At 70.3% G+C, this 111,677-nt stretch carries 106 protein-coding genes and 3 pseudogenes; 50 read left to right on the top strand and 59 right to left on the bottom strand.

Annotated elements, in window-relative coordinates; all coding sequences use genetic code 11:
- Window positions 1–121: 121 nt before the first annotated feature.
- The 6 genes from ACFVH5_RS04575 to ACFVH5_RS04600 are packed head-to-tail and all read right to left on the bottom strand — an operon-like array spanning window position 122 to window position 6,201.
- The gene (locus ACFVH5_RS04575; protein ID WP_385832007.1) at window positions 122–997 is read right to left on the bottom strand and encodes a phosphogluconate dehydrogenase C-terminal domain-containing protein; all 876 of its coding nucleotides are present in this window, start codon (window positions 995–997) and stop codon (window positions 122–124) included.
- On the bottom strand, window positions 997–1,806 hold the full coding sequence (locus ACFVH5_RS04580) for a sugar phosphate isomerase/epimerase family protein (protein WP_385832009.1): 810 nt from the start codon (window positions 1,804–1,806) through the stop codon (window positions 997–999). The genes ACFVH5_RS04575 and ACFVH5_RS04580 overlap by 1 nt, the downstream gene beginning before the upstream one ends.
- Window positions 1,806–2,585 (bottom strand): triose-phosphate isomerase family protein, encoded by a 780-nt coding sequence (locus ACFVH5_RS04585; RefSeq protein WP_385832011.1) that lies wholly within the window; start codon window positions 2,583–2,585, stop codon window positions 1,806–1,808. Before ACFVH5_RS04585 ends, ACFVH5_RS04580 begins: the two co-directional genes overlap by 1 nt.
- Complete coding sequence (locus ACFVH5_RS04590; protein WP_384797129.1) at window positions 2,585–3,076, bottom strand: ribose-5-phosphate isomerase; 492 nt, start codon at window positions 3,074–3,076, stop codon at window positions 2,585–2,587. The genes ACFVH5_RS04585 and ACFVH5_RS04590 overlap by 1 nt, the downstream gene beginning before the upstream one ends.
- A gap of 12 nt (window positions 3,077–3,088) precedes the next feature.
- Window positions 3,089–4,837: a dihydroxyacetone kinase family protein gene (locus tag ACFVH5_RS04595; RefSeq protein ID WP_385832012.1), complete on the bottom strand. Its 1,749-nt coding sequence runs from the start codon at window positions 4,835–4,837 to the stop codon at window positions 3,089–3,091.
- Window positions 4,834–6,201 (bottom strand): MFS transporter, encoded by a 1,368-nt coding sequence (locus ACFVH5_RS04600; RefSeq protein ID WP_385832014.1) that lies wholly within the window; start codon window positions 6,199–6,201, stop codon window positions 4,834–4,836. The genes ACFVH5_RS04595 and ACFVH5_RS04600 overlap by 4 nt, the downstream gene beginning before the upstream one ends.
- Window positions 6,202–6,447: 246 nt before the next feature.
- On the opposite strand from ACFVH5_RS04600, the gene ACFVH5_RS04605 reads away from it, so the two are divergent.
- The 3 genes from ACFVH5_RS04605 to ACFVH5_RS04615 all read left to right on the top strand — a co-directional run bounded on the left by ACFVH5_RS04605 (window position 6,448) and on the right by ACFVH5_RS04615 (window position 10,575).
- Window positions 6,448–7,212 (top strand): FadR/GntR family transcriptional regulator, encoded by a 765-nt coding sequence (locus ACFVH5_RS04605; protein WP_385832016.1) that lies wholly within the window; start codon window positions 6,448–6,450, stop codon window positions 7,210–7,212.
- A gap of 379 nt (window positions 7,213–7,591) precedes the next feature.
- A complete protein-coding gene (locus ACFVH5_RS04610) occupies window positions 7,592–9,562 on the top strand; it encodes a hypothetical protein (RefSeq protein WP_385832017.1) in 1,971 nt (656 codons plus the stop codon).
- Window positions 9,559–10,575, top strand: coding sequence for a hypothetical protein (locus ACFVH5_RS04615; RefSeq protein WP_385832018.1), 1,017 nt, complete (start codon window positions 9,559–9,561; stop codon window positions 10,573–10,575). The genes ACFVH5_RS04610 and ACFVH5_RS04615 overlap by 4 nt, the downstream gene beginning before the upstream one ends.
- Before the next feature lie 60 nt (window positions 10,576–10,635).
- Here ACFVH5_RS04615 and ACFVH5_RS04620 read toward each other — a convergent pair whose 3' ends face one another.
- On the bottom strand, window positions 10,636–11,268 hold the full coding sequence (locus ACFVH5_RS04620) for a response regulator (protein ID WP_385832020.1): 633 nt from the start codon (window positions 11,266–11,268) through the stop codon (window positions 10,636–10,638).
- Window positions 11,265–12,491 carry a sensor histidine kinase gene (locus tag ACFVH5_RS04625; RefSeq protein WP_385832213.1) on the bottom strand — a complete coding sequence of 409 codons (1,227 nt, stop codon included), beginning with the start codon at window positions 12,489–12,491 and terminating at the stop codon, window positions 11,265–11,267. Before ACFVH5_RS04625 ends, ACFVH5_RS04620 begins: the two co-directional genes overlap by 4 nt.
- A gap of 344 nt (window positions 12,492–12,835) precedes the next feature.
- Between ACFVH5_RS04625 and ACFVH5_RS04630 the strand changes: the two genes are divergently transcribed.
- Window positions 12,836–13,402 (top strand): heme-binding protein, encoded by a 567-nt coding sequence (locus ACFVH5_RS04630; RefSeq protein ID WP_385832022.1) that lies wholly within the window; start codon window positions 12,836–12,838, stop codon window positions 13,400–13,402.
- A gap of 98 nt (window positions 13,403–13,500) precedes the next feature.
- Entirely contained in the window at window positions 13,501–13,992 is a 492-nt protein-coding gene (locus ACFVH5_RS04635; protein ID WP_385832215.1) for a nucleotidyltransferase domain-containing protein, read from the top strand.
- A gap of 23 nt (window positions 13,993–14,015) precedes the next feature.
- Here the strand turns inward: ACFVH5_RS04635 and ACFVH5_RS04640 are convergent, their stop codons facing one another.
- The 6 genes from ACFVH5_RS04640 to ACFVH5_RS04665 all read right to left on the bottom strand — a co-directional run bounded on the left by ACFVH5_RS04640 (window position 14,016) and on the right by ACFVH5_RS04665 (window position 24,802).
- Entirely contained in the window at window positions 14,016–15,632 is a 1,617-nt protein-coding gene (locus ACFVH5_RS04640; RefSeq protein ID WP_385832024.1) for a glycoside hydrolase family 13 protein, read from the bottom strand.
- 174 nt (window positions 15,633–15,806) lie between these two features.
- A complete protein-coding gene (locus ACFVH5_RS04645) occupies window positions 15,807–16,682 on the bottom strand; it encodes a carbohydrate ABC transporter permease (protein WP_385832025.1) in 876 nt (291 codons plus the stop codon).
- Window positions 16,683–16,701: 19 nt separating this feature from the next.
- The gene (locus tag ACFVH5_RS04650; RefSeq protein WP_385832027.1) at window positions 16,702–17,664 is read right to left on the bottom strand and encodes a carbohydrate ABC transporter permease; all 963 of its coding nucleotides are present in this window, start codon (window positions 17,662–17,664) and stop codon (window positions 16,702–16,704) included.
- Between the two features lie 74 nt (window positions 17,665–17,738).
- Window positions 17,739–19,157, bottom strand: a complete 1,419-nt coding sequence (locus tag ACFVH5_RS04655) for an ABC transporter substrate-binding protein (protein ID WP_385832029.1) — start codon at window positions 19,155–19,157, stop codon at window positions 17,739–17,741.
- Between the two features lie 253 nt (window positions 19,158–19,410).
- Window positions 19,411–20,424, bottom strand: a complete 1,014-nt coding sequence (locus ACFVH5_RS04660) for a LacI family DNA-binding transcriptional regulator (RefSeq protein ID WP_385832030.1) — start codon at window positions 20,422–20,424, stop codon at window positions 19,411–19,413.
- A gap of 91 nt (window positions 20,425–20,515) precedes the next feature.
- A complete protein-coding gene (locus tag ACFVH5_RS04665) occupies window positions 20,516–24,802 on the bottom strand; it encodes a discoidin domain-containing protein (RefSeq protein ID WP_385832032.1) in 4,287 nt (1,428 codons plus the stop codon).
- A 537-nt stretch (window positions 24,803–25,339) separates the two neighbouring features.
- Between ACFVH5_RS04665 and ACFVH5_RS04670 the strand changes: the two genes are divergently transcribed.
- The 5 genes from ACFVH5_RS04670 to ACFVH5_RS04690 all read left to right on the top strand — a co-directional run bounded on the left by ACFVH5_RS04670 (window position 25,340) and on the right by ACFVH5_RS04690 (window position 32,816).
- On the top strand, window positions 25,340–28,786 hold the full coding sequence (locus ACFVH5_RS04670; protein ID WP_385832034.1) for a CARDB domain-containing protein: 3,447 nt from the start codon (window positions 25,340–25,342) through the stop codon (window positions 28,784–28,786).
- A 242-nt stretch (window positions 28,787–29,028) separates the two neighbouring features.
- Window positions 29,029–30,711, top strand: coding sequence for a PP2C family protein-serine/threonine phosphatase (locus tag ACFVH5_RS04675; RefSeq protein ID WP_385832036.1), 1,683 nt, complete (start codon window positions 29,029–29,031; stop codon window positions 30,709–30,711).
- Window positions 30,708–31,841, top strand: a complete 1,134-nt coding sequence (locus ACFVH5_RS04680) for a B12-binding domain-containing protein (protein ID WP_385832038.1) — start codon at window positions 30,708–30,710, stop codon at window positions 31,839–31,841. The genes ACFVH5_RS04675 and ACFVH5_RS04680 overlap by 4 nt, the downstream gene beginning before the upstream one ends.
- Window positions 31,838–32,269 carry an STAS domain-containing protein gene (locus tag ACFVH5_RS04685; protein ID WP_384797086.1) on the top strand — a complete coding sequence of 144 codons (432 nt, stop codon included), beginning with the start codon at window positions 31,838–31,840 and terminating at the stop codon, window positions 32,267–32,269. The genes ACFVH5_RS04680 and ACFVH5_RS04685 overlap by 4 nt, the downstream gene beginning before the upstream one ends.
- Before the next feature lie 55 nt (window positions 32,270–32,324).
- On the top strand, window positions 32,325–32,816 hold the full coding sequence (locus ACFVH5_RS04690; protein WP_385832040.1) for a MarR family winged helix-turn-helix transcriptional regulator: 492 nt from the start codon (window positions 32,325–32,327) through the stop codon (window positions 32,814–32,816).
- Between the two features lie 35 nt (window positions 32,817–32,851).
- Here ACFVH5_RS04690 and ACFVH5_RS04695 read toward each other — a convergent pair whose 3' ends face one another.
- Both ACFVH5_RS04695 and ACFVH5_RS04700 read right to left on the bottom strand, forming a co-directional pair.
- Complete coding sequence (locus ACFVH5_RS04695; protein ID WP_384797080.1) at window positions 32,852–33,517, bottom strand: response regulator; 666 nt, start codon at window positions 33,515–33,517, stop codon at window positions 32,852–32,854.
- 9 nt (window positions 33,518–33,526) lie between these two features.
- Window positions 33,527–34,468 (bottom strand): histidine kinase, encoded by a 942-nt coding sequence (locus ACFVH5_RS04700; protein ID WP_385832042.1) that lies wholly within the window; start codon window positions 34,466–34,468, stop codon window positions 33,527–33,529.
- Between the two features lie 326 nt (window positions 34,469–34,794).
- Here ACFVH5_RS04700 and ACFVH5_RS04705 point away from each other — a divergent pair, with 326 nt between their 5' ends.
- The 3 genes from ACFVH5_RS04705 to ACFVH5_RS04715 are packed head-to-tail and all read left to right on the top strand — an operon-like array spanning window position 34,795 to window position 36,390.
- Window positions 34,795–35,133 (top strand): TraR/DksA family transcriptional regulator, encoded by a 339-nt coding sequence (locus ACFVH5_RS04705; protein WP_385832044.1) that lies wholly within the window; start codon window positions 34,795–34,797, stop codon window positions 35,131–35,133.
- A 46-nt stretch (window positions 35,134–35,179) separates the two neighbouring features.
- Window positions 35,180–35,572, top strand: a complete 393-nt coding sequence (locus ACFVH5_RS04710; protein ID WP_385832045.1) for a TraR/DksA family transcriptional regulator — start codon at window positions 35,180–35,182, stop codon at window positions 35,570–35,572.
- A complete protein-coding gene (locus ACFVH5_RS04715; protein WP_385832047.1) occupies window positions 35,569–36,390 on the top strand; it encodes a rod shape-determining protein in 822 nt (273 codons plus the stop codon). Before ACFVH5_RS04710 ends, ACFVH5_RS04715 begins: the two co-directional genes overlap by 4 nt.
- Here the strand turns inward: ACFVH5_RS04715 and ACFVH5_RS04720 are convergent.
- Together ACFVH5_RS04720 and ACFVH5_RS04725 are read right to left on the bottom strand one after the other, a co-directional pair.
- Window positions 36,382–37,227, bottom strand: a complete 846-nt coding sequence (locus tag ACFVH5_RS04720; protein WP_385832048.1) for an MHYT domain-containing protein — start codon at window positions 37,225–37,227, stop codon at window positions 36,382–36,384. The two genes, ACFVH5_RS04715 and ACFVH5_RS04720, sit on opposite strands and share 9 nt — an antisense overlap.
- A 302-nt stretch (window positions 37,228–37,529) precedes the next feature.
- A complete protein-coding gene (locus ACFVH5_RS04725; RefSeq protein WP_385832050.1) occupies window positions 37,530–38,795 on the bottom strand; it encodes an MFS transporter in 1,266 nt (421 codons plus the stop codon).
- Window positions 38,796–38,975: 180 nt separating this feature from the next.
- Between ACFVH5_RS04725 and ACFVH5_RS04730 the strand changes: the two genes are divergently transcribed.
- Window positions 38,976–39,896 (top strand): LysR family transcriptional regulator, encoded by a 921-nt coding sequence (locus ACFVH5_RS04730; RefSeq protein ID WP_385832052.1) that lies wholly within the window; start codon window positions 38,976–38,978, stop codon window positions 39,894–39,896.
- A gap of 59 nt (window positions 39,897–39,955) precedes the next feature.
- Window positions 39,956–40,330: a nuclear transport factor 2 family protein gene (locus ACFVH5_RS04735; protein ID WP_385832053.1), complete on the top strand. Its 375-nt coding sequence runs from the start codon at window positions 39,956–39,958 to the stop codon at window positions 40,328–40,330.
- A 332-nt stretch (window positions 40,331–40,662) separates the two neighbouring features.
- Here ACFVH5_RS04735 and ACFVH5_RS04740 read toward each other — a convergent pair whose 3' ends face one another.
- The gene (locus ACFVH5_RS04740) at window positions 40,663–42,120 is read right to left on the bottom strand and encodes an MFS transporter (RefSeq protein ID WP_385832055.1); all 1,458 of its coding nucleotides are present in this window, start codon (window positions 42,118–42,120) and stop codon (window positions 40,663–40,665) included.
- A 179-nt stretch (window positions 42,121–42,299) separates the two neighbouring features.
- Between ACFVH5_RS04740 and ACFVH5_RS04745 the strand changes: the two genes are divergently transcribed.
- From ACFVH5_RS04745 to ACFVH5_RS04775, 7 genes are all read left to right on the top strand, one after another.
- Entirely contained in the window at window positions 42,300–42,752 is a 453-nt protein-coding gene (locus tag ACFVH5_RS04745) for a MarR family winged helix-turn-helix transcriptional regulator (RefSeq protein WP_210885660.1), read from the top strand.
- A gap of 589 nt (window positions 42,753–43,341) precedes the next feature.
- Window positions 43,342–43,770: a DUF485 domain-containing protein gene (locus tag ACFVH5_RS04750; protein ID WP_384797054.1), complete on the top strand. Its 429-nt coding sequence runs from the start codon at window positions 43,342–43,344 to the stop codon at window positions 43,768–43,770.
- Window positions 43,767–45,377, top strand: coding sequence for a cation acetate symporter (locus ACFVH5_RS04755; RefSeq protein WP_385832057.1), 1,611 nt, complete (start codon window positions 43,767–43,769; stop codon window positions 45,375–45,377). The genes ACFVH5_RS04750 and ACFVH5_RS04755 overlap by 4 nt, the downstream gene beginning before the upstream one ends.
- A gap of 354 nt (window positions 45,378–45,731) precedes the next feature.
- On the top strand, window positions 45,732–46,676 hold the full coding sequence (locus ACFVH5_RS04760) for a FecCD family ABC transporter permease (RefSeq protein WP_385832217.1): 945 nt from the start codon (window positions 45,732–45,734) through the stop codon (window positions 46,674–46,676).
- Window positions 46,673–47,812 (top strand): FecCD family ABC transporter permease, encoded by a 1,140-nt coding sequence (locus ACFVH5_RS04765; RefSeq protein ID WP_385832059.1) that lies wholly within the window; start codon window positions 46,673–46,675, stop codon window positions 47,810–47,812. The genes ACFVH5_RS04760 and ACFVH5_RS04765 overlap by 4 nt, the downstream gene beginning before the upstream one ends.
- Before the next feature lie 71 nt (window positions 47,813–47,883).
- Window positions 47,884–48,804, top strand: a complete 921-nt coding sequence (locus ACFVH5_RS04770; protein ID WP_385832219.1) for an ABC transporter ATP-binding protein — start codon at window positions 47,884–47,886, stop codon at window positions 48,802–48,804.
- Window positions 48,805–48,885: 81 nt separating this feature from the next.
- Complete coding sequence (locus tag ACFVH5_RS04775) at window positions 48,886–49,914, top strand: iron-siderophore ABC transporter substrate-binding protein (protein ID WP_385832060.1); 1,029 nt, start codon at window positions 48,886–48,888, stop codon at window positions 49,912–49,914.
- 30 nt (window positions 49,915–49,944) lie between these two features.
- On the opposite strand, the gene ACFVH5_RS04780 is transcribed toward ACFVH5_RS04775, so the two are convergent.
- Window positions 49,945–51,018, bottom strand: coding sequence for a dipeptidase (locus ACFVH5_RS04780; RefSeq protein WP_385832062.1), 1,074 nt, complete (start codon window positions 51,016–51,018; stop codon window positions 49,945–49,947).
- A complete protein-coding gene (locus ACFVH5_RS04785; protein ID WP_385832063.1) occupies window positions 51,015–52,325 on the bottom strand; it encodes an amidohydrolase family protein in 1,311 nt (436 codons plus the stop codon). The genes ACFVH5_RS04780 and ACFVH5_RS04785 overlap by 4 nt, the downstream gene beginning before the upstream one ends.
- A gap of 251 nt (window positions 52,326–52,576) precedes the next feature.
- Here ACFVH5_RS04785 and ACFVH5_RS04790 point away from each other — a divergent pair, with 251 nt between their 5' ends.
- From ACFVH5_RS04790 to ACFVH5_RS04805, 4 genes are all read left to right on the top strand, one after another.
- Window positions 52,577–53,362 (top strand): IclR family transcriptional regulator, encoded by a 786-nt coding sequence (locus ACFVH5_RS04790; RefSeq protein WP_385832065.1) that lies wholly within the window; start codon window positions 52,577–52,579, stop codon window positions 53,360–53,362.
- On the top strand, window positions 53,359–54,306 hold the full coding sequence (locus ACFVH5_RS04795; protein WP_385832066.1) for an ornithine cyclodeaminase family protein: 948 nt from the start codon (window positions 53,359–53,361) through the stop codon (window positions 54,304–54,306). Before ACFVH5_RS04790 ends, ACFVH5_RS04795 begins: the two co-directional genes overlap by 4 nt.
- Window positions 54,307–54,478: 172 nt before the next feature.
- Window positions 54,479–55,684 (top strand): FAD-dependent oxidoreductase, encoded by a 1,206-nt coding sequence (locus ACFVH5_RS04800; RefSeq protein WP_385832068.1) that lies wholly within the window; start codon window positions 54,479–54,481, stop codon window positions 55,682–55,684.
- A 181-nt stretch (window positions 55,685–55,865) separates the two neighbouring features.
- Window positions 55,866–56,324 carry a hypothetical protein gene (locus ACFVH5_RS04805; RefSeq protein WP_385832070.1) on the top strand — a complete coding sequence of 153 codons (459 nt, stop codon included), beginning with the start codon at window positions 55,866–55,868 and terminating at the stop codon, window positions 56,322–56,324.
- Window positions 56,325–56,348: 24 nt separating this feature from the next.
- Here ACFVH5_RS04805 and ACFVH5_RS04810 read toward each other — a convergent pair whose 3' ends face one another.
- The 8 genes from ACFVH5_RS04810 to ACFVH5_RS04845 all read right to left on the bottom strand — a co-directional run bounded on the left by ACFVH5_RS04810 (window position 56,349) and on the right by ACFVH5_RS04845 (window position 61,352).
- A complete protein-coding gene (locus ACFVH5_RS04810) occupies window positions 56,349–56,987 on the bottom strand; it encodes a dihydrofolate reductase family protein (protein ID WP_385832072.1) in 639 nt (212 codons plus the stop codon).
- A complete protein-coding gene (locus ACFVH5_RS04815) occupies window positions 56,984–57,460 on the bottom strand; it encodes an SRPBCC domain-containing protein (protein ID WP_385832074.1) in 477 nt (158 codons plus the stop codon). Before ACFVH5_RS04815 ends, ACFVH5_RS04810 begins: the two co-directional genes overlap by 4 nt.
- Complete coding sequence (locus ACFVH5_RS04820) at window positions 57,457–57,795, bottom strand: ArsR/SmtB family transcription factor (protein ID WP_385832076.1); 339 nt, start codon at window positions 57,793–57,795, stop codon at window positions 57,457–57,459. Before ACFVH5_RS04820 ends, ACFVH5_RS04815 begins: the two co-directional genes overlap by 4 nt.
- A 54-nt stretch (window positions 57,796–57,849) precedes the next feature.
- Entirely contained in the window at window positions 57,850–58,809 is a 960-nt protein-coding gene (locus tag ACFVH5_RS04825) for a YihY/virulence factor BrkB family protein (RefSeq protein WP_385832077.1), read from the bottom strand.
- Window positions 58,799–59,380, bottom strand: coding sequence for a hypothetical protein (locus ACFVH5_RS04830; protein WP_385832079.1), 582 nt, complete (start codon window positions 59,378–59,380; stop codon window positions 58,799–58,801). Before ACFVH5_RS04830 ends, ACFVH5_RS04825 begins: the two co-directional genes overlap by 11 nt.
- On the bottom strand, window positions 59,380–60,537 hold the full coding sequence (locus ACFVH5_RS04835) for a DUF6286 domain-containing Asp23/Gls24 family envelope stress response protein (protein ID WP_385832080.1): 1,158 nt from the start codon (window positions 60,535–60,537) through the stop codon (window positions 59,380–59,382). The genes ACFVH5_RS04830 and ACFVH5_RS04835 overlap by 1 nt, the downstream gene beginning before the upstream one ends.
- Window positions 60,534–60,719: a hypothetical protein gene (locus tag ACFVH5_RS04840; RefSeq protein ID WP_384798237.1), complete on the bottom strand. Its 186-nt coding sequence runs from the start codon at window positions 60,717–60,719 to the stop codon at window positions 60,534–60,536. The genes ACFVH5_RS04835 and ACFVH5_RS04840 overlap by 4 nt, the downstream gene beginning before the upstream one ends.
- Window positions 60,720–60,839: 120 nt before the next feature.
- The gene (locus ACFVH5_RS04845; protein WP_384797009.1) at window positions 60,840–61,352 is read right to left on the bottom strand and encodes an Asp23/Gls24 family envelope stress response protein; all 513 of its coding nucleotides are present in this window, start codon (window positions 61,350–61,352) and stop codon (window positions 60,840–60,842) included.
- A 312-nt stretch (window positions 61,353–61,664) separates the two neighbouring features.
- On the opposite strand from ACFVH5_RS04845, the gene ACFVH5_RS04850 reads away from it, so the two are divergent.
- Genes ACFVH5_RS04850 through ACFVH5_RS04860 form a run of 3 tightly spaced genes read left to right on the top strand, consistent with a single transcriptional unit; the run spans window position 61,665 to window position 63,291 of the window.
- Complete coding sequence (locus ACFVH5_RS04850; RefSeq protein ID WP_385832082.1) at window positions 61,665–62,249, top strand: RNA polymerase sigma factor; 585 nt, start codon at window positions 61,665–61,667, stop codon at window positions 62,247–62,249.
- On the top strand, window positions 62,246–62,869 hold the full coding sequence (locus ACFVH5_RS04855) for an Asp23/Gls24 family envelope stress response protein (protein ID WP_385832084.1): 624 nt from the start codon (window positions 62,246–62,248) through the stop codon (window positions 62,867–62,869). Before ACFVH5_RS04850 ends, ACFVH5_RS04855 begins: the two co-directional genes overlap by 4 nt.
- Window positions 62,869–63,291 carry a hypothetical protein gene (locus ACFVH5_RS04860; protein WP_385832086.1) on the top strand — a complete coding sequence of 141 codons (423 nt, stop codon included), beginning with the start codon at window positions 62,869–62,871 and terminating at the stop codon, window positions 63,289–63,291. The genes ACFVH5_RS04855 and ACFVH5_RS04860 overlap by 1 nt, the downstream gene beginning before the upstream one ends.
- A 131-nt stretch (window positions 63,292–63,422) precedes the next feature.
- On the opposite strand, the gene ACFVH5_RS04865 is transcribed toward ACFVH5_RS04860, so the two are convergent.
- Together ACFVH5_RS04865 and sigK are read right to left on the bottom strand one after the other, a co-directional pair.
- On the bottom strand, window positions 63,423–64,175 hold the full coding sequence (locus ACFVH5_RS04865; protein WP_385832088.1) for an anti-sigma factor domain-containing protein: 753 nt from the start codon (window positions 64,173–64,175) through the stop codon (window positions 63,423–63,425).
- The gene (gene sigK, locus ACFVH5_RS04870) at window positions 64,172–64,792 is read right to left on the bottom strand and encodes an ECF RNA polymerase sigma factor SigK (protein WP_385832090.1); all 621 of its coding nucleotides are present in this window, start codon (window positions 64,790–64,792) and stop codon (window positions 64,172–64,174) included. The genes ACFVH5_RS04865 and sigK overlap by 4 nt, the downstream gene beginning before the upstream one ends.
- Window positions 64,793–65,033: 241 nt before the next feature.
- Here sigK and ACFVH5_RS04875 point away from each other — a divergent pair, with 241 nt between their 5' ends.
- Window positions 65,034–65,744: an alpha/beta fold hydrolase gene (locus ACFVH5_RS04875; RefSeq protein WP_385832092.1), complete on the top strand. Its 711-nt coding sequence runs from the start codon at window positions 65,034–65,036 to the stop codon at window positions 65,742–65,744.
- Here the strand turns inward: ACFVH5_RS04875 and ACFVH5_RS04880 are convergent.
- The 6 genes from ACFVH5_RS04880 to ACFVH5_RS04905 all read right to left on the bottom strand — a co-directional run bounded on the left by ACFVH5_RS04880 (window position 65,722) and on the right by ACFVH5_RS04905 (window position 70,967).
- Window positions 65,722–66,456 carry a VOC family protein gene (locus tag ACFVH5_RS04880; RefSeq protein WP_385832093.1) on the bottom strand — a complete coding sequence of 245 codons (735 nt, stop codon included), beginning with the start codon at window positions 66,454–66,456 and terminating at the stop codon, window positions 65,722–65,724. The genes ACFVH5_RS04875 and ACFVH5_RS04880 overlap by 23 nt on opposite strands.
- Window positions 66,457–66,929: 473 nt before the next feature.
- Window positions 66,930–67,289, bottom strand: a complete 360-nt coding sequence (locus tag ACFVH5_RS04885; RefSeq protein ID WP_385832221.1) for an ATP-binding cassette domain-containing protein — start codon at window positions 67,287–67,289, stop codon at window positions 66,930–66,932.
- Window positions 67,290–67,341: 52 nt separating this feature from the next.
- On the bottom strand, window positions 67,342–67,890 hold the full coding sequence (locus ACFVH5_RS04890) for a hypothetical protein (RefSeq protein WP_385832095.1): 549 nt from the start codon (window positions 67,888–67,890) through the stop codon (window positions 67,342–67,344).
- A 191-nt stretch (window positions 67,891–68,081) separates the two neighbouring features.
- Window positions 68,082–68,903, bottom strand: coding sequence for an ABC transporter ATP-binding protein (locus tag ACFVH5_RS04895; protein ID WP_385832097.1), 822 nt, complete (start codon window positions 68,901–68,903; stop codon window positions 68,082–68,084).
- Window positions 68,890–69,945, bottom strand: coding sequence for an ABC transporter substrate-binding protein (locus ACFVH5_RS04900; RefSeq protein ID WP_385832098.1), 1,056 nt, complete (start codon window positions 69,943–69,945; stop codon window positions 68,890–68,892). Before ACFVH5_RS04900 ends, ACFVH5_RS04895 begins: the two co-directional genes overlap by 14 nt.
- A 155-nt stretch (window positions 69,946–70,100) precedes the next feature.
- Window positions 70,101–70,967, bottom strand: coding sequence for an ABC transporter permease (locus ACFVH5_RS04905; RefSeq protein WP_385832099.1), 867 nt, complete (start codon window positions 70,965–70,967; stop codon window positions 70,101–70,103).
- Between the two features lie 492 nt (window positions 70,968–71,459).
- Here ACFVH5_RS04905 and ACFVH5_RS04910 point away from each other — a divergent pair.
- Window positions 71,460–71,627: pseudogene (locus tag ACFVH5_RS04910) on the top strand (LLM class F420-dependent oxidoreductase); the annotation flags it as partial.
- Window positions 71,628–71,700: 73 nt separating this feature from the next.
- Here ACFVH5_RS04910 and ACFVH5_RS04915 read toward each other — a convergent pair.
- A complete protein-coding gene (locus ACFVH5_RS04915) occupies window positions 71,701–71,994 on the bottom strand; it encodes a hypothetical protein (RefSeq protein ID WP_385832101.1) in 294 nt (97 codons plus the stop codon).
- Between ACFVH5_RS04915 and ACFVH5_RS04920 the strand changes: the two genes are divergently transcribed.
- Entirely contained in the window at window positions 71,993–72,124 is a 132-nt protein-coding gene (locus tag ACFVH5_RS04920; protein ID WP_385832102.1) for a hypothetical protein, read from the top strand. The two genes, ACFVH5_RS04915 and ACFVH5_RS04920, sit on opposite strands and share 2 nt — an antisense overlap.
- A gap of 247 nt (window positions 72,125–72,371) precedes the next feature.
- Here the strand turns inward: ACFVH5_RS04920 and ACFVH5_RS04925 are convergent, their stop codons facing one another.
- Window positions 72,372–73,436 (bottom strand): alpha/beta hydrolase family protein, encoded by a 1,065-nt coding sequence (locus ACFVH5_RS04925; protein ID WP_385832104.1) that lies wholly within the window; start codon window positions 73,434–73,436, stop codon window positions 72,372–72,374.
- Window positions 73,437–73,564: 128 nt separating this feature from the next.
- Here ACFVH5_RS04925 and ACFVH5_RS04930 point away from each other — a divergent pair, with 128 nt between their 5' ends.
- Both ACFVH5_RS04930 and ACFVH5_RS04935 read left to right on the top strand, forming a co-directional pair.
- Window positions 73,565–74,161, top strand: a complete 597-nt coding sequence (locus tag ACFVH5_RS04930) for a TetR/AcrR family transcriptional regulator (RefSeq protein WP_384796960.1) — start codon at window positions 73,565–73,567, stop codon at window positions 74,159–74,161.
- A gap of 88 nt (window positions 74,162–74,249) precedes the next feature.
- Complete coding sequence (locus tag ACFVH5_RS04935) at window positions 74,250–75,065, top strand: PH domain-containing protein (RefSeq protein ID WP_385832106.1); 816 nt, start codon at window positions 74,250–74,252, stop codon at window positions 75,063–75,065.
- Window positions 75,066–75,071: 6 nt separating this feature from the next.
- On the opposite strand, the gene ACFVH5_RS04940 is transcribed toward ACFVH5_RS04935, so the two are convergent.
- Window positions 75,072–76,025, bottom strand: a complete 954-nt coding sequence (locus tag ACFVH5_RS04940) for an alpha/beta fold hydrolase (protein ID WP_385832107.1) — start codon at window positions 76,023–76,025, stop codon at window positions 75,072–75,074.
- A gap of 126 nt (window positions 76,026–76,151) precedes the next feature.
- On the opposite strand from ACFVH5_RS04940, the gene ACFVH5_RS04945 reads away from it, so the two are divergent.
- Window positions 76,152–76,775: a CGNR zinc finger domain-containing protein gene (locus ACFVH5_RS04945; RefSeq protein ID WP_385832108.1), complete on the top strand. Its 624-nt coding sequence runs from the start codon at window positions 76,152–76,154 to the stop codon at window positions 76,773–76,775.
- Between the two features lie 95 nt (window positions 76,776–76,870).
- Here the strand turns inward: ACFVH5_RS04945 and ACFVH5_RS04950 are convergent, their stop codons facing one another.
- Entirely contained in the window at window positions 76,871–77,368 is a 498-nt protein-coding gene (locus tag ACFVH5_RS04950) for a PaaI family thioesterase (protein ID WP_385832110.1), read from the bottom strand.
- Between the two features lie 113 nt (window positions 77,369–77,481).
- On the opposite strand from ACFVH5_RS04950, the gene ACFVH5_RS04955 reads away from it, so the two are divergent.
- Complete coding sequence (locus tag ACFVH5_RS04955) at window positions 77,482–77,955, top strand: winged helix-turn-helix transcriptional regulator (RefSeq protein WP_385832112.1); 474 nt, start codon at window positions 77,482–77,484, stop codon at window positions 77,953–77,955.
- Window positions 77,956–77,978: 23 nt separating this feature from the next.
- The gene (locus ACFVH5_RS04960) at window positions 77,979–78,647 is read left to right on the top strand and encodes a TetR/AcrR family transcriptional regulator (protein ID WP_385832113.1); all 669 of its coding nucleotides are present in this window, start codon (window positions 77,979–77,981) and stop codon (window positions 78,645–78,647) included.
- 56 nt (window positions 78,648–78,703) lie between these two features.
- On the opposite strand, the gene ACFVH5_RS04965 is transcribed toward ACFVH5_RS04960, so the two are convergent.
- Complete coding sequence (locus tag ACFVH5_RS04965; protein WP_385832114.1) at window positions 78,704–79,309, bottom strand: GPP34 family phosphoprotein; 606 nt, start codon at window positions 79,307–79,309, stop codon at window positions 78,704–78,706.
- A 116-nt stretch (window positions 79,310–79,425) separates the two neighbouring features.
- On the opposite strand from ACFVH5_RS04965, the gene ACFVH5_RS04970 reads away from it, so the two are divergent.
- The 3 genes from ACFVH5_RS04970 to ACFVH5_RS04980 all read left to right on the top strand — a co-directional run bounded on the left by ACFVH5_RS04970 (window position 79,426) and on the right by ACFVH5_RS04980 (window position 81,746).
- Window positions 79,426–80,346 carry a LysR family transcriptional regulator gene (locus ACFVH5_RS04970; RefSeq protein WP_385832116.1) on the top strand — a complete coding sequence of 307 codons (921 nt, stop codon included), beginning with the start codon at window positions 79,426–79,428 and terminating at the stop codon, window positions 80,344–80,346.
- A gap of 220 nt (window positions 80,347–80,566) precedes the next feature.
- Entirely contained in the window at window positions 80,567–81,283 is a 717-nt protein-coding gene (locus tag ACFVH5_RS04975) for an SDR family NAD(P)-dependent oxidoreductase (protein WP_385832118.1), read from the top strand.
- A 91-nt stretch (window positions 81,284–81,374) separates the two neighbouring features.
- Window positions 81,375–81,746, top strand: coding sequence for a YybH family protein (locus ACFVH5_RS04980; RefSeq protein ID WP_385832120.1), 372 nt, complete (start codon window positions 81,375–81,377; stop codon window positions 81,744–81,746).
- On the opposite strand, the gene ACFVH5_RS04985 is transcribed toward ACFVH5_RS04980, so the two are convergent.
- The 5 genes from ACFVH5_RS04985 to ACFVH5_RS05005 form a co-directional block, all read right to left on the bottom strand.
- A complete protein-coding gene (locus ACFVH5_RS04985; RefSeq protein ID WP_385832122.1) occupies window positions 81,732–82,994 on the bottom strand; it encodes a glycosyltransferase in 1,263 nt (420 codons plus the stop codon). The genes ACFVH5_RS04980 and ACFVH5_RS04985 overlap by 15 nt on opposite strands.
- A 169-nt stretch (window positions 82,995–83,163) precedes the next feature.
- A complete protein-coding gene (locus ACFVH5_RS04990; protein WP_385832124.1) occupies window positions 83,164–83,964 on the bottom strand; it encodes an MBL fold metallo-hydrolase in 801 nt (266 codons plus the stop codon).
- Window positions 83,961–85,553 (bottom strand): zinc-binding dehydrogenase, encoded by a 1,593-nt coding sequence (locus tag ACFVH5_RS04995; protein ID WP_385832125.1) that lies wholly within the window; start codon window positions 85,551–85,553, stop codon window positions 83,961–83,963. The genes ACFVH5_RS04990 and ACFVH5_RS04995 overlap by 4 nt, the downstream gene beginning before the upstream one ends.
- A gap of 28 nt (window positions 85,554–85,581) precedes the next feature.
- Window positions 85,582–86,142 carry an ester cyclase gene (locus ACFVH5_RS05000; RefSeq protein WP_385832126.1) on the bottom strand — a complete coding sequence of 187 codons (561 nt, stop codon included), beginning with the start codon at window positions 86,140–86,142 and terminating at the stop codon, window positions 85,582–85,584.
- An 11-nt stretch (window positions 86,143–86,153) separates the two neighbouring features.
- Window positions 86,154–87,305, bottom strand: coding sequence for a hypothetical protein (locus ACFVH5_RS05005; RefSeq protein ID WP_385832127.1), 1,152 nt, complete (start codon window positions 87,303–87,305; stop codon window positions 86,154–86,156).
- Between the two features lie 53 nt (window positions 87,306–87,358).
- Between ACFVH5_RS05005 and ACFVH5_RS05010 the strand changes: the two genes are divergently transcribed.
- Window positions 87,359–88,072 carry a TetR/AcrR family transcriptional regulator C-terminal domain-containing protein gene (locus ACFVH5_RS05010; protein WP_385832129.1) on the top strand — a complete coding sequence of 238 codons (714 nt, stop codon included), beginning with the start codon at window positions 87,359–87,361 and terminating at the stop codon, window positions 88,070–88,072.
- A gap of 25 nt (window positions 88,073–88,097) precedes the next feature.
- On the opposite strand, the gene ACFVH5_RS05015 is transcribed toward ACFVH5_RS05010, so the two are convergent.
- From ACFVH5_RS05015 to ACFVH5_RS05025, 3 genes are all read right to left on the bottom strand, one after another.
- Window positions 88,098–88,781 carry a response regulator gene (locus tag ACFVH5_RS05015; RefSeq protein WP_385832130.1) on the bottom strand — a complete coding sequence of 228 codons (684 nt, stop codon included), beginning with the start codon at window positions 88,779–88,781 and terminating at the stop codon, window positions 88,098–88,100.
- Window positions 88,778–89,974: a sensor histidine kinase gene (locus ACFVH5_RS05020; RefSeq protein ID WP_385832223.1), complete on the bottom strand. Its 1,197-nt coding sequence runs from the start codon at window positions 89,972–89,974 to the stop codon at window positions 88,778–88,780. Before ACFVH5_RS05020 ends, ACFVH5_RS05015 begins: the two co-directional genes overlap by 4 nt.
- Window positions 89,975–90,156: 182 nt before the next feature.
- On the bottom strand, window positions 90,157–92,412 hold the full coding sequence (locus ACFVH5_RS05025) for an MMPL family transporter (protein WP_385832132.1): 2,256 nt from the start codon (window positions 92,410–92,412) through the stop codon (window positions 90,157–90,159).
- 531 nt (window positions 92,413–92,943) lie between these two features.
- Here ACFVH5_RS05025 and ACFVH5_RS05030 point away from each other — a divergent pair.
- From ACFVH5_RS05030 to ACFVH5_RS05055, 6 genes are all read left to right on the top strand, one after another.
- Window positions 92,944–93,708 (top strand): serine/threonine protein kinase, encoded by a 765-nt coding sequence (locus ACFVH5_RS05030; protein WP_384796904.1) that lies wholly within the window; start codon window positions 92,944–92,946, stop codon window positions 93,706–93,708.
- Window positions 93,709–93,727: 19 nt separating this feature from the next.
- Window positions 93,728–95,275, top strand: a complete 1,548-nt coding sequence (locus tag ACFVH5_RS05035) for a protein kinase (protein WP_385832134.1) — start codon at window positions 93,728–93,730, stop codon at window positions 95,273–95,275.
- Between the two features lie 111 nt (window positions 95,276–95,386).
- Window positions 95,387–96,706, top strand: a complete 1,320-nt coding sequence (locus tag ACFVH5_RS05040; protein WP_385832135.1) for a hypothetical protein — start codon at window positions 95,387–95,389, stop codon at window positions 96,704–96,706.
- A 393-nt stretch (window positions 96,707–97,099) separates the two neighbouring features.
- Window positions 97,100–100,117 (top strand): family 16 glycoside hydrolase, encoded by a 3,018-nt coding sequence (locus tag ACFVH5_RS05045; protein WP_385832136.1) that lies wholly within the window; start codon window positions 97,100–97,102, stop codon window positions 100,115–100,117.
- A gap of 170 nt (window positions 100,118–100,287) precedes the next feature.
- On the top strand, window positions 100,288–101,706 hold the full coding sequence (locus ACFVH5_RS05050) for an erythromycin esterase family protein (protein WP_385832137.1): 1,419 nt from the start codon (window positions 100,288–100,290) through the stop codon (window positions 101,704–101,706).
- A 14-nt stretch (window positions 101,707–101,720) separates the two neighbouring features.
- Window positions 101,721–101,912: a hypothetical protein gene (locus ACFVH5_RS05055; protein ID WP_385832139.1), complete on the top strand. Its 192-nt coding sequence runs from the start codon at window positions 101,721–101,723 to the stop codon at window positions 101,910–101,912.
- A 68-nt stretch (window positions 101,913–101,980) separates the two neighbouring features.
- Here ACFVH5_RS05055 and ACFVH5_RS05060 read toward each other — a convergent pair whose 3' ends face one another.
- A complete protein-coding gene (locus tag ACFVH5_RS05060) occupies window positions 101,981–102,763 on the bottom strand; it encodes an alpha/beta fold hydrolase (protein ID WP_385832140.1) in 783 nt (260 codons plus the stop codon).
- A 6-nt stretch (window positions 102,764–102,769) separates the two neighbouring features.
- Window positions 102,770–102,952, bottom strand: coding sequence for a hypothetical protein (locus ACFVH5_RS05065; RefSeq protein WP_385832142.1), 183 nt, complete (start codon window positions 102,950–102,952; stop codon window positions 102,770–102,772).
- 152 nt (window positions 102,953–103,104) lie between these two features.
- On the opposite strand from ACFVH5_RS05065, the gene ACFVH5_RS05070 reads away from it, so the two are divergent.
- Entirely contained in the window at window positions 103,105–103,845 is a 741-nt protein-coding gene (locus ACFVH5_RS05070) for a GntR family transcriptional regulator (RefSeq protein WP_385832144.1), read from the top strand.
- A gap of 74 nt (window positions 103,846–103,919) precedes the next feature.
- On the opposite strand, the gene ACFVH5_RS05075 is transcribed toward ACFVH5_RS05070, so the two are convergent.
- The 4 genes and pseudogenes from ACFVH5_RS05075 to ACFVH5_RS05090 form a co-directional block, all read right to left on the bottom strand.
- A complete protein-coding gene (locus ACFVH5_RS05075; RefSeq protein ID WP_385832145.1) occupies window positions 103,920–104,222 on the bottom strand; it encodes an SDR family NAD(P)-dependent oxidoreductase in 303 nt (100 codons plus the stop codon).
- 70 nt (window positions 104,223–104,292) lie between these two features.
- Window positions 104,293–104,484 (bottom strand): annotated as a pseudogene (locus ACFVH5_RS05080) (fumarylacetoacetate hydrolase family protein); the annotation flags it as partial.
- Window positions 104,472–104,828 (bottom strand): fumarylacetoacetate hydrolase family protein, encoded by a 357-nt coding sequence (locus ACFVH5_RS05085; RefSeq protein WP_385832147.1) that lies wholly within the window; start codon window positions 104,826–104,828, stop codon window positions 104,472–104,474. The pseudogene ACFVH5_RS05080 and the gene ACFVH5_RS05085, both read right to left, overlap by 13 nt.
- Window positions 104,829–104,868: 40 nt before the next feature.
- Window positions 104,869–105,741 (bottom strand): fumarylacetoacetate hydrolase family protein, encoded by an 873-nt coding sequence (locus ACFVH5_RS05090; RefSeq protein ID WP_385832149.1) that lies wholly within the window; start codon window positions 105,739–105,741, stop codon window positions 104,869–104,871.
- A 108-nt stretch (window positions 105,742–105,849) separates the two neighbouring features.
- Between ACFVH5_RS05090 and ACFVH5_RS05095 the strand changes: the two are divergent.
- Both ACFVH5_RS05095 and ACFVH5_RS05100 read left to right on the top strand, forming a co-directional pair.
- A pseudogene (locus ACFVH5_RS05095) lies at window positions 105,850–106,672 on the top strand (SDR family NAD(P)-dependent oxidoreductase).
- An 86-nt stretch (window positions 106,673–106,758) separates the two neighbouring features.
- Window positions 106,759–107,538 (top strand): SDR family NAD(P)-dependent oxidoreductase, encoded by a 780-nt coding sequence (locus tag ACFVH5_RS05100; RefSeq protein ID WP_385832151.1) that lies wholly within the window; start codon window positions 106,759–106,761, stop codon window positions 107,536–107,538.
- Window positions 107,539–107,604: 66 nt separating this feature from the next.
- Here the strand turns inward: ACFVH5_RS05100 and ACFVH5_RS05105 are convergent, their stop codons facing one another.
- The 3 genes from ACFVH5_RS05105 to ACFVH5_RS05115 form a co-directional block, all read right to left on the bottom strand.
- Window positions 107,605–108,939: an NAD-dependent succinate-semialdehyde dehydrogenase gene (locus ACFVH5_RS05105; protein WP_385832153.1), complete on the bottom strand. Its 1,335-nt coding sequence runs from the start codon at window positions 108,937–108,939 to the stop codon at window positions 107,605–107,607.
- 84 nt (window positions 108,940–109,023) lie between these two features.
- Window positions 109,024–110,139 carry an alcohol dehydrogenase catalytic domain-containing protein gene (locus ACFVH5_RS05110; RefSeq protein WP_385832154.1) on the bottom strand — a complete coding sequence of 372 codons (1,116 nt, stop codon included), beginning with the start codon at window positions 110,137–110,139 and terminating at the stop codon, window positions 109,024–109,026.
- Window positions 110,139–111,635, bottom strand: coding sequence for an APC family permease (locus tag ACFVH5_RS05115; protein WP_385832156.1), 1,497 nt, complete (start codon window positions 111,633–111,635; stop codon window positions 110,139–110,141). Before ACFVH5_RS05115 ends, ACFVH5_RS05110 begins: the two co-directional genes overlap by 1 nt.
- Between the last annotated feature and the right edge of the window lie 42 nt (window positions 111,636–111,677).

Consider the following 111,677-nt stretch of genomic DNA (forward strand, 5'->3'; position numbering starts at 1 on the left):
CCTACGCGGGGTCCCCCCTCAACGGGGGGCGTTTGGTGCGTTTCTGTCGGGGGCTGGGGCACGCGTTCGCGGGTGCGGGCCAGTCTGGGGGCCCCCACCGGCTCCGGTGGATCGGGACGCGTCAGCGGTTGATCTCCTTGATCTTCAGCATGCGCGTGATGACCTTGTCGAGCTCGTCGTCCTCGAAGACCTTCTTCCAGTCGTCGCGCACGATGGACTCACGGCCGTAGTCCATGGCGATCAGGCAGGCGTCCGAGAACGGGTTGGAGCCCTTGAGGGTGTTCGCCAGGGCGACCTGGGTGTGGCCCAGGAGCATCGCGCGGGCCGCCTTCTCCGGTACGCCGACGGTGTGGACCGTCTCGTGCAGCGCCTCGGTGAGGAGGGCGCCGACCATGCAGGCGATCGTCTCGACGAGCGTCGGCTCCAGGACGGCGAGCTGCTTGACGGTGACCCAGTGGACGTCGACCACGGGCGCGTACATCACGCGGATGACCGAGTCGGCCAGCTCCTGCTTGGCCTCGTCGCCACCCTCGTAGGCGGCGACGACCTCCTGCGGGGCGGCGATGCCACCGAAGGTGTCCTGCCACTCCTCCTTGGTGGTGCGCTCCAGGAACACCGACGGGTGGCAGGGGTGGGCACACGCGTAGTGGATGTCGTCGCGGTTGAACAGCAGTCCGGCGTAGGCGGCGGCAGGGTCGAGCGTGAGCACGACCGTGTCCGGCTTCATCAGCGGGACGAGTTCCTCGGAGACCTTGCCGAGGACGACGTCCGGGACGGCGAGGATGACCACGTCGGCCTCGGCGACGGCGTCGGCGGACTCGGTCAGTTCACGGCCGAGGTCGCGGATCAGCTCCTGGCCCTTGGGCGAGGCCTCGCTGAAGAGCACCCGGAAGTCGCTCTCGACCAGGTTGTTGGAGACTCGCTGGCCCATCTTGCCGGCGGCCCCGATGACGGCGACGGTCTTGACGTCTGCCTGGGTCTGGATCTCGGTGGCCATCACTTGCTCCTCAGAAGGGTGTTGATGCTGTGCTGTGTCCACTGGTCTTCGAGCCGGGCGGTGGCGTCGAAGCCCTCGTCCTGCCACGGGAGCCAGTGCTCCACGATCTGGTTGATGCGGTCCGCGTCCGGCCGGGCGGCCCGTACGGCGGCGATCATCGCGTCGTAGTCCAGGAGGCCTTCGCCGAGGGGGCAGCCGGCGTAGGTGAAGCCGACCCAGCCGTCCCTGCGGGTGAAGGCGAAGTCCTTGACGTGGATGTTGACCACGTGCGGCGCGGTGGCGGTCACGACGTCCACCGGGCGTTCCAGGCGGGCGACGCTGTTGCCCGGGTCGAGGACGACTCCGAGCCGCTCGCTGTCGACCCCGCGTACGACAGCCAGCAGGTCGTCGGTCGACACCTGCTCGTAGGTCTCCAGGCCGACGGTCACACCGGCGTCCTCGTAGGAGGGCACCGCCTCCTTGAGGAGGGAGACCGCCTCGGTGGTGTCCGGTCGGTGGTCGACCGTGTTGAGCATGGAGCGGACCAGGGTGACGTCCAACTGCCGTGCCATGTCGAGGTACTTGAGCAGATGGGCGGGGCGGACGCCGCGGGTGCCGAGTTCCAGGCGCAGCCCGAGTTCGTCGGCCGTGGCGCGTACGTCGGCCAGCTGTGCGGAGTTGTACGACTCGATGGGTGCGTAGTCGCAGATCTGGAAGACCTGGCCGCCCAGTGAGGCGGTGTCGCGCAGCATCTCGGTGAGCGTCATCGGCCGGGGTGCCCGGTCGGAGAAGCGCCAGAAGTACGCGTACGTGCTGATGCCGTAGGCCATCACGCCACCGCCGCGTCGGCCGGGGCGCTGATCTCGTCGAGGATCGCGCGGACGTTGTCCGGGTCGTGGGCGAAGCGGCCGAGGAAGAGGCCGTCCGCCGCTCCCGCGAGGCGGGTGAGCAGGCCGGGGCCCGCGCTGCCGCCGTAGATGACCTGTGAACCGGCGTGCCGGGGGCGGGTGTTCAGCCACTCCCGCAGGGCAGTGCACACGGTGGCGATGTGTTCGGCGGAGGCGGGTTCCGGTGCGCCGATGGCCCACTGGGGCTCGTAGGCGAGGACGACCGTGCCGGCCAGGCCGTGGAGGAGGCGGGCGGCCTCGGCGACCGTGCGTTCGGCCGCCTCCTGGGGTGTCCCCCGGTCGCGTTCGCCGATGCACAGCACGGGGGTGAGGCCGTTGCGCAGCGCGGCGGCCGTCTTGGCCGCGACGACCGTGTCACCCTCGCCGTACAGGCGGCGGCGCTCGGCGTGGCCGACCTCGGCGTAGCGGCAGCCGATCTCCTTGAGGAGAGGGCCGCCGACCTCTCCGGTGTACGGTCCGGTGTCCTCGGTGGCGATGTCCTGGGCGCCGAGGGCGATGCCGGAGGGCGCGAGGATTCCGGCGGCCGGGATCAGCGTCGGGAAGGCCGGCAGGACGAAGAGGCGGGCCTCGCCGGAGGTCACGGCGGGGTGCTCGTCGGCCAGGGTGGCGATCTTCCGGGCCCAGTTGAGCGTCTGGTGGTGGCCGAAGTACATCTTCAGACTCACCCCCAGCAGCAGGGGCGGCCGGGTGGGGGCGGGCATCAGGCCGCCGCCCCGGCCTCGGAGTCCTCGGACGCGTCCTCGTAGTCGCTCATGAGCTGGACCTTCGCCGCGGACGCGGACGTCTCGTCGAAGCGGTAGGTGAGCCATTCGGCGGCGAGGCGGCGGGCGAGTTCGATACCGACGACGCGCTGGCCGAAGGTCAGGATCTGCGCGTTGTTGGAGAGGACGGCCCGCTCGACGGAGAAGGAGTCGTGGGCGGTGACGGCGCGGATGCCCTTGACCTTGTTGGCCGCGATGGCGACGCCGAGGCCGGTGCCGCACACCAGGAGGGCGCGGTCGGCCTCGCCGCGGGCCACCATCTCGGCGGCGGCGATGGCGACCTTGGGGTAGGCGGTGTGGCCGTCGGCGTCGACGCCGACATCGGTGACCTCGGCGACCAGCGAACTGCCCAGCAGGTCCTGCTTGAGGGCTTCCTTGTACTGGTGGCCTGCGTCGTCGGATCCGACGACGATACGGAGCTTGTCGGTCATGGCGGCTTTTCCTCAGTGCTGGTCGAGCGGGTGGTCGGGCAGGACGCCGTGTACGGCGCGGGTGATGAGGGCGAGCGAGTGGGCGCCCGCGTCGGCGGTGCCCAGGGACTTCTCGGCGTGCGGCCGGGCGCGGCCCTTGCGGGGCAGCAGGTCGGCGGTGGCGGCTGCCGCCTTCTCGGCGGTGACGGCGGCGCGCTGCCAGGACTCGGTGAGCGGCAGGCCCTCCCCCGCGGCCTCGGCGAGCGTGTCGGCGAAGGGCACGAGGACGTCGACCATCGTCTTGTCGCCGACCTCGGCGCCGCCCAGGCGGCGTACGGCGTCGGAGGCGTCGGAGACTCCCCGGGCGACCTCGGTCGCGGTCGGGGCGTCCTGGTCGCCGAGGCGCGTACCGAGGGAGCGCAGGATGGTGCCCCACAGGGCGCCGGAGGTGCCGCCGGCCTTGTCGGCCCAGGCGTCTCCGGCGTGGATGAGAACGGTTCCGGCGCCGGCGCCCAGGTCGTGGGCGCGAACTGCCGCCTCCAGAGCGGCTGTTGTACCGCGTTGCATGCCGATGCCGTGGTCGCCGTCGCCGGCCACCGCGTCGATGCGGCCGAGTTCGTCGGCGTGTGTGTCGACGATGTCGGCGACGGCGTTCAGGGCCGCGAGGACATGGGCGGCCGAGGCGCGGGACTCCTCGGTGGCGTCCGGGACGCGGGTGTCGTCGGTGTCCTCGACGTACGGCGCCGCCGCCTCGGCCGCCGGCTCCTGTGCGAGGGGGGCGCCCTTGCGGTAGGCCGGGGTGTCGGCCGGAGCGCGCCACAACTGCTCGAGCCGGTCGTCGAGCCAGGTCAGCGTGAGGGACACACCGGCCATGTCGAAGCTGGTGACGAGTTCGCCGACCTCCGGGTCGACGATGTCCACGCCCGCGTCGCCGAGCAGGGCGGCGACCTTGCGGTAGACGACGAACAGTTCCTCGTACTTGACCGAGCCCAGGCCGTTGAGTATCACGGCGGCGCGCTGTCCTGCGGGTGTGTCGACGCCCTCGGGGAGTTCCTTGAGGAGGGCGGTGACCATGAGCCGTGCCGCCTCGTCGGCGGTCGGCAGGGACTCCTCGCCGATGCCGGGTTCCCCGTGGATGCCGAGGCCGACGGCCATCCGGGCCTCGGGGACGGTGAACAGGGGGTGGTCGGCGCCGGGCAGGGTGCAGCCGGAGAAGGCGATGCCGAAGGAGCGGGTGCGGGCGTTGGCGTGTTCGGCCGTGCGCAGCACCTCGTCCAGCGGCAGGCCCTCCTCAGCCGCGGCGGACGCCGCCTTGAAGACGGGCAGGTCGCCGGCGATGCCGCGGCGCTTGGCGGACTCCTCCGGCGCGGCGGAGGAGATGTCGTCGGTGACGGCGAAGGTACGGGCCTCGATGCCGTCGCCGGCCAGGCGTTCGGCGGCCTGTCCGAAGTGGAGGACGTCGCCCGCGTAGTTGCCGTACATCAACAGGACGCCCGCGCCGCCATCGGCGGACCGTGCCACGGAGCGGATCTGCTGGGCGGAGGGCGAGGCGAAGACGTTGCCCACGGCGGCGCCGTGCGCGAGGCCCCGGCCGACCAGTCCCGAGAAGGCGGGGTAGTGGCCCGATCCGCCGCCGACGACGACGGCGACCTGCCCTGCGGGGGTCCCGGCGGCGCGGACGACACCTCCGGTGACGGGGCGCACCCAGCCGCGGTGGGCGGCGGCGAAGCCTTCGAGGGCCTCGTCGGCGAAGGCCGCGGGGTCGTTGAAGAGCCGGGTCATCGGAGGGCCTCCATGGGCTTGTTCTCTGCTGCGGGGGCCGGTTCCGCGGTGCCGCCCCGGGCGGAGAGCCGGATCATCAGGACCGCGGACAGGAGCATGAAGAAGCCGACCAGGTAGAGCGGCACGTAGTAGTCGCCGGTCCAGTCCTTGAGCCAGCCGGTGATGTAGCTGGACGCGAATCCGGCGACGTTGCCCGCGGTGTTGATCAGGGCGATACCGGCGGCTGCCGCGGCTCCGGTCAGGAAGCGGGAGGGTACGGACCAGAAGACGGGCAGGGCCGCGAAGATGGAACACGCGGTCACGGTGATCACCGCGACCGTGGCGGCCGGGGAGCCCATGTAGAGGGCGAGCGGGATGCTGACACCGCCGACGACGGCGGGTCCGGCCACATGCCAGACGCGGGTGCCGTGCTTGGTGGCGTGGCGTGTCCAGAAGAAGAGGACGATCGCGGCGGGCAGGTACGGGATCGCGGTGATCCAGGCCTTGTCCATCACGCTGAACGTGGTGTCGTACTGCTCCTGGAAGCCGTCGATGATCGTCGGCAGGAAGAAGGCCAGGGCGTACAGGCCGTAGACGAAGCCGAAGTAGACCATCGCCAGAACCCAGACACGGCCGTTGGTGAAGGCCTTCTTGAGGTCTCCCTTGGCGTGCTTGTCGTCCTGGCCGGTCTTCTGCGCGTTCTCCGCGGCGAGCTCCTCGGTCAGCCAGTCGCGCTCGGCGGGCGTGAGCCACTTCGCGTCGGCGGGCTTGTCGATGAGGTAGAACCACGCGATGACGCCCAGGAGGATGGCGGGCACCGACACGAACAGGAACATCACGCGCCAGCCCTCAAGGCCGAACAGTCCGTGGTGTCCGATGAGCCAGCCCGCCAGCGGGGCGCCGAGGACGGTGGTCAGCGGCTGCGCCAGGTAGAAGAGCCCGAGGATCTTGGTGCGGTGCCGTGAGGGCACCCACTGGCTGAGGAAGAGGATCGCTCCGGGGAAGAAGCCCGCTTCCGCCACACCGAGCAGGAACCGCAGGGTGTAGAGCTGGCCCGTGCTGTCCACCCAGGTGAACAGGAGGGAGACGATGCCCCAGGTCACCATGATCCGGGCCAGCCAGCGGCGGGCACCGAAGCGGTGCAGGGCCATGTTGCTGGGGACCTCGAGCACGATGTAACCGAGGAAGAAGATCCCGGACGCGAAGCCGAACTGGGCGGCGGTGAGCGCCAGGTCCTGGCCCATGCCGTTCGGCTCGGCGAATGAAACGGCTGTGCGGTCCAGGTAGTTCACGAAGAACATCAGTGCCACGAACGGCACGAGGCGGACTGAGACCTTCTTGATGGCAGTTCTTTCGACTGCCGCGGATGGCGTGTCGGCAACCATGGCGACTCCTCGGCTCGCCCGGACAGCTCCGTCCGGGGTGGGTCAGGCCGGACGGCTCGCCGCAGGGGCGGCCGACCGGAACGGTTTCACGCTATGCCGACTCCTCAAATTGGTCACCAATTTACCAATGTGAGGACGGTCTCATCTTCGACCCTCTCGCAACTCTTGACAAACCCGTCCTTCGGCACGGCTGGATCGCTGAAGAACCGGCTGGTCAGCCCCTTGGGCGTCGGATCTGGTTGACTGGTGACCGTGACCAGTCAGCCCGACGAACAGACCTCCGGGGCCGCCCCCGACCTCGCCCAACTCCTGCGCCCCGTGGTGCGCGAGTCCTCCGTCAGCGAGGTCGCCAAGCGGCTCCTCGACCACCTGTCGGCGGGGGACATCAAGCCCGGTACGCGCCTGCCCGCCGAGCGCCAGCTCGCCGAGGCGCTCGGCGTCGCCCGCTCCAGCGTCCGCGGCGCGCTGTCCGCGCTGGACGTGCTCGGCATCATCGAGATCCGGCCCGGCTCGGGCTCGTACGTGCGCGAGGGCACATCGGAGTTCCTGCCCCGGGCGATCAACTGGGGACTGATGCTGGGGCAGCGGCGTACGCAGGACCTGGTGGAGGTGCGTACGTATCTGGAGGCGGTGTCGGCCCGGCTGGCGGCGGAGCGCGCCACGGACGAGGACCTGGCGCGCCTGGAGGGGCATCTTCAGCACATGCGGGCGGCCGGGGGTGACGCCAAGGCCTTCATCGACGCCGACATCGACTTCCACCTGGAGCTGGCCCGCATCGCACGCAACAGTGTGCTGAGCGACATCCTGCACAGCATCCGGGCGCTGCTCCAGGTGTGGATGGAACGGGTCAGCGACATCGAGGGCACGGTCAGCGGCACGTTGTGTGAGCATGACGCGGTGCTGCAGGCGTTGCGGGCACGGGACCCCGAGGCGGCGGATCGGGCGATGGCCGACCACATGGTGATGGCCAGCCGCAGGCTACGGGAGTCCGTGGACGCGGAGACCTCGTAACCGGCTGGGCCCCGATCGCAGCCGCGGCAAAGGACTGCGCGGTTCCCCGCGCCCCCGGGACGGCGCTGTTCGCCTCGGACCGGTGTGGTTTTGGACAGGGGGGTCGGGTGGGGGGTTACAGGTGCGACGGGTGTGGCGTGGTCCCTCCGCCATGGTGAGGAGGCTGTCAGCGGCCTGTTCGACCGGCTGGCCGCAAAGGCGCCGAATGCGGGTTCCGACTGCGCAACGCCTTTGACCTGTCTGTGACTTGGCTGTTCCTGCTCTTTGCCGAGCAGGTACGTCACGGGCATATTCCTGGAACGACGTTGATCCACTGGGGATGGCGCGCGGGCCGGGGGTTGTGGCTGTGGCGGATCTGTTTTCCGGGTTGCTCGAGGGCGTGTCCGAGGCCGTTCCGGAGACGACGAGCTTCCAGGGAAATCACGTACTGGAACTCGCGGTGAGTGACGACGCGTGGCGGCAGGACTTCGGCGTGACCTACAAGCTGGAACGCCGTATGGACGTCGCCCCGGGAACGTTTCGGGTCGTCCTGGAGGGCGGGGTGCCCATGTCGTCCCTGACCTGCACGGTGTCGACGGAGGACCAGGGGAGGCTCGTGGACCTCTCCTGGACGTCCGGGGGCCCGGTGACCGCCGTGGCCGGGCAGCTCTCCCGGTTCGGCGAGCAGGTGCTGCACGTCCGCGTCGGCGTCGCCGACATCGACACCGTGGACTTCCACCTGGATCTGAGGGGCATCCAGGAAGGCGCGTCGAACGGCTGGCAACTGGCCTTCTTCTGCGGGACGATGCCTCCCCCGGCCACCGCGAACAACGAACAGTGGCCGCACGGCGCCAGGGGGCGGGCGTTCGCCGTCGGCTACCGGGATCCCGTCACGGGAAGGATCACGCCGCCGTTCCGGAGCATCCCGGCCCTCCTGTCGGGCACGCGGGTGCGGCAGGCGTTCCTGGACCTGAGGGACCAGGGCCGGCGTTCTCCGCAAGTGTTCCCACTGCTGGACGTGCCGACCGACGCCGAGTCCGTGAACGCGTTCCGGGAGGCGCTGGGGAGCGTCGACGCCGATGCCGTGGTGGCGGAGATGCACGAGGGCCGTCAGCTCACCGCCACACGAACGGGCGGCGGGGCCTACACGTTCCGTTTCGTCTCCGACGCCCGCTACACCGGGCCGCGCCTGCTGCTGGTGGAGACGTACCGGCTCACCTCCGTCCCGCTGCGCTACGGTCCCGGGCGGGTGATCAAGACGTTCACGCTCCTGCCGGGAGAGCGGACGACGATGCGGGTGAGTTCGTACAAGCGCTCCTCCCAGAGCATCCAGTCGACGTCGTCGGTGCTGGACTCCACCAGCGACGAGAGCGAGCGGGAGTTCGAGACGGCCGTCACCGCCGAGCAGGGCAATGCGAACGAGTCGGCCAAGAGCTTCGAGTACAACGCGCAGGCCTCCGCCTCGGCCTCGGGGACGTGGGGCTGGGGCAGCGCGAGCGCCTCGGTCAGCGGGGGCGTCGCCGGCAGCAACACCTCGGCGCGCCAGGAGTTCGCGAAGAACCTCACCAGCGCGGTCGGGAAGAACGCCGCGAAGGCCTCCGCGCGCCGCGAGGTGACCGTGGACACCAGCATGGACATGAAGCTGGAGGAGGGAGAGGAGTCCGCGGTGGAGCGGACCATCGAGAACATCAACACCAGCCGCACCCTCAATTTCCTCTTCCGCCAGATGAACCAGGAGTACGCGGCAGTCCTCCACCTGGTCGACGTGCGCGTCGCCTTCTTCAGCGGATACAGCGAATCGAAGGAGGAAGTGCCCCTCGCCGAAATGCAGTCACTCCTGAAGCGCGTCCTGAGACAGGACCAGATCCCCGCGGTGCAGCAGCAGATCCTCGACCTCGTCGCGGGATCCCGCGACCTGACCGGCGCCACACATCCGGGCTTCGTGCGCACCACGGCCCCGGACGGAACGGAACTCGCCCCGGCCGTGGATCCCACCTACACCACCGCCTACACGACACCGGACGGCCGCACCATCAATCTGCCCGGCATCATCACCGCCGCCGAGCACCACGTCATGCGCACCGACGGGATCACCGTCGACGCCTTCCTCGGTGAAGGCCAGGGCCTCGACACGTACTCGACCGGGCTCCAGGAGCAGTCCCTGCGCGCCCAGGCCGCCGACAACCTTCTGAAGGAACGTGAGGCCGAGCGCCTGCAGATAGCGCTGGAGATAGCCCGCGACGGCGACGTGAAACGCGCCGAGACCTTCCGGACCCTGTTCATGCCCACCCAGATCGTCAACCAGATCGACCACGCCGCGGTCAACACCGGCGGGCGCACGCATACGGACGGGACAGGGCGGGACCGATGACCGAGTCCGCGCCGGAGAGCGAACCGCAGACGTCGGACGAGCCGACGCAGCCTCCGGTTCTGGAGGAGAAGTCTTTGGTCAAGGAGGAACAGGTACTGCAGAAGACAGCGCTCGACCCGGGCAAGAAGTCCGTCCTTTCCTCCTCGCTGGTCAAAACGGCGAAGGCGAAGCGAATGCCGGGGCTGGTGGACGAGCAAGGGAAGAAGCTGGATTTCCAGCGGGCCCCGTCACTGTTCGACACATGGGTGAAAGAGGGGTACATAAAGCTGCCGAACCAGGATCCCGTCACTCGGACTGCTTGGCGCGGTCTCTTCGTGAAGGTGGCTTCGGCGGCGGCCTTGAGCACGAGCAAGACGTACGAACGCGCGGACGTCATCATGGCCTTCGGAATCCTTCTGGACGAAGCCGACAAGCGTGAGACGAACAACAGGAAGACCTACGAGTGGCTGACCACCAAGCTGACCGCGGACGCACAACTGCGCTCGGAGATCGAGTCACTTGCGGAGAAGGTCCTGCAGCAGATGGGGAAAGACGGTACGGGGACCATCGTGGAGGCCAAGCTGCCGATCTTCCGTGGCACGTCTCCCTTTCAGGCCGAGAAGATCTACACGCAGAAATCCATGGGCGGTGAGGTCGCGAACCCTGGTCGCACACAACGGCCTTCGGAGGCGGAAGCCGTCAACCAGACCGGCCTCAACGACAAGAAGGCACAGCACGGAACCATCGAGGAGTGGTCCTTGGCTCCACAGTGGGGATTCGCCACCGGGGGGTTCATGATGGCCGCGCTTGTGAATATCGACCACGTGCGAATCCCCAAGCCAGGACCCAGTCGGCTGCGCGGAGAAAGGGGCGTGACCGGCTACGGGGACCTGCCGGTGGAACCGATCGTCCTCGCGAAGGGGAGAGACTCGGTCACGCCTTCGGTACAGGCGAAGATCGATGACATCGGAAAGCGGGAGGAAATCGCCAAGGCTCTCGATCGGGCGCTCGGTGGGCGTCCGCCCAGCGACTGACGGCCGCCGTACGTCTCCTACCGGCCGACCCGCCGCTCACCCGGCTCCATACCCGGCCGCTCACGGAAGAAGGCGGCGTTCCTTCGCCACGGACACCGCGCCCGCCCGTGTGTCGACGCCGAGCTTGTCGTAGATGCGGCCCAGGTGCGTCTTCACCGTCGCCTCGCTGATGAACAGCGCACGGGCGATGTCCCGGTTGCCGAGCCCCTGGGCGAGCTGCCCGAGGATGTCCCGTTCACGCCCGGTCAGCGCGGGCGGCGGTGTGCGCAGATTGGCCATGACCCGGCTGGCCACGGGCGGCGACAGCGTCGTACGCCCCTGCGCCGCCGCACGGATCGCGGCGAACAGTTCCTCCGGCCGCTCGGCCTTCAGCAGATACCCCGTCGCGCCGGCCTCGATCGCCCGCGTGATGTCAGCGTCGGTGTCGTACGTGGTCAGCACGAGGACGTGCGGGGCGGCGGGCCCGCCGGTCAGCCGGCGGGTCGTCGCCACGCCGTCCATGCCCTCGCCGAGCTGGAGATCCATCAACACCACGTCGGGGCTCAGCCGCGCGGCCAGGGCGAGCGCCTCCTCCCCGGTGCCCGCCTGGCCCACCACCTCGATGTCGGGTTCGCTGTCGAGCAGCGCGAGCAGCCCGGCGCGTACGACGGCGTGGTCGTCGCAGACCAGGAGGCGTACGGGCAGGTCGGTCATCGCGGCGTCTCCTCGGTGTGCGGGGCGACCGGGACGGTGGCGGTCAGTACGGCGCCCTCCCCCGGCGTGGACTCGATCGTCAGCGTGCCACCGAGCTGCCGTACCCGGGCCCGCATCGCCCGGATCCCGTGTCCGCGCTCGCCGGACGGAGCATCGGTGACGGCGGCGGGGTCGAACCCGCGCCCGTTGTCGGCGACGTCCAGGACCACCTGGTCGTCGAGCCGGGTGAGCGTGAGCGCGGTGGCCGTGGCGCCCGAGTGCTCCCGGACGTTGGCGAGCGCGCCCTGGGCGATCCGCAGGAGCGCGGACTGCGCGCGGTCGGGCAACGGAACCGCACGGCCGCCACCATCACCATCACGGTCACGGTCATCGTCACCGTCGATGTGGACGCGGACGCTCAGCCCGGCATCCGACTCGCGCGCCGCGAGCGTGCGCAGCGCGGCTTCGAGGCCGCCGCCCCTGGCGAGGTCGGCCGGCGCGAGGTCGTGCACGAAACGGCGCGCCTCGGCGAGGTTGTGCTCGGTGACGGACGTGGCGGTACGGACGTGCTCACGGGCCTTCGCCGGGTCGGCGTCCCAGGTCCGCAGCGCGGCCTGGAGCAGCATCTGCTGACTGGACAGCCCCTGGGCGAGGGTGTCGTGGATCTCCATGGACAGCCGCTGGCGCTCGGCGAGGACACCCTCACGGCGCTCGGTGGCCGCCAGTTCCCGGCGCGTGCCGACCAGGTCGTCGATGAGCGCGCGCTGCCGGGCCGCCTGCCGCCGCATGTGCGCGAAGACCGCGGTGGCGAGGGTGGCGACGGCCACGGGCCCGACGACCAGGTCGAGGCTGAACCGCGGCGCCAGCGCGAGCTGCGCGGAGACGACGAGGAGCGTGAGGAACGCGACGAGGAGGTACGCGGCGACGGGCGGCAGGGCGCGCAGCGCTGCGTAGAACAGCGGCACCGCCACCCACGCGAAACTCGGCGCGCCGACGACGAGCACCGCCCAGGTGGCGACGACCGCCCCCAGCCGGATCAGCCGTGGCGCGGGGGGCCATGAGCCCCGGCCGTGCGACGGAGATGCCCCGCGGGGTGCTTCGTCGGTCAGGACCGTGTCGATCGCGTAGAGGACCGCCAGTACGACGGCCAGACCGATCACCCAGGGAGCGCGCGGCTCCTCGGCGTGGCGCTGGACGAACCGGGTCAGGGAGGTCGCCAGCAGCACGAAGAAGACGACATGCATGACCAGGGCCAGCCGGCGCTCGTCCGGATCGCCGGCGGGAACCGCCTCGCCAGGATGCGGCCCCGGGGGCGAACCGCTCTGATCGGACCGCACGTGAGCCTCCTGATCTGCTCCTGAACTGGGTAAACACCTCCATTGTTGCCCAACGGGACGGTCCGGGGGTCAACCGATCGGTGGATGCCCGTGTCGGCCGTTCCGCGCGCCGCGTGCAGCCGATGCACCGACCGTCGGGCGCCGTGCCCGGCCCCACGATGGATGACGGAGAAGGACGGCCCGCCGCACAGCAGGGGCAGCCACCTCCACTCCCTACACATCCATCCGCACACCTTGAGGAATGGGCAGCCATGAAGCACGTCAAGAAGGTCTCCCGCCGTACCCGCGTCGTCACCGGCGGCGCCCTCGTCGCCGCCGTCACCCTCGGCGGCATCGGCGCCTGGTCGGCGAGCGCCACTTCGTCGGTGCCCGCCGCCCAGGCAGCGGTGAAGGCCGACGCCTCGAACAAGAACCTGACGCAGTCCACCCGCCTGACGGTCGACGCCGCGAGCCGGGCCGCGCAGGCGGCGCTCGACGCGGCGCGCAAGGACAACCAGCGCGTCTCCGTCGCCGTCGTCGACCGCGACGGCAACACCGTGGTGACCCTGCGCGGCGACGGCGCAGGACCGCAGTCGTACGAGTCCGCCGTGAAGAAGGCGTACACGGCGGTGTCGTGGAACGCGCCGACGTCCGAGCTGGTCAAGCGCCTGGAGCAGGCCCCGAACCTCAAGGACATCCCGGGCACGCTGTTCCTCGCGGGCGGAGCGCCGGTCACCGCGAAGGGTGCGCCGATCGCGGGCGTCGGCGTGGCGGGCGCACCCTCGGGCGACCTCGACGAGAAGTACGCCCGGGCCGGGGTCACAGCACTGGACAAGTAGGTTCCGGGCTGCCCGTGGGATCCTGACCGCCGGTTGGTTTCCGGCGGCCCCAAATCCACTCGTCCGCCCGGCCGTCGACCGGCTACCGTGCTCGCGTGATGACCGCCGACGACGTACTGTCCGTGCTCGCCGTGCTGCGTGAGGAAGCCGTCGACGTCTGGGTGGGCGGGGGCTGGGGCATCGACGCTCTCGTCGGGGAAGAGACTCGTGAGCACCGCGACCTGGACCTGATGCACCGCGAGGACCAGGAGCAGGCGGTCGTGACGGCCCTCTCGGCGGCCGGGTTCACCGAGACGCTCGACTGGCGTCCCGTGCGGTTCGTGGTCACGGACCCGCACGGTCGCGAGATCGATCTGCACCCGCTGGTCTTCGCGGCGGACGGGTCCGCGGTGCAGGCCTCCCTGGACCCGCACCGCCCGTTCGCCTATCCCGCCCGGTGCTTCGTCAGCGGCACGATCCGGGGGACGACCGTCCCGTGTCTGTCGGTCGAGCAGCAGGTCTGCTTCCACCAGGGGTACGAGCCGGCCGACCGCGACCGTCACGACATGGCTCAGCTACGGCGGGCCTTCGGCGTCGCCACCCACTTCTGACCCGCCGCCGGCCCGGGGTGCCGTCAACTCCGCAGCCACACCGCCGTGTCGGAGGGCAGTCTGCCGTCGGCGTCCAGTGGCCCGCTGGAGAGAAGCACGTCCGTATGGTCGGGCAGGGCGGCCGGGCCGTCGGCGAGATTCACCACGCAGATGAGGTCCGGGGAACGGCGGAAGGTGAGGACGCCGTCGTCGGAGGGCAGCCATCCAAGGGGGCCGTCGCCGAGGGCCGGGTCGGCGCGGCGCAGTTCCAGTGCGGCGCGGTAGAGGCTGAGCATGGAGTGGGGGTCGTCCGCCTGCTGGTCGGCGGCGTAGGTGGCCCAGCCCTCGGGCTGCGGCAGCCAGGGTTCGACCGCCGACCCGAACCCCGCGTACGGGGCGTCGGCCGTCCAGGGCAGCGGGACCCGGCAGCCGTCGCGGCCCGGGTCGGTGCCGCCGGAGCGGAAGTGCATCGGGTCCTGGATGCGGTCCCGGGGGATCTCCGCCTCGGGCAGGCCCAGTTCCTCGCCCTGGTAGAGGTAGACGGAGCCGGGCAGGGCGAGGGTGAGCAGCGCGGCGGCGCGTGCCCTGCGGGTGCCGAGCCGCAGGTCGGTCGGTGTGCCGTAGGTCTTGGTGGCGAAGTCGAAGCCGGTGTCCTGACGCCCGTAGCGGGTGACCGTGCGGGTGACGTCGTGGTTGCACAGCACCCAGGTGGCCGGCGCGCCGACCGGGGCGTGTTCGGCGAGGGTGTCGTCGATGGCCGCGCGCAGCCTGTCGGCGTCCCAAGGGCACGACAGGAAGCTGAAGTTGAAGGCGGTGTGCAGTTCGTCGGGGCGCAGGTAGCGGGCGAAGCGCTCGGAGTCCGGCAGCCACACCTCACCGACGAAGACACCCCCGTACTCGTCGGCGATGCGCCGCCAGGAGCGGTAGATCTCGTGCAGGTCGTCCCGGTCGATGTACGGGTGGGGGTCGCGGCCCTCCACGAACTCGGGCAGCTCGGGGTCCTTGGCGGGCAGTGCGGCGGAATCGATGCGCACGCCCGCCACTCCGCGCTCGAACCAGAACCGCAGCACCTCCTCGTGCTCCTCCCGCACGGCGGGGTGGGCCCAGTTGAGGTCGGGCTGCTGCGGGGTGAAGAGGTGCAGGTACCACTCGCCGTCCTCGACCCGGGTCCAGGTCCGGCCGGAGAACTGCGAGGGCCAGTCGTTGGGCGGGAGTTCGCCGTGTTCGCCGCGGCCGGGGCGGAAGTGGAAGAGCTTGCGTTCGGGGCTGCCGGGTCCGGCGGCGAGTGCGGCCCGGAACCAGGCGTGCTGGTCCGAGACGTGGTTGGGGACGATGTCCACGATGGTGCGGATGCCGAGACCGCGGGCCTCGGCGATGAGTTGTTCGGCCTCGGCCAGGTCTCCGAAGGCCGGGTCGATGGTGCGGTAGTCGGCGACGTCGTAGCCGCCGTCGGCGAGCGGGGACAGGTACCAGGGGGTGAACCAGATCGCGTCGACGCCCAGTTCGGCGAGGTAGGGCAATCTCGACCGGACGCCGGCGAGGTCCCCGGTGCCGTCACCGTCGCCGTCGGCGAAGCTGCGCGGATACACCTGGTAGATGGCGGCACCGCGCCACCAGTCGTCGGTGTGTCCGGGGGGCGTTGCGGGCTGAGGGGCTGCCACGTGTCGGTCCTTTCGGGGCAGGGGTGGTTCTCCGCCGCCGCCCCGGACAGCGAGGCGTCGGGAACGGGGCGGCGGCGGAGGATCGGTGGGGGCACCTGCGTGGTGTTCGCTGTGGACGGCGCCCGGACTGCGGGGAGCGCCCGGACTGCTCGTGCGTGAACTGCTTCTGCTCGGTCAGCCCTTGAGGCCGCCGGCCGTCAGTCCGCTCATGATGTTGCGCTGGAAGATGAGGAAGAGGATGAGCGTGGGCAGGGACGCGATGGTCAAGGAGGCGATCAGCACGTTCTCGGGCACGCTGGTCGCCAGGGAGTAGATGCCGACGGCGAGGGTCTGTTTCGACGGGTCGGGCAGGACCAGCATCGGCCAGAGGAAGTCCTTCCAGACGCCGACGACGGCGAAGATGGACACCACGCCGAGGATGGGCCGGGAGACCGGCAGCACGATGGACCACAGGACCCGCAGGGGGCCCGCCCCGTCCATCGAGGCCGCGTCGAGCAGTTCCTTGGGGATCGAGTCGAAGAACCGCTTGAGCAGGAAGATGTTGAAGGCGTTGGTGACCGACGGGAGCCAGATCGCCCAGGGCGAGTTGAGCAGGTTGCGTTGGACGATGGGCACGTCCAGCGCGGTGAGGTACTGCGGTACGACGAGGACGGTCGCCGGGATCATGAGGGTGGCGAGCATCAGGCCGAGGATCATCTTGCCGAGTACGGGCCGCAGTTTGGACAGCGAGTAGGCGGCGGCGACGTCGAGCACCAGTTGGAAGGCGAGCGCGCCGAACGCGTAGTAGAGGGTGTTCATCAGGAGTTTGGCCAGGTCCATCACCTCCCAGGCGCGCTTGTAGTTCTCCGGGTGGACGGAGCCCGGCACCCAGGTGGGCGGGGTCTGGACGGCTTCCTGGGTGGTCTTGAGTCCACTGGACACCATCCAGTACAGCGGGCCGAGGAAGGCCAGCGTGAACAGGACGACGACGAGCGCGAAGGCCACCCAGTACAGGGCCTTGGCGCGCGGGCGGGCCAGTTGGGCGGGTGAGATCAGCGTGCGAGTGGACATGTGCGTGTCTCCCCCGGTCCTAGTCCTGGTCGGCGCGGTTGAGTTTGGTGTAGACGGCCGAGAAGCCGGCCAGCAGGACGAGCAGGACCAGGCCGAGGGCCGCCGCGGCGCCGTAGTTGTTGAAGTTGAAGGCGTACTGGTAGATCAGGTAGACGACGGTGGTGGTGGAGCCCTCGGGGCCGGCGCCGCCGGTGAGCAGGAACGGCTCGATGAAGACCTGCATGGTGGCGATGATCTGCATGAGGAGCATCAGCAGCAGGATGAGCCGGGTCTGCGGGACGGTGACGTGCCAGACCTTGCGGAACAGTCCCGCGCCGTCGAGTTCGGCGGCCTCGTACAGCTCGCCGGGGACGCCCTGGAGCGCGGCGAGGTAGATGAGTGTCGCGCCGCCCATGTTCATCCAGGTCGAGGCGACGACCACGGAGAGCATCGCGGTGTCCGGGTCCTGGAGCCACTGCTGGGCGGGGACGCCGAAGACGCCGAGCATCTCGTTGAACATGCCGTACCCGGGGTCGTACAGGTACTTGAAGAGCAGGACCGACGCCGTCGGCGGGAGCATCACCGGCAGGTAGACAAGCAGTCTCAAGTAGCCCTGGCCGTGCCGGAACTCGTTGATGATCAGGGCGGTGACGAACGGGACGACGAAGCCGAGGAGCAGGGCCAGCACCGTGAACCACAGGGTGTTGCGCCAGGCCTGGCCGAAGGCCGGGTCGTTCCAGACGGTGACGAAGTTGTCCCAGCCCACCCAGCTGACGTCGCCGTCCTCGGTCTTCTGGAAGGCGAGGAGGAACTCCCGGACGATCGGGTACCAGGAGAAGAAGGCGAAGCACAGCACCGCTCCGATGAGGAAGCCGTGGGCGGTGAGGTTGCGGCGCAGGGTCTTGCCGAACCCGCCGTCCGGGAGGTGCGGCGCCCCCGTGCGGGGCTTGCGGGTACGGCGGTCCTTGACCGCCGGGTCCTTGGTGAGGGTGGGGGCCGACATGCTCGCTCCTTGACGTGCGGCGGCGGTGCGCGGGCGGGCCGGGCGGTGGTGTCACCCGCCCGGCCGCCGCACGGTCACTGGGTGGCGAGAACCTGGTTGACCTGGGATTCGGCGGTGGACAGAAGCTTGTCGATGTCGGCGTCCTTGTTGGTGAGGATGCCCGACATGACGTTGTCGAGGACCTTGTAGATCTCCTGGGCCTTCGGCGGCTCGGCCTTGCCGGGGACGGGGTTGTCGGTGAAGGCCTTGAAGTTCTCCACCGGCATGGTGGCGAACTCCTTGCGGGCCGCGTCGTCCTTGGACTTGGAGCCGTTCAGCCACAGGTTGGGCTGCGGGAGCCCCACGGGCAGGTCGTCCGCCTTGGAGCGCTGCCAGTCGTACTGGCCCTTGCCGACCGTGGTGAACTTGAAGTTCAGCCAGGCGATGGAGGCCTTGACCTTGTCGGCCGAAATACCCTGCTTGATCATGTAGTTGTTGCCGCCGGCGAGGGTGTTCTCACCACCCGGGATGGGCCCCATGCCGAAGTTCTCGTACTTGGCGCCGAGTTGCTGGACCATGTACGTGACGTCGTCGGGCGCGGCGAGGAACATGCCCAGCTTGTCGGTGGCGATCTGCTTCTGGAGGTCGCCCCACTTCAGCAGCTGGGTCTTGCCCATGGAGTCGTCGTCCCAGCGCATGGCGTGCAGGTTCTCGGCGACCTGCTTGCCGGTGTCGTCGTTGAAGGCGGCCTTCTTCCCGCTCGCGTCGACGACATCGCCGCCGAGGCTGTACATCTGCGCGGTGAAGTGCCAGCCGCCGGTGTTGGCCGCGCTGTACTCGCCGAAGCCGGCCACTCCGCCGCCGAGGCCGGCGATCTTCTTGGCGGCGCTGCGGACCTCGTCCCACGTCTTCGGCGGGGCGTCCGGGTCGAGGCCGGCGTCCTTGAAGAGCTTGCGGTTGATGAGCAGGCCCATGCGGTAGTTGCTGGTGGGCAGGCCGTAGAGCTTGCCGTCCTTCTTCAGCGAGCCCAGGACGTCGGGGTCGATGTCCTTCAGCAGCGGGACGCTCTTGTCGTTGACGTACGCGGTGATGTCCTGGGCGCCGTCGTTGTCGAGGACCTGGGGCAGGTCGGTGAAGTACGTGTAGAACACGTCGGGCTGGGACTTCGCCTTGAGCATCGCGGTGAAGCGCGGCGGTTCCAGACACTGGCCCGGCGTGGAACGGCCGTTGACGGTGACGTTCGGGTACTTCTTGTTGAACTCCTTGACGTCCTCGTTCCACTGCTTGAGCTCGGCCGCCTTCGCCGCGGGGGGCATGCAGTCGATGGAGATGGACACCTTCGTCTTCGGGTCCAGCGGTGCGGCGGGATCGGCTTTCGCGCCGTTGCCGGAGCCGTTGTCGCCGTCGTCGCCGCTGCTGCTCGTACCGCAGGCGGCGAGTGCCGTCAGCGTGAGCGCGGAAGCGAGGGTGACCGCGCCGACGCGGCGGGTGCGGCGGAACCGAGCTCTTCTCATGGGTGGTCCCCTTCGGGCATGAACGTGGAAGGCGCCCTCATCGCCGGTGCGATGTGGGGCGCCGCACACTCAACCACCGCGAACAGATGACCGCAATATCTCGCGCAGCTTTCGTAAATGTTTGACAGGAGGATGGATACGGTTGATCTCAGGGAGCCTCAGGGGAGGAGTGCGCGCGCAAGCGAAAGCGCGGCGAGGCCGGGATCGGCTTCACCGCGCTTGGGCCACAAGGGCCGGCTCAGCGTCGTACGGACTAGCCCCGAGGAGCCTGCGTCGTGGAGCCGCGGACCACCAGCTCCGGCTCGAACAGCAGCTCGCCGGGCTGGACCTCGGCGCCCTGGATCTGGGCGCACAGCAGGTCCACGGCGGCCCGCCCCATGGCCTCGACGGGCTGGCGGACCGTGGTCAGCGGGGGCTCGGTGCAGTTCATGAAGGCGGAGTCGTCGTAGCCGACGACCGAGACCTGCTCGGGCACCGCGAGGCCCCGCCTGCGGGCGGCACGGATGGCGCCGAGCGCGAGCGGGTCGCTGGCGCAGACGACGCCGGTGACACCGCGGTCCAGCAGGCGGGTGGTGGCCGCCTGGCCGCCCTCCAGGGAGAACATCGACCGCTCCACGTACGCGTCGGGCAGGGACCCGCCGGCCGCCTCCGCGGCGACCCGGGCCGCGGCCAGCTTGCGCCGGGAGGGGATGTGGTCGCTCGGGCCGAGGACCACGCCGATGCGCTCGTGCCCCAGCAGGGTGAGGTGACGCCACGCCTGTTCGACCGCCACGGCGTCGTCGCAGGAGACGCACGGGAAGTCGAGCCCCTCGATCGGGGCGTTGATGAGCACGACCGGGATACGCCGTTCGGCGAGCTGCCGGTAGTGGTCGTGCGGCGCGTCCGCCTGGGCGAACAGGCCGCCGCCCGCGAACACCACACCGGAGACGTGCTGCTGGAGCAGCAGCTCCACGTAGTCCGCCTCGGAGACTCCGCCCTTGGTCTGGGTGCACAGCACCGGCGTGAGCCCCTGCTGGGCCAGCGCGCCGCCGATGACCTCGGCGAACAGGGGGAAGATCGGGTTCTGCAGTTCGGGCAGGACCAGGCCGACCAGACGCGCCCGCTCGCCGCGCAGCTGGGTGGGACGCTCGTAGCCGAGGACGTCCAGCGCGGTGAGCACGGACTGCCGGGTGCTGTCCGACACTCCGGGCTTGCCGTTGAGGACCCGGCTGACCGTGGCCTCGCTGACTCCAACCTTCTTGGCTACCTGAGCAAGTCGTCGCGTCATGAGCGCAAGGCTAGCGCAAGCCGCGCAAACGGCTTGCGCCAGCCTTGTGGGCCTCCTTCCGGGCTCAGTCCCCTAGCTCGTCGGGATTACGTCAGGGGTTGATGTTGATCTTGAAGGTGGAGGTGGTGTTGCGGACGTCCACGGCGTTGCCGTTGAAGCGCAGGCCGTTGAAGGTGACCTCGCCGACCGCCGGACCCTGACCCTGTTCGGGCAGTTCGTTGGCCCACAGTCCGAAGCCGGACTTCGCGTCGTAGGCGTCCCCGCTCCTGCGGGCGCCCGTGATCGAGATGTCGGTGAGGATCGTGTCCTTGATCGGGTTGATGGGCCGCCCGCCGGCGTCGTACTGGGTCTGGAACATGATCCCGCTGTAGGTCGGGTCCACGATGTCCACGTCGTTGACGCGGATGCCCTGGAAGACCTTGGAGGCGGAGAACAGCCAGATGCCGGGGAAGGTCTGGTTGCCCCAGAAGTGGCCGCCGGAGCGGACCACGGAGACGTTCTCGACGGTCGTGGGGGACGTGCCGAACCCGTTCATCGGATAGCCGAAGTCCAGCGAGCTGATCGTGATGCCCGAGTAGACCAGGGTGTCGGCGATGTGGATGTTGCGGAACGTGTTGTCGTAGCCGCCGTAGACGGCGATGCCCGCGGCCCGCCAGGTGAGGATCGAGGTCAGGTTCTCGTAGAGGTTGTCCTTCATGTCGGCGCCGCCCGCGTCGATCGCGGAGAACAGCGCGAAGCTGTCGTCACCGGAGGCCCGGGACTCGTTGTTGACCACCCGGTTGTCCGTCGAGCCGTTGGTCATGTTGATGCCGTCGGCGAACGTGTTGCGGATCCGTGCGTCGCTGATCGTCACCCGGTCGGTGTTGGCGCCCCAGTAGAGGCAGATCATGTGCTCGGTCCAGGTGTTGTCGATGACCATGTCCGACACGTTGGCGAAGTCGAACACCTTGCCCGGCCCGTCGATGCGGGAGGTGTAGTTGCCGAAGTAGGCGAAGTTCTTGAACGAGGATCCCTTCGCGGTGTTCTCGGCGCGGAACCCGATGTCGGTGTTGTCCTGACCCGACGGGGCGTGGAACTGCGTGTACCAGGGCCCGGCGCCGACCACCTGCACGGCCTTGCCGTACACCTGGAACTTGCTCGACGTCTCGTAGTCACCCGGCGGGAGATAGACACCGGTGAGTTTGCCGGTGGTGTCCATCCGCACCCGGTCGAGGGCGTTCTGCACGTCCTGGTGACCGAAACCGGCCGGGACGGCGTACGCGGCCGGGTCCGGGTTGGCGACCGGTGAGACCTGCTCCAGGCTGACGAAGTCGATCGCGTACTTGGAGGTGTTGGCCGTGTCCTTCTGCAGCCGGATCTTCGCGCCCTCCGGCACGGTCTCGCCCAGCATCAGGTGTGCCTCGTCGTAGATGTGCCTCGGGGCTCCCGCGGACGGTGAGTTGCCGGGACCGGCCTCCGCCCCGTACAGCCAGGCGTACTTCGAGGTGAGCGACAGCGCCTTGCGGAAGGTGCCGTTGACGTAGACGTTGAGGGTGGCGTCGGTCCCGCCGCCGCCCGCGGAGTCCGGGATGGAGAAGCGGGTGACCAGGGTGTTCGTGGCGGCCTTGGTGGTGAACTCCACATATTCACCGGTGCTGTTGAGGGTGACCGCCTTGCGGCCGGACGCCTCGCCCGCGAGGTCGCCGACGGTCCGGTTGGGTCCGACCGTCGCGGCGCCGCCGCCGGTCGCGCCGTCCTCGGCCTCGTACATGTCGTAGGGCATGTTGGCACCGCGTCCGACGAACAGGGACTGGCTCACGGTGTTGTTCTCCCGCTTGACCGGGAGTTCGTTGGCGTCGGCGGCGACCGTGGTGCGTACCGTGTACGAGCCGTTGGCGGCGGTCCAGGTGCCGAGTGTGACGGCGCCGGTGGCGGCTCCGGCGGCGATCGTGCCGTCGTAGGAGCCGGTCAGGGTCTTCACGGTGGCGCCCTTGGAGTCGACCAGGGTGACCGTGATGCCGTGCGCGCCGCCCGCCGAGGCGGTGGTGCCCTGATTGCGTACGGCGGCCTTGAAGGTGACGGTGTCGCCGTCCGCGGGGCCGGACGGTGTGGTGGTCAGCACCGGCACGAGGTCGGAGCTGGAGACCGGGCGCACGACGAGTGAAGTGGGGCTGGTGTAGGTGTTGTTGGTCTCGTTCTGCTCGATGACGGCGTCGGCTTCGTCGGCCACGGCGCTGAGCTGGTAGGTGCCCGCGTCGCGTGCCCCGATGGAGGCGCTGACGGTCCGTGTCGCGCCGGCCGCGAGGGCGGCGACGGACGCGGTGGCGACCTTGGTGCCGCCCAGCCGCAGCGCGACGGCGCTGGCGGGTGCGGCGGCCTCACCGCTGTTGCGGACGGTGGCGGTCAGGGTGATCTCGTCGGACTCGACCGGGGAGGCCGGGGACGCGCTCAGCGCGGTGACCTCAAGGTCCGGGTTGGGCGCGGCGGTGCCGATCACCTGGAACTCGGCGAGCTGCCCGGCCGGGGCGCCCGTGTTGGAGGTGAAGCGGAGCTGCACGTCGGCGACGCGCGCGGTGACGGGCACGGTGACGCTGTTGCCGCTGGAGGGACTGAAGGCGTAGTCCTTCGCGGCGACCAGACTCGTATAACCGGAGGCGTCCTGCTCGCGGCCGAGGACCTGGATGTTCTGGGTGCGGGCGCCCCAGGAGCTGTCCGGGTTGAGCTTGAGGACGAGCGAGGAGACGTCGGCGTTGGCGCCGAGCTTCACGGTGAGGGTGGCGGGGTGGCCGGAGCCCTCCCAGTAGGTGGAGGTGCTGTTGTCGTTGGCGTTCTCGGCGACGAAGGTGTGCACGGTCGAGGAGGCCGTGATCGGTTTGCCGACCGCAAGGTTGGAGCCGGGGCCCGAAGTGCCGTTGCGTGTCACGGTGTTGCTGTCGCCAGAGACGTTCCCGGCCGCGTCCTTGGCCCGCACGAAGTAGGAGACCGTGACGCTCGCGGAACGGTTGTCGGTGTACGTGGTGACCGTGCCGCCGACCGTGGTGAGCAGGCTGTTGTTGGCGTACACCTCGTAGCCGGTGACGCCGGTGTTGTCGCTGGAGGCGTTCCAGGCGAGACGGATCTGCCCGGCGGCCGGTTCGGTGAGAGCCAGGTTCGCGGGCGCGGTGGGTGCCTGGGTGTCCCCGCTGTCGCCGCGGCGGGTGACGGTGTTGCTGTTCCCGGAGACGTTCCCGGCGGCGTCCTTGGCCCGTACGAAGTAGGAGACCGTGGCGCTGCCGGGGCGGTTGTCGGTGTAGGTGGTGACCGTGCCCGCGACGCTGGTCAGCAGCTCGTTGTCGGCGTACACGTCGTAGCCGGTGACTCCGGTGTTGTCGTCGGACGCCTTCCAGGTCAGCTTGATCTGGCCGGTCGCGGGCTCGGTGTAGGCGAGGTCCGCGGGCGCGCTCGGCGCCTGGGTGTCACCGGTCGCCGGGCCGTAGACCTCCAGCTCGGACAACTGGCCCGCGTTCTGAACGGTGTTGGCGGTGACCAGGACGCGTACGTACCGGGTGGTGGTCGCGTCGAAGGAGATCGTCACCGAGTTGCCGTCGCCCGGCGCGAAGGCATAGGCCTTGGACGCGGTCAGGTCGGTGAAGTCGGTGCCGTTGGCGCTGCCCTGGATCTTCAGGGTCTGGCTGCGGGCGCCCCAGCCGTCGGGCAGACGCAGGACGACCCGGTTGACGCGCACGGAGGAGGCCAGGTCCGCCTGGATCCACTGCGGCAGGTCGTTGTTGCGGCTCTCCCAGTAACTGGCCTTGTTGCCGTCGGCCGCGTTGGCCGGCACATAGGTCTCGTTGTGGCTCGCGGCGGTGAGGGTACGGCCGCGGGCCAGGTTCGCCGAGGAGTCACCGGCCTCGCGGACCTCCAGCTCGGAGAGCTGGGCGGCCTGCCAGCCGGTGTTGGCGGTGATCTCGATCCGCACATGCCGGGCCTGGGCGGCGGGGAAGGTCACCGTCACGGTGTTGGCGCTGCCGGGGCTGAAGGCGTAGGACGCGGAGGTCTTCAGGGTGGTGAAGCTGGTGCCGTCCGCGCTGCCCTGCACGGACAGGGTCTGGCTGCGGCTCTCCCAGCCGGCCGGCAGTCGCAGCACCACCTCGTCCACGCGGGCGGTGGCGCCGAGGTCCGTCTGGACCCACTGGGGGAAGGTGCTCCCGGCGCTCTGCCAGTACGTTCCCTGGTTGCCGTCGGTGATGTTGTTCGCGGCGTATTCGGCGTGGGCGCTGCTGGCGGTGGCGGGCCGTCCGGCGGCGAGGTTGGGCCCGGCGGCCTCCGCGGCGGAGGTCAGCGCCGGCCAGCCCAGCAGGAGCAGGGCGGTGGAGAGAACGGCGGCTATCCCCCGCCATCCCCGGCGTTGCGGTCTCATGTGTCCCCGATCTCCGTCCCGGTCCGGAGGTGGGCGGCTCCGGGGCGGCTGTGTGGGTGGGTTTCCGTGGGGGTCGGCGCATCGCGCTTCAATGTGCGGTGAAGAGCACTCTCTTTTGCGTCGATCGATCAGAGAGTTGCAGACGGTTGGCAGTACGTCTATGGCGTGAGCATGTCCGAAACGCAACCCTGCGGCACGCCCCCACCTGCTGCGGCAGCGGGCCAGCGGCTTTCGTGCGGACTGTCGAAAAACGCAAGTGGGACCGCAAGCGATGCAAGCCGCTTACACGTCAACTACCGGTAGTACCGGGACCGTTGACAAAGTGGAGACAGGCTAGAAACCTGTGGGCGTAGTTTCCGCAAAGAATCGACTGAGCAGCTCAATTTACGTGCAAGGCCGGTGCATTCCTCGTCGGACACTCCCGCCCTCTCCCGCACTCCCTGTGCCTGCCCCGGTGTGCCAAGGCCGACCGCCGTGCTCCCGCTCCCCCGAAACCCCCTGAAGCTCCCCCACGGAACAACGGAACAGAGGACCCCCATGAGATGGAGACCCCTCGGTCGCCGGTCACTGACCGGTGCCGTCATAGCCGCGCTCATGACGACCGGGCTGATCCCGCTGGCCCTCACGTCGAGCGCCCGGGCGGCCACCGCCCCCGACGCCGAGGGCGCGAAGGCGGCGGCCGCCGTCAACCTCGCGCTCGGCCGGCCGGCCACGGCGGGCGGCTCGAACGGCTCGTACACCGCCGGGAACGTCACCGACGGTTCCCAGGCCTCCTACTGGGAGGGGCCGACCGGGTCCTTCCCGCAGTGGGTCCAGGTCGACCTCGGCACGACCCGCACCGTCGACCAGGTGGTGCTCAAGCTGCCCGCCGCCTGGGAGAGCCACAGTCAGACGCTCTCTGTGCAGGGCAGCACCGACGGGTCCAGCTTCAGCACCCTCGCGGCGTCGACGGGCCGGGCGTTCAACCCGGCGCAGGCCAACACGGTCCCGGTCACCCTCGCCTCCCCCGCCACGACCCGCTATGTGCGCGTGAACGTCACCGGGAACACCGGCTGGAACGCCGCCCAGCTCTCCGAGCTGGAGGTGATCGGCGACGACGGCGGCACCACTCCGCCGCCCACCGGCACCAACCTGGCCCGTAACAAGCCGGTCGAGGCCACCTCGTCGGTCCAGTCGTACGTGGCCGCCAACGCCACCGACGACTCCACCTCCACCTACTGGGAGGCGGCGGGCCACCCCTCCGACCTGACCGTGAAGCTGGGCGCCGACGCGGACATCACCGCCGTGGTGGTCAAGCTCAACCCGGACCAGGCGTGGGGCGCCAGGACCCAGGGCATCCAGGTGTTCGGCCGGGAGAACTCGGCGAGCGGCTTCACCTCGCTGCGCGACCGCGCCGACTACGCCTTCAGTCCCTCCCGGGACAGCAACTCGGTGACCATCCCCGTCACCGGCCGCTGGTCCGACGTCCGGCTCCGGTTCTTCTCCAACACCGGGGCGCCCGGCGGCCAGGTCGCCGAGTTCCAGATCGTCGGGACCGCCGCACCCGCGCCCGACCTGACCGTCACCGGCCTGGACTGGACACCCGCCTCACCGTCCGAGCGGGACGCGGTGACCGTCAACGCCACCGTCCGCAACGCGGGCACGGCACGCTCGGCCGCCACGACCGTCGAGGCCAGCCTGGAAGGCACGGTCGCGGGCAGCGGAAACGTACCCGCGCTCGAAGCGGGCGCGTCCGCCACCGTGGCCGTCGCCGCGGGCACCCGGCCGGCCGGCAGCTACGGCGTCTCCGCCGTGGTCGACCCGCGCAACACGATCGCCGAGCTCGACGACAGCAACAACAGCCGCACCGCCGCGTCCCGGCTGGTCGTCGGCCAGGCACCCGGCCCGGACCTCGAAGTCAGCGGCATCACCAGCAGCCCGGCCAACCCGGCCGTCGGCTCGTCCGTCTCCTTCACCGTGGCCGTGCACAACCGCGGCACCAGCGCCGCGGCGGCCGGCTCCGTGACCCGGCTCCAGGTCGGCTCCACCACGCTCAACGGCACGACCGCCCAGGTGGCGGCGGGCGCCACCGTGAACGTGGCCATCAGCGGCACCTGGACGGCGACCGCGGGCGGGGCCACCCCCACCGCGACCGCCGACGCCACCGGAGTCGTCACCGAGACCAACGAGAACAACAACGTCCTCGCCAAGTCCCTCGTCGTCGGCCGAGGCGCCGCCGTCCCCTACACCGAACTGGAGGCCGAGGACGGCCGCTACCAGGGCACCCTCCTGACCGCCGACGCCAAGCGGACCTTCGGGCACACCAACTTCGCCACCGAGTCCTCCGGCCGCAAGTCCGTCCGGCTCAACTCCACCGGCCAGTTCGTCGAGTTCACCTCGACCACGCCCTCCAACTCGATCGTGGTGCGCAACTCGATCCCCGACGCGGCGAGCGGTGGCGGGGCACAGGCCACGATCAGCCTGTACGCCAACGACACCTTCGTGCAGAAGCTCGACCTGTCGTCGAAGCACAGCTGGCTGTACGGAACCACCGACGACCCCGAGGGGCTGACCAACACGCCCGGCGGTGACGCACGGCGGCTCTTCGACGAGTCGCACGCGCTGCTGGCGCAGTCCTACCCCGTCGGCACCAAGTTCCGTCTCCAGCGGGACGCGGGCGACACGGCCGCGTTCTACGTCATCGACCTGGTCGACCTGGAGCAGGTCGCGCCCGCCACCACCAAGCCGGCCAACTGCACCTCGATCACCGAGTACGGGGCCGTCCCGAACGACGGGCTCGACGACACCGACGCCCTCCAGCGGGCGGTCACCGCCGACCAGAACGGCACGATCTCCTGCGTGTGGATCCCGGCCGGGCAGTGGCGCCAGGAGCAGAAGATCCTCACCGACGACCCGCTCAACCGCGGCCAGTACAACCAGGTCGGCATCCGGGACGTCACCATCAAGGGTGCGGGCATGTGGCACTCCCAGCTCTACACACTCACCCCGCCGCACCAGGCCGGGGGCATCAACCACCCGCACGAGGGCAACTTCGGCTTCGACATCGACCACAACACCCAGATCTCCGACATCGCCATCTTCGGCTCGGGCACCATCCGCGGCGGCGACGGCAACGCCGAGGGCGGTGTGGGTCTCAACGGCCGCTTCGGCAAGGGCACGAAGATCACCAACGTGTGGATCGAGCACGCCAACGTCGGTGTGTGGGCCGGCCGCGACTACTCCAACATCCCCGAACTGTGGGGCCCCGGCGACGGGCTGGAGTTCTCCGGCGTCCGCATCCGCAACACCTACGCCGACGGCATCAACTTCGCCAACGGCACCCGTAACTCCACCGTGTACAACTCGTCCTTCCGCAACACCGGTGACGACGCGCTCGCCGTGTGGTCGAGCAAGTACGTGAAGGACACCTCGGTCGACATCGGGCACGACAACCACTTCCGCAACAACACGATCCAGCTGCCGTGGCGGGCCAACGGCATCGCGGTGTACGGCGGTTACGGCAACACCATCGAGAACAACGTCATCGCCGACACCATGAACTACCCCGGCATCATGCTCGCCACCGACCACGACCCGCTCCCGTTCACCGGGCAGACCCTCATCGCGGGCAACGCCCTGCACCGGACGGGCGGCGCGTTCTGGAACGAGGACCAGGAGTTCGGCGCCATCACCTTGTTCGCGCAGGGTCAGGACATCCCCGGCGTCACGATCCGTGACACCGAGATCTACGACTCGACGTACGACGGCATCCAGTTCAAGACGGGCGGCGGCTCGATGCCGGGCGTCAAGATCACCGACGTGAAGATCGACGGTTCCCGGAACGGCTCCGGCATCCTCGCGATGAGCGGGGCCCGGGGCAGCGCCGCTCTGACGAACGTCACGATCACCGACTCGGCCGAAGGGAGCGTGCTCATCGAGCCGGGCTCGCAGTTCACCATCACCGGCGCACCGGTCGGGTCGTCCGCCGCCCGACTCAACCGCTGAACCGCTGAATCGCCGGACCGCCGGACCGCCGAACGGCTGAACGGTTGAGTGGCAGAACAGCTGAACGGCAGGTCTGAACAGAGGGTCTCCGGCTCCTGCGACAGGGGCCGGAGACCCGTTCCGTGCGGCCCGGCCGTCACCATGGGTGGTTGCCAGGAGCGACGACATGGGAGATTGTTGCCGTGAGGCAATGTTTTCCATGAGTTGTGAGGTGAGGGATTCGCCCAGCGGGTCCTCTATTTTTGGTCTCCACCCGAACGCAAACCGGTGCCGCCGCACAGCAGGCGTCCCTGTGGGCCGACGCCCCGTACCCCGTCCTGGTCGCTGACGACCGGAACGAGGTCGTGCTGCTCAATGATGCCGCGGACGTTCTGCTGCCCGGAATCCGGCCCGGTACTCCCTTCGCGGACGCGGTCCCGGCCTGGCTGTCGGCGGCGCACGACGCATTGCGGACAACCGGGCAGGCACACGGACGGCCACCCGGTTCGCCCGTCGCCCACGAGGCCGACGACGCACCGGTGACGGGTGTGATCGGTGAGCGGACCTTCGAGGCACACCCCAGCCTGCGGGACGACGGCACGGTGGCCTGGTGGCTGGTCGACGACACCGATCACCTGCTCGCGCAGAAGGCCCTGCGCATGGAGCGGAAGCGCACCGCGTTCCTGGCCGAGGCGTCCAGCACGCTGCTCTCCTCCCTCAACCTGGGACGCTGCATGGATGTCACCGCCCAGCTCGCCGCTGAGCATCTCGCCGACGCGGCGCTGGTGATCGCGCCGACCCACGGGCGCCGGCTGCCGGTGGTGACCTGCCTGCGCGGGGGCACCCCCGTGCTGGCCCACGAATCGGTGGACCCCGACGAGGTGCCGGGGCTCGGTGAGGCGCTGCGCGGGTTCCCGCCGGTGCCCTCGCGGTGGATCGATCCCTCCACCGCGCCGGTCTGGATGGTGCCCGAGGGCTTCGGCACGGTCGGCTCGATAGTGATCACCCCGCTGCCCGGCCACGGCGTCCCGGCCGGTGCCCTCGTCCTGCTGCGCCGTTCGGGCGGCGCCGCGTTCACCGAGAGCGAGGAGGTCTTCGCCCGCCTGTTCGCCGCGCGTGCCGGGGCCGCGATGTCGGCCGCCCGCCTGTACGCGGAGCAGACCTCGATCACCGAAGTGCTGATGCGCGAGCTGCTGCCGCCCTCGCTGCACCAGATCTCGGGCGTGGACTACGCCGGCGGCTACCGGCCGTCCGCCGACCACGAACGCGTGGGCGGCGACTTCTACGACGTGCACCCCGCCGCCGTCGAGGGCGAGGCGTCGCTGGTCGCGCTCGGGGACGTGTGCGGCAAGGGGCTGGAAGCGGCCGTACTGACCGGGAAGATCCGCAACACCCTGCACGCGCTGCTTCCGCTGGCCGACGACCATCAGCGGATGATCAGTCTGCTGAACACCGCGCTGCTCAACTCCCACCACACCCGGTTCGTGACCCTGGTCCTGGCCTCCGCCGTACGGGAGGGCAACGCGGTGAACCTGCGGCTGACCAGCGCCGGACATCTGACCCCGCTGATCGTGCGGGCGAGCGGCGCGGTGGAGGAGGCCGAGACCCGGGGCACCCTGGTGGGCGCCATGCCCGAGGCACCCGCGCACACCACCGCCCTCACCCTCGCGCCCGGGGAATCGTGCGTGCTCTACACGGACGGGATCACGGAGGCGGAGGGCGGGCCGATGGGCGGCGTCCAGTTCGGCGAGGAGCGGCTCAAGCGCGTCCTGTCGGAGTGCGTGGGCATGCCGTCCGAGAGCATCGTGGAACGCGTCCAGATGCTCGCCTCCCAGTGGGTCGGCAAGGGACGGCACGACGACATGGCCGTCGTCGTGATCTCCGCGCCCCGAACGCACCACCTCAGTGCGGTGAACGGCCACACCCGGGGCAGGTTCACTGCATGAGCACCCGTACACCTCACCGGCCTCCCGGCACCGGGACCGTCGCTCCGACCGTCGGCGCGACGGTCGGCGAACCCTGTGTCGAGCAGCTGGCCGACGCCCTGTGGGACGCCGTCTCCGTGGCCGACGAGCACACGGCCGTCGAGGTGGTGCTGGGCGCGCTGGACCGCGGTGTCGCCCCGGAGAGCGTGCTGCTGGACGTCATCGCCCGCGTACAGGGCAAGGTGGGCGAGGAGTGGGCCGCCAACCGTATCGGCGTGGCCCAGGAACACGCGGCGACCGCCATCAACGAACGGGCCGTCGCCGCGCTCTCCCGGCACCCCGCCGCGCGCACCACGCCCACCCGCGGCAGGATCACGGTGGCCTGCGTCGACGGCGAATGGCACGCGCTGCCCGCCCGCCTCCTCGCCGAGGTGCTGACCCTGCGCGGCTGGCAGGTCGACTACCTGGGCGCCCAGGTACCGTCCCCGCACCTCATCGCGCATCTGCACCGCACCGACTCCGACGCGGTCGCCCTCTCCAGCTCGATCGCCACCCGGCTGCCCACCGCGCACGCCGCGATCACCGCCTGCCAGGCCGTCGGCGTCCCCGTACTCGTCGGAGGCGCGGCCTTCGGTCCGGACGGCCGCTACGCCCATCTGCTGGACGCCGACGCGTGGGCACCCGACGCCCGCGCCGCGGCCGACCGGCTCGCCCTGGGGCCGCTGCCCCGTCCGCGGGCCGACCACCAGCAGCTGGACGACCTGCCCCACCTGGCCGACCAGGAATACACCCTGATCACCCGCAACAGCGCCTCGCTGGTGCGCGCCGTCTTCACGGCCCTCCAGGACACGTTTCCGGCCATGCGTACGTACAGCGAAGTGCAGCTTGAGCGCACGGCCGAGGACCTCGCGCACATCGTGGAGTTCCTCGCCACCGCCCTGTACCTCGGCGACGAGGACCTCTTCGTCGGGTTCATCGGCTGGACCGCGCAGATCCTCACCGCCCGCGGCGTGCCCGCGAGCAGCCTGCCGCCGACCCTGGCCGTCCTGGCCCGTGAGCTCAAGGACTTCCCGCGGGCCACCCGCGTCCTCGAACGCGGCGCGGAAGCCCTCACCCCCGTCGACCACAGCACCGCCGAGAGCCGCTCATGACCATGCCGCCCCCCGCCCATCTGCGTCTCACCACGGTCGACACCGAGGACAGGGTCCGGATCGAACTCGACGGAGAGCTCGACTACGAGACCGCCGACAGCCTCCTGGCCGCCGCCACCGCCGTCCTCAGCGCGCGCCCGCGTCTGCACGACCTGCATCTGCACTGTGCCGGGCTCGACAACGTCGACTCCATGGGCCTGTCCATCCTGCTGATGATCCGCCGCCGCGTGGATCAGGCCGGTGTCCGGCTGCATCTGGACGACCGTCCCACGACGTTGGAGCGGCTGCTGACGATCACCGGTAGCCTGGAGTACCTCACGACGTCCCCCACCGGCACCGCGAACTCCTCCCTCGGTACGGGGGAGGATCCCCGTACGAGCGGGGAAGCGATGACGGCCCGCCCCACCGGACCGGACAGCACCACCTGATGTCCTTCCCCGCCGGCCGTCCGCGGCGCGGAAGCCGCACACCGACGGGGAGCCCATGCCAGTAGCAGACTTCGCCTCGCGCAGATCCTCGCGCGAGGCCGCCCGCTCCGCCGGGGGCGTCACCGAGCTCCTCGACCTGATGTGGGAGAGGACCCGGCACGCCACCGCCGCGGCTCCGGCCTCCCCTTCCCAACTGCGCCTGATGTACCTCGTCGAGAGCGAGGAGGGGGTACGGATGCGGGTCGTGTGCGAACAGCTCGCCGCCGCGCCCCCTTCGGTCAGCCGGCTCTGCGACCGGCTGCAGGCCATCGGTTTTCTGGAGCGGCTGCCGTGTCCCGCCAGCGGACGGGAGGTCACCCTCCGGCTGACCGCGGCGGGCAGAACCCATCTGCGGCACATCCGTGAGCAGCGGGAGACCGTGCTCCGGCGGGCCGTGGACGCCATGTCCGACACCGAACGGCACGCGCTGGCCGAGGGGTTGGCCGCACTGCACGCCCAACTCGTCGCGGCCGACGGCGGTGTCCCCGGTGGTATCACCGCCGCCTGAGCACCCGCGAGTTCCCCCGTGCGGGGGCGCGGGGTTCAGGCCTCGATGAGGCCGACGCGGATGGCGTAGCGGGTGAGTTCCAGGCGGTCGCGCAGGCCGAGCTTGTGCAGCACGTTCGCCCGGTGCCGGTGCACGGTCTTGATACTGATGAACAGCATTTCGGCGATCTCCTTCGAGGAGTGGCCCTCGGCCACGAGTTTGAGGACCTCCTCCTCGCGTGCGCTCAGCACCTGGCCGGGCGGCTCCTCGCCGTGGTGGACCCGGTCGAGGTAGTTGCGGATCAGCGCGGTGACCGCGCCCGGGTAGAGGAAGGGTTCGTCGCGCATGGCGGCACGGCAGGCGGCCACCAGGTCGCGGTCGGCCACCGACTTCAGCACGTATCCGCTGGCGCCCGCCTTCAGCGCCTGGAAGAAGTACTGCTCGTTGTCGTGCATCGTCAGCATCAGCACCCGCACGCCGGGTTTCAGCGCGGCGAGCTCGCGGGCCGCCTGCAGGCCCGTCATCCGGGGCATGGCGATGTCGAGTACGGCCAGGTCGACCTCATGGGTGCGGGCCAGCTCGACGGCCTCCGCGCCGTCCCCGGCCTCGGCGACGACCTGGAGGTCCGGTTCCCCGTCGAGGATGAGCCGCACTCCACGACGTACCAGCGCGTGGTCGTCGGCGAGGAGGATACGGATCAGTGATGTGTCGGGCGTGGTCATGGCTGCTTCCTAGAGGACGGGCACGGTCAGCCGGAGCTGCGTTCCGGCGTCCGGTTCGGAGGTGACGTCCAGCGTGGCCCCGATCAGCAGGGCCCGCTCGCGCATTCCGCGGATGCCCGCCCCTTCGCGGGCGACGCCGGAGCCGCGGCCGTCGTCGCTGACGTCCAGCACCACCTGCCCGCCGACGTGGTGCAGACTCACCTCGACCCGGCCGGCCTCGGCATGGCGGGCCGTGTTGGTCAGGGCCTCCTGGGCGACGCGGTACAGGACCAGTTCCGTCTGCGGGTCCAGCGCGGGCAGGCCGGGGTCGAAGCGCCGCACCACGCGCAGACCGGCGTGGGTGGTGAACTCGGTGGTCAGCGAGGTCAGGGCGCTGATGAGGCCCAGGTCCTCCAGTACGCCCGGCCGCAGTCGGCGCACCACCCGGCGTACCTCGTCCAGGCTCCCCCGGGTGATCTCCTGCACCTGACGCAGCTCGCCGCGCAGGGGCTCGTCGGCCTCGTCCGCCGTGCGCTTGAGGACCAGCAGGATCGCGGTCATGCTCTGGCCCACCTCGTCATGCAGTTCCTGGGCGATACGGCGTCGCTCCGCCTCCTGCCCGACCAGGACGCGGGCGCTGCTGGTGGCCCGTTCGTGTTCGAGGCGCTCGACCATCGCGTTGAAGGTGCGGATCAGTTCGGCGGTCTCGCCGTGGCCCTGTTCCGGCAGTCGCTGCCCGGGGCGCAGCAGGTCGACGGTGGTCATCAGCCGGGTGAGCCGGCCCAGCGGGGCCAGCCCGATCCGCAGCAGGGCCGCGTTGGCGACCAGCATGACGGCCAGGCCGGAGACGAGGATGATCGCCTCGGTCAGCACCACCGGCACGGAGACGGTCACCGGAGCCAGCAGCAGCAGCGCGGTGGCGATGCCGAGCACCACCGCGTTGAGCGCGAAGATCCGCCAGAACAGGGACAACGGGATGACGCCCTTCCTCGTGTGTTGATTCCTCGTGCGTTGATTCTTCGTGAGCCGATTCATCGTGTGCCGATGCTTCGTGAGTCGATCTTCCGTCCAAGCCTGCCTGCTCCCGGTTCCACCGTCGATGGGCATCAATGCCCATTTTGCGGATCCGGGCTGCCCACCGCGTGATGGGCCCCGGGACCGGCCACGGATGGGTATCGCGCCCGATGGGATTCGTACGGCGTACCGGCCAGGGTGGGACGTGGAGCAACCCTCCGAAACCCTGACCCGCGTCAACCTCGTCAACTCAACCTCGTCAACCCCGTCAAGGAGAACCCACCATGTCGCTCGACACCCCCCTGCCCGTAACCCGAACCGAGCGGCTGTCGGCGCACGAAGCCCTCCAACGCCTCGAACACGAACGCAACTCCCGCCTCACACAGCTGCTGGCCCTCGACGAGGCGGGGACGGACGCGGAGTCGGAGGTGGAGGAGCACCTGATGTCCGCGCAGAAGGGCACGATCCGGCGGGTCCTCGCCGAGGTCGAGGACGCCTTCACCCGAGTCCGGGACGGCAGTTACGGCGACTGCCTCGACTGCGCGAAGCCGATTCCGGTCGAGCGACTGGAGATCCTGCCGTACACACGGTTCTGCGTCCCCTGCCGACGCGACACCGTCTGACGACAGCCCGTCCGCCCTCCGATACCCGCCCTGCCCAGGGGGTGACATGGTGACCGACCGAATCATCGACGACCGCGACACGGCCCTGTCGGCCGACGACCTCGCCGCACTGCGCGAGAACCTGCACGAACAGCGCCTGTTCCGCCGGGAACAGCTGAAGCAACTGCACCAGGCGCAGGAGCTCCCGGCCTCCGCCCCGAGCCGCACCGACGTGCCGCACGACCGCCGGACCGGCCCTCAGGCCGAGGTCCGGGGCAAGCTCGCCGCCTCCGCCCGGATGGTCCTCGCCGACGTCGAGGCCGCGCTCGCGCGGATGGACCAGGGCGGCTACGGCAGGTGCCAACTGTGCCAGGAGCCCATCGACCGCGCACGCCTGACGGTCGTACCGCAGGGCCGCTACTGCACCCGGTGCCAGCAGGTCAGGGAGGCCGGCCGATGACCACCTCGCACGACCCCCGCCGCCTCGCGGGCCGGCACCGCTCCTGGCCCTGGTGCCGGCACTGCACCGGCATCGCCCTGGACCTGGGAAGCGCCCGCACCCGTGCCTGGACGTCCGGACGACGGACGATCCTCGACGTGCCCACGGTGACCTTCCCGGGCGGCGGCGCCACGTACCCCATTCAGCGCGGCACCATCGTCGACACCCCCGGTACCTCCCGGATGCTGGACCGGCTGCTGGGCCACCGGCTGCCCCGTTTCGGCCGCCCGCTGCTCATTCTCACGACACCCGTGCTGGGCGGTGTCGCCTTCCGGGCCCAGGCGCGCACCGCCGTGGAGGTCCTGCGCCCGCGTACGGTGCTGACGGTCCCCACCGCACGCGCCGTGGCCGTCGCCGTGGACGCCGACCTGACCCGCCCGTTGCTCGTCGTGGACATCGGGGCCCATCTCACCGAGGTCACGCTGCTCGCCGACGGCGACGTGGTGGACGCCCGCCACACCGCCCTGGGCACCGGCGACCTGGACGGGCACACCTCACCCGCGCTGATCGCCGACGCGATCGTCGCCATGGTGACCGGCATGCTGGAACAGGACCGCACCCCCGAGACGCTCGACGCCCTCCAGCGGGGTGTGCTCCTCGCCGGCGGAGGCGCCCTGCGCCCCGACATCACCTACCGTCTCGTCGGCAGACTGCACGCTCCCGCGCGGCCCGTGCCGGCGCCGCACACCGCGGCGGTCCGCGGCGCCGCGCAGCTGCTCAGGACCGCCCACGGTCACCCGTCGCTGCCGGTCGTCGGTGTCGGCGCAGGGTCAGAGTGAGGGCCACGAGGCGGTGGGCCGCGTGTCCGCGACGGCCGCGGACTCCGGCTCATGACCGTGACCGTGGCCACGGCCCTGGACGTTCTGGACGGGTTCGTTGCCGACCAGCATGTCGGGATCGAACATGACGATCACGGCGGCGAGGACCAGTACGACGATCGGTCCGCCCACCATGGGGATCAGGGAGAAGAGCAGATCCATCGAGGACTGGCCCTGGACCCTGGAACTCGCGTCGACGTGCACGCTCATGGCGGCCATGCCGGTGTAGTGCATGCCCGTGACGGCGATGCCCATGATGACGCTCGCGGCCGCGGCGGACGCGAGGGTGTGCAGGGAGACGGCCGCCCAGAGTGCGGCGGTGGCAGCCGTGACGGCGATCAGGACCGACAGGCCGACCGTCACGGGGTCGAAGCTCATGTGCCCGGCGAACTTCATGCCGTTCATTCCGATGTAGTGCATCGCCGCCACGCCCGCGCCGGTGATGACACCGGCCACTCCCAGAGTGAGGGGCGAGGCGCCGCGGTACCCCACGATGAACACGCCGAGGAGGACCACGGCCACCGCGACACCCAGGCTGAGGAACGTGAGGGCCGCGTCGTAGCGGATCGACGCACCCTCGATGGTGAATCCGATCATGGCGATGAAGTGCATGGTCCAGATGCCTGATCCGATGCAGATCGCACCCAGGGTGAGCCACGGGCCGCGACGGCCCTGTGCGCCCATGCGTACCGACCGTGTCGTGCAGCGCAGACCGAGCGCCGCACCGGCGCAGGCCATCAGGAACGCGATGACGGGAGTGATCATTCCGTAGTTGAACTGGCTGACTGTGCTGTTCACCGAACGCCTTTCGGACCGCGGGACCCGTACGGGGTCCGCGTTGCAGGAACCTTTCCGCAGAACCGTCCGTGCGGGCAGACGAGCCGAGTTCACCGGCACCTGTGTCTGACTCGCTCCGGAACCGACCCTGGGGGCGGACGGCGGCCCAGTACATGACGTTCCGTCATGCCATGGCCTCGGGGGGTGAGCGGGAGGCCAATGCTAGGTATGAGCCCCCCGCTTGTCACCTTGAGATCTGCGACGCAATCAAATTGAGACTTGTACAGGCATATTCCTCCTGCATGCCATCACGCAGATTGCCCCTATATCTCACCTTTGGCCGCTGTCTTGGTCCCGGTCGACCTGTCCTCGCTCCTCGGATGCCGGTCCGCGCGGCGCGGGAGGAGCACCGGGGTGACCAGGAGGACGACTCCGGCGACCGCGATGGCGGCGCGGGGGCCGATGAGGGCCGCCAGCAGACCCCAGGCGGCGGTCATGGCCGCGATGGCGGCACTGCTGCTGACCGACCAGGCGGTCAGCGTGCGGGCGACCCGGCCGGGGTCGGTGTGGTCGAGGCGGTAGGTGGCGAGCACCGGGTTGAACACACCGCAGCAGGTCACCAGGCCGAGTTGCACAAGGATGATGAGGACCATCCCGGGGACACCGGGCTGGACGAACGCCAGGCCGAGAGGCCAGCACGCCCGCAGTGCCCCGGCGGTGCGGAGCACCTTGTGCTGACCGAACCGCGCCACGAGCCGGTGTGCGAGGCGTGCGCCGACCAGGCCGCCGACGCAGGGCGCCGCGAACACCAGGCCGTACTGCCAGGGTGCGAACCCGAGGTCGTCCAGCAGGAGTACGGCGAGCAGGGGCTCGGAGGCCATGATCAGACCGTTGACCACGATCGCGTTGAGGAGCAGCGGGCGCAGCACGGGGTGGGCGAGGATGTGGCGCCAGCCTTCGAGCAGATCGCGGGCCTTCAGCCGGGGCGCACCGGTTCGTTCGGGAACGGGTTCGCCGCCGCCGATGGCGCGGATGCCCAGTGCCGAGAGCAGATAGCTGACGGCGTTGGCCACCAGGGTCGTCACCGGGCCGAACACCCCGATCGCGTACCCGCCGAGGGGTGGTCCGACCATGGTCGAGGTCCAGGTCGTGGACTCGAACCGGCTGTTCGCGACCAGCAGGTCCGCCGGTGGCAGGAGCCCCTTCAGATACGCGCCGCTCGCCGCCCTGAACGCGATGTCGGCCGTCGCGACCACGACGGAGACGAGGAGGAGCTGGGCGAAGCCGAGCCGGCCGAGCGCGAACGCGGCGGGGACGCTCATCAGCGCCGCGAAGCGGATCAGGTCCATCGCGATCATGACCGGCCGTTTACGACGGAACTCCACCCACGGTCCGAGCGGCACCGCCAGCACGGCCCCCACGGCGCGTCCCACGGCGGCCAGCGCCGCCACCTGGGCCGGCCCGGAGTGCAGCACCAGGATCGCGATCAGGGGAAAGGCACCGAACCCGATCCAGGTGCCGTACGAGCTGACGGCGAAGGCCGCCCACAACCAGGTGAAACGCCGTCCCAGCGTCCGTCCGCCCGCCATCCCCGATGCACCCCTCGCCGATCCGAACGACCACACACTGACCGTCGGCATCAAAGCGAGTAGCAGATCACGAGATCAAACAACCGCATCACAGGGGCCGCACAACCGTTGGTTGTGAGGCTCGGCGGGCGAGCGTGACCGTCGCCGTGCCGCCGTCGCTGTGCCGCTAAGGTCGTCGGCGTGGATCTCGATGCCGTGCGTACCTTCGTGGCCGCCGCGGACATGGGGCGGTTCCAGGACGCCGCCGACGAGTTGGCCATCACCCAGCAGGCCGTCTCCAAACGTGTCGCCTCGCTGGAAAGGGCCCTCGGGGTGCGGTTGTTCGCCCGTACCGCGCGCGGAGCGAAGCTCACCGTCGACGGACAGGCGTTCCTGCCCCACGCCCGTGATCTCCTGCGGGCCGAGGAGCGGGCGATCGACTCCGTCCGGCCCGGCCGCCGTGCGCTGCGCGTCGATGTGATCGGCCGCCGGCTGGCACCCGCCGACCTGGTACGCGACTTCCATCGTGCGCACCCCGGGATCGAGCTCGATGTCGTGACCCTCTTCGACGCCGACGCGGCGGTCGACGCGATCGGATCCGGCACGGTCGACGCGTCCTTCCGCGCCGTCACCAGAAGTCAGCTTCCGGCCGGCATCGGGGCCGCTCGGGCCTTCGACGAGCCCATCCAACTCCTCGTGGGGCCGGGCCACCCACTCGCCGACGCCACCGCGGTCACCCCCGCCGAGCTCGTGGGCCACCGGATCTGGATGCCCGGCATCGTTCCCGGCACCGAGTGGGCCGCCTACTACGGCGATCTCGCCGCCGCGTTCGGCCTCACCATCGAGGTCACCGGCCCCGACTTCGGTGTGAAACCCCTGCTGGACACGCTCGCCGACTCCCCGTCACTGGCCACCTTCGTCGGCGAGCTGACCGGTTTCGGCTGGCCCGCCGACCAGGGGCTGCGGCGCATCGCGGTGAAGGATCCGGCTCCGGTCTATCCGCACTCCCTGCTGTGGCATCGCGACAACGCCCATCCGGCGCTCGCCGCGCTCCGCGACCACCACTGCTCCGGGTCGGGTGGACACTCCGGAGCGGGGACCTGGACACCGGCGTGGGCGTAGGGGGTCCGGCCCATCGAGGCCGTCATCGCGTGTCGTCGGGCGGCTGCTCCTACTGGTGCATGCCGGAAGGGACTGCGCAGTCCGCGATCGACACGTTCATCTCCGCGTTCAACGCCTCAAGCGGCACCTGTGTGATCGACCTGCCGTCCCAGGCCCTGACCTCGGACGTGGTCCTCTGGGGGCCGTTGGGGCGCGGCGAGGGCAGCGAGGCGGTCGAGCGGTTCGTGCTGGACATCCGGCGCCACCCGGCGGGAACCGGCACGACGACCCGCTGCTCGGAGGTCGACATGCCGGACGAATGGGCCCGCTACGAGTGGGTGTTCGCCACCCCGGACGACGGCCCGCGCCTGGCCGGGACCGACATCGTCCATCTGCGGCGGTCGCTGATCGACCAGATCATCGTCTTCGGGGGCGAGCCCGAGCCGTCTTCCTGAACCGTCGGGGAGACCGGACCGTCCTCCGTCCGCTGAGCCGTCGGAGAGACCGGACCGCCGGGGCCCGCTGAGCCGTCGGAGAGACCGGGCCGCCGGGGCCCGCTGGACCGCGGGCGAGACCCGACCGCCCACCGTCCCCGGCGAACCGGGGGCAGGACCCGACCGGCTCCCAGAACCCAAGGGCGGGGCCCGAACGTCCCCAGAACCCCCAGGGGCGGGGCCGGACCGTCCCCTGAAGCATGGGCGGAGCCGGACAGCCCCCTTGAACCGGGCATGGAAGCGGCCCCGGAACTCCCTCGGGAAATCCGGGGCCGCTTCGCGCCGGGCGGGCGTCAGGCCTGCATCGCGGCCTGTTCCGGCTCGTCGAGACGGTCGGCCGGAGCCTTGTCGGCCGCGACCGGGCGGGCGGCCGGGATGACGGCCGCGATGACGGCGGCCACCAGGGCGACGGCGCCACCGATGATCAGGGCGGTACGGAAGCCGTCCTCGGAGGTGATGGTGAAGCCGCCCATGTCGACGGTCAGCTGGGAGAGGACCACGCCGACGACGGCGGCGCCCACGGAGGTGCCGAGCGAGCGCATGAGGGTGTTGAAGCCGTTCGCGGCGGCGGTCTCGGAGAGCGGGACCGAGCTCATGATCAGGGCGGGCATCGCCCCGTAGGCGAGGCCCACGCCACTGCTGGTGATCATGAGGACGAGCATCAGGCCCCAGGCGGAGCCCATCAGCGCGAGGGACACGCCGTAACCGGCGGCGATGACGAGGATGCCGGAGATCAGCGTGAACTTCGGGCCGCGTGCGTCGGTCAGCTTTCCGCCGAGCGGGGAGACGACCATCATCATGATGCCGCCGGGGGCCATCCACAGGCCCGCCGCGAGCATCGACTGGCCCAGGCCGTAGCCGGTCGCCTCGGGGAACTGCAGCAGCTGGGGAACGATCAGCATGCCGGAGTACATGCCGAAGCCGACGAAGAGCGAGGCGAGGTTGGTGAGCAGGACCCGGGGGCGGGCCGTGGTGCGCAGGTCGACCAGGGGATCCCGGGTGCGGGTCTCCCACACGCCCCAGGCGAGCAGCACCAGGACGGCGGCGGCGAAGAGGCCGAGCGTCGTCGCCGAACCCCAGCCCCACTCGGCGCCCTTGGAGACCGCGAGCAGCAGACAGACCAGACCGATGCCGAGGCCTATCGCACCGGGTGCGTCGAAGCGCTGACCCTTGGCCCCGGCGGGGACGTCGGGGATCAGGAACCAGATCAGGACGGCGATCGCCACGGCCAGGACGGCGGAGCCCCAGAAGAGCACGCGCCAGCTCGCGTACTGGGCGACCGCGGCGGCGATCGGCAGGCCGAGACCGCCGCCGATGCCCATGGACGCGCTGACGAGCGCGATGGAGGAGCTGAGCTTCTCGGCCGGGACCACATCACGCAGGAGCGCGATGCCGAGCGGCACCATGCCCATGCCCATGCCCTGCAGGCCGCGGCCGACGATCATCGGGACGACGGACGAGGAAAGCGCGCACACCACCGAGCCCACGATGAGGGGCACGGAGCAGGCGAGGAGCATCCGTCGCTTGCCCAGCAGGTCGCCCAGACGTCCGGTGACGGGCACACAGACTGCCGCCACCAGCAGGGTGACCGTGATCACCCACGCCGTGTTCGAGGGCGAGCTGTGCAGGATCTGCGGCAGGTCCGCGATGAGCGGCGTGACCAGGGTCTGCATGATCGCCGCCGTGGTGCCGGCGAAGGCCAGCGTGGCGATCACGCCATTGGTATGGCGGGACGTCGGTGGGGTTCCCATCAAGGGACTCCTTGCATCTCTTTCGGGGCATCTCTTTTGGCTACCGGAGATGCAGTCTACATACCTTATGCATCATGCATGACATGTGCGCATTGCATAGCCTGTGCAAAGATGGGGGCGGGGTCGGCGCAGAAATTTGCCGCGTCGGCCCTGTTCAGGACAGTGGGAGGCAGTGGCACATGGGCAGGCCGACGTACGAGGTCGAGTACGAGCAGATGCTGCTCGGCAGGCACGCGCTCGCGGCGCACGGCGGGCGCAGCAAGGAGAGCGTGCTGGAGCGGAGTTCCTATATTCTGCTCAGCCGTATCCGCGTACAGGGGCCCATGTCGATCGGTGAGCTGAGCGACGCGTTCGGGCTCGACGCCTCCACCCTCAACCGGCAGACCGCCTCGGCCATGCGGGCCGGACTCGCGGAGCGCATTCCCGATCCCGACGGCGGACTGGCCCGCAAGTTCCGCATCACGGACAAGGGTGCGCGGATACTCGACGAGGAGCGCGAGCGGACCGTCGGCTCCCTGGACCGGGTCATGGCCGACTGGTCCGACGAGGACATCGCGGAGTTCGCCGGCTATCTGCGGCGGTTCAACACCGGCATCGAACGGCTCGGCGGACGGCCCTGGCCGCGCCCCTGACGTTCGTGGTCGCCGGTCGAACACTCGTCGGCGGCATCGGCATCGGCATCGGTCGGAAGTTCGTCGACGGCGGTCGCGCACTCCTCGACGGCGGCCTGGACGCTCGTCGACGGCGGTCGAACACTCGTCGGCGGCGGCCTGGACGCTCATCCAAGGCAGCCGGCACACCGGATGCTCCGGACGATCGCTCCCGCCCCTCCCCTCAACTCCCTTCACAGGCACGGCAGTAGGGACAGTGACGGGTTCATGGTGCCCGCGGAGGGGTACTCATGAGCCCTATGAGGGAGACCGGAAGATACCAGGCGCGGGGGCCCAGCGACCCAGCAAGCGCCCTGACGACCGAAAGCCCTTGCCCTTAAGCCGCCGATCGACCCCCGCCTGCCCTCACCTGCCCCTTCCCGCACATCCCTCACCGGTTGCCGGGCCCTTCGTCCGAGGCCGGCGCCACTGACACGCGCAAACGAGCCAGATCGACCAAAAGGCCTCGCTTGACGGTCTCGCCGAATAGCGTGCGAGAAATCGAACACCTCTCCCCACCTCCCTGCGGTCCGCGCACGTCACGGACCCCTGCCGCGCTAGGAGAACCGGGATGTCCGACGACCCCTCGGATGCGTACGCCCCGCAGCCCCACCGGGCCAGGCACCCCACCGTCCCGCCCGCCTGGGCCACCACCGAAGAGCACTTACCCGAGCGCGTCACGCGCCCCTCAGCACCTGGGCACCACCGTGACCTGCGCATTCTGCGCCGGGCCTATCGCAGACAGCGCCGGGTCGCCACCTTCGTCGTCCTCGCCTACTTCACCGCATTCCTGATCCTCTCCGTCCGCGCACCGGCCTTCATGACGAAGCCGGTCTCCGGGGGTCTGTCCACCGGCATGGTGCTCGGCCTGGTGCAACTCCCCGTCACCTGGCTGGCGATCGTGCTCTTCGAGTACACGGCGAGCCGGTACGTCGATCCGCTCGCACGCCGGATGCGGCAGCGCACGGCTCTGCTCGCCGAGCAGGAGCCCGGACAATGACGGAGTTCAGCGGCACCGCACAGACCTGGTCCCTGGTCGCCTTCTGCACCGTCGTCACCGTGACCCTGCTGCTCTGCGTCATCGCGGGCCCGGACCGGGACGATCTCGACGAGTTCTACACCGGCTACCGCTCGCTGTCCCCGATGCGCAACGGCCTGGCCATCGCGGGCGACTACATCTCGGCGGCCACCGTCCTCACCATCGGCGGAGTCATCGCGCTGTGCGGCTACGACGGTGTCGTCCTCGCCCTCAGCACCCTCCTGTCCCTGCTGCTCCTGATGTTCCTCCTGGCCGAACCCCTGCGGAACACCGGCCGTTTCACCACCGGGGACGCCATCGCCCGGCGGATGCCCGGCCGTGCCGTGCGCATCACCACATGTGTCGTGACCATCGCCTCGCTGATGCCGATGATGCTGGTCCAGCTCGCCAGCACCGGCCAGTTGCTCGCCTTCATCCTCGGTTTCAGCAGCACCACGATGAAGACGGGGTGTGTCATCGGCGTCGGCGGCCTGATGATCACCTACGCGGCCATCGGCGGGATGAAGGGCACCGCCCTCATCCAGATCCTCAAGATGGTCATGCTTCTCGGCTCGGGGTCCGTGGTCGCCTTCCTGATGCTGCGCGCCTTCGCGTGGAACCCGGGAGAGCTGTTCCGCACGGCGGCGGAACACAGCGGGGCGGGCGACGCGTACCTGCGCGCCGGGCTGCAGTTCGCCGGGGGTCCGCACGCCGACCTGGACATGATCAGCACGCAGTTCGCCATCGTGCTCGGCGGCGCCTGTCTGCCCCACGTCACGATGCGCATGTTCACTGCGGACAGCGCACGGCAGGTACGCCGCTCGATGTCCTGGGCGGTGTCGTCGGTGGCCCTGTTCATGCTGATCATCACCATCGTCGCGATCGGGGCGACCGCGCTCCTCGGCCGGTCCGGGATCACCACGGCCGACCCGCGCGGCAACACGGCCTACCTCGTCGGCTCCCGTGCGGTCTTCGGCACGCACGTCACCCGTGCCGAGACCTTCCTGTTCACCACGGTCACGGCGGCGATCTTCCTCACCCTGCTCGCCTCGGTCGCCAGCATGATCCTGGCCTGCGCCAACTCCCTGGCCCACGACGTCTACGCCAGCCGCGCCACCCCTCATTCACCGGTACGGGAGATGACCGTGGCCCGGGTCTCCGCGCTCGCCGTCGGAATCCCGACGATCGTGCTGGCCGGCCTCATCCAGCACCGCAGCCTCCAGCCCCTGGCGACGCTCTCCTTCTGTCTGGCCGCCTCGGCCATCGCCCCCGCGCTGATCTACAGCCTCTTCTGGCGCCGGTACACGCGCACCGGCCTGCTGAGCACGATGATCGGCGGCTCGCTCACGGTCCTCGTCCTGATGCCGGGCACCCGGCTCGTGTCCGGGACACCGATGGCGGCCTTTCCCCAGGCCGACTTCAACTGGTTCCCGTTCACCACGACCGGTCTGGTGTCCATTCCCCTGGGCTTCGCGTTCGGTTGGCTCGGCACGATGTCCTCGGGACGGCGTGAGACCCAGCGGCGGAAGAAGGACTACGAGCGGATCGAGGCCAGAATCCTGGCGGGGCCGGAGCCCAGGCCGAGATGAGGATGCCCGGGCCGAGATGACCACGCCTGGGCTGAGATGACCATGCCCGGGCCGAGATGACTCCGCCCGGACCGGGTGCGTACAGCATCTTTCTTGATGTTAGGTTTGGCTTACCTTACTGAACGGAACACCCAGTTCCGTACCTCTGCGCTGCCCGCGAGCGGGCCGACAAGGACGACCTCAAGTGCGCTTCGCCCCGTCGCCGTTCACCCGCGGCACGCACCCCCGGATACGCGTCGCGTGACCGTCTCCCTCTCCCCGCCCGACCTCGCGGACGCCGAGCGCGTCCGCCGCCGTCACGGCAGGCCCGCACTGAGCGCGGGCCTGCTCGCCGCGGCCCTGGCACTGACCGCCATGAGCGTGCTCAGCCTCGCCGTGGGCTCGGGCGACGTGGCACTGCACGACGTGGTGGCCGGGGTGTTCAGTCCCGACCGCTCCGTCCACGGCCAGATGATCATCCAGGAGGTCCGCCTCCCCCGCACGCTCGCCGGTCTGCTCGCCGGATCGGCGCTCGGTGTCGCCGGAGCCCTGATGCAGGGCGTCGCACGCAACCCCCTGGCGGACCCCGGCCTGTTGGGCGTCAACGCGGGCGCCTCCGTCACCGTCGTCTTCGCCATCAGTGTCCTGTCGCTCACCGAGCCCGCGCAGTACATCTGGTTCGGCTTTCTCGGGGCCTGCGTGGCCGCCGTACTCGTCTACGGCATCGGCAGCCTGGGCCGCGAGGGCGCGACGCCCGTGAAACTGGCCCTCGCCGGAGCGGCCACCACCGCCGTGCTCGGCTCGCTGACCAGCGCCATGCTGCTCGGGGACAGCCGGACGTTCGACCAGTTCCGGTTCTGGCAGGTGGGCGCGCTCAACGGCCGTGACATCGATGTCCTGTGGCAGGCGCTGCCCTTCATCGCCGTCGGCGGAGTGCCGGCCCTGCTGCTGGGCCCCTCCCTCAACGCCCTCGCCCTCGGCGACGACATCGCGCGCGGCCTGGGCCAGCGCATCGTCGCGGTACGGCTGGCGAGCGCCGTGAGTGTCGTCCTTCTCTGCGGCGCGGCCACGGCGATCGCGGGGCCTATCGGCTTCCTGGGCCTGGCCGTTCCGCACGCGGCACGCCTGATCACCGGCCCCGACTACAAGTGGATCCTCCCCTACAGCGCGCTGCTCGCGCCGGCCCTGCTGCTCTTCGCGGACGTCGTGGGGCGCCTGATCGCGCGGCCCGGCGAGGTACAGGTCGGTGTGATCACCGCCGCGCTGGGCGCCATCCCCTTCGTCCTGCTCGTCCGCCGCCGGAACGTGGTCGAACTGTGAACCGTAAGACCAAGTCCGCGGGCGGTACGGCCACCGCGCCCCCGGAGCCGACCGCTGCGACCGCTGCGACCGGCGCGACCGGCCGCCCCTCCCCCGCCGCCGCGCACGACGCCGTCGCCCGGCTGGCCCGCGTCCGACGCCGTGAGCAGGCCCGCGGTGCTCTCGTCAGCGGGGTCCTGCTCGCCGTCGTACTCGCGGCGTTCGCCCTGTCCCTCACCACCGGCGACTTCGTCATCCCGCTCGCCGACGTCCTCGCCACCCTGGCCGGGGGCGGCGACACGGGAACCCAGTTCGTCGTCCTCGAACTGCGCCTGCCGCGCGCCCTGCTGGCCCTCCTGGTCGGCGGCTGCTTCGGCCTCTCCGGAGCGGTGTTCCAAGGCCTGCTGCGCAACCCGCTGGCCAGCCCCGATGTCATCGGCGTCAGCGCGGGGGCCAGCGCCGCCGCCGTCCTCGCGAGCATGGTCCTCGGGCTGAGCGGGATCGCCCTGTCGGCGGTAGCCCTGACGGGCGCTCTGCTGACCGGGGCCGCCGTGTATCTGCTGGCCTGGCGCAAGGGGATCAGCGGCTACCGGCTGGTCCTCGTCGGCATCGGCATCGGTACGGGCCTGTCGAGCGTCGTCTCGTACGTCATGACGCGGTCGGACGTCACCGAGGCGCAGAACGCGTTCCTCTGGCTGACCGGCAGTCTCAACGGCCGTTCCTGGACCCACTTCTGGCCTCTGTTCGGCGGGGCGGTCGTGCTGCTGCCCCTGGCCCTGATCGCCTCGCGTGCCCTGCCGGCCCTGCAGTTGGGCGACGAGGCCGCCGGCGGTCTGGGCGCCCGTGTCGAACACAGCCGACTCGCCATGCTGGCCTGCGCGACCGCCCTCGCGGGCCTGGCGACGGCCGCCGCCGGGCCCGTCGGCTTCGTCGCCTTCGTGTCCCCGCCCATCGCCCGGCGCCTGCTCCCCGGGCGCGGCGCGGCCCTCGTGCCCTCGGCGCTGGTCGGCGCCGCGCTGGTGCTCCTCGCCGACTACGCGGCCCAGCACCTCATCCCCGGTTCGCAGTTGCCGGTGGGGATCGTGACCAGCCTCGTCGGCGCGCCGTACCTGCTGTGGCTGCTCGCACGCGCCAACCGCGTGGGCAAGGGCGGCTGACCGTGACACGACACTCGGACGAAGGTTCCGGCGAGGTCCGTGAACCGCTCCGCACCCTCAAGGAGACGACGGTGACCTCCCCGCACGCCCCGTACACCCCGGCTGTCCCGCCCGCGCCGCCTACCCCGCACACCCTTCAGGCGCGGGACCTCACGCTCGGGTACGGAGAGCGCGAGATCATCTCGAAGCTGGACGTCGATCTGCCACCCGGCCGCATCACCTGCATCGTGGGCCCCAACGCCTGCGGCAAGTCCACGCTGTTGCGCTCGATGGCGCGGCTGCTCGTGCCGTCGGCGGGAGCCGTCCTCCTCGACGGCCGCAGCATCCAGGAGCTGCCCACCCGGCAGGTGGCCGCGACGCTGGGCGTGCTGCCGCAGTCCCCGGTGGCGCCGGAGGCCATCACCGTCGCCGATCTGGTCGGTCGCGGCCGGTATCCGCACCAGGGCTGGTTCCGGCGCTGGACGCCGTCCGACACCGAGGCCGTCGCCGCGGCCATGCTCGCCACCGACGTCCTCGACCTCGCCGACCGGCCGCTGGACGAACTGTCCGGCGGGCAGCGCCAGCGCGTCTGGATCGCCATGGCCCTGGCCCAGGAGACCGACATCCTGCTGCTGGACGAGCCCACCACCTACCTCGACATCAGCCACCAGCTGGACGTCCTGGACCTGCTGACCGACCTCAACCGGCAGCGGGGTGTCACCCTCGCCGTCGTCCTGCACGATCTCAACCTCGCGTGCCGGTACGCCGACCACCTCATCGCGATGAAGGACGGCCGGGTCGTCGCCGAGGGCACCCCGGCCGCGATCGTCACCGAAGAACTGGTGCACGAGGTGTTCGGGCTGCGCAGCGCGGTCGTCCCGGACCCGGCGTCGGCCACCCCGCTGATCGTGCCGATGGGTCGGCACCACATCACGGCGTCGTCGTCGGCCGACGGCACCTCGCTCGCCTCGTCCCAGCCCCAGCCCCAGTCCCAGTCCCCGACCGTCTCCTGAATCTCTGCCCCCGCTTTTCGCCCCTGTCACCTCTCACCTCTGTCGAGTACTTCGATGAACCTCCCGGAAAGAGCAGCCACCATGTCCTCTCGCCCCGCCGACTCCGGCTTCCGACGCCGCCCGGGCCGTCTGCGCCTGCTGACCGGCGCCCTCGCGCTCACCCTGATGGGAGCGCTCGCTGCCTGCGGTTCGTCCGACGAGTCCGGCAGCCAGGACAGCGCTGCCCAGCCGTCCGACGGCGCGTTCCCGGCGAAGGTCGCCACCAAGTTCGGCACGGTCACCGTGGACGAGGCACCCAAGCGTGTGGTGGCGCTCGGCTGGGGAGACGCCGAGGCCGCGCTCTCGCTCGGTGTGCAGCCGGTCGGGGCCAGCGACTGGCTCGCCTTCGGCGGCGACGGTCTCGGCCCCTGGGCCAAGGGCCTCTACGACAAGAGCCCGCAGAAGATCGGCACGCTGGAGCCCGAGTACGAGAAGGTCGCGGCCCTGAAGCCCGACCTGATCCTGGACACCAAGTCCAGCGGCGACCAGACGCGTTACGACACCCTGAGCAAGATCGCGCCGACCGTCGGAGTACCGAAGGGCGGCGACCAGTACAAGATCTCCTGGGCGAAGCAGACGACCATGGTCGCCCAGGCCCTCGGTCTCTCCGACGACGGCGAGAAGCTGATCGCGGAGACCGAGAAGAAGTTCAGCGACGCGGCCACGGCGCACCCGGAGTTCAAGGACAAGACCATCACGCTCGGGTCGCGGACCGCGTCCGCCTGGGGCGCGTACGTCCGTGGCACGGGCCGGGTCGACTTCGTCGAGCGGCTCGGGTTCAAGAACAGCCCCGCCATCGAGGCCAAGGCCGGTTCCGCGTTCTCCGTGCCCGTCTCGGAGGAGAACCTCGGCCTCCTCGACGCGGACCTGACGGTGATGGCACCCATCGGCGTCACCGCGAAGAAGATCAGCTCCGATCCCCTCTTCAAGGCCGTACCGTCCGTGAAGAAGGGTCACTCCGTCGTCTTCGACGACCAGAACATCAGCTCGGCCTTCGCGATGGACTCCGTACTGTCCGTCGACTACGCGCTGGAGCACGTGGTGCCCCTGTTCGCGGCGGCGCTCAAGTAGCCCTCACGGTCCGCGGTGGCCTCAGGGGCCTCACGCGGTGCTCGCCCACACCCGGTCCGCGTAGTCGAGGAAATTGCGTCCGAGGATCTTCTCGATGCGTTCGGAGCGGTATCCGCGCTGTTCCAGGAGGTGGATCAGTTCCCTGAACTGGTCCACCCCGCGCAGATCGAGGACGAAGGGGAACGTGTCGGCGCGCTCGCCCGCCGCTCCGACTCCGGCCGCCCGGCGCAGCGCCACGTGCTCGGCGAGATCCGCGCGGTAGGCGTCGAGGTCGTCGATCGAGGTGACGGGCCCGTCGGTGCCGATGCCGACGTGGTCCTCACCGCACACGTTCACGGCGTGGTCGATGTGCTCGACGACGTCCGCGGCCGTGGCATGACCGGACTGGCTGAGGAACGGCATGAAGTAGATGCCCACGAACCCCCCGCGCGACGCGACCAGCCGCAGCTCCTCGTCGGTCTTGTTGCGGGGCAGATCGGCCAGCGCCCGGCAGCCGGTGTGGTTGATCGACACCGGTGTACGGGAGAGGGCCGCGGCCTCCAGACAGGTGCGCTCGCCGCTGTGCGAGAGGTCGACCATCAGGTCGTGTTCGTTGAGCGCCTCGACCACGCGGCGGCCGAAGTCGCTCAGGCCGCGGTTGGCCGGTGCCATGGAGCCGTCGCCGAGGTGATTGGCCTGGTTGTAGGTGAGTTGCACGACGCGCACGCCCAACTCGGCGAAGGTGGCGATGCGGCCGACGTCCTCGCCGACCGCGACGGCGTTCTGGAAGCCGTAGACGACACCGATCCGGCCCTCCTCCCGTGCCCGGTGGAGGTCGGCGACCGTGCGCACCTTCAGCAGGTCCGCCGCGTGCTCCCGCACGATCCCGTCCCACACGTCGATCTCGTGCAGCGTGTGCTCGTACGGGGGCAGATCGCCCATGGTGTAGCCGAGGGTGATGTTGACGGCGGTGAGCCCCGAGGCGCGGGCGTCCGCCAGGGTGCGGGCGTCGATGGTGAGTTGCTCGCTGGTCTGGTTGAGCTGTGCGGCGGCCTCGGCCGACCGGGGCGCGTTCGGGTTGTCGAGCTGCCCGAGCGCGTTGATGATCATGGGAGTGGAGTTCATCGCGCTTCCTTGTACGCGCCGCGCTCGAAGCGGTGGCCGCGCTTGACGGTGAGGGTGACGCTGCGCAGGTGGTCGATGTCGAGCAGTGGATTCTCGTCCAGGACGACGAAGTTGGCGAGCTTGCCCGCCTCGACGCTGCCCATGACGTCCTCGGCTCCGGCGCTCCGGGCGCCGATCAGGGTGGCCGAGCGCAGCACCTCCTCGGGCGGGATGCCGCAGCGGTTCACGAGGAACGCCAACTCCTCGAACAGGGCGGGGAAAGGGTCCTCGGGAGCGGTCTCGTAGTCGGTGCCCGTCGAGAGGTCCACACCGGCGCGGTACGCCTGAGCCGTGATGTGCGCGGCGAGTTGGGCGTTGGCCCGCGCGCGTGCGGCGTCCTCGGGCCCCTCCCCCGCCAGTTCGTCGCTCTCCCACATGCCGGCGGTCGCGTCGAGGACGGTTGCGCGGCGGCACATCAGGGCGAAGAGTGCGTCGAGGTGCGGATCGTCCTCGGCGGCGAACCGCTGGTGGTCGAAACGCGGTTTGTCCTTGTACGTCGTCAGCGGCACGTCGACGCCCTCGAAGGCGAGCAGCGTGGCATGGGAGACGCTGTCGACACCGGCCTCGACGACCTGTCGGGGTGTCGCAGGGAAGACGGCGGCGTGGGCCCAGACGGGGATGCCCTGGCGGTGTGCCTCTGCGGTGATCGCGGCGACCGTGCTGTGGTCGAGGTCGGCGTACACCTTGATGGCGGCGGCGTGCGTGCCGCGCGCCAGGGCCACCGCCACGCGCAGGTCCGTGTCCGGGGTGATGGCCTGCATCCACGGCACGGCGCCCGGGGTCTCTCCCTGGGAGACCTGGTGGGTGCGCGGGTCGTCGAAGAAGCCGGGTCCGGCCATCAGCGCGGCGTAGCGGATGTCCGGGCCGGGGATCTCGCCGACGAGGGTGGCCCGCGCGAGGTCACCGACCTGCCGCAGGTCGTCCGCCATGTCGCGGATCGCCGTGACGCCGCTGTGCACGAGTCGGTCGAGGACCGCTTCGGCGGCGGGCCGGTCGGGCGGTGTCGCGATGTGCTGGTGCGAGTCGATCAGACCCGGCATGACGAAGCGTCCGTCGAGGTCGTGGACCTGCGCGTCGGCCGGCAGTGAAGCCGCGATCTCCGTGTCGTCCCCGACCGCGCGGATCGTCGCGCCGTCGATGACGATCGACGTCGAGAGGCGGGGCGCCCGGCCGGTCCCGTCGAACAGCGTGGCACCGCGATACACGGTGACTGTCCCCGCCGGGGGCGGGGCGTGCGGGGTCGGCGCTCCCGAGGCCTCGTTCGTCATCTTCGCCTCTCGCTCATCGTGGTCAGCCGGCTCAGGGGTGGCCTGCTGATTCCGGGGTGGCGCGCCGGCTCTGGGGAGGGTCGGCCGGCCCAGGGGTGGTCGGCTGACCCAGGGGCGACCGGCTGGCCCAGGGGGTCACGCAAGTTGTTGCGGTGTACGTGTTGTTGCGCTGTACGTAACACATGTAACGTCTCCTGCAACATGCGACACCGTACGCCGCCGTACGCCGACGCCACAAGGAGTGGTCGGACTTGCCCGAAGCACCCCGCACCGCAGTGGACAAGGCCCTGGACCTGGTCGAGGCCGTCGCGCGGGCACCGCACCCGCCGCGCCTGACCGACCTGGCCGAGGAGGTCGGCCTGCACCGCGCGACCGCGTACCGCGTCCTCCTCGATCTCGTACGCCGGGGATGGGTGCTGCGGGCCGGTGACCGCTATCTGCCCGGCACCGCGGTGCTCCAGCTGTCGTCGTCCGCGGCCAGGAACTCACTGACGGCCATCGCCCGCCCCGTGCTCACCGAGCTGTCGGCGCGGACCGGCATGATGGCGAACCTCCAGGTGCTGGAGGACGACCGGTCACGGGTGATCGACGCCGTACGGCCCGACCGGCTGGCGATGATCACGGATCTGATCGGCGAGGGTCTGCCCGTCCACCGGTTCGCGGGCCCCCTCGCCCTGGTCGCCGCGCTCGCCCCCGCCGCCCGCGCCCCCTATCTGCGTCCCGCCGAGGCGGCCGGGCACCCGCTGGAGGGTCCCGACGGGCTGCTGGCCGGCATCGAACGCGCGGAACGGACCGGGTTCGCCGTCGAACACGGCCGCAACGAACAGCCCGTCGCCTCGCTCGGCCGCGTCGTCTCACCGACGTCCGGCGCGCCCGTCTGCGCGCTGACAGTTGTCGGCCTGGACGCCGAGTTCACGCCCTCCCGCCTCCCCGAACTGCGCGAGCACCTGCGCGAGGCCACCGACACACTGCAACGGCTCCTGACCGCGCCCGGCGCATCCACGGCCTCCTCCCACCCCGCGAACGGACCGGTATGAGTGGTGTCCTCGTTCTCGACCGCGCCCGCACCCGCGCCGCGCTCGACCCGCACCGGGTCATGGACGCGGTGGCACAGGCGCTGATCGCCGTGAGCCGGGGCGAGGCCTCCGCACCACCGCGCGTCGCCGCCCACGCCCCGGGCGGACTGCTCGGCGTCATGCCCGGGTACGTTCCCGGGCTCGGGCTGGCGGCCAAGCTCGTCTCCGTGTTCGCGGACCCGGCCCAGGCCGGACGGAGCAGCCATCGCGGCATCGTCGCCCTCTTCGACCCCGAGGACGGCCGCCCACTCGCTCTCCTCGACGCCGAATCCCTCACAGAGATACGTACCGCCGCGGCAGCCACCCACAGCGCCCTCGCCCTGGCCGCGCCCCGCCCGAGCCGCATCGCCGTTGTCGGTACCGGGGCCCAGGCGCGGGCCCAGCTCTCCCTGCTCGCCCTCCTCGATCCCACGACGCCCGTCGCCGTGGCCGGGCGGGAACCGCGGCGGGTCCGCGACGCCGCCGGTCTGCACCCCGCGGCCGAACCCGCCCCGAGCGCCGAAGAGGCTGTCCGGGGGGCCGATGTGGTGTTCTGCTGCACCGGCGCCGTCCGCCCGGTGATCCGCCGGGACTGGCTCGCACCGGGCGCCCATGTCAGCTCGGTGGGCGGCTCCCACGGCCCCGAGGTGGACGCCGACACCGTCCGGGACGCGGTCCTGTTCGCGGAGTGGCCCGGCGCAGCCGCCGCGCCGCCGGCGGGCGCGCACGAGCTCCAGGACCTGCCCGAGGGCAAGGCCGTCACGCTCCTCGGCTCCGTTCTCGCTGGTACGAACCCCGGTCGCCGGGACGAGACCGGACTGACCCTGTTCAAGTCCACCGGGCACGCCGCCCTGGACGTGGCCGCGGCCCATGTCGCCCACGCTGTCGCCGTGCGCGAGGGGTGGGGCACGACCGTCGACCTGTGAGCGCCCCCTGCCCACCCGATGCCGACGGGGCATGTCGGTCGCCTGTAGACAGCCGTCGAGAGCTGTCGGTCCGGTGTCGGCGGCTTGTCGGCGCGGACTGAAACCTTGCAGGAGATCCGCCGGGCGCACTTCCGGCAGGCGTACGACAGGCGACAGGCAAGGAATCCTCACCATGACGACTCAGGACACCCGAAGCACCCAGAACGCCGGCACCGTTGACAGCACTGGAAGCGCTGACAGCACTGACAGCACTGACAGCACTCACGTCACGATCATCGGCGCCGGGCTCGGCGGACTCACCCTGGCCCGTGTTCTGCACGTCCACGGCATCCGGGCCACGGTCTACGAGGCCGAGGCATCGCCGACGGCGCGTGCGCAGGGCGGAATGCTCGACATCCACGACTACAACGGCCAGCCGGCTCTGGAGACGGCGGGCCTCACCGACGAGTTCCGCGAGCTGATCCTTGAGGGCCGCGAGGCGATACGGGTCCTCGACGTCGACGGGTCCGTCCTGTTCGACAAGGCCGACGACGGCACGGGCGTCCGCCCCGAGGTGCTGCGCGGCGAGCTGCGGCAGTTGCTGCTCGACTCGCTCCCGGCCGGCACCGTCCGGTGGGGGCACAAGGTCAGCGGTACACGTGCGCTCGGCGAGGGACGGCACGAGGTGACGTTCGCCGACGGCACCACCGTCGACACGGGCCTGCTGGTCGGCGCGGACGGCGCTTGGTCCCGGGTCAGGCCGCTGCTCACCGCCATCACCCCGGAGTACGCCGGGATGTCGTTCGTCGAGACCTACCTGTTCGACAGCGAGACCCGGCACCCGGCCAGTGCGAAGGCGGTCGGTGGCGGCTCGATGTTCGCGCTCACGCCGGGCAGGGCGATCCTGGCCCACCGGGAGAGCCGCGGCACCCTCCACACCTACGTGATGCTCAGCGAGTCGCGGGAGTGGTTCGCCGACATCGACTTCGGCGACTCCGCCGGGGTCACCGCACGGATCGCGAGGGAGTTCGCCGGCTGGGCACCTGAGCTCACCGCGCTGATCACCGACGGTGAGACCGCGCCGGTCCTGCGTCCCCTCAACGCCCTGCCCGTCGGACACCGGTGGGACAGGGTGCCGGGGGTGACCCTGCTCGGCGACGCCGCCCATCTCTCGGTCCCGAACGGCGAGGGCGCCAACCTCGCCATGTACGACGGCGCCGAACTCGGCAAGGCCCTCGCCGCCCGCCCCGACGACGTCGAAGGCGCCCTCGCCGAGTACGAGGAGGCCATGTTCACCCGTGGCGCCGAAGCCGCCGCCGAGGGCACCGAACTCCATGAGCTGCTCTACGGCGACAAGACACCCCACAGCCTGATCGCCATGTTCACCGGAGACGCCTGAGACGCCTGAGACGCCGGATTCAACGGAGACGCCGGCAACGCCCGGACGCCGTGATCCACGGGCGGTCACCGCGCTGAGGGGCGGCGGGCACTGACAGCGTCGGCAGGCCTCGTGCGCCATCCGGGCACTGGTACCGCCGAAGCGGCATATGTGTCCGCGTTCCGCGGGCATGCGGCAGAGCATGAACCAACCGAACGACGGTCCCGACCGCGCCCATCGGCGCCCCGAGGGAGTCAGTGACGAGACCGTGGAAGCGCTCGGTGCGCTGTCCAAGGCACTGGAGACCACCGAGCGGGCCCGGGGACACCTGTACTCGTTCCACCAACTGACCGGAGGGGCCGACCTGGAGCTGGACCGCGCGGTCGGGCTCCTCCGCGAGGCGGGCCACACCGCGTACGCCGACCGTGTGGAGCGCGAGGTCCTGGGCCGCAATGTGATCCCCGGTCACTGGACGTTCCAGATCGTCGAGGCCTACGACGGGACCTACTACCAGCCGTTCAAGGATCTGGAGCGAAGTGCCCTGCGCGACCTCGCGGACGGACGCGACCACCTCTACGAGGCCGAGATGAAGGAGGACCGCCGCACGACGGGCCACCGCGACCACACCGCCCGCCCGGACAGCCCGGCCACCCCGTCCTAGTGGGGTCCTCGGGACTGTCTCGATTCAGGTAGCCGTCCCCAGGAAATCGGTGACGCCCTGATATGCGCCGGTGGACGCCTGGCCCGTCGTCCCGTACTCGAGGAGCAGCAGGCCGTTCGGCGTCGCTTCGTGGTGGAGCAGTCGCAGGCCGGACGGAATGCCCGGGCCGGTCAGCAGACGTCGGCCGGTCCGCAGGATCGTGGGGGCGACGACGAGGCGCAGTGTGTCGATCAGGTCCGCCGCGAGCAGGGCTTCGCCCAGGCGGGCGCTGCCGTGGATCTGGAGTTCCCGTCCTGGTCGCGCCTTCAGCTCGGCGACCGTCTTGAGCGGGTCGCCGTTGAGCACGGTCGTGGGGTGCCAGGTCCCCTCGGTGAGGGTGTTCGACACGACGTACTTCGGCAGCGAGTTCATCCGCCCGGTGAACGGATCGGCCGGGTCGGTGATCTTCGGCCAGTCGCGGGCGAACGCCTCGTAGGTGCGGCGGCCGAGCAGCAGGCCGTCGGCGAGGTCGAGCCAGTCGGAGACGCGCTGGACGAACGCCTCGTCGATGTGCGGTACCAGCCAGCCGCCGCGCGTAAACCCGTCGCTGGTGTCCTCGTCCGGTGAACCGGGGCCCTGGCTGACCCCGTCGAGCGTGACGAACCCGGTGAGGGTGATCTTCATCGCGAGGCCATGTTCTCGGCGAGCGCGGCCAGTTGACCCGCGACCGTGCCCCAGCCGTCGGCGAACCCGAGTTTGTCGTGCCGGGCACGGGACTCCGGGTCGCCGTGCCGTACGAGCATCCGGTAGTCCGTGCCGTCCGGGTGCTCACGCAGTGTGATCGTGGCGGTCATCGTGACCGGGGCGGGGTTCGCCGGACGCCAGGTGCTGTCGACGGCGTTGGTGAACACGATCCGCTGCAGTTCGTCGACGGCGAGGAAGCACGCGTCCAGGTGCGGGACGAACTCGGTGGCGTCGTCGCTCATCCGCGTCACGAACGCCCCGCCGGGCCGCAGTTCCAGGTGGTCCACCCGACAGCGCATCGGGGCGGGGAGCCACCACTTCTCCAGCCGGGACGGGTCGGCCCAGGCGCTCCACACGGTCGCGCGCGGGGCGCGGATGATCCGCTCCAGGCTGAGATCGAGGTCGGGGTTCACTGTCGGTTCTCCTCCGGGTCGGTGACGAACTGTTCGAGGCGGTCCGTGCGCTCCTCCCATGTCCGACGCTGCTCGGCGAGCCAGTCGTCGACGAGGGCGAGCCGGTCGCGGTTGAGCACACAGGTGCGGACCCGGCCGGACTTGACCGTGCGGATGAGCCCGTTCGCTTCGAGCGTGCGCACATGCTTCATGAACGAGGGGAGGGTCATGGGGAACTCGCGGGCGAGCTCACCGACGCTCGTGGAGCCACGACCGAGACGCCTGACGACCGCGCGCCGGGTCGGATCGGCGAGCGCGACGAACACGCCGTCCAGTTGCGTCGAATACTGTGCCATGAGGCTAAGTATTGCGACACGTGAAGGCCGGCGCAAGGGATCACGTCACCGGGCTCAGGCCGCTTCGGGGGGACCCTCCACCGGCGGCTGCGCCGGTTGCTCTGGCCTGCTCGGTCCGCTCAGCCCACTCAGTTCGGCGGTGAACTGCGCCCCGGCGAGCAGGGCGAGGTTGGACAGCCACAGCCAGATGAGGAAGACCACCGCGCCCGCGAGGGAGCCGTAGAGCTTGCTGTAGGTGCCGAGCGCGGAGGTGTACAGGGCGAAGCCACCGGAGACGACGAGCCACAGGCCCGCCGCCAGTATCCCGCCGGGGACGCTGTGCTTCCGGCGGCGGGCCGGTACGGGTCCGGTGTGGAAGACGATGACGACCAGCAGCGCCACCAGGCACAGCAGGAGCGGCCAGCGCAGCAGGTTCCAGGCCCACGCGGCCACCGCGTCGAAGCCGAGAAGGCGGCCGGCGGTCTCGGCGATCGGCCCGGTCAGCAGCAGGAGGAGCGCACTGACGAGCAGCAGGCCCAGCAGGCCGAAAGCGGTGAGCAGGATGCGGGGTGCCGTGTGCCAGGGCGACCGGTGGTCGGCCTCGTGGTGCATGCGGTGCAGGGCGCGGCGGAAGACTGCGAGGTAGCTGGAGGCGGACCACAGGGCGCTCACGATGCCGCCGCCCAGCAGCGTCCAGGCGGCCGAGCCGTCTCGCAGCGTCTGGGTCAGCACGTCGTGCAGCTGCGTGCCGGACTGGTCCGGGGCGTAGGCGGTGACGTGGGCGATGAAGTCCTCGGCGGTGCCCGGGCTGATCATGCTGAAGGCGATGACGGTGACGAGCAGGGAGGGCAGGACCGCCAGGATCGCGTAGTAGGTGAGGGCTGCCGCGTAGTCGGAGACGTCGTCCCGCCACATCGACAACGGCGTACGGCGCAGGGCGACGCCCCAGGCAGCCGGGGTCCGGGTACGGCGCCATACCGGCTCCAGTGCGCGCGGGCCGCCGCCCGTGACGGCGGGCCCTGGTTCAGCGGACATGAGACCTACGGTGGGAACGGGTGGAGAAGCGGACGCGCGTGCGCACGCTGTACGGGGTGAGGGAGCTCTCCGTCCGGGCGGCTAGCTCGGCCAGGGCGGGCAGGACGGCGGCCGGGGCCGCATCGGGCTGGAGCCGGACATGCAGGCGCACCTGCAACTGCTTCCGTCGTGCGAGCACTCGGGTGCGGCAGCGGCTGACTCCGCCGATCCCGACCGCGTGCCGGGTAACGACGTCCTCCAGGGCGCGGGTCCGCAGTGTGCCGCCGGGCGCGGGCAGCGGCAGCGACGGGCGGGCCCCGCCACGCAGCAGGCGGACGCACCACAGAGCGAGGAGCACGGTGGCGGCGATCGACGCGGCCATGATCGAGGGCGTCCACCAGCCGGTGGAGCGCAGCTCGGCGAGTCCGGCCGGATCCACCAGCACGGCACGGGCGCCGGGCTCGGGCCACCAGGCCGGAAGATGTGTGGCCCAGGGTGCCCGGGTCAGGGCCAGCCACGTGCCGCCGAGGAGAAACACCAGGCCGACCGCGGCGAGGGCGGTCCGGTCGAGGACCGTACGGGAACGTCGCATCAGCGGGTGACTCCTTCGAGGGCCGTGTCGTCGGCACCGGCCGTGAGCGTACGCTGCGCTGCACCGCCGTCCCCAACCGTGGTCGTACCGGGATCCCAGGCGGCCCCGGGCCTGACCCTGATGCGCAGTCGTGGCGGGCGACGCAGATTGCAGCTCTCCAGCGCCCCGCGAGCCAGGTGCCGTGCCTCGTCGAGCGCGTGGGCGCGGTCGCCGAAGGCGAGACCGGCCCGGACGCTGACACTGCGACGGCGGACCCTCACCTTCACCGGACCGATCCCCTGCGTCTGGCCCACCGCGTCCCTGACGAGCGCGGCGACCGCCGTACGGTCCAGGGCCGCCCACAGGTGCGGAGCGGGCGTGGTGACCGTGAGCAGTCCGCGATGTCCGGGGGTGAGGGCCAGGACGACCATGAGCAGGCCGAGGAACGCGACCGCGGCGGCGCAGGCCGTGACGGTCGCCTCACCGGGGCCGTGCCGCGAGAGCCAGTGCAGTGCGTCGGTGCGCCAGACCGCGGCCGACCGGCCGGCGGCGTGCACCAGGATCAGGTCGACCGCCAGTGCGCCGCAGGCCACCAGGGCCGACAGGGCGAGCAGCAGGGTAGGCAGCCGTCGCCCGGACCACCACCGCAGCGGCGTCCGCGAGGTCGGCGGCGCCTGGGCGGGCTCGTCCGCGGGAGGGTTGTCCGTGGGGGTCCTGTCCGTCGCAGGTCCGTCCATGGCAGGCCAGTCCGGCGGGCCGCTTTTCGCTGCGCCCGGTACCGGGACCGGTGTCGTCACCGGCGCCGGGACCAGAGCGGTGACGCCGACGCGTGCTCTGGTGACGTCGAGGCCCGTCAACTGGTGCGTACGGGCGGTGACATGGTCCTGCAGTCGGCGGACCGTCTCCGGCAGGGGCGCCGGGTAGGGCAGGGTGACGTCGACACGCACGTCCGCCCGGCGACCGTGCACGTCGGCAGAGCCCTTGGAGGCGTGAGCCCTGATGCCGGCGCCGATCCCGGTGCTGGTTCCTGACCCTGACCCGGGACCGGTCCCTGTCCCGGCCGCGGTCCCGCTCCCCGTTGCCGGGACAGGGACGGCCTCGGTGGCCGCGCGCTCGGCGATCCTGCGGACCGCCTTCGCCGAGACGGTCGTGGTGCCGCGCCGGTCCGCCGTGGTCATCGACGGCTCCGCTCATAGCCGTCGCGCAGATCCTGGAAGCTGCCTCCGCCGTCGAACCAGTGGCCCGCGGCCCACCCCAGGCCGCCCAGCGCGGCCACGAGCAGGAACGCCCCGAAGCCTCCGAAGAAACCGGCGAAGGCCAGCGCCATCCCTGCGATCATCCCGACGAATGCTCTGGTCACGTGGTCACGTCCATGTCCTGGCCTCTTTCACCGTTCCTCTTTCGCCGGTCCTGATGCACCGGTCCTGATGCACCAGTTCTCTGGCACCGGCTGGGCGCCCTGCGGTGTGCGAGGGCCCGCTCACTCCACGCGGGAGTCCGTCGTCGGCGACTCGCCGTCCTCCTCGGGCAGATGCACGTCATTGACCGTGACGTTGACCTCCACCACGTCGAGGCCGGTGACGCGCTCCACCGCCGAGATCACGTTCTCCCGCACATCGCGGGCCACGTCCGTGATGGGAACGCCGTACTCCACGACCAGGTCGACGTCGATGGCCGTCTGACGCTCGCCGACCTCGACCTTCACTCCGCGTCCCACATTCGGCCGACCGCCCGGCACGCGGTCGCGAACGGCGCCGATGGTGCGGGAGAGGCCGCCGCCCATGTCGTACACACCCGGGATCTCGCGGGCCGCGATACCCGCGACCTTCACCACGACGACGTCGGCGATCGATGTCCGTCCGCGGTCCGCCGCCGGCTGGTCGGCGCCGGTGACACCGCCGGACAACGCCGTCGTCGTCTGCGCCGTCCTGCTGCCCTGCGGCGCCGATACGTCCTTGACGGTCGACGCGGTCGGTACGGTCTGCGTGGTCATGGCACGTCCTTCTTCCTGTAGCCGGTCGGCTGCTCTCACTGCGATGGACCCGCCGCGGCCACGCCTGTGACGCGGATACCCGAAAAATCTCAGCTCAGCTCCTGACACCCGCGTCTGTCTCACCTATATGTCCGCATGAATGTCCGAGCCTTCGCGGGCCATCCGCAGCGGTGCCGGCAACGGATCATGCGTAGGGACACACCTGTCCCCTGGCTGTTTCACGGGCTCACGCGAAACAAGCGGCAGCACCCGCGTCACAGCGGGCGCCACCGACGTGTCCAACCTGCGGAACCGGACGAGAGGAGCCGCTCAGTGGCGGGGGCCCGCAGAGATAACGCGCCACCGGACGCCCGGGGCGAGACCGACGACGCCCTGCTGGCGGTACGGGCCGCGGAGGGGGACGAGGACGCCTTCGCCGTTCTCGTACAGAGCCATGCCCCGTCACTGATCCGGCTGGCCACCCGGCTGCTCGGCGGGCGGGCGGAAGCGGAGGACGCCGTGCAGGACGCGTTCATCAGCGCCTGGCGACGGCTCCCGGAGTTCAGCCACCGGTCGTCGTTCAGCACATGGATGTACAGGATCGTCACCAACCGCTGTCTGAACGTGCTGCGCGCCCGCAAGCCGGTGGCACCTCTGGAGGCCGCGGGAGAGCTTGCGGCGCCCGAGCACTCGGCCTCCCCGGCCCGGATCGCCGAGGCACGCGACGCGGTGCGTGAGCTGGGCGAGGCACTCGATCAACTGTCCGTCGAACAGCGCGCCTGCTGGGTACTGCGAGAATTGGACGGTCAGTCCTACGAATTCATCGCGGACACGGTCGGCATCAGCCAGGAGGCTGTGCGCGCCCGTGTCTTCCGCGCACGACGCTGCCTGACACAAGCAATGGGGGCCTGGCGATGACCTCTCACACCGACCCGCCCAGCGCGGACACCGGCGGCGTCGACGACGAGCAGCTGCCGTGCGGCAGGCTGCTGTCCCGGGTCTGGGACGACTGGGAGCAGCAGACCGACGACCCGCACCGGCAGACCTGCCCGCACTGCCGACAGGCCGTCCTCGATCTGGACGATCTGGAGTTCGCGGTCCGCGGCCTGCGCGACGAGACGGCGGACGGCTACGCATCCGAGGCGACATCGCTGACGCGGCGCGTCATGGAGGTCGTGCGTCTCGAACTGCGTCCCGGCCGCCCCGTACCTCTCGGCGAGCCCGCCGAGGATCTGTGGATCATGGAATCGGTCGCTGCCCGTGCCCTGCGTGCGGCGGCCGAGACGGTGACCGGCGTACGGGCGGGTTCGTGCCGTCTCCTCCCCCTCTCCACCTCCGACACCGCCGACGGGCCGGTCGAGGTCCGCCTGGGCATTCACGCCCCGGCCGGCGTCTCACTCCCGGAGCTGGCCGAAGAGGTGCGCAGGCGGGTCCGGGAGGCCGCGGACCGTGAGTTGGGCGTGGCCGTGGCGACGATAGACGTCCATGTCACCGACCTGATCGACACCGCGGACGACAGCCAGGAAGGTCGTACCTGATGACCCGCGACACCGCACACACCTCGCTGGCCGAGGAGATCGCCCGGGCCGTGGAGAGCGTGCCGGGGGTGGCCTTTCTCCGGCCGGGGCTCGCCGGCCGGCTGCGCTCGACCCGGGTACGGCCGCAGCGCGGCAAGGACGAGGCTCCGGCAGCGGGGGCTCCGACGGCGGGGGTACTCACTGCGGGAGTGCTGACGCCAGGGGTGCCGATGACAGGAGGGTCGGCAGCGGGCGTTCGGCTGGGTCGGCCGGACGGCACCGGGCGCCGCCATGTCGAGATCCACCTCGTCGCGCTCAGACAGGCACGGGCACTCGACGTGGCCCGCGCCGCACGCCGTCGCGTCGAGGCCCATCTGGTCGAGAGGTTCCCTGCCGAGCCCGCACCGGCCCGGGTCACTGTGACCGTCACCGGGCAGGTGTGACGGCGGGCCGGTGTGATGCCGGACTGGTGACGGTGAGGTCCGACGTCTGATGAAGGAGGCCCGCTTCCGCGACTGCCGGCCTCCTTCATCAGACCTCAAGCCTCAGGTTGCAGGCCTCCCCGCGTCACGCGTCACGCGGGGAGGTTCAGCAGGGTGAGCGGCGTGGAGGTCGGTTCCTCGGAGCCGCCCTTCGGCTCGACCGTGACCCCCATGCCCGACGCCCCGGCCACAGCGCCCTTCATCAGGACGGCCTGGCTGGTGCGCGCCGGGTCCATCAGACCGGCGGACCGCATGGTGCCGTCGTCGTCGAACCAGAGCTGGTAGACCTTGCCCCGGGGCGGCTCGGTCATCCCGGAGGCCATGAAGACGGCCCTGTCACGGCTGTCGGAGACGACGACGGTGCCGGTGGCGCCACCGGCCAGTTTCGTGGTCCGGCTCTTGGCGTCCGGCGCAGTGAGCACAGCCGCGATGCCGTTAGCTCCCCGGTCGGCCCGGCGTGCCTGCTCCAGCGCGTCCTCGGCACGTTGGTGCTGCCACACCGCGGTACCGCCCAGCGCGGCGGCTGCCGCGAGACAGGCGGCCAGTGCCCAGCGCGCCACCGGGCGCCCGCGTGATGTCGTCCGTGCGCGGCGCGGCAGGGCCGGGCCACCGGGTCCCTCCTGTCGGACGGTCCGGATCTGTTGCAGCACGTGTTCCCGCATGGCGGGGCGGGGCGGCAGGGAGACGGCGAGTCCCAGCCGGGCGGCGGTGGCGGACAGTTCGGCCGTCTCCTGGGTACACGGCTCGCACTCCCCGAGGTGCCGCTCGAACGCCTCGCGTTCTTCGTCGGACAGGGCGTGCAGGGCATAGGCGCCGGTCATTGTGTGCAGATCCGCAGTGGTCACGCGGTCACCCCCAAGCAGTCACGCAGTCGGATGAGTCCGTCCCTCAGCCGGGTCTTGACCGTGCCCAGCGGAAGCGCCAGGGCTTCGGCCACCTCCCGGTAGGTCAGCCCGCGGTAGTACGCGAGGTCCACGGCCTGACGCTGGATGTCGGTCAGGGTGCGCAGACAGCGCCGCACCTGTTCACGCTCCAGCCGTGCCTCCACCTGCTCGGTCACGTCGTCGTAGTCGGGCGTGCGGTCCAGTTGGGCCGCCTTGTGGTCCCGGGCGGCCGCGGCCTCCACCGAGCGCACCCGGTCGACCGCCCGCTGGTGGGCCATCGTGAGGATCCAGTTAACGGCCGTACCGCGGTCGGCGCGGAAGCGCGGGGCCGTGCGCCACACCTCCACCAGCACCTCCTGGGCCACTTCCTCCGACTGGGCGCGGTCCCGCAGGACCGCGCGGACGACACCGAGAACCGGGCTCACCACGGCGTCGTACACCGAGGCGAACGCCTGCTCGTCGCCCAGGGCCACACGCCGCAGCAGCTCCTGCAGATCGGGGTCAGCCGAATGGTGTCTGCCGATCTGGGCGACTTCGTTCACCGGGGTCCTCCGTCGTCGGGATATCCGTACAGACATCCATGGGACATCCGTCAGGACATCTCCGGACGTAATCCGGTGCCGGGGGCGCGGCGGATTGGTCCCTGACACCCATGAAATCGCAGGTGGAGCCGGACTGCTCGGGCAGGCCGACGAAAGGGCGTACGGTGCCGTCCCGACCGGCCGGCCAAGCCCCCGACCAAGCCACCGCCCCGTCGGCAACGAATATTGAGTGAGACAGGTGCGGTGAGCTGCGGCGGCTCGACAGGCAGGAGCGGGAATGACAGTGCACGAACAGGCGTCCACCGATGAGTCGACGGGCGCGCACGCCCCCGCGCTGGCGGTGCGGCAGCTGCCCCGCTCACCCCGCGCCGCCGTCCTGTTCCTGCACGGCGGCAGGTCCGACAGCCGTGCCCCGTCCCGTCCCTGGCACCTCGCGGCCGTGCGCATGAAGCCGTTCGTACGCGCCGTCGCCCGTGCGATACCGGACGACGACGTCCTGCTGGCGGAGGTGCGTTACCGCGTACGGGGCTGGAACGGCGGCGACGCCGACTCCCTGCGGGACGCGCGGCGGGCGCTCGAAGAACTCCAGCGCCTCGCTCCGGACGTCCCGGTCGTTCTCGTCGGCCACTCGATGGGCGGCCGGGCGGCACTACGGGCGGCGGGCGCGCCACCGGTCCGCGGCGTGCTGGCGCTGGCTCCCTGGTGCCCCGAGGGCGAGCCGGTGGCCCAGCTGCGGGACAAGGAGGTCGTCGTGCTGCACGGAGACCGCGACCGTGTCACGGATCCCCGGCTGTCCAAGGCACTCGTGCACCGGGCCCGTGCGGCAGGCGCCCGGGCGGCGTTCGTGGACATGGCGGGCGGTGACCACGCGATGCTCCGCCACGCCGGGGACTGGCACCGCACCGCGGTCTCCACCGTCCTGGAGATGCTGCCGCCCGCCACCGGGACCTCCGGTGCTACCGGTGCTACCGAGGTGTCAGGACACTGAACTCGTTGCCGTCGGGGTCGGTCATCGCCACGTACCCGGGTTCGTCCTGGCCGGTGTCGAGGCGTTTCGCCCCGAGGGAGAGCAGCCGGTCTACCTCCGATTGCAGGTCACCGTCAGCGGTGGGGGCGAGGTCGAAGCGCAGCCGGTCCCTGCCCGTCCTCGGCGCCAGCGGCGGCCCGCCCCACGTGACCTTCGGTCCGCCGTGCGGAGAGCGGATCGCGGTCTCCTGATCCTGGTCCCAGACCAGGGGCCAGCCGAGTGCCTTGCTCCAGAAGTACCCGACCTCCTGCGAGCCGTCGCAGGCCAGCGCTCCGACAAAACCGCAGTCGGCGAGGAAGTTGTTGCCCGGCTCGATGACGCAGAACTCGTTGCCCTCCGGGTCCGCGAGCACCACATGCTCCTCTTCCGGGAGCTGGCCGATGTCGATGTGCTGTGCGCCGAGTGCCAGCGCCCGGTCCACCGTCCGCTGCTGGTCCTCCAGGGACGTGCTCGTCAGATCGAAGTGCATCCGGTTCTGACCGGCCTTCTGCTCCTGCGACGGCAGGAAACGGAGGCGGAACCCGGTGTCGTCGCTGGGCAGGAGCACGATGCCGTCGTGCGGATCGTCAACCGTCTCCCAGCCGAGGAAGCGGGACCAGAACCGCGCGAGATTCTCTGGTTCCCTCGCGTCGAAGCACAACGCGAACAGCTGACGACTCGTATCCCGGTCCATCTCCGGTCCCCCTGACTGGTGCTGGCGGCAACGCGCGTGGTCGCCACCTCGCACGCGAGCCTAGGCGTGTGCCCACCTCACCCGCATCCGGGTTTCCGCCGACGCGGCGGCGCTCACACCGAGGAATCGGGGACGGAGTCGGAGTCGGAGTCGGTCGAGTGACGGGTCCCGCACCGGGCCCGGTCGGGCCAGACACCCACACGGTCCGATTCCGCCGCCAGACGGACGCGACCACGCGGACCGTAACGCTCCACGTGGTCCCGGGTCAGCTGGAGGGAGGCGCCCCGTGCGGCCCAGGACGGTGCACTACTCGGCGCCCCAGCCGCCGGGCCCGCGCGGGTCTCCGTCGACGTACGACCGTCGCGACTGCGAACCGTGCGGCGGACCTGTCCGGAGGCGAGGGGGTCGTGGACGACGACGAGGGTGGTGGCGCCACGTTCCGCGTTGACGCGGCGCAGTGCCGCGAAGACCTCCTAGCCGCTCGCGGCGTCGAGTTCGCCCGTGGGTTCGTCGGCGAGCAGCACCCGGGGCGCGCTGGCCGTGGCGAGCACGACGGCCACGCGCTGCTGTTCACCGCCGGAGAGTTCGGCGGGACGCCCCGGTCGCGGCAGTACGCGACACCGAGTACATCGAGGAGTTCGGCGGCGCGCGCGGCCCGCGTGCGCCGCGGCACCCGCACGTACTTCATCGGCAGCGCCACGTTCTCCAGAGCCGTCAGATACGGGCAGCAGATTGCGTCCCGCCTGCTGCCAGACGAAGCCGACGGTGTGCCGGCGGTAGCCGAGCCCTCGCGCCGTAGCAGGGCGGGCTCGGCCCTGAGCACCTCGCTTCAGGGGCCTCTGGACCGCAGGCGCTCCACCGCTGTGTGCGCCGCCAGAGCCCCGGCTATTCCGGGAGTTCCAGCATGGGCTCGCCGCAGGACTGGCACTCGGCGTAGACGTCGAGTTCGTTGAGTATCTCGGCGTATTCGGGGTGGCCCTTGAGGGCGGCCATGGCGGCGAGCAGATAGCGGGTCGAGATCTGGTCGTGCTCCGCCGTGGCCAGCGTCTCGGCCAAAAGCCCCAGTGCTTCGGGGAGGGCCTGTCGGTAGGCGTCCGCGATGTCGTCGGGCAGGTCGTCGGGGACCTCTCCGAGGTCGCCGGAGCAGATGGCCACGAGGCCGACGACGTACAGGTAGTCGTCGCGCTCGGTCCGGGCCGCCAGCAGGCCGCGCGCGAGGGTGACGAGGTGGGGCACGGCGGCGTAGGCGGCCGGCCAGGCGGTTCCCTCGGAACACAGGTAGGGCCACAGGTCGCTGAAACGCTCACCGTTCGTGGGATCCGCCACCAGTTGCCGCAACTCGTCCGGGACGAAGGGCGCGTCCGGCGCACCCCGTCCTTCGGACCAGCCCCGGTGGTCGAGGGCGGGCCAGCGCGGATCGTCCAGAGAGATCATGGGCGAGAGTGTAAACGGCGCACAACTGACGTACACGCACCGGCTTTTGGCACCTCATGAGTGACGCATTGCCAGTGACACCTTACGGGTGGCGCGGCACGGGTGACGCGTTACGAGGCCGCGGCCCGAGGCGGGGATCCGGCTTCCCGCCGGCCGGCCCTGTGGACGGCCGGCGGGTGTGGAGCTAAGCATCAGGCCGCGGCGGCCGACTTGACCGCGTGGGCCACCTGCGCGCGCAGGTCGGCGAACTCGCTCGACTCGCGCAGTTCGTCCGCGTCGACGGCACCTCGCGGGAGGGTGATCGGCAGGTCAAGGGCCACGGTGCCGGGGCTCTTGGTGAGGACCACGATGCGGGAGCCGAGGAACACCGCCTCGTCGGCGGAGTGGGTGACGAACACCGTGGTCCGTCCCGTCTCGGCCGTCACCTGTCGGACGTCCTCCTGGAGCCGTTCGCGCGTGAGTGCGTCCAGTGCCGCGAACGGCTCGTCGAGCAGGAACAGCGGGTTCTCGGCGGCGAGGGCTCGGGCGATGGCGACGCGCTGCTGCTGGCCGCCGGAGATCTCCCACACACGCCGCTTCCCCGTGCCTTCGAGACCGACGCGGGCCAGCAACTCCGCCCGCCGCTTCGGCCATTGGGCACGGTCGACCCCCGCGTACCGCAGCGCGAGGTCGATGTTTCCCTGCACCGTCCGCCAGGGGAACAGCCGAGGCGTCTGGAACACCACGCCCGCCGTTTCGCCCGGCCGCGGCGCGGCGCCGGAGACGCGCACCGAGCCCTGGGTGGGCTGCTCGAACCCGGCGATCAGCCGCAACAGTGTGCTCTTGCCGCAGCCGGACGCGCCAACAAGGACCAGGAACTCCCCCGCAGGGACGGTCAGATCGACCGGCCCGACGGCCGTGACCGTCTCGCCGCCCCGGCCGTACCGGTGGGTGACGTGGTCGAGCCGGACGGACCCCGCCCGCTCGGCACCCACGGTCTCAACTCCCTTGCTCACCGTGTCACTTGAGGACATCGGGAAGTCCCTTCAGATAGAAGGCCTTGCGGACAGCGTCCTGGGACGGCGCGGCATCGATCTGCTTCTGGCCGGCCAGGAACTCGGCGGTGTCGGTGACATAGCCCAGCAGTTTGCCCGGACTGCCTTCGGTGCCCAGCCAGTCGGCGGAGGCGACCTCGTCCGGAGCGAGGAACACCCCTTGTGCGAGCTGGGCCTTGGCGTCCGCCGCGCTGATGCCCAGCTCGGCGGCGACGGCCTTGACCGAGCCGTCGGGGTCGGACTTGAGCAGGCTCAGGGCCTGTGCCTCGACCTTCCGCCAGGTGTCGATCGCCTTCGGGTCCCTGGAGATGAGTTCGTCGGACACGACGGCCAGGTCGAGGGTCGGCTTGCCCGCCGCACCGATCTCCTTGCTGCTGGTGAGCTGGGTGCCGGTCTTGCGCAGCTCGTCCAGGGTCGGCAGCCAGACGTAGGCCGCGTCGATGTCACCCCGCTGCCAGGCGGCGATGATCGCCTGCGGTTGCAGGTCGACCAGCTTGACGTCGGACGTCTTGAGCCCGGCCGTCTCCAGCGCCGCCAGCAGGCTGTAGTGCGAGGTCGAGGCGAAGGGGGTGGCGACCGTCTTCCCCTTGAGACCGGCGACATCGGATATACCGGCGTCCTTACGGGCCACCAGAGCCTCGTTCTCACCCGCCACGTCGAGAACGAACGCGACCTTGTACGGGATCGGCGAACTCCCGGAGATCCCGCGGGCGAAGGGGCTGGAGCCCAGCGCGGCGATGTCCAGGGACTTGCCGAGGAAGGCCTGGTTGACGCTGGCGCCGGAGTCGAACTTGATCCAGGTGATCTTGTAGTCAGGCAGCTCCTTCTCCAGCAGTTTCTTGTTCTTCACGAGCAGGTCGCCGCTGGGGAAGGCGAAGTAGCCGATGCGCAGCCGCTTGGAACCGCCGGAGGAGGATGCCTCGCTGTCCGAGGAGCAGCCGGTGGCCGCCGCGGTCACCGCTGCCAGGGCGCCGGCGAGCAGCAGGCGTCGGGATGGGCCGTGCGGGGTGGAGCGAGACATGGTGGGGCCGTTTCTGTAAGGGGAGGCAAGGGACAGGAGACGGGAGAAAGGAGTCGGGAGTCCGAGTCGGGATACGGGAGTCGGAGTCTCGATACGGGAGTTGGGAGGAGAAGCGGGCCGGGGACTGCCGGCGGAACTCCGCCGGAGGAAGCCCCCTAGACGTGTCCGCGCCAGGGCACGACAGCGCGCTCCAGCCGGAGCAGCAGGCCGTCGATGACGAGTCCGGATATCCCGATGGCGATGATGCCGACGAGCACCACCGGGGTGTTGTTGTAGTTGGCGGCGTCCTTGACCATGCCGCCGATGCCGGGCAGTCCGTTGACCAGTTCGGCTGCGACGAGGGAGGAGTAGGCGACGCCCACGGCCAGCCGGATGCCGGTCAGTGTCTCCGGCAGGGCGGACGGCACGATGACGTCCTTGACAACGTCCCACCGGGATCCGCCTAGGGCACGGGCCGCCTCGATCAGGCTCTGCGAGACGGCGGTCACCGCGGTGGTGGTGGAGACCGCCACCGGCGGGAAGGCCGCCACGGCCAGCAGTGTGATCTTGGGTTCCTCGTTGATGCCCAGCCAGATGATGAGCAGCGAGAAGTATGCCAGCGGCGGCAGGGTCCGCAGGAAGGTGATCCAGGGCTCGAAGAGCGAACGGACCCAGCCGACGGTGCCCATGACGAGCCCGAAGACCACCCCGAGCGCGATGCCGATGCCGGCGCCGAGCGCGATGCGCCGCAGGCTGATGCCGAGGTGCTCGATGAGGGTGGTGCCGTTGTAGCCGCGTACGCCGTCGTGGGTCGTGGACACGTCGATGAACGCCCTCCAGACCTTGGCCGGCGGCGGGACGAGTGTCTCGCTCCAGGTGCCGCTCGCCGCCAGCAGTTGCCACAGGAGGAGGAACAGCAGGAGCGAGCCGAAGGGCAGGGCGATGTGGCGTACGCGGGCCGTGCCGCGACGCCGTCGCCGCACAGGCGGTTCGTCGGGCGGCGGAGCCAGGTCGGTCGGGGGCAGGGAGGGGATGGTGGACATGGGGACGGGGCCTCCATGGGCGCCAGGGGCGCAGGAAGATGAGCGGTCGTCGAGGGCGGCCGGGGCCGGGATGGCTCAGAGAACGCACCGGGGTGCGGGAGAGCGGACTGCGGAGGCCGCCGCCGGGCACATCACCGGACGGCGGGGCGCGTCAGAAACGCGGAATCAACAACATGCACAACGCGAACAACACGAAACGGGGCGTCGGCACAGGTCGATGACCAGGCGTCGCACCAGCGGTTCGTGATTCATGGGGCCCATTTGTACAGCAGCCACGGCACTTCACCAAGAGGTGTCCCAATACCTGGGACCAAGTGCCGTCGCGGGTACGGCCGCAAGGCGGCTCGCGCAGGAGGCTCAGAAGGCTCGACTGCGCTCCGCGTGGTCCGGGAGGCGGCCCTCGGCATCCCGTACGAGCGCCCCAGCGGCCGGCTCCGCGAACTCCTCACCGCAGTGCGCCAGTTGCTGAAGACGGGCAGCGCCGACCGGACACGCGCGGTCGACCTGGCCGTCCGCGACGACGGGGAGACCGCCGCCGCCGAGGTGCGCCGCTACCGCGAGGCCGGGGCGACGGAGGTGGTGTTCACGTCGACGGACCCGGCCGGGCAGTCGGACCGGCGGCGCACCTGGAACGGGAAACTGCTCGGGGAACCGGCGAACACCCGAGAAGACGTCGGGCGTCCACTGTTCATGCGTGCACGGTTCGAACCCGTACGGTTCAGGCACACACAGTTCAAGCGTTGACGTGACGGCGCGCGGCCGTCCCGCGCGGAGCGGCGTGGTGCGCGGGCTTGTCCGCGCCCGTGCTCTGCAGGCGTCGCAGCCACAGAGACGTCACGGCCAGCAGACCCGTGAACACCAGCATGAAGAGCGCGGACACCCACATCTGTCGGCTCCCTGGATGCTGCCAGCCCACCCAGGCGGCCGACGCGGCCCACAGCAGGACGGCGGCGGCGTAGAAGGTGCGCATCCGGTGCAGCTGCCGCACGGCCCTCAGGGACATGGAGTGATCTTTCTTCGGTGCCATGCCGGGCCGTGTACCCCCGATGCTCCCCGATTCACCGGTCATCGGCCTGCGTTCCCCCGGTTCCCGGCCGACCGGCACGCTGTTCGAAGTCACGCCGTACCGCCGCTCCCTGGTCCTCGACCAGACCTGACGGATCCGGGAGTTCGAGTACGGCTCTGCAGTGTTCGCACACGGTGTCGTGCACGGCGGGCCTGCTGCCGCACACCTTGCAACGGCGATGTGCTTCGCGGTCGCTGTCGTTCTCCGTCATGACATCTCCTGCTCGCGGTCGGACCGGCCATCGTGCGGAGGCCGGGTGCCCAGGGAGCGAGCCATGACTCCCCCGAAGCCGTCGCGGCGGAGCCCCGGGAGGATCACTCGGAGAATCGCTCGGCGGCCTATTTGGATTCGACCCGGCCCAACGGCTTCGCGCCGGTCGTCAGCGCCTCCCGCGTCGTCTGCCACGCGTCGTCGCCGGGATGGAACCGCGTACGGAGGTAGGCCGCGGTGAGCCGTCCGACCGCGGCGACCCGCTCCGGGTTCTCGTCCGTGGTCTCGGCGACGTCGTACCCGGCGATCCCACCGAGCCCGTGTTCGGCGTCGAAGAGGGTGAGCAGGGTCTTGGGGCCGGGCGCGAGGGTGTACGGGTCCACGTGCCAGTCCGGCCCCATGTCCGTGAAGTGCCGCGAGTCGTCCTTGTCTCCCGCGACGACCAGCGCGGGTGTGGTCATCGTGGAGAAGTCGACCACCTTGAAGAACGGGATCGCCTTGGCCATGGGGCCGTTCAGCACGTCACCACCCCTGCCGGGAGCGGCCAGCAGCACACCTGCCTTGATACGGGGTTCGGCGAGGTCCACCTCCTCCCCGGAGTCGGGGTCGGTGACGCGGGCCCCCAGCAACAGACCGGCGGTGAAGCCGCCCAGCGAGTGACCCGCGACCGCGACCTTCCCGTGGTCGATCCGCCCCGCCAGTTGCGGCACGGCGGCCTCGATCACATCGAGCCGGTCGAGGATGTCCGTCATGTCCTGGGCACGCGAGCGCCAGAAGAAGGGTCCGCCGGGGACGCCGGCGAGCACGTCACTCAGCGTCCTGGAGCTGAGATGGGTCGGCTGCAGGACCACGAACCCGTGCGCCGCCCAGAAGTCGGCGAGCGGCGCGTATCCGTGCAACGAGGAGAGATGGTTCGAGCCTCCGTGACCGTGGGAGAGGAGGATCACGGGCAGATCGGTGCCGGTCGCCGGCGCGGAGACACGCACCTGGAGGTCCACGGGCCGTCCGGGCACGGACAGCACCACCGGGCTGTACGAGAGGACGGGCGCGGGTGAGCCGAGGACGGCGGCCGTGCCCTTCGCGGCCTGCGCCCCGGCCTCGGTCCCGGCCTCCGCCCCGATGTCACTGCCGATGTCCCCGGCTATGTCACTGCTGGTGTCGCTGTCCGTGTCGGTGTGGGTGTACGCACTCATGATCAGCGGTTCCCTTCTGGTCGGGTGGTCAGGCATGTCCGGTCTCGGCTAACCTGAACCGGAACGTTGCTCCACATAGTATTCGGAACAGCGCTCCGCTTTGTCAACCGCAGCCGGAAGGAAGCCTGGTGTCCACCGAGAACCCCGCCGGAAAGGCGACGGCCCGCAACAAACGGGCCGACGCGGTGCGCAACCAGCAGACGCTGCTCGCCGCCGCCGCCGAGGTCTTCGTCACCTCGGGCGTCGACGCGCCGATCCGCCAGATCGCGGCCAAGGCCGGGGTCGGGATGGGAACGATCTACCGCCACTTCCCGACCCGGGCGGACCTCGTCACCGCCGTCTACCGCCACCAGATCGAGGCATGCGCGGAGGCCGGTCCGCGACTGCTGGCCGAGGCCGATTCGCCGTTCGACGCCCTCCGCCAGTGGATCGACCTCTTCGTCGACTTCCTGGTGACCAAGCACGGACTCGCCGACGCCCTCCAGTCGGACAGCAGCCGCTTCACCGCGCTGCACACCTACTTCCTCGACCGCCTGGGACCCGTCTGCACGGAACTGCTCACGGCCGCGGTCGACTCCGGGGACATCAGGCCCGGCACACAGCCCTACGAGCTGATGCGCGGCATCGGCAACCTCTGCATCGGACGGGACAGCGACCCGCGCTACGACCCGCGGCGGCTGATCGAGCTGCTGCTCCTGGGGCTGCGGCAACCTCGGCAGACCTGAGCCGGACCGTCCCCGCGCCGGCTCCCGCGCCGACCCGCTCGCCACAAGGACGTCACGGCATCCCCCGAAGGCTGTCACGACTTCCCAAATGACTCTGGACACCACGGAGTTGGGACATCACCATGGTGCGCACATCATGGGTCGGCAGTGGGGTGTCGACCGGCGGGGCGAGCCGGGGGTGGCCGTGGAGTACGAACGATTGCCGCGCGAGTACCGGATGAGACGGTCCCGCAAACACGCGTTCCTCTGGGTGATCGCCGTCGGCACACTGACCCTGGTACTGCCCCTGTGGAGCGCCGACGACCTGTCCGCCTCGCTCCGGTACCCCTTCCTCCTGGCATGGGTGGCCCTGATGGGGTGGCTCTTCTACGCCACCCTCCGCTGCCGGACCGCCGTGGACATCAAGGCGATCCACGTACGCGGCATGGCCAAGCGCCGACGGCTGGCATGGGAGGACATCCAGGACATCAGGGCGGAGCTCAATCCCGCTTCGGCGGTACAGAGCGGTGCGGCCAACGTCCTGGTGCACGCCTACGGCCGGGACGGCAGCAAGGTCCTGCTGCCGTTCGTCGACGACCTGCACGTGAACGTCGAACGCGAACTGCAACTGCTGATCGGCGCCTGGGAGGAGTTGCGCGGCGAGGACTGGGTCCCCGACCCGCAGGCCGCCTTCCTCATCGACCGGCGCGACGCCCGTCAGGCGGCCTTCATGATGGGATTCGCCGCCGTGATGCTGGCGTTCATCCCGCTGACCGTACTGATGCTGCTGCCCCTCTTCGTCGACCTGCCGGAGTGGCTGGCGTCGGTCCTGACACCGTTCCTGGTCATGGGGGTGGGGGCGCCCCTGATCTTCGTACTCGCCGCGACGGCCTCGTACCGCAGCCGTCGGAGCAGCAGCGGCTGACGCGGATCAGGCCTCGGGAGCCCGGAGAAGGCCGGGAGTCCGGAGAAGGAACGGGAGCAGGTGTTCCAGGAGGGCGTCGGGGCGTTCTTCCGGTACGTAGTGACCGCAGTCGGGCAGGACGACGCTGTCGAGCCGCTCGGTCACACGGGCCAGCAGGGCTTCCAGACGGTCGCCCTGCCCGCGGGCCCCCGCGACACCGAGGACCGGCATGGTGAGCGGATGCTGCTTACGGCGTTCGTTCTGGGCGATGTTGTCGTCGGTGGCCCGGTAGTGGTCGAAGCTGGCGCGCAGCGCTTCGGGGTCGCGGGCGATGGTCTCGACGTAGAAGTCGACCGCCGAGTCCGGCAGCGGCCGCACGGCCTTGTGACGGAACTGGTCGCCGTAATAGATGTGTTCACGGCCGCGGACGAGTTGTTCGTTGACGGATCGTTTTCGGTTGAAGGCGAAGTGCCACAGCATGTCGTTCTGCGCCTCGGGGCCGAAGACGGGCAGGGCGGGCGCGAGTCCGGGGATGGTGGCGTCGAGCAGGGCGAGGCGTTCGACCGCGTCGCCGTGGTCCGCGGCGAGGGCGTAGCCGATCCACATGCCGACGTCGTGTCCGGCCATGGCGAAACGGTCGTGGCCCAACACCCGCATGAGGGTTACGAGTTCGGCGGCCACGGTGCCCGTGTCGTATCCCCCGTGCGGCTTGTCGGACCGTCCGACGCCGCGCGGGTCGACCGCGACGACACGGAAGTGTTCGGCCAGACGCGGCATGACGAAGCGCCACACGTACCAGTTCTGCGGCCAGCCTCCGACGAGCAGGAGGGGTTGTCCGGCGCCTCCCTGGACGGTGTGCAGCTCCACCTCGCCGACGTGCACGAGGGAGCTCTCGAAGACGTCGGTGAAGCCCTCGGGAAGCCATGGAACTCCGCTCACGGTGCCGAATCCGGCGAGTGGGCGGTGGGTCGTCGCGGTCATGGGCGTTCTCCTCGGGGATGCGGGACAGAACCCCTCCAACTGGTTCTCGCGAACCACTTAAACCGGTTCGCCAGACCCATGTCAAACGTTGGCCTCCCTTCGGCGGAGCGGCTACCATGAACCACCATGACCGGTTCACCCGCCGCCCGAGGCACCCCTACCGCGGCCCATTCCGCGACCCCTGCGCGGCGCAGCCCGCAGGAGTTCCGGCTCGGCAACGAGATCCTCGCGTTCCGCTTCGTCGCCACGCTCGGGGAGCGGCGGGCCGAGCCACTGGAACGGATCACCACCCCGGAACAGCTGCGGGCGTGGTGCACGGCCAATGACCTCGGCGGCACGGACATGCCGGTCTCCGACGCACTCCTGCGGGACGCCCGCGAGCTGCGCGAGGCCATTCACCGGGCAGGGAGTGCCGCCGCAGTGGACGGCACGCCGGAACCGGCGGACGAGGAACTGCTCAACCGCTGGACCGCACGTCACCGGGCGCGGCTCACTCTCACCGGCGGACGGGCGCAGTGGCATCTCCCGGACACCGACCCCGCGCGCGCCGCGCTCGCCGTCGTCGCCCTGGACGCCGTCGCGACGCTCGGCGGCCACCGCGACGGCGTGATCAAGCGGTGCGAGCAGCCCACCTGCGGTGGGCTCTTCATGGACACCAGCCGCGGCGGACGACGCCGGTGGTGCTCCATGGCAACCTGCGGAAACAAGATGAAGAAGGCCAACCTGAAGGCGGCAAGGGGCGGGGCCTGAGCCGAGGCCGCAGCCAAAAGCGGAGCCGATCGCCGGCCCCGCACGCCGCACGGACCCGGCCGGACGAGCCCACCCCGCTCGCCACGCCGGCGCGATCAGCCGGCCGTCGGCAGGGGGAAGAGCAGGCAGCTGCTGGTGGCGTGGGCGAGCAACCGGTCGGTGGAGTCGAGGAGTTCCGCCTGCGCGAGGGCGGTACGGCGGCCACTGTTCAGGACGGTGCCGACAGCGCGGACCTTGCCCGTGTCCACGGTGATCGGGCGCAGGAACTTCAAGGAGAGGTCGAGCGAGGTGTACGCCATGCCCTCGGGCAGCAACGACTGGACGGCACAGCCGGCCGCCGAGTCGAGCAGCGTGGCGTAGACACCGCCATGGACGCTGCCGATCGGGTTGTAGTGCTCCTCGCCCGGCTCCAGGACGAAGACGGCCCGGCCCGGCTCGACCTCCTCCAGGGCGAAGCCCAGGGCGGCGGCGATGGGCGGGGCGGGCAGGCGTCCGGCGACGATGTCGCGCAGGAAGTCCAGGCCGGTGGCCTTTCCCACGGCGCTCGCCGAGACGGCCGGATCCTCCCAGGTGAACGTACGCGTTCTGTCCATGACCCCTTCTCCACCAGTCATTTTCCCGGACGCTTCCCCGGCTGACTATTTTTATCGAAGCTAGCCAGTCCGCCCTCTGGCTGTCAATGGCGAAGCTGGCCTAGGGTCGTCCCATGGAGTGGGTCGAGGTCAGCACCGAGAACTGCACGGTCCAGCGAACACTGGACGTGATCGGCGAGAAATGGTCGCTGCTTGTGCTCCGGGACGCCATGAACGGGGTCCGGCGCTTCGACGACTTCCGGCGGCACATCGGCCTCTCGGACGCGGTGCTCGCGGACCGGCTGCGCAAGCTGGTCGGAGCGGGAATCCTGGACAGCGTTCCCTACCAGGAGTCCGGCCGGCGTACCCGCAACGAGTACCGGCTCACGAAGAAGGGCTGGGACCTGTGGCCCGTCATGCTCGCCCTCAAGGGATGGGGAGACCGGTACACCGCCGACCCTGAGGGGCCACCGCTCGACGTCTTCCATGCTGACTGCGGCGAACCCGTACACACGGTCGTCAACTGTGGTCACAGCCACGGCCCCCTACGCCCCCAGGAGGCACGTACCCGCCCGGGGCCCGCCGCACGGCCCGTCGGCAGGCAGTAGACGACCGGTCGTACACTCGCCGTATGGGACGGACCAGCGATGCCAGGGTGAAGATCCTCAGCGCCGCCCAGTCACTCATCGGGCTGCGCGGTTACTCGGCCCTGGGTGTGGCCGAGATATGCAAGGCGGCCGGGGTGCCCAAGGGCAGCTTCTACTACTTCTTCGAATCCAAGGAAGCGCTCGCGCTGGCCGTGATCGATGAGCACTGGACCGGCCAGCAGCGCACCTGGGAGCGCATCCTGAGCGCTGACACCGACAGCGGCGCCGACGCCGACCCACTGGACCGGCTGCGCCGGCTGTTCGAGGAGACCGAGGCCGGACAGCTCGCCGGGCAGGAGGGCTGCGGCAGCGTGTCGGGGTGCCTGTTCGGGAACCTCACGCTGGAGATGAGCAACCAGACGGAGTCCGTCCGCGCGCGACTGCAGGAGATCTTCGAGGCCCAGGTCGAGATGGTCGACGCGGTCATCGCCGAGGCCCTCGCCCGCCAGGAGGTCACCGTCACCGACACCCGGGAGGCCGCGCGCTCGGTGGTCGCGCAGTTGGAGGGGCAGGTGCTGTTCGCCAAGCTCTACAACAACACCCGACACCTCGGGTCGCTGTGGACGAACTGCCTGGCCCTGCTCGGTGGCCGCGCGACCGGTGAAGCGACCGTCCGTGAAGCCACGGTCGGTGAGGTCACGGTCGGAGGCTGACTCCCGCCGGAGGACACCTGGCCGCGGCGGCCACCTGAGGTCTCGTCACCTCTTCGTCACTGGCCGCGCCAGATGTTGTCGAAGGCCGCGTTCTCGATGCTCCGGCGCTGCCGTACGGCCTCCAGTTCCCGCACCGCGTCGTTGACCGCGGCCAGCACGGTCACCACCGTGTCGTCGACGAGGGTCGCGGCGTCTTCGGCCGGTTCCTCGTGGACGCCCACGGCCGCCGCGAGGAAGGCGAGAACGGGTTCGCCGGACGTCCAGCGGTCGGCCGCCCGGCGACGGGCCGGTGAGTCGGTCAACGTCGTGGCGTCGCTCCGGAACGGGATCCACTGGTGGCGCGGGCGAGTGGTCCCCCCTTCCTCGCCCAGGACGTCGAGATAGGCGGAGGACAGACCACGGCCCCGCCGCCACAGCCAGTCCTCGACCGTCTCGTACGGCGCCTCGCGGGTCAGCGCCGAAGCGGCCTCGTCCAACAGGCGGTCCCCGGACGCTCCCTGCGGGCCGGGCACGATGCGGTCGTCGTCCAGAGTGAGGGCCTGGGCCTTGCCGAGATCGATCAGTTCGGCTCCCGCGAGGGCCAGCGACAGGTCCCCCTGTCCGACGGGACTGCTGGACGCCACGTCCATGGTGATGATCAACAAATCGCGCGGTGTGGTCATGCGAGCTCCATGTCAGAGGCATCTGCGTCGGAGGTACCGGTGTCAGAGATGTCGGTCCCGACATCATCACCTTAGGCTCCCGCCGACCGGGAGGCGTGACCTCTCACCCACGTAGCATGACGGGCATGGAGCTGCGCCAACTGCGGTACTTCGTCGCGGTCGCCGAGGAACTGAACTTCGGCCGGGCCGCCGAGCGCCTGCTGATCGCGGGGCCCTCCCTGTCCCAGCAGATCAAGGCCCTCGAACGCGACCTGGGTGTGCGGCTGTTCGACCGCGACCGCCGCTCGGTGTCCCTCACCCCGGCCGGTTCGGACCTGCTCCCGCACATCCGCGCCCTGCTGGAACGAGCCGGTGACCTCCAGCGGCGCGCCGGACGGCTGGCCGGATCGGAGCCCGTACGGCTCGGCTACGTCAACTGGCTGCCTCCCGACCTGACCACGCGCGCCGCAGCGGTGGCCCGACTGCACCTCGACGCGTGGATCGCGCCCTCGCACACGCAGGCCGCCCGGGTCACCGACGGCAGCCTGGACCTCGCCGTCTGCTGGGTCAGGACCGAGGACCTGGAACGACGTGGCCTGCACGCCCGGCTGATCGGCGCCGACCGTCTCTACGCCGTCTCCACCGGAGACATGACGAGCAGCGTGACGGCCCGGGACACCGCCGTCCTCCTCGACGACGACACCACCTCCTGGTCGTCCTGGAACACCTACGCCGAACTGCTGGCACGGGACACCGGGGCCCGTGCGGTACGCATCACCGACGGCGGTATCACCGGGCCCGCATTCTTCGACCATGTGCGCCGCAGCGACCGTCCGGTCATCAACTCGCCCAAGGGACAGACCACTCCCCTGCCGACCGATCTGGTCCGGCGTCCGGTCGTCACGCCGGAGATCCACTGGACCTGGTCCCTGGTCCGCCGCGAGGACGAGGACCGTCCCGCGGTACTCGCCCTCGTGGACGCGCTCTGCGACGGCGTGGGCGACCTCGGCCTCCACGTCCCTGACGCCTGGCTGCCCGAAGGTGACCCGCACCGCTAGAGCGCATCAGCTCGGGGCTTCTCCGCCGCCAGGTCGGCCGCCATGCAGCTGTACCGCTGACATGCGCTGGAAGGCTGCGCCTACCAACAGCTAGGAAACCGGTCCTGACCAGGGCCCCCTCGACCTTTGACTCCCCTCTCGGAGCGGCCTACATTCCAGATAGTCGACCGGTCGGCTAGTGGATCGGACGAGAAACCACCTCATCCCGAAGAAGGTCATCATGAGCTCCCAGAACCAGAAGGTCGCCGTCATCACCGGTGCTTCGCAGGGCATCGGCGCGGCCCTCGTCGACGCGTACCGCAAGCTCGGATACGCCGTCGTCGCCACCTCACGCAGCATCGAACTCTCCGATGACGCGGGCGTCGTGACCGTGCGGGGTGACATCGCCGATCCCGCGACCGCCGAGCGCGTCATCGCCGCCGGCGTCCAGCAGTTCGGACGTATCGACACCCTCGTGAACAACGCCGGTCTCTTCGTCGCCAAGCCCTTCACCGACTACACCGCCGACGACTACGCCACCGTGACCGGTGTGAACCTGACCGGCTTCTTCCGCATCACCCAACTGGCCGTCGAGCACATGCTCGCCCAGGGCAGCGGCGGCCACATCGTCAACATCACCACCAGCCTGGTCGACAACGCGGACTCCAGGGTCCCCTCCGTGCTCGCCTCGTTGACCAAGGGCGGGCTGCAGTCCGCGACCAAGTCCCTCGCCATCGAGTACGCGACCCGCGGCATCCGCAGCAACGTGGTCTCCCCGGGCACCGTCAAGACCCCGATGCACCCCGAGGGCAGTCATGCGGCCCTCGCCACCCTGCAGCCGGTCGGCCGACTCGGCGAGGAGAGCGACATCGTCGACGCGGTGCTGTACCTGGAGAACGCCCCGTTCGTCACGGGCGAGATCCTGCACGTCGACGGCGGCATGAGCGCGGGCCACTGACCCTCCGAGACCGACCCGCCCCACCACGCCCCACCCCGGCACGCCACGCCCCCACTGCAGCGAGCCCGGCCCCGGCGACAGGAGAACTCCGATGAGCGACATGACAGACAGTGAAGCGATCCTGCGAGGTGTGCTCGACCGGTGGAAGGCAGCCGTCGACCAGCACGAACCGCAGCAGGTGGCCGCGCAGTTCACCGAGGACGCGGTCTTTCAGGGGCTGCACCCCCACAGCGTCGGAAGGCCGGGCGTCGCCGCCTACTACGCGTCCCAGCCCCTCGGGCTGACGGCCGAGTACCGGATCCTCGAAACCCGGCGCCCCGCCGACGACCTCGTGCTCGGCTACCTGAGCGTCGACTTCTCGTTCACGGACCGCCCCACACTCGGCGTCAACCTCGGTGTGCTGGTGCGGCGCGGAGAGGAGGACTGGCAGATCAGCTACTACCAGGTCTCACAGCCCAGTTGAGCCGGTTTGCTGCCGACCGGGAACTGTTGCTCGGTCGCTGTCGGCCAGCAGAAGCCTGGCGGCCACCGCCGCCCCGTCGGTGCGGATCGCACCGGCCACGGCGGTGGCCCGTACCCGTGTCTCGGGGGCCAGGGCCGTCCTGAGCGCGGCTGACAGGGACTCGACGGTCGGGGCAGGACCGTCGTGGGCCGCACCGATGCCCAACTCGGCCACACGGGCGGCGAAATACGGCTGGTCACCACCCTGGGGCACCACCACCTGAGGTGCGCCGGACCAGGTAGCAGTGGTGGTCGTACCCGCGCCGCCGTGGTGGACGACGGCGGCCACCCGGCCGAACAGTGCCTGATGGTTGGCCTCACCGACGACGAAGCAGTCGTCCTGGCCGTCGACCGGGGCCAGGCCGCCCCAGCCGTGGGAGACGATCACGCGACGGCCCTGCGCACGGACCGCTTCCACGGTCACCCGCGCGACCTCCACCGGATCACCCATGGGAACGCTGCCGAAGCCCACGTACACCGGCGGCTCCCCGGCATCCAGGAAGGCCAACAGCGGTTCGGGGACCGGGCGTTCGTCCGGCACGAGCCACGCGCCGGTCTGCACCACCTCCAGGTCCGACGGCTGCTGCCACGGGGCCAGGACCGGGTCGGAGGCCAGCCACGGACGGTCGGTGAAGACATGGTCGCGGACGTTGCCGACGGGCGGCAGACCGACCGACACCCGGTGGGTGTTGATCGCCTCGCCGAACACGGCTTGCGCGTCGAGGGCGTCCTGGTCCCACAGCGCCTGGTTGTCGGTCACGTCCGCCGCCAGCGGCTTGCCCGGCCGCGGAATGGGCCGGTGGTGGGGTGAGGGCAGGCTGACCGGCTGGTAACTCGCGTACACGTACCGGATGCCCAGTGTCTCGGCGGCCGACTTCACACCTGCCACGGCCGGTACGAGGCCGGTCGCCACCAGCACATCGGCCCCCGTGCCCGCCGCCATGACGTTGTCGTGGAAGGCGGCGACCAACTCGGCCGCGCGCTTGGGGACTCCCCCGGCCGTCGGCGGGATCCTGCCCGTCACCAACCGGCGCACCGACTGCCCGGTCGGCACCATCTCCACACCGACCCCGGCCAGCCGCTCCGCGAACTCCTCGTCGGGCGGCGCGCATACGCACACGTCCGCACCGAGCCCCCGCAGTTCAACGGCGAGCGCCACAAGCGGTTCGACCCCACCGCGCGAGTCATAGGCCGCCAACACCACACGCATTCAGTACCCCTGCCCCAGCAACGCCTTCAGCCCCTGATTACTCACGAGTGCGATGTCACACCTGTGTGCAACTATCGCATCAACGACCGATGACCCAACGGGCTGAGGGGTGCCCCCCGCCCCGGGGCCACCCCTCCTTCGTTCAACTCACCGACCCGGCAGGCACGCGTTACATGCTCGCGCCCCCGCCGCGGGCGCGGGCAGCGTTGAACAGGGTCGGATCGTGGGCGCAGACCACTGTCAGGTCGGCCTCGGCGTCCTTGTGGAGGTCGGCGAGGCGGGTCTGGTTGGCTCTCAGGGCCTTGATGTCGTGGGCGACCAGGCGTTCCTGGATCCGGAGTGCGGCCGGGACGTGGGTCGTGCCGTCGAGTGTGCCCGGGTGGTAGAACGCGTCTCCGCAGTGCAGGACCCAGTGGTCGCCGGCGTCGACCGCGACCGCGGCGTGGCCTCTGGTGTGGCCCGGCATCGGCACCAGCACGATGCCGTCGTCGATCCCGGTGAGCTGCTCGGCGGCGGCGAATCCCCGCCACTGTTCTCCGGTCGGGTCGTGCCGGACCAGCTTCGGGTGGTGGGAGAGTTGCGTGGATCGATATCTGCTCTTCTCCAGTCGGGTGGATGGTGACAGGGCCCCGTGTGCTTCCGCCGCCGTGACGTGGACCTGCGCGTCCGGGAAGTCGGCGAGGCCTCCGATGTGGTCCAGGTCGAAGTGGGTCACCACGATGTGGGTGACGTCCTCCGCCCGGAAGCCGAGCTGCCGTATCTGGTGCAGCGCGGTCTCGTGGGGGTCGAGGGCAGGGCGGACGATGCGGCGTATGCCGCCGAGGCGACGGGCCGGTTCGGCGATGTCCTGCGTCCCGAAGCCCGAGTCGACCAGGACCAGCCCCTTGCCCGTCTCGACGGCCAGGACGTGGCAGACGAGCGGGGCGCCCGGCAGGCGCATCGTCCCGCAGTTGAGGTGGTGGACCTTCATCCGAGAGCCTCCATCATCCCGGCCATGGCCGAGGGGCCGCCGTCGATGAGGGCGGCGTCGACGCGTTGAACCGGGTGACTGCCGTCCCAGTGGGCGGCGGCCGTCCTGATCAGGTCGAAGACGAGTTTCTTGCTGCCGCCGAGGTCGGAGAGCTCGATCACGGTGCCGGGGTGGTGTCCGGTCTCCAGGTAGGCGAAGCGCCCGTCGTCGCCGATCCGGCCCTCCTGCCCGACGGTGAAGCCCGCGGCGAGCGCGCGGTCGTACAGGTCCTGGTAGTTCTCGCTCCAGTACGCGACGTGCTGGACGCCCTCGTGTCCGGCGTCCAGGAAGTCGCGGTACATCGACGGGGCGTCGTTGACGGGGGTGATGAGTTCGAGCTGGATGTCACCGCTGTTGGCCAGCGCGACGTCCATGGCCATGTCGGAGGGCCGGCCCCGGTAGGTGAAGTCGGCGGGCCGGACGCCCTTGAGGTGGAACCAGGGGCCGATTCCGCAGGCGGCGAAGTCGCGCATGGACGCCTCGATGTCCCGTACGACGTAACCGATCTGGGCGATGCTGCCGAACATGTTCGCCGTGGCGGTGGGTGCGGGTACGGGGCCGGTGTGGGCGTCGGCGAAGGACAGTACGACCTTGCCCGTGGCGCCGTCGGCGCGGAGCAGGTCGGCTGCGTCCTTCGCGCGCTCGGCGGGGAAGACCGTGTCGAGACGCGGAGTGATCCTGCCGTCCGCGACCGCGGGCAGCACCTCCTCGTACAACGCGGCGACGACATCGCCGAGTTCGGCCCGGCTGCGGATGCTGAACGTCGTGCCGATCAGCTTCTGCCGTCGGAACGCGAGGGTGTCCAGGTCGATGCCGGTACTGGCGCCTGCCAGGCGTCCGATGCTGACGATCGTTCCGCCGACGGTGGTCGCGGACGCGAGGGTCGTGAACAGGTCTCCGCCGACGTGGTCGAGCGTGATGTCGGCGCCCTTGCCGCCGGTGGCGGCGAGGACTGCGTCGGCGAGGGACTCGGTGCGGGTGTCGACCGCGATGTCGGCGCCCGCCGCCAGGAGGACGGCGGTCTTGTCCTTGCTGGTCGTGGTCGCGACGACCGTGCCCGCCCCGAGGGCCTTCGCGAGCTGGATGCCGACCAGGCCGACCGAGCTGGTGCCGCCGACGACGAGTACCGAGTGCCCGGGCTCGAACCCCGCCTGGGTGAAGAGCGCGTCATGCTCGGTGATGAGGCCGACGGGCAGCGTCGCCGCCTCCTCGAAGCCGAGGCCGTCGGGTATGGGGACGAGCATGCGCGGGTGGCACAGGGCGTAGTCGGCGAACGCGCCCGCCGTGATGCCCATGACCCTTGTCCCCACGGGGAGTCGGGGTGCGAGCAGGCTGCTGGTCTCGACGACGCCCGCGATCTCCATTCCGGCGGTGAACGGGCCCTCCCCCTGGGAGTTGGCGGTGTACGTGCCGTCGAGGGCGTACAGGTCGGCACGGTTCAGTCCGGCGGCCATCACCTGGACGCGGATGGCCCCCAGTTGCTCGGGGAGGTCGATCCGCTCGACGGTCCAGTCCTGTCCCTTGCCGCCGATGAGCGCGCGCATGGTCATGGTCGAACCTCCTGCGTTCGGTGGCGGATCACTTGACGAAGTCGGGCGGGGTGGTCTCGACGAGCCGCGGATCCGGTGTGCCGCCCGCCATGGACAGGACTCCCCTGACGATGCGGGCCAGCTTGAGCAGGCCGCTCGGTTTGCGTTTGTCGACGCCCGCCACCAGTTGCTTCAGGATGGTCAGTTGGTCGAAGTAGATGCGCTCGGTGACGAGGTTCTCGTTCTCGTCGAAGACGAAGAACGCGTTCATGCGCGTACGGTGCTCGCCGCCCGTCGGCGGTATCTTGCCGAGGGGTCCGAGGTGTGTGCCGAGCAGCCAGAACTCCACGATGACGGCGTCGACGCTGTGCCGGAACGCGATGATCTCGTGGCGCTGGTCGGGAAAGGCGACACGTGTGTCGTCGTAGTACGCGCGGACATCCGCGTCGCCGTGGTGCACCTTCATCTGCGCGATGAGTTCGTAGTGCGGGTGCGGGAAGGTGGACAGGGTGGCGTCCCAGTCCTGGGCCACCTCGTCGCGGAAGTGGTCGAGGACGAGTGTCTCCCGGGCGCGGAGCACGGACTCGTCGGGCAGCACGAAGCGGTTCATGGTCGGGCTCTCTAACGGGTGTGGGTGAGGGCGTGATGGCTGAACGTCGGTGTGGTGCCGGGGTTCGTCCAGGCGCCTGTCAGCTCGCTGGACGGGAAGAACTGCAGGAATCGCGGGTCCTTCTGACTCGGATCGGCCAGCGTCTTCTCCAGGACGACCGAGTTGTACTGGTCGGCGGTGGTCTCGATGGTGTTGGCGTTGAGGACGGCCTCGTACTCCCACTCGCGGCTCCACCTGGCCAGCCCCGGCAGCTTCGAGTGTTCCGGTGTCAGGCATTCGGCCGCGATGACGTTCTCGCTGCTGACCCAGATGCCGGTGGAGGTGTTGACGACCAGGCTCTGGTTGCCGAACACATGGCCCGGTGTCTTCACCACGGCGACGCCGGGGCCGAGGACGACCGAGCCCTCGATCGGCAGGAACGCCTCGGGCGGTACGTCACGGTAGGAGGCGGGCTGGTACCAGGGCTTCTGCAGCGGATGCAGTTCGGCCATGCCGGCGAGTTCGTCGCGCTGCACGATGACCTTGGCGTTCGGGAAGGCCGCCTCCGGGCGACCGCCGAGGTCCTCCTGGTACGCCGTCGTGCCCACCCAGCGCCGGAGATCCTGCGTGTGGAGGTGGTCGAACAACAGGTAGTCGACGTCCTGCGGTGCGATGCCCAGCGTGGCGAGATGCTCCAGGACCGTGGCGTACCGGGTCAGCATCAAACGGGCCACGGGGGCGGGCGTCCGCCGGCTGAGCCGGTCGAAGTACGGGGTGTACTGGCCGAGTTCGACGTCACTGGGCTCGAACAGCAGCACCCGGGCCCGGCCGTCGGTCTCGTGCCAGCGGATGACGAGCATGCGGTTGGTGATCGACAGGAACGGTGCGACGGCTCGCGAGGCACGGAAGAGGCCGAACCTCGTCGGGTAGGGCAGGGTGACCAGATCGCAGGTGGTGATGCTGTCCGGCGTACCCGTCGTCGCGAACTCGCGCTTGAACCTGACTCCTTCGGTGCGGGCCGCGGCCAGACGTGCGCCCGGCCCGCCCGGTATGCGGCTCGGATCGGTGAGTGAGTCGACCGGGGTGCCGACGTCCGGCAGGTCGACCACGTTCGCCGTGTTCCACGGAAAGGGCTGCATGCCGGTCTCCATCGGGTTAAATTCCACGTCGTGGGTATTACGCATCACGGTTATATTCCACACCGTGGATTTCCGCAAGGATGAGGCATGATGAAGGGGTGACGATTCGGACAGCGCCCGCCGACCAGCAGCCCGGAACCCCGCCCCGGCGCGGCCGGCCTCGTAAAGGTGCCGGAACGCTGACCAGGGACGCCGTCATCGGGGCCGCGATCTCGGTCATCGACGAGGAGGGCGTCGAGGGTGTCAGCATGCGAACCGTGGCCCGACGCCTGGGAGTCGACGCGAAGAGTCTCTACAACTACGTCGACGGCAAGGACCACCTCCTCGACGCCGTCGCCGAACACATCCTGGTCAAGGTGGCGCTCCCGGAGCCGACGGGCTCGCTCGACGCGGATCTGCGCGCCATCGGGAGGACGTTCCGCGCCGCCACGCTCGCGCATCCCCGCGCCGGAGCCCTCGTACTCACCCGGCAGCTCTCGTCCTCGGCCGGTCTGCAGCCCGTCGCCACGGTGCTGTCGGTGCTGCGCGCCGCCGGGTGCGGACCCGACGAGGCGGTGCACCTGCTCAGGACGCTGCTGGCCTCGGTCATCGGAACTCTGCTGCGGGAGGTCGCGGCGGGTCCGACCTTCGGGGTGGTCGGCCCCGAGGCCACGGCGGCACGCCGACGGGACCTGGAAGCCTCGGGCCTGCCCGTGCTCGTCGAAGCGGCTCCGCACCTGGCACGGTTCAGTCACGACGAGGAGTTCGAGTACGCGCTCGATCTGATCGTCACCGCCGTCACGAGGAAGGTCGGCGACGGCGGCCGGTCATGACCGTGCTCGCTCTGACTCCCGCGTGTCAGGAGTGCGGCTGCGAAGGCGGTTTCACCAGGCCGCTGTGATAGGCGATCACGACGAGTTGTGCGCGGTCGTGGGCGTGGAGTTTGTTCATGGCCCGCTGGATGTGGCTGCGTACGGTCAGCGGGCTCAGGACGAGTTGATCGGCGATCTCCGCGTTGGACCTGCCGTGCGCGGCCAGCGCCATGACCTCGCGCTCCCGTTCGGTCAGGGCCTTGAGGATGTCGGGCAGCGCGGGGAAGGCGTCGTTCCGCGGGGCGGCCAGGAAGCGGATGATGAGTGAGCGCGTGGCACTGGGCGAGAGCAGCGCCTCCCCGGCCGCCACGGTGCGGATGCCGGACAGCAGGACCTCGGGGCTCACGCCCTTGCCGAGAAACCCGCTGGCACCGGCGCGCAGCGCCTTGGCGACGTTCTCGTCGTTCTCGAAGGTGGTGAGGACGAGGACGCGGGTCGCCGACAGCTCCGGCCGGTCGCAGATGGCCGCGGTGGCGGACACTCCGTCCAGATTCGGCATGCGGATGTCCATGAGGAGGACATCGGGGCGGTGGGTCTCCGCGAGGTCGACGGCCTCCTGTCCGTCGGCGGCCTCCGCCACGACGGTCATGTCGGGGACCGACTCGATGAGGATGCGGAAGGTCGCGCGGAGCAGGGCCTGGTCGTCGGCGAGCAGTACACGAATGGTCATGGGGAGGGACTTTCTGGCTTGCCGGCGAGCGGAACGGCGCAGCTGACCTCGAAGCCACCCTGCGGGCGCGGCCCGGCGTGGAAGGTGCCCCCCGCCGCCGTGGCGCGCTCGCGCATACCGAGCAGGCCGAAACCGCGTGCGCTGCCGGGCGGTGGTGGTACGGGTCTGCCGGGAGCCGCTTCGTTGGTGACGGTCAGGGTCAGCCGGTGCGGTGTGTAGGCGAGCCGGACCCGAGCGGCGTGGGTCGCGGCGTGCTTGGTGACGTTGGTGAGTGCCTCCTGGATGATCCGGTAGCACGTCAGGTCCACGCCGGGGGCCAGTGGACGGGCCGGGCCCTCGATCGTGACGGTGACCTCCAGTCCGGCCGCCGCGCACGCTTCGACGAGGTGGGGCAGTTGGCCCAGCCCCGGCGCGGGGGCCAGGTCGTCGCCGTCGTCGGTGTCCTGGCGCAGCAGGCCCACGGCCGCCTTGAGTTCGTCCAGCGCCGCGGCGGTGGTCTCCGCCAGCTGGTCGATGATCTGGAAGGCCTGCTCCGGGTGGGTGCGGGAGAGGTGGGCCGCGGTGCCTGCCTGGGCGCTGGCCAGGGTCAGATGGTGGGCCACCACGTCGTGCAGTTCGCGGGCGATGCGCATGCGCTCCTGCACCACCCGGTGCCGTGCCTCCTCCTCGCGTTCGTGGGCGATGTGCTCGGCCCGGGCCACCGCGTAGTCACGGCGCAGCCGGATGTAGCCGCCGAAGGCCGCGGACAGCAGGACCCAGGCCGCCGGGTTCACGACGGCGAGGATCAGCGAGTCGTGGACCGAGGTGAAGAACAGACCCGTGACGACCATGCAGGCCGCGCCGGTCAGGGCGCTGCGCCAGGTGATCGTGCGGCGGACGCGCACACTCGTCGCGTACTGGGCGACCAGCAGCGGTCCCATCAGCAGAGGCGTCAGCAGATAACCGAGCGCTCCTTGGCCCACGGTGCACACAAGGGTGACGGCGAGGGTCTTGAGAGGGTGGCTCCGGCGCCAGGGCAGTACACCGCAGGCCACGGCGGACAGGACGACGCCGGGCCATACGCGCGGCGGTTCGGTCGCGACCGTCCGGGTGAGGACGACGCCGGAGACGGTGAAGACGAAGAGCAGGGTCAGCGTCACGGCCTCGACGGCTCCGGGACGGGTCGTGGTCAGGCGCTGCCAGCTTGTGCTCATCATGCTCCGAGTCGGGTCCGAGGACAGACATGATCACAGGTCGTCGGCCGCGGCGCCGCTTCGCACGGCACCGCGGCCCGGGGTGACGGCTCACCGCCGCGCCGACCGGTTCACCTCCATGGCAGACAGCTCACAGCGGTGACGGCCGTCAGCGTCCGATACGTGCAGACACGTGCCGCCCGTCAGATACGTGCCGGTTGCCTCGACGCCGAGGAATCGTCGGCCGCGGGCCCGTCGACGGCCTGCGTACCGAGTCCGGTGCCCTCGACGTCGACATGGGGCAGCATCCGGTCCAACCACCGCGGTATCCACCAGGCCTTGTCGCCGAGCAGGGCCAGCACCGCCGGGACGAAGGCCATCCGCACGACGAACGCGTCGAACAGGACGGCCGCCGCGAGACCGAAACCGATGGTCTTGATCATCGATTCCTCCGCGCCGATGAATCCGGAGAACACCGCGATCATGATGGCCGCCGCCGCGGCGACCACCCGGGCGCTGTGCCGGAACCCGGTGACCACCGCCTGGGGCGCCCGGTCCCCATGGACGTACGCCTCCCGCATACGGGCCACGAGGAACACCTCGTAGTCCATGGCCAGGCCGAAGACGATGCCCACGAGGAAGATCGGCATCAGGCTCATGATCGGGCCTGGCTGTTCCACGCCCAGCAGGTCCGCGCCCCAGCCCCACTGGAAGACCGCGACGACCGCGCCGAGGGAGGCGAGCACGGACAGCAGGAACCCGAAGGCCGCCTTGACCGGTACGAGCAGGGAACGGAAGACCACCAGGAGCAGGAGCAGGGCCAGGCCGACGATGACGGCGAGGTAGGGCAGCAGCGCGTCCTGGAGGGCCTGCGCCACGTCGATGTTCATCGCGGTGCTGCCGGTGACCTCGAAGGTCGCCCCCGTCTCGCTCTCCAGACCGGCCCGCTCGGCGCGAATGCTCTGGACGAGGTCCTTGGTCTTCTCGTCGTTGGGGCCGGTGGACGGTACCGCCGAGAAGAGCGCGGCGTCACCGGCCTCGTTGAACCGCGGTGAGGAGACGGACACCACGCCGTCCGTGCTGCCGATCTTCTCCGCGATCTCCTGCACGGCCTGCCGGGCGTCGGCCGGGTCCTGCACATCGGCGACGTCCGCCACGACGGTCAGGGGCCCGTTGAATCCCGCGCCGAAGCCCTCGGCGAGGGCGTCGTAGGCGCGTCGTTCCGTCGACGCGGTCGACTTGGACTCGGCTCCCGGCATGCCCATCTCCAGCTCGGTGGCGGGCAGCGCCAGGACGCCCAACCCCGCGACGCACAGCACGAGTACGGTCACCGGGCGGCGCAGCACGAACCGCGCCCACCGGGACCCGCCGTTCTCCGTCGCTCCCGCGGCACGACCGACTGCCGCACGGCCCTCGGCTGGGCCGCGCTTCCGGTTGCGGCTGCCGCGTGAGAGCACCGCGTCGGGCCACATCCCGAGCAGCGCCGGCACCAGCGTGAGGGCGATCAGTACCGCGACGACCACGGCGCCCGCGGCGCACAGGCCCATCTTGGTCAGCATGGGTACGCCGATCACCGAGAGACCGGCCAGCGCGATCACGACGGTCAGGCCGGCGAAGACGACCGCCGAGCCCGCCGTCCCGACCGCGATGCCGACGGCCTCGTGCGGGTCGCGGCCGGCCGCGCGTTCCTCCCGGTAGCGGGAGACCACGAAGAGGGCGTAGTCGATGCCGACCGCGAGCCCGAGCATCGAGGCGAGCGTCCCCGAGGTCATGGACAGTCCCAGGGTGCTGCCCAGCGCCATGACGGCGGCCATGCTGACACCGACTCCGACGACAGCGGTCAGCAGGGGCAGTCCGGCCGCGGCGAGCGATCCGAAGGTGATCAGCAGTACGACGGCCGCCAACGCGATACCGATCACCTCGGAGGAGCCTCCGGCAGCTGGCTGGGCGGCCAGCGCATTGCCTCCGGCCTCGACCGTGAGACCGGCGTCGCGCGCCTCGTCGATGGCCCGTTCGAGCGCGGCCTTGTCGTCGTCCGTGAGTTCGGAGGCCGCGACCTCGAAGTTCACCGTCGCGTAGGCGGTGGAGCCGTCCTTGCTCACCGCACCCGCCGCGAAGGGGTTCACGGCGCTGGAGACCCGGGGCTCGTCCTCGGCCCGCCCCACCAGCGCGGTGATGGCCTCGCGCTCGTCGGCCGCGGTCACCTTCCGGCCGTCCGGTGCGATGAACACGATCTGCGCGGTGGCCCCGTCGGCCGACGAGCCGGGGAAGCGCTCGCCGATCAGGTCGAACGCCTTCTGCGCCTCGATGCCGGGCATGAAGGAGGTGGTGTCGTCGGAGGCGGCGGGGGCCATGACGGCACCGGCCCCGGCGCCGCCGACGATCGCCACCCACAGCAGGGTCACCAGCCAACGCCGCCGGAAGGCGGTCCGGCCCAGCCGATAGAGCAAAGTAGCCACGAGTAAGAGGTCTCCAGGTCTGGTTCGAGTAGGTGGCCAGCCTGACGTGACGGGGTGCGGCAGGGCATCGTGCGCCTACTGGCAATGCCGTCTGATGACCAGGCACGAGCTGTCACACCCGTCTCCTACTTCAGGAGGAGCGGGAGAAGACGCGAACTACTGCACGAGTACGAGTCATGAGCACGAGTACGAGCCTGAGTGCGAGTACGACCGCGCCCCGCACCGAACACGCAGAGCGCCACCCAACGCGCCCAGCGCTCAGCACCCAGCACCCAGCACCCAGCACCCAGAGGGCGCTTTGCGCACATGTGCCGCGGAAAGCGTTTTCCCTCCACCGGAGCCTCGCGATTCACCCTTCTCAGGTGCCCTTCCGGGGAACTACTGCCACACTCCCGGCGTCAAACGTATCGGGCTTGCCACCTCTGCGCTTTGCTTGACATTTCACCGAGGCCCGAGCACGCCCGGCATTCACCCTCCCGCACCGTGCGCCGAATACACGCCGAGCCGCTGACCATTTGGGGACTATTCGCAGTGACCACCGTAATTGTGCAGCTTTCCGACGCCGTCGTCCGCCACTCCGACGACCCCAGGCCCGAGCCGCGTCTGGTGCGGCTGAGCCCTGGCCAGAGCGCCGAGTTCGGGCGGGGGAAGCCCGGGACACCGCTGCCCATCCCCTTGCGTGACCCCGCGGTGTCGCGGTGCGCCGGACAGGTCGCCGCAGTGGAGGACTACTGGCGCCTTTCCAATTACAGCGCCGAGGCGACGTACGTCGTGGAGAACCTCGAAGGCGCGGGGGAACACATCCGTGTCGCACCGGGACGGATTGGTGCACCCGTCCCGTTCGAGCTGTCCCGGGTAATTCTGCCCGCGGCTGAAAACCCCATGGAATTCAAGGTGTTCGCGCCCCAGCACGCGTATGCGGAAGCCGGGTGCGACAGCTCCGCCGGGGAACCGACCACGAGCCCCTTCTCGCTGAACCCCACATCCAAGTATTTCCTGGTCCTGCTGGCCCTGTGCGAACCTCGGCTGCGCTCCCCTTCGAGCGCGGCCGTCCCGGGCGTGGGAGAGGTTCTCGAACGGCTGCGACGGCTGCCGAGTTGCCATGATCTGACCCGGTCCGCGCTCAATTACCACATCGACTATCTCGCCGACACGAAGCTGCGGCTGCGGGAGGGCCCCGGGGGTTCGTACGGCGAGGCGGGAGGCAAGCGCGAACGGCTGGTCAGCCTCGCACTGCGGTTCAATCTGGTCCGTGAAGAGCACTTGGCTCTGCTCCCCCCAGCCGTCAGACGCTGAACCGAAAGGCTCACCCAGGATGAACCACTCGCATCCCACTCCCCCGCTCGACCCCGCGCCCGGCTACCGGATCTCGGACTGGGAGATCACCGACCTGATCGGCTCGGGCAGTTGGGGCAGTGTGTACGCGGCGGAGAAGGTCGTCGACGGTGCCGCGGGCGGCTCGGCCGTCGCCATCAAGCTCCTGCGCACCGACCTGCTGACCCCGGGACAGCGCGCGTCGATGGAGGAACTGGCCCGCAAGGAAGCTCAGTTCAGTACGGAGGCGGACCACCCCCATCTCGTACGCACCCACGCGGTCGTGACCCTGAGGGATCCCGAGCGGCCCGAACTGGACGGCATGACCGCGCTGGTGATGGACCGTGCGGAGCGTAGCCTCCAGGATCTCCTGGCGGCGGGCGGGACCGGGCATCCGCTGCCGGAGGCCGAGCGGATCCTCAGCGGGGTGGCTTCCGGACTGGCGCACATGCACACGCACGGCTGGATCCACGCGGACCTCAAGCCCGCGAACATCCTCCTCGGTCCCGAACGGGCCGTATGGCTCGCGGACTTCGGGCTCACCGTGGAGCTGGAGGGCACGCACGCGTACGTTCCGCCGCTGGGGTCGCTCGACCACGTGCCCCCGGAGTGGTGGTCGGAGCGCACCGGCGTCCACGGCACGACCGTACGCAAGACGGCGGACATCTGGGCGTTCGGTGTGCTGGCACACCAGGTGCTGACAGGTGGGATGCATCCGTTCCCCGGCGGAACGGCCCGGGCCCGCTCGCTGGCGGCCCAGGCCTATGCCAACGGTTCGGCCCCGCTCCGCCTGGACGACTCCCTCGAACCGGAGTGGCGCAAACTGATCGGGGAGTGTCTGGCCCCCGATCACGCCTCCAGAGCGGCCCTGGACGCGGGTGAACTGTCGCGCCGGGTAGGGGCGTTGCATGCCGAACGTCTCCCCCGACCCGTGTACCGGCGTCCGGCGGTCCTGCTCGCCGCCGGTCTCACCGCCTGTGCCGCCGTCGCCGGCACCTTAGTGGCCTTCGTACCCTCCGACGGCAAGGACGCCCCGGAGAAGTCGAAGTCCTCGGCGACGGCGACCGCGCTCTCCGACACCGCGCTGCCCGGGGCCATCCCCGCCGATTCCGATGTGCCCGTCTCACTGCGACGGATCATCACCGACGCCGCGAAGCGGTGCACGGACGAGGAGGTCACCCCCGCTCTGCTGGCCGCGATGCTCAAGGCCGAGAGCGGTTTCGACCCGAAGGCGTCCCGGCCCGCCACCGGTGAGCACGGCATCGCCATGTGGACGCCCGCGGTGTTCAAGGCATGGGCGGTGGACGGTGACCGCGACGGGGACAAGGACTACATGTCACCCGCCGACGCCATCGGCACGATGTCCGTGTTCACCTGCTGGCTCGACCAGCGCTTCAAGCAGAACGACCTGCGGGAGAACCTGCCCGGTCTGATCGCGGCCGGTTACCGCACGAGTGACCGGACCGTCATCGAGGCCGGTGGTGTGCCGAAGGCCGTACAGCCCTACGTGGACGAGGTCCTCGCCAATCTCAAGGAGTACACCGCCTGACACAGCAGGACCCGGGGCCGCCCCTGACATGCGTCAGGAGCGGCCCCGACCGCCCCCCGCATAGCGTCGGCGGATCACTCCGTCACCGTACGCAACAGGGGGCATCTGATCATGCGGTACTTCTCATCCCTCCGCAGCGGGCCGAGATCGGCCGTCCGCAGCGGGCCGAAGGCGGCGCGGCGGGCACTGTTCTCGGCGGGCGCCCTGCTGCTCTGCCTGGCCACGGCGGGCACCACCGCGTCCGCCGCTCCGGCCGCACCGGGTGGCACGACGGCGGACGCCGGGGGCTCGGTGTCCCCCACGACCGCCCAGGTCGAGGTTCCGGCCGATGTCACCGCCGGTGTCGCGGTCTACGACCGGCAGACAGGGACCTTCACCGAGCAGCTGAACACCGGCATGCAGTTCCGCTCGGCCTCCGTCGTCAAACTGCTGCTGGTGCTCGACTTCTTCCGGGACCGCGCTCCGAACTACACCATCCCGGCCGCGGACCGCGCCCTGCTGGAACCGATGCTCCGCAGCAGCCTCGACGACGCGGCCGACCACTACTGGGAGGTCAACGGCGGCACGGCGATCATCCAGCGCATGAAGAAGGACCTCGCGCTGGACGACACGGCCGGTCCGCCCGCCGGATACGAGGGCTTCTGGGGTTACACGGCCCTCTCGGCCCGCGACACGGTCAAGATCTACCGCTACATCCTGGAACAGGCCGCGGCGCCCGTACGGGAGTTCATCATGTCCAACCTGCGGCAGTCGACGCGCTGCGCCTCGGACTCCTTCGACCAGCACTTCGGCATCGCCGGGGCCTTCGACCGGCCCTGGGCCGTCAAGCAGGGCTGGTCGGGCGCGTTCGAGACGGGCACCTGCGGTCCGGACAGCGCGAGGAGCGCGAAAGCGGCGTCGAAGTCCGCGGGCCGGGAGGCCCTCGGAGCTAAGTCGGCGGACGCGAAGTCCAAGGGTACGAAGTCCGCGGATGCCCAGCCCAAGGGCACGAAGTCCGCGGAGTCGGTGAACCTGTCCCGCCCTGCCCTGCACACCACCGGCACGGTCGGCACGGGCGACCGGACCATCGTCGCCGTCCTCACCCTGCACCCGCTCGGCACCACCTACGGCCAGGCCTACACCGACCTCGGCAGGCTGACCCGCAGTCTCGACGTGCCCGGCGCGACCAGGCCCGCCGGGAAGTGGTACGGCACCTGGGGCGAGCGGGTGGCCGTCCGGGGGGCGGCCACCACCACATCGGGCTCCAAGTCACGTCTGCCCGCCGGCGTGGAGGTCCTGATCAGCTGCCAGAAGCAGGGCGAGACCGTCTCCGTACCGCCGTACACCAACAACTGGTGGGCGTATCTGCCCCAGTACGGCGGCTACATGTCCAACATCTATGTCAGCGCTCCGGACAACAAGCTGCCCGACGTGCCGGTCTGCACCTCCTGATGTTCGCCGGACCCGGAACAGCGCCTCGGTGATCGGCTCCGTGGGGGCCCCCCACAACGGCGGTGCCCCCCCCGTTAGGTACGCCCGCCGGAAATTGAAAAAACAAAATAAAAAATATTGACAATCCAATAGAAAACCCCCGCCCGCCGGGCCGGTTCACAACGCCGTTTGGGCCGCCGCCCACGCACCGCCCCCGCGGGCTGCGGCTCGCGGGGCCCCCCCCCCCCCGGGGGCCCCCCCACGGTTCGTTCGGCCGGCAGGACTTTGAACACTCACAGTACAAAGTATGGACATGCCAAGTGAAAGCCCCGTAGGTTGGCCGCGCACCGCAGCCACGTCAGAGAAGACCGGAACGCAATCCGGCACGGTCCGGTCCCGCTTCATGGAGGACCGTTGTCCCACCATCAGTTCCTGCGTGCCCGAAGACTTCTCACCTCTCTACTGACCGGGGCCGTTCTGACCGGCGGCCTCCTCGCCGCACCGGGATCCTCGGCCGCCACGAACGCCGCCGCGGCCGTCCCGCCCCAGGAGCCCGGGGTCACCCTGCGCGTGTTCGACGTGCAGACGCCGCTGAGCAAGCTGTGCACCCTCAAGCCCGGCCAGACCCCCAACCACGACGCGCTCAAGTCGACGGTGGACTGGTCGACGACCGATGACTTCGGCGGCTTCTCCGACCGGTTCGTGTCGGAGGTGACCGGCTACCTGGTCGTGCCGAGCGACGGCACCTACGGCCTGCGGCTCACCAGCGACGACGGGTCCCGGCTGAGCATCGACGGCGCCACCGTCATCGACCACGACGGACTCCACGGCGCGGAGCCGAAGGACACCTCCGTCCAGCTCACGGCGGGCTCGCACCCCCTGCGCATCGATCACTTCGAGCGGGACGGCGGACAGGAGCTGCGGCTGGCGTGGAAGCCGCCGGGCGCGAGCGACTTCACGACCGTGCCGCGCGAGGCGCTGAGCACGGACGCCGGGGTCGTACGGGTCACGGCCCCGGGGCGCAAGGAGTGCGAGGCGAGCGGCGACACCCCCGGTGACGGCCTCCCGCTCACCGACGTACGCCCCGACCTCAAGCTCACCGATCTGCGCCCCGACGGTTTCGAACCGCAGGTCACCGGGATGGACTGGCTGCCCGACGGACGGCTGGCGATCAGCACCTGGGGCGGCTCCGACAACGTTGCCGGAGAGGTGTTCCTGCTCGACAACGTGACCGGTGACACCAGCAAGGACAAGGTCACCGTCAAGAAGGTGGCGAGCGGGCTGCGGGAGCCCATGGGCATCAAGTACGTGGACGGCTCGCTGTACGTCTCGCAGAAGCACGAACTGACCCGGCTCGTCGACAAGAACCGCGACGACGTGGCCGACGAGTACCGCACCGTCGCGACGTGGCCGTACGGCAAGAACTTCCACGAGTTCGCCTTCGGACTCCTCTACCGCGACGGCTACTTCTACGTGAACCTGTCCGTCTCCATCAACCTGGGCGGTGCGACCACCGTTCCGCAGCCGGCGCCGGGCCGCGGGACCACGTACAAGGTCAGCAGGAAGACCGGGAAGATCAGTCCGATCGCGGGTGGACTGCGGACGCCGAACGGGATCGGCTGGGGTCCGAAGGGCGAGATCTTCGCGACGGACAACCAGGGCGGCTGGCTGCCCTCGTCGAAGCTCGTGCACGTCAAGCAGGGCCGCTTCTTCAACCACTACACCGAGCCGTCCGGCGCCTTCGACGCGGCCACTCCGACCGCGCCGGTGCTGTGGCTGCCGCAGAACGAGATCGCCAACTCGCCCTCCACACCGCTGTATGTGAAGAAGGGCCAGTTCAAGGGCCAGATGCTGATCGGTGACGTGACCTACGGCGGTCTGCAGCGCGCGTACCTGGAGAAGGTGAAGGGCCAGTACCAGGGCGCCGTGTTCCGCTACACGCAGGGCCTCGAAGCGGGTGTGAACCGCCTCAGTTACGGTCCCGACGGCTCGATCTACGCCGGTGGGCTGGGCGCCGACGGCAACTGGGGTCAGGAGGGCAAGCTCAAGTTCGGCCTGCAGAAGCTCACCCCCAACGGCGGCAACACCTTCGACGTCAAGACGATGCGTGCCGTACCCGGCGGCTTCGACCTGACGTACACCCAGCCGGTGTCGGCGAAGACGGCCGAGGAGCTGGCCAAGCACTACAAGGCCGAGCAGTGGCGGTACACCCCGACCAGCGACTACGGCGGCCCGAAGATCGCCGAAGAGGTGCTTCCCGTCCGGTCGGCCGAGCTGTCCAAGGACAAGCGCACCGTGAAGCTGCGGCTCGACGACCTGAAGCCCGGCCGGGTCGTGCACCTGCGCTCCCCGCGCCCCTTCACCTCCGAGTCCGGTGAGTCGCTGTGGAACACCGAGGCCTGGTACACGCTCAACGCCATGCCCGGCAAGCAGCCGCCCGCCGCCACCCTGTACGAGGCCGAGGAGGCCCGGCTCACCGGCACGGCCGGCATCGCCACGGACCACCCCGGCTACTCCGGCAGCGGGTTCGTCGCGCGGTACAACACGGAGGGCAAGGTCGCCACGACCTTCGACGTGCAGGTCAAGAAGTCGGGCACGTACGACGTCAACCTGCGCTACTCCAACGGCCCCAACCCGTTCCAGGGGACCAAGTCGCTCTCCCTGTACGCCAACGGGAAGAAGCTGCGGCAGGTGAAGCTCGCCTCCACCAGTGACTGGAACTCCTGGTCCACGCAGACCGAACAGGTGGAGCTGCGCAAGGGCGACAACACCATCTCCTACCGCTTCGAGGCCGGGGACACCGGCCATGTCAACCTCGACCTGATCACCGTCCGGCCCAAGGGCGCGTCCCTCGCCCTCTTCGACGGGACCGCGGCCTCGCAGTCGCAGTGGCAGCACACGGACGGACGGCGGCTGGAGTGGCCGCTCGCCGACGAGGGGTCCATGGAGGTGTGCTGCGGTGACATCCGGACCATCGACGCGTACCAGGACTTCAAGCTGCACGCCGAGTTCCGGGTTCCGCTGCTGCCCGACGACGTCACCGGACAGAACCGCGGGAACAGCGGCATCTTCATCCAGGACCGCTACGAGCTGCAGATCCTCGACTCCTACGGCGACACCACGCTGGACACCAACGAGGCCGGGGCCATCTATCTGAAGAAGGCGCCCGACGTCAACGCGGCCAAGGCTCCCGAGACCTGGCAGACGTACGACATCGTGTTCCGTGCCGCCCGCTACGACGACAGCGGCAAGAAGACCGCGGACGCCCGGCTGACCGTGGTGTGGAACGGCCAGAAGGTGCACGACGACATCACCCTCGACAGCCCCACCGCCTCGGGCCGAGCCGAGACGCCGTCGACGGGGGCGATCCGGCTGCAGGACCACGGCAACAAGGTCCGGTTCCGCAACATCACACTGGAGCCGCTCACATGACCTGAAGTGGTGCGCAGTGACGTGAAGTGATCCGAGGCCGGGCCCGGTCGACACCGGGCCCGGCTCTCGTACGTGGGGTCTGCCGGGGGTCGGCGGTAGTGCCTGCGGTACCTCGGGGCGGGCAGCGTATGGGTTCGTGGAGCCCCCTGTCCGCGCGGGAATCTAGGGGCATGACGCGAAGCAAGGCAGTAATCATTCCCTCGGTCCTCCTCTCCCTCGGCGCCATGGCGGTCGCCACTCCCGCCCTCGCGGACGCGGTGAAGGGCTCGCCGACGCCGGCTCCGGTCTCGGCGTCGACCACCACCACCGCGTCCCGGTCCGCGGCTTCCGGGCAGAGCCTGGAGAGTGTGGTCGCCGCCATCGAGCGCAGTGCCCGCACCTTGAAGAGCACCGATCCCGAGGGCAGTCTGCGGGACCTCGACGCGCTGGGCCGGATGGTCGGGGACGCCGATGTGGTGGGCCTGGGCGAAGCCACCCACGGTTCGCGGGACTTCTTCCGGATGAAGCACCGGGTCTTCCGCCACCTGGTCGAGAAGAAGGGCTTCCGGACCTTCTCCCTGGAGCTGGCCTGGAGCAGTGGTGTGCGGGTCAACGAGTATGTGCTGCACGGCAAGGGCGAGTTGAAGGACATAGCGCGCGAGGAGTTCCTGGGCGCGTACCGGATCTGGAACAACCAGGACTACATCGACCTCATCGAGTGGATGCGCGACTACAACCGCAGCCACCCGAAGGACCCGGTGCAGTTCATGGGCAACGACATGGGCTACGCGGGGCCGGAGTCGTACGAGCGGGTGACGGACCATGTGGCCCGCGAACACCCGCGACTGCTGAAGCAGGTCACCGAGTTCTACCGCGGGCTGGCTCCGACCACCGATGCCGGCACCTACAGCGAGCAGTACCTCCAACTGCCGCTCGCCGAGCGCGCGGAGCGGTCGGAGCGGACGCGGAAGGTGTACGAGCTGCTGCGGGACCAACGGCCTGCGCGCGGCGACCGGCAGGCGCACCTGTGGGCCGTGCAGCACGCCCGGGCCATCCACCAGATGGCCAAGGGGTACGCCCTCGACATCACCGACGAGGCCGAGGTCACGAAGATGATGAGGATGCGCGACGAGGTGATGGCCGAGAACGTGGCGTGGTGGCGCAAGCACACCGGGGACAAGATCCTGTTGTCGGCGCACAACACCCACGTGTCCTACGACTCGTTCGACGAGCGGTATCCCAAGACCCAAGGGGCCTTCCTGCACGACGCGTTGGGCAAGGACTACGTCAGCATCGGTTTCAGCTTCCACCAGGGCGCGTTCGCGGCGTTCGGCGCCGACGACAACGTGATGCGGACCTATCGGGTGGGGGCGGCTCCTGCGGGCTCCAACGAGGACACCCTGGACAAGGTCCGCCAGGAGGACTACATCCTCGACATGCGTACGGCTCCGAACGCCGCCCGCGCCTGGCTGGCGAAGCCGCGTGTCACGTACAACATCGGCGCGGGCTGGCCCGACCCGATGACGTACAAGATCGGCCTCGGCAAGGCGCACGACATCCTCATTCATCTGAACGAGGTCGAGGCCACCACGTACCTGGGCACTCCCTGACCCTCGGACGTGTCGTGGTGACCCTGGGCAGCGACTCCGGCTGGACGGTAACCGGCACCTCGTATCTGAGCGCGCTGACCCTGGCCGCCGACGCGACCGTCAAGGCCCCGCGGGGCAGGACCGTCACGCTCACGGTCGACGGCACACCCACCGCCATCGAGTCGGGCCACTCCTACACGGGGGCGCTCACGCTGACGGTGGCGTGAACCGGACGTGAACCGGCCCCCGGGGTGGCAGGACATCCCGGGGGCCGGAGTGCGTCGTACCGCTCCTGTCAGCGTCGGCCGTGCTTCCCCAGGGCGTGTTTCTTCAGGAACGTGACCAAGAGGCGGTTCCAGGCGGCGGGCTGTTCCCAGTGCGGGTTGTGCCCGGCCTCGTCGACCACATGGGTCCGCGCTCCGCGAAGGTGCTGGGCGTTGAGGCGCATGAGGGACGGCGGGCTGTACAGGTCGCCGTCCCCGGTGATCAGCCGGACCGGGAGTGTCAGTGTCTCCAGTGCCGCCCAGGTGATGGTGTGCGCGAGGGACTGCGCGAAGGCGTCGGCGGTCCGGGCGCGGGCGTTTACGGCCGGCCAGGCATCCACTCCGTCCAGGTCACCGGCGCGACAGGAGGGCCCCAGTTCCTTGACGGCCACGGGCAGGTCCCCGAACGGGTCGGGCTGGAGTGCCTCGGTCAGCTCCAGATACGCGGCGTCCTGTACGCCCATGATGCTGCCGGAGACAGTCAGGCTGAGCAGCCGGTCCTCGTGAGCGAGGGCATAGTCGATCGCCAACGGGCCACCGGCGGCCGAGCCGGAGAGATGGAACCGGTCGAGTCCGAGACGGTCGGCGAGCGTGTCCAGGTCCCCGGACGCGGTGTCGGCCTCCGCCTTGGAGCCCGCGATGGAACGGTACGCCCCCCGGGAGTAGCCGATGCCACGATGACCGGCGGCGGCCAGGACGGGCTGCTGGTAGGGCCAGCTCTCCCCGCTGCCCGAGCCGGGGTGCAGCAGCACGACCGGTTCGCCGCTGCCGCCGGTGTCCCAGCACCACAGACTCCCGCCGCCGGCCACGGGCACCTGGTACTAGGTGCCGGGCCGCTGGGCGGGTACCGGCACCGGCCGCCAGGGAAGGCCTGGACCGGTGGTGGCACGGGCGGTTCCCGCGACCGCGCCGGTCGTCGTCAGGACGGTGAGGGCGGCGCCGCCGACCACGGCCCGTCTGCTGAGGCCGGGGACGGACGATGGAATCCTGCTGTCGTTCTCCACTCTTCTCCTCCTATGCATTCCCTTTGCGCTTCCTCATAGGTGTCGACAGGGGGTACCTGATCGCCGCCGGGACTGACCTCCTCATGCGGTAGTGTCGACACCGTTGAGCCACCGTTGAAGATCTCTGGACCCGAAACAGGGGGACACGGCGCATGTCGGATCAGGACACGCACCTGGTGCTGGAGCGACTGCTGCGGCTACGGGACCGACGGGAACCACTGGTGGCGCAGATCGCCGAGTGGGTCGGCGCCGGCATCGTCGAGGGCCGGCTCCAGCCGGGCCAGGACCTCAACAGCGTCGAGCTGTCCCGCCGGTTCGACACCAGCCGCACCCCGGTGCGCGAGGCCCTGATGCTGCTCGAACAGGAGGGCCTGGTCGAGATGAAGGCCCGGCGCCGCCCCCGGGTCGCCGCTCCCTCCCTCACGGACATCAAGGACATCTACCAAGTACGCCGTCAGCTGCTGTCGATGCTGGCGGGACTGCTGGTCCAGCGGGCCACCGACGCCGAGCTGACCGAGCTGCGCACCCGGGTGGAGGCGATGCGCGAACTCGCCGACGCCGCCGACGTGGACGCGTACTTCTGGAGTCATGTGCTGCTCCAGGAGCGGATGACCGAGATCGTGGGCAACACCACCCTCAAGCAGATCCTCGACTCGCTCGCCCTGCGGACCCTGATGCTGCGGCACCTGAGCCTGACCCGCCCCGGCCGTTTGGCCTACAGCGTGGACGACCAGGAACGGCTCATCCAGGCCTGCGAGGAACGCGACGGGGAGCTCGCCTCGGCGCTGATCGCCGGTGCGACCGTGCGGGCGCTGCGGGCCGTGGAGGAACAGATCGAGCAGGACACCCCGGGCAGCGGCAAGGCAGCCCGCAAACGCCGCTCGGCCGACTGACACCTGACCTGAACTGGCCTGGTCTGGCCTGGCCTGCCCCTCCTGACCCGCCCCTCCCCGACCTGCTCGGCCGCTCACTTGGCGAGCACTCCGCCGTCCACGGGGAAGTTCCCGCCCGTCACCCAGGTCGACTCGTCGGAGCACAGATAGACGGCGCACCAGGCGATGTCCTCGGGCCTGCCCATCCGGCCCAGCGGGATACGGGCCAGCAGTGCCTGCTGGGCCGCGCCCTCGTGCGCGCCCGCCGACTCGGTGGCGGGGGTGCGGACCATGCCCGGCGAGACGGTGTTGGCCCGGATACCCAAGGGCCCACCCTCTTCGGCGAGTTGACGGGTCAGCCCGAGCACGGCGGCCTTGCCCGGGCAGTGGGCGACCATCCCGGAGGTCGTGCTGGACGGTCTCCCCGTTGAGTTCGCAGGTCAGTTCCAGGTCGTCGCGGTCGGCCGGTTCGTCGACACTCACCAGTGCGGGCCCCACCGGGCCGAAGCCGGGGAAGGACTTGCCGAGCGAGAACTGGGCCGGGCGGCCCGCGAGTTGGACGATCCGCTCGGACTCCTGCCCCACAGTGAGTGCGCCTACCGGGTCCCAGCCGTCCTCCTCCGGCACCCGGTAGGCGTCGCGGCCGATCACGGCGACCATCTCCAGTTCCCAGTCGAATGACCAGGCGGCAGGTCGATGGGGTCGTACGGGCCGGTCAGGCAACTGGGGAACTTGGTGAAGACCAGCGGCTCGGCCGGCTCCTCGTACCCCGCTTCCGCCGTGTGCGGGCGGTAGTTGAGGGCGACGGCGAAGATCTGGCGCGGCTCGGGGACGGGTGCGCGCAGGTCCGACTCCTTGTACGGGACGGCCGTCGCCGGGTCGACGTCGGCGGACCAGCGCAGCAGGGCGTCCCACTGGTCGAAGACGGCGGCCGGGTCGGTGTCGAAGCCGCCCGTGGACACGTCCACGGCGCCACCGGCACCGCTGCCGTCACCATCGGTCAACAGGGCAAGGCGGCCCGCGAGGTTGGCGATCCGTATGGCCTCACACCCACTGTTCCGCGGGCGGCTCGGACGTGCCGTACGCGTCCTGCCAGGAGACGACTCGGTTGCGCAGTACGCCGATGTGCTCGATCTCGGCCTCGACGACGTCGCCGGGCTTCAGGTAGTTGGCGAAGGGGTCCTCGGTGCTCGCCGCGACTCCGGCGATGGTGCCGGTGGTGATGATGTCGCCCGCGCTGTAGGTCTGCGGGGAATGGTAGGCGACCAGTTGAGGGATCGACACCGACATACGGGAGGTGTTCGACTTCTGCCGTACGTCGCCGTTGACGCGCAGTTCCATGTCGAGGTCGTGCGGGTCGTCGATCTCGTCGGCGGTCACGATGTATGGGCCGATCGGGCAGAAGGTGTCGATGGCCTTGGAGAAGGAGAAGACACCTGACTCCATCTCCTTGCGCTGGATGTCGCGCGCGGTGATGTCGTTGAAGACCAGGTAGCCGCCGATGTGCTCGACGGCCTGTTCGGCGGTGAGGAACTTGCCGGGTTTGCCGATGATCACGGCGAGTTCGAGCTCGTAGTCCAACTCCCGGGTCAGGTTGGCCGGGTACACGATCGGCTCGTCGTGGCCGATGATCGCGTCCACGTTCTGGAAGAACACGATGCCCTTGTTGACCGGGTGCGACCAGTCGACCCGTACCAGGTCCTCGTGGTGCTCGCGGAAGTTGCCGGCCGTGTGGAAGAACTTCTTGGGCACGATCGGCGCGCGCAGCCGGACGTCGGCGAGTGGATACGTCCGCCCGGTCTCGGCGACCTGACCGTAGCGCTCGAAGAACACCCGGGTCGACGGAACGTCGAGCTCGATCACCGTGTCGCCGTCCAGGCGGCCCACGAGTCCGTCGTCGAACGTCACAAGTTTCATCTGACCTCCTCATAACTGTCGACACTCAGCCTCCACGATTCCAGTATTCACGTCAACGGCGCCGTCAAGTGTGGACACATTGAACGAAGGTCGCTTACGGTCCGCAGCATGAGGACGACGTGGAACTTCACCGGCACGCGCGCGCTCGTGGCCGGTGCGGGCGGCATCGGCTCCGCCGTGATCGAGGCCCTGGCGGACGCGGGCGCGGACGTGGTCGTGCTGGACCGGGACGCCGGACAACGGGCCCAGGTCACACGCACGGGCGGTACAGGTGGTACGGGCAGTACGGGTGGCGGGAGTGGTGCGGACAGTACCGGCGGGACGGGCAGTTCACGCGGCGCCGGCGGTACCGTGCGCGGCCTGAGTGCGGACCTCACCTCCGCCGACGCCTGCCACGACGCGGTCACGGACGCCGTCGGCTTCCTGGGCGGTCTCGACGTGTTCGTGCACGCCGTCGGCACCAACGACCGCCGTCCCGTCCTGGAGACACCCGACGAGGTCTGGGAACGCCTCGTCGCCATCAACCTCAGCAGCGGCTTCTGGCCGGGCCGTGGGCAACGTCATGGTCCCCGGCGGCTACGGCCGCGTCGTCTACCTGTCCTCCGTGTCGGGGCTGCTCGCCCACCGCGACCACGCGCCGTACGCGGCGACCAAAGGCGGCATCAACCAGCTCATGCGGGTCATGGCCCGGGAATGGCCGCCCCACGGTGTCACCGTCAACGCGGTCGCCCCCGGCTACACCTAGACCGACCTGACCCGCGCCTACCTCGCCACACCGGGCACGCGCGCGTCGATGAAGACCCTGGTGCCCGCCGGACGGCTCAGCCGCGCCGAGGATCTGGTCGGTCCCACCCTGTTCCTCTCCTCCGCCGAGGCCGCTTTCATCACCGGACAGGTGCTGTACGCGGACGGCGGCCGGACCCTCGTCTGACGCACAGGTCACCCGACCGCCCACCGCACCCGTCAAGCCGCGTCCCGACCCGCCGCCCGACCCGCCCGACATCCCAAGGAGCCGTCATGACCACCTCCCAGCGATTCACCGACAAGACCGTGCTCGTCACCGGCGCCGGTACCGGATTCGGCGCCGAGATCGCCGTCCGGGCCGCCCAGGAAGGTGCCGATGTCGCGATCCACTACCGCAGTTCGCGGGCGGGCGCGGCGGCCACCGCCGAGCGCGTGACCGCGCTGGGCCGCAAGGCCGTCGTCGTCCAGGCCGACATAGCCGAGCACGCGCAGATCAGGCGCATGGCGGACGAGGTGTGGGAGGCGTTCGGCCGGCTCGACGTGGCGGTCAACAACGTCGGTGACGTGGCCCGCGAGCAGACGTCCTGGCGGGACCTCACCGAGGAGTCCGTCGACCATGTCCTCGCAGTCGACATCAAGGGCACGCTCCTGTGCACGCACGAGTTCGGCGCGCGGATGCTGGAGCAGGAGGGGGGCGGTTCGATCGTCAACATCGGGTCGACGGTGGTGGCGCGGGGCAGTGCGCGGGCGCCTCAGTACGCCGCCGCGAAGTACGGGATCATCGGCCTGACGAAGTCGTACGCGCACGCCTTCGCCCCTGCCGTCAGGGTCAACGTCTTCGCGCCCGGGTTCATCGAGACGCCCGCGACGCTGGGTCGCGAGGACTGGAAGAACGGGCGCGGGGAGCAACTGCGCAAGGCGACTCCGATGGGGCGCATCCCCGGCCCGGAGGAGCTGGCGGGGGCCGCGCTGTTCCTGGCCACGGAGGACGCGCACCACATCACCGGCGGTTTCCTGATCGCCGACGGCGGCTACAACATGATCGGCGCGTGACGGGAGGACGGCGCTCCTTCACCGAAGGCCACCGCCCTCCCGCCACGATTCACCGGTCGCGGTCGGCTACGCCACCGTGCGGATCAGCTTCTTGTTGACGAACTCCTCGATGCCCGGACGGCCCAGTTCGCGTCCGAAGCCCGAGCGCTTGATGCCGCCGAAGGGCAGTTCGGCCCCCTCGGCGCCGACGCCGTTCACGAAGACCATGCCAGCCTCGATCCGGTCGGCGACCCGCGCGGCCTGGGCCGGGTCGGTGGTGAAGACGTAGGAGCCGAGGCCGTACGGGGTGTCGTTGGCGATGCGGACGGCGTCGTCCTCGTCGGTGGCGGCGAAGACCATGGCGACCGGGCCGAACAGTTCCTGGCGGGCGGCGGTGTCCTCGGTGGTGAGTCCGGTGAGGACACCCGCCGGGAAGTGGGCCCCGTCGCGCCGGCCGGTGCTGTGCAGGGTCGCGCCCTCGGCGACGGCCGCGTCGACCTGGCGGGCGAGGTTCTCGGCGGCGGCCACGGACGACAGGGGCGCGCCCGTCTCCCCGGCGAGGAGCCGTGCGCTGAACTTGTCGACGAACTGCTCGTACAGGCCCTCGACGACCACGAAACGCTTGGCCGCGTTGCAGGCCTGGCCGGTGTTGTCGAGGCGGGCGGCCACGGCGGCGTCGACGACCGCGTCGAGGTCGTCGGTGGACAGGACGACGAACGGGTCGGAGCCGCCGAGTTCGAGGACGACCTTCTTCAGGTGGCGGCCGGCGATCTCGGCGACGGCGGAGCCCGCCCGCTCGGAGCCGGTGAGCGAGACGCCCTGGACGCGCGGGTCGGCGATCACGTCGGCGATCTGCTCGTTGGTGGCGTAGACGTTGACGTACGCCCCGGCCGGGAAGCCCGCCTCGGCGAACAGCTTCTCCAGCAGGGCGGCGGTGGCGGGGCACTGCGGAGCGTGTTTGAGGACGATGGTGTTGCCGATCGCCAGGTTCGGGGCGGCGAAGCGGGCGACCTGATAGGCGGGGAAGTTCCACGGCATGATGCCGAGCAGGACACCCACCGGGCTGCGCCGGATGACGGCACTGCCCTCTCCGGACGTCACGTCGAGCGGTTCGTCGGCGAGGAACTCCTCGGCGTGGTCGGCGTAGTAGTGGTAGATCTCGGTGCAGAAGCCGACCTCGCCCTCCGCCTCGGCGAGGGGTTTGCCCATCTCACGCACGATGCTCGCGGCCAGTTCGTCCTGGTGTTCCGCGTGCAGGTCACCGAGCCTGCGCAGCAGGGCGGCCCGCTCGGCGACCGTACTGGAGCGGCCCCACGCGGCAGCGGTGTGGGCGGTGTCGACAGCTGCCGCGACCTGGGAGTCGGTGGCGGTCGGGTAGGTCTCGACGACCTCTGCGGTGGCCGGGTCGGTGACGGCGTACATGCGATCTCCAGGTGCTGCGTGGTGATGGTCGGGCGGGGGTACGGGGCTGCGGCCGGCCCGCGTGTCACGGGCCGGGCCGTGCCGTCATGGTTCGAGGATCGTGCGCACTCCGGTGTTGGACCGGAGGTCGTCGAACGCGAGCGGTGCCTCCTTCAGCGGGCGGACCTTCCCGACCAGGTCGTCCAGCGGCAGGCGCCCGGCGAGGTGGAGACGGGCCAGCTTCGGGATGTCCAGCTCGCCGACGCTGGAGCCATAATTGCAGCCAAGGATACGTTTTCCCTGGTCGGCGAGGTCGAAGAGGTCGAACGAGCCGGTCGCGCCGGTGGCCGCCATACCGACGAGGACGGCCGCGCCGCCGGAGGTGAGCATGGCCGGAAGTGTCTCGACGACCTTCGGGCTGCCGATCGCCTCGAAGGCGTAGTCCACTCCCCCGAGCTGTTCCTGGCACCAGGCGGCCACGTCGTCGCGCGCCCCGTCGAGGGTGTGGGTGGCGCCGAACTTCCGTGCCGCTTCGAGGCGTTCGGGCGAGAGGTCGACGGCGATGATCGGGTCGGCGCCGACCAGGGCGAGGCCCATCACCACGGAGAGGCCGACTCCGCCGGTGCCGATGACGACCGCGGACTCACCGGGCCGTACGCCCGCGGTGTTGACGACCGCGCCGATCCCGGTGGTGATGGAACAGCCGAGCAACGCGCCGATACCGAAGGGCAGCTCCTCGGGGACCTTCACCGCGGCCGTCTCCGGGACGACCAGCCGGTCGGTGAAGGCGCCGAGGCCCAGGTAGGGCCAGACCGCCTCGCCGGCGGCGTCGGTGAAGGGGGTCGTGCCGTCGGGGAGGGTGTTGGCGACGGCCTTGGTGCCGGTGCACAGCCAGCCCTGACCGGCCACGCACTTGCGACAGCGGCGGCACGGCGCGAACCAGGACAGCACCACGTGGTCGCCGGGACGCACGGAGGTGACACCGGGGCCGACCCCGGTGACCACGCCCGCGGCCTCGTGCCCGAGGACGAGCGGGCGGTCGGTGGGCCAGTCCCCGGACACGATGTGCAGGTCCGAGTGGCACACACCGGCGGCGCGGACCTCGATCTCGACCTCGCCGGGACCTGCGGGACGCAGGGTGACCTCGCGCGTGCCGAGGCCTGCCTCGGGGTCGAAGACGATGGCGGTGGAGGACACGGCTGGGGAGGACTTCGACGGCATCAGGACGCCTTCACTTCTTCTGCGGTCGGGCCGTCCGTGGCCGGACGCGGGGCGAGCTTGGTGTGGGGCTTGGCGACCACGACGTACACGAGGCCGATGACGAAGAGGGCGGAGAAGACCAGGATCACGGCCCAGACCTGCATCCAGCTGCCGCCGACGGGGGCGAGTTCGGTGCGCGGCCAGGCGATGTTGACCGCTTCGAACAGCAGCCACAGCACGGCGAGCACGTTGACGACGAGCCCGGTGCGGCCGAGCCGCAGCTGTCCCGCGGCGGGGTTCCAGCGTCCGGAGAGCCGGGCGACCAGGGCCACGACGGCGACCGCCAGGAAGACGAAGTAGAACCCGCCGGAGCCGAACGCGATCAGGGTGGCCGCCGCGTTGCCGTTCAGGCCCAGCAGCAGGCCGAGTCCGGCCAGGACGGCGGTCGCGATGAGGGAGACGTACGGGATCTGGCGGGGGCCGACGGTCGCGAGCGTCGTGGAGAAGGGCAGCTGGCGGTCGCGGGCGAAGGCGTACACGGCGCGGCCGATGTAGGTCTGGATCGAGATGGCGCACGCGAAGAACGCGATCAGGACGACGACGACGAACGGCTTCTCGCTCCAGCCGCCGAGGCCTTGGGTCACGGCCTCGAAGACGGGGTCGACGATCGCGCCGGAGACGGCGTCCTCGGGGCGGCGCAGGGCGAGCGTCACGGCGAGGCCGGTCAGCAGGACCGTGAAGGCGACGAAGAGGTAGGCGCGCAGCAGGGCACGCGGCACGCTGCGGCGGGGCTGTTCGGTCTCCTCGGCCACCTGCGTGGTCGCGTCGAAACCGAGGAAAGCCCAGCCGGCGACCGCGAGGCAGGTCAGCAGTCCGGCCGTGACGGAGCCGCCGGAGACGTCCTGCGCGCCCAGGGTCTCGAAGAGGATGCCGAAGCCGTTGTGTCGCACGAAGAGCAGGAGGATCAGGCTCACGGCGATGGAGGCGACGCCCTCGGCGATGATGCCGGCGTTCAGGAAGTGCTTCACGGGGTTGACCCCGAGGAGGTTGATGCCGAGCGCGACGGCGACGAAGACCACGCCGAGGAGTACGTGCAGGGCGGGCGAGGGGACGCCGTCACCGGCCAGCATGTACAGCCAGGTCGCTCCCAGGTAGGCCACGGTCGTCAGTGAGGCGACGGCCGAGGCGAGGTAGATCCAGCCCACCAGCCAGCCCAGGCGTGGACCGCCCAGTCTGCGCACCCACTGGTAGACGCCTCCCGTGATCGGGAACTGGGAGGACAGCTCGGCGTAGACCACGGCGACCAGCAGCTGGCCGAGGAAGGCGACGACGACCGCCCAGATCCAGGTGGGTCCCGCGAAGACGAAGCCCAGCTGCACGACGGCGTAGATGCCGACCACGGGCGAGATCGTCGCGAACCCGATCGCGAAGACGGCCCACGCGGACAGGGTCCGTTTCAGCTCCTGCTGATAGCCGTATTCGGCTAGTTCACCGGCATCGGTGCGGATGTCGTCCACGTTCGTCTCCTGACGCTTCCTGACAGTGATGCGCGTGTGGGC

Origin of the sequence: Streptomyces sp. NPDC127119, from assembly GCF_042677425.1 — a bacterium.
Taxonomy (GTDB): Bacteria; Actinomycetota; Actinomycetes; order Streptomycetales; family Streptomycetaceae; genus Streptomyces.

Coding starts and splice junctions, on each gene's coding strand:
- ACFVH5_RS04740 (WP_385832055.1), bottom strand. CDS start 42,120: ATGGGAACCCCACCGACGTCCCGCCATACCAATGGCGTGATCGCCACG.
- ACFVH5_RS04900 (WP_385832098.1), bottom strand. CDS start 69,945: ATGTCTCGCTCCACCCCGCACGGCCCATCCCGACGCCTGCTGCTCGCC.
- ACFVH5_RS05005 (WP_385832127.1), bottom strand. CDS start 87,305: ATGCGTAATACCCACGACGTGGAATTTAACCCGATGGAGACCGGCATG.
- ACFVH5_RS04890 (WP_385832095.1), bottom strand. CDS start 67,890: ATGATCTCTCTGGACGATCCGCGCTGGCCCGCCCTCGACCACCGGGGC.
- ACFVH5_RS04925 (WP_385832104.1), bottom strand. CDS start 73,436: ATGAGTGCGTACACCCACACCGACACGGACAGCGACACCAGCAGTGAC.
- ACFVH5_RS05110 (WP_385832154.1), bottom strand. CDS start 110,139: ATGCCGTCGAAGTCCTCCCCAGCCGTGTCCTCCACCGCCATCGTCTTC.
- ACFVH5_RS05075 (WP_385832145.1), bottom strand. CDS start 104,222: ATGGTCGCCCACTGCCCGGGCAAGGCCGCCGTGCTCGGGCTGACCCGT.
- ACFVH5_RS04820 (WP_385832076.1), bottom strand. CDS start 57,795: ATGGCACAGTATTCGACGCAACTGGACGGCGTGTTCGTCGCGCTCGCC.
- ACFVH5_RS04985 (WP_385832122.1), bottom strand. CDS start 82,994: ATGCGTGTGGTGTTGGCGGCCTATGACTCGCGCGGTGGGGTCGAACCG.
- ACFVH5_RS05050 (WP_385832137.1), top strand. CDS start 100,288: ATGACGCGAAGCAAGGCAGTAATCATTCCCTCGGTCCTCCTCTCCCTC.
- sigK (WP_385832090.1), bottom strand. CDS start 64,792: ATGTCTGTACGGATATCCCGACGACGGAGGACCCCGGTGAACGAAGTC.
- ACFVH5_RS04860 (WP_385832086.1), top strand. CDS start 62,869: ATGACCCGCGACACCGCACACACCTCGCTGGCCGAGGAGATCGCCCGG.
- ACFVH5_RS04845 (WP_384797009.1), bottom strand. CDS start 61,352: ATGACCACGCAGACCGTACCGACCGCGTCGACCGTCAAGGACGTATCG.
- ACFVH5_RS05040 (WP_385832135.1), top strand. CDS start 95,387: ATGCGGTACTTCTCATCCCTCCGCAGCGGGCCGAGATCGGCCGTCCGC.
- ACFVH5_RS04715 (WP_385832047.1), top strand. CDS start 35,569: ATGACCACCTCGCACGACCCCCGCCGCCTCGCGGGCCGGCACCGCTCC.
- ACFVH5_RS04955 (WP_385832112.1), top strand. CDS start 77,482: ATGGAGTGGGTCGAGGTCAGCACCGAGAACTGCACGGTCCAGCGAACA.
- ACFVH5_RS04980 (WP_385832120.1), top strand. CDS start 81,375: ATGAGCGACATGACAGACAGTGAAGCGATCCTGCGAGGTGTGCTCGAC.
- ACFVH5_RS04750 (WP_384797054.1), top strand. CDS start 43,342: ATGTCCGACGACCCCTCGGATGCGTACGCCCCGCAGCCCCACCGGGCC.
- ACFVH5_RS04810 (WP_385832072.1), bottom strand. CDS start 56,987: ATGAAGATCACCCTCACCGGGTTCGTCACGCTCGACGGGGTCAGCCAG.
- ACFVH5_RS04735 (WP_385832053.1), top strand. CDS start 39,956: ATGCCGGAAGGGACTGCGCAGTCCGCGATCGACACGTTCATCTCCGCG.
- ACFVH5_RS04995 (WP_385832125.1), bottom strand. CDS start 85,553: ATGACCATGCGCGCGCTCATCGGCGGCAAGGGACAGGACTGGACCGTC.
- ACFVH5_RS04585 (WP_385832011.1), bottom strand. CDS start 2,585: ATGCCCGCCCCCACCCGGCCGCCCCTGCTGCTGGGGGTGAGTCTGAAG.
- ACFVH5_RS04600 (WP_385832014.1), bottom strand. CDS start 6,201: ATGGTTGCCGACACGCCATCCGCGGCAGTCGAAAGAACTGCCATCAAG.
- ACFVH5_RS04875 (WP_385832092.1), top strand. CDS start 65,034: ATGACAGTGCACGAACAGGCGTCCACCGATGAGTCGACGGGCGCGCAC.
- ACFVH5_RS04795 (WP_385832066.1), top strand. CDS start 53,359: ATGAGTGGTGTCCTCGTTCTCGACCGCGCCCGCACCCGCGCCGCGCTC.
- ACFVH5_RS04880 (WP_385832093.1), bottom strand. CDS start 66,456: ATGGACCGGGATACGAGTCGTCAGCTGTTCGCGTTGTGCTTCGACGCG.
- ACFVH5_RS04615 (WP_385832018.1), top strand. CDS start 9,559: ATGACCGAGTCCGCGCCGGAGAGCGAACCGCAGACGTCGGACGAGCCG.
- ACFVH5_RS05000 (WP_385832126.1), bottom strand. CDS start 86,142: ATGAACCGCTTCGTGCTGCCCGACGAGTCCGTGCTCCGCGCCCGGGAG.
- ACFVH5_RS04670 (WP_385832034.1), top strand. CDS start 25,340: ATGAGATGGAGACCCCTCGGTCGCCGGTCACTGACCGGTGCCGTCATA.
- ACFVH5_RS04970 (WP_385832116.1), top strand. CDS start 79,426: ATGACGGGCATGGAGCTGCGCCAACTGCGGTACTTCGTCGCGGTCGCC.
- ACFVH5_RS04745 (WP_210885660.1), top strand. CDS start 42,300: ATGGGCAGGCCGACGTACGAGGTCGAGTACGAGCAGATGCTGCTCGGC.
- ACFVH5_RS04825 (WP_385832077.1), bottom strand. CDS start 58,809: ATGTCCGCTGAACCAGGGCCCGCCGTCACGGGCGGCGGCCCGCGCGCA.
- ACFVH5_RS04960 (WP_385832113.1), top strand. CDS start 77,979: ATGGGACGGACCAGCGATGCCAGGGTGAAGATCCTCAGCGCCGCCCAG.
- ACFVH5_RS04965 (WP_385832114.1), bottom strand. CDS start 79,309: ATGACCACACCGCGCGATTTGTTGATCATCACCATGGACGTGGCGTCC.
- ACFVH5_RS04760 (WP_385832217.1), top strand. CDS start 45,732: ATGAGCGTGCTCAGCCTCGCCGTGGGCTCGGGCGACGTGGCACTGCAC.
- ACFVH5_RS04990 (WP_385832124.1), bottom strand. CDS start 83,964: ATGAAGGTCCACCACCTCAACTGCGGGACGATGCGCCTGCCGGGCGCC.
- ACFVH5_RS04920 (WP_385832102.1), top strand. CDS start 71,993: ATGCCGGGCCGTGTACCCCCGATGCTCCCCGATTCACCGGTCATCGGC.
- ACFVH5_RS04805 (WP_385832070.1), top strand. CDS start 55,866: ATGAACCAACCGAACGACGGTCCCGACCGCGCCCATCGGCGCCCCGAG.
- ACFVH5_RS04725 (WP_385832050.1), bottom strand. CDS start 38,795: ATGGCGGGCGGACGGACGCTGGGACGGCGTTTCACCTGGTTGTGGGCG.
- ACFVH5_RS04655 (WP_385832029.1), bottom strand. CDS start 19,157: ATGAGAAGAGCTCGGTTCCGCCGCACCCGCCGCGTCGGCGCGGTCACC.
- ACFVH5_RS04710 (WP_385832045.1), top strand. CDS start 35,180: ATGGTGACCGACCGAATCATCGACGACCGCGACACGGCCCTGTCGGCC.
- ACFVH5_RS04895 (WP_385832097.1), bottom strand. CDS start 68,903: ATGTCCTCAAGTGACACGGTGAGCAAGGGAGTTGAGACCGTGGGTGCC.
- ACFVH5_RS04660 (WP_385832030.1), bottom strand. CDS start 20,424: ATGACGCGACGACTTGCTCAGGTAGCCAAGAAGGTTGGAGTCAGCGAG.
- ACFVH5_RS04590 (WP_384797129.1), bottom strand. CDS start 3,076: ATGACCGACAAGCTCCGTATCGTCGTCGGATCCGACGACGCAGGCCAC.
- ACFVH5_RS04780 (WP_385832062.1), bottom strand. CDS start 51,018: ATGAACTCCACTCCCATGATCATCAACGCGCTCGGGCAGCTCGACAAC.
- ACFVH5_RS04580 (WP_385832009.1), bottom strand. CDS start 1,806: ATGGCCTACGGCATCAGCACGTACGCGTACTTCTGGCGCTTCTCCGAC.
- ACFVH5_RS05020 (WP_385832223.1), bottom strand. CDS start 89,974: ATGAGCACAAGCTGGCAGCGCCTGACCACGACCCGTCCCGGAGCCGTC.
- ACFVH5_RS04915 (WP_385832101.1), bottom strand. CDS start 71,994: ATGGCACCGAAGAAAGATCACTCCATGTCCCTGAGGGCCGTGCGGCAG.
- ACFVH5_RS05105 (WP_385832153.1), bottom strand. CDS start 108,939: ATGTACGCCGTCACCGACCCGGCCACCGCAGAGGTCGTCGAGACCTAC.
- ACFVH5_RS05090 (WP_385832149.1), bottom strand. CDS start 105,741: ATGAAACTTGTGACGTTCGACGACGGACTCGTGGGCCGCCTGGACGGC.
- ACFVH5_RS04650 (WP_385832027.1), bottom strand. CDS start 17,664: ATGTCGGCCCCCACCCTCACCAAGGACCCGGCGGTCAAGGACCGCCGT.
- ACFVH5_RS04755 (WP_385832057.1), top strand. CDS start 43,767: ATGACGGAGTTCAGCGGCACCGCACAGACCTGGTCCCTGGTCGCCTTC.
- ACFVH5_RS04575 (WP_385832007.1), bottom strand. CDS start 997: ATGGCCACCGAGATCCAGACCCAGGCAGACGTCAAGACCGTCGCCGTC.
- ACFVH5_RS04620 (WP_385832020.1), bottom strand. CDS start 11,268: ATGACCGACCTGCCCGTACGCCTCCTGGTCTGCGACGACCACGCCGTC.
- ACFVH5_RS04830 (WP_385832079.1), bottom strand. CDS start 59,380: ATGCGACGTTCCCGTACGGTCCTCGACCGGACCGCCCTCGCCGCGGTC.
- ACFVH5_RS04950 (WP_385832110.1), bottom strand. CDS start 77,368: ATGGACAGAACGCGTACGTTCACCTGGGAGGATCCGGCCGTCTCGGCG.
- ACFVH5_RS05100 (WP_385832151.1), top strand. CDS start 106,759: ATGACCACCTCCCAGCGATTCACCGACAAGACCGTGCTCGTCACCGGC.
- ACFVH5_RS05015 (WP_385832130.1), bottom strand. CDS start 88,781: ATGACCATTCGTGTACTGCTCGCCGACGACCAGGCCCTGCTCCGCGCG.
- ACFVH5_RS04705 (WP_385832044.1), top strand. CDS start 34,795: ATGTCGCTCGACACCCCCCTGCCCGTAACCCGAACCGAGCGGCTGTCG.
- ACFVH5_RS04665 (WP_385832032.1), bottom strand. CDS start 24,802: ATGAGACCGCAACGCCGGGGATGGCGGGGGATAGCCGCCGTTCTCTCC.
- ACFVH5_RS04635 (WP_385832215.1), top strand. CDS start 13,501: ATGACCGCCGACGACGTACTGTCCGTGCTCGCCGTGCTGCGTGAGGAA.
- ACFVH5_RS04905 (WP_385832099.1), bottom strand. CDS start 70,967: ATGTCCACCATCCCCTCCCTGCCCCCGACCGACCTGGCTCCGCCGCCC.
- ACFVH5_RS04625 (WP_385832213.1), bottom strand. CDS start 12,491: ATGCATGTCGTCTTCTTCGTGCTGCTGGCGACCTCCCTGACCCGGTTC.
- ACFVH5_RS04775 (WP_385832060.1), top strand. CDS start 48,886: ATGTCCTCTCGCCCCGCCGACTCCGGCTTCCGACGCCGCCCGGGCCGT.
- ACFVH5_RS04800 (WP_385832068.1), top strand. CDS start 54,479: ATGACGACTCAGGACACCCGAAGCACCCAGAACGCCGGCACCGTTGAC.
- ACFVH5_RS04835 (WP_385832080.1), bottom strand. CDS start 60,537: ATGACCACGGCGGACCGGCGCGGCACCACGACCGTCTCGGCGAAGGCG.
- ACFVH5_RS04945 (WP_385832108.1), top strand. CDS start 76,152: ATGACCGGTTCACCCGCCGCCCGAGGCACCCCTACCGCGGCCCATTCC.
- ACFVH5_RS04975 (WP_385832118.1), top strand. CDS start 80,567: ATGAGCTCCCAGAACCAGAAGGTCGCCGTCATCACCGGTGCTTCGCAG.
- ACFVH5_RS05070 (WP_385832144.1), top strand. CDS start 103,105: ATGTCGGATCAGGACACGCACCTGGTGCTGGAGCGACTGCTGCGGCTA.
- ACFVH5_RS04695 (WP_384797080.1), bottom strand. CDS start 33,517: ATGACCACGCCCGACACATCACTGATCCGTATCCTCCTCGCCGACGAC.
- ACFVH5_RS04630 (WP_385832022.1), top strand. CDS start 12,836: ATGAAGCACGTCAAGAAGGTCTCCCGCCGTACCCGCGTCGTCACCGGC.
- ACFVH5_RS04940 (WP_385832107.1), bottom strand. CDS start 76,025: ATGACCGCGACGACCCACCGCCCACTCGCCGGATTCGGCACCGTGAGC.
- ACFVH5_RS04645 (WP_385832025.1), bottom strand. CDS start 16,682: ATGTCCACTCGCACGCTGATCTCACCCGCCCAACTGGCCCGCCCGCGC.
- ACFVH5_RS04935 (WP_385832106.1), top strand. CDS start 74,250: ATGACTCTGGACACCACGGAGTTGGGACATCACCATGGTGCGCACATC.
- ACFVH5_RS04595 (WP_385832012.1), bottom strand. CDS start 4,837: ATGACCCGGCTCTTCAACGACCCCGCGGCCTTCGCCGACGAGGCCCTC.
- ACFVH5_RS04680 (WP_385832038.1), top strand. CDS start 30,708: ATGAGCACCCGTACACCTCACCGGCCTCCCGGCACCGGGACCGTCGCT.
- ACFVH5_RS04685 (WP_384797086.1), top strand. CDS start 31,838: ATGACCATGCCGCCCCCCGCCCATCTGCGTCTCACCACGGTCGACACC.
- ACFVH5_RS04785 (WP_385832063.1), bottom strand. CDS start 52,325: ATGACGAACGAGGCCTCGGGAGCGCCGACCCCGCACGCCCCGCCCCCG.
- ACFVH5_RS04855 (WP_385832084.1), top strand. CDS start 62,246: ATGACCTCTCACACCGACCCGCCCAGCGCGGACACCGGCGGCGTCGAC.
- ACFVH5_RS05035 (WP_385832134.1), top strand. CDS start 93,728: ATGAACCACTCGCATCCCACTCCCCCGCTCGACCCCGCGCCCGGCTAC.
- ACFVH5_RS04690 (WP_385832040.1), top strand. CDS start 32,325: ATGCCAGTAGCAGACTTCGCCTCGCGCAGATCCTCGCGCGAGGCCGCC.